We start from the raw sequence: 115,343 nt of genomic DNA on the forward strand, positions 1-115,343 counted from the left end.
ACAGCGAATTTATGGCATGGCGCTGTGTGGGTTCAATTTGTGTTGGCGCTATACGGAAAGAGGGATTGAGGTGATGTCTCTGGAAGCATTGTGAGAACAGTTTGCTACTGGGTTAGGGGATCTATGCCTCACTTGGGCCTTCTTGCTTGTCCCCTTCTAGAGATTAGTAGTGATATGTCACCTACATTCGAGGAAATTGCAATTTCTCCGCTTGTGCCACTTGCCTGAAAATACTCCAAAATCTGTAAGAGAGTTCCCCATGTCGGTAAGAGAAACGTTTAAATATCAGGGCCTGGAGGCAATCCGAGTTGGCCGCCTGAATATGGGGGTCAACACCACATTTGTCGTTTATAGGCTTAATGGCACAGTAATAGATACTGGCCCTAGTAACCAGTGGAAATATGTTAAGCCGTTTATTGAAAATACACCGCTAAAACAACTATTGCTGACTCACCACCACGAGGATCACAGCGGCAACGCCGGAGCTATCCAGAAGCTCACCGGCGTGCAGGCTTTTGCGCCGGACTTAACTATAGGGATATTAAAAAAGGGCTTTCGTATCCCCCCCATGCAAAAACTGTTCTGGGGAACCGCTGGAAAAGCCGAAGTAGCGCCACTGCCAGAAGATATCCGCATTGGTACTGAAGAAGTGCAGCCCCTATTTAGCCCTGGTCATGCCAAAGATATGACCTGCTACCTGTTGCCTGAGCGTGGCTGGTTGTTCAGTGCAGATTTATATATTGCCAATTACTTAAAGTTTCTTCGCATCGATGAGGATATTCCCATCCTGTTAAACAGTATCAAAAGTGTATTGGAGCACTCCTTCGAAGTCATTCTCTGTCCTCATCGAGGAGTTGTAGAAAATGGCTGGCAGCAGTTAAAGCAGAAGTATGAGTTTCTGTTGAATTTATCTGCAGAGGCGCAGCAGCTTGATCAGCAAGGGTTGCCATTAGAGCAAATCAGCGAGCGTTTGCTGGGAAAAGAGGGCTTGGTAAGTATTTTAACTGGCCACAACTTTTGTAAGAGAAACTTAATTGCTTCTTGCTTGAAGGTGGACCTAGATACAATGGCCAGTTCGTGATTTTATTTTGTTGATACTTTTTCAAAAGTTTGCAGAGAATGGTTAAGCTCTAAAAAGTTAGCAACTAAGGGTGATTTGAGTTTACTAGCTTTAAAATTAATACATGGATGCCGATTCATTTGACGGCTTCAATAATAAATCGCTTGATCCGTACTCCAGCATGTTTGCGCATTTCTGGATGTATTTTTTGGTAGTAGGCATCCATCACTTGTTGGGCAAATTCTTGTCTTTGCGAGTTCTGCAGATGTCGAAATTGAGGCACCCAAGATAAGAAAAACGCTGTGAGCGTGTCTCGGGTGCCAAAATTTTCCACATGATGGATTTCATCGATCCTGGGCAGGTAAAATCCAGCATCCTCGATATAATTACGCATTTCATTCAGGGAATAATGATTGTAAGGATCGAGAAAGTTCTCAAAATGTGCCTGCCACTGATTGTTGTTTTGGAATTCGTACACCGTATCCCAGAAATTCTCATGGTCAACCTGAAAGCCGACCACAATCTTGCCATCCTCTCGTAAGTGTTTGTAAAAGCCATTCCAGACCTTCTTCTGGTCTGCCACCCAGTGCAAGCAACTGAAAGAAAAAATAATGTCGAACTGCTTATCAAACTGAATTTCATCGGCGCTCATTTGCTCGAAGGAGAGATTGGGTACGCCGGAGTGGGCTTTGCGGGCGTGGCGAATCATATCCTCAGTGAGGTCTACACCGACGATCTTGCCACTCTTGAGGTGTTCGGCTAGATAGCGGGTGATTCTGCCATCGCCACAGCCCACATCGAGGATAGTACTGGCGCCTTGATAGTTGCAGCGCTGGATAGCTTCCATGGCGTGCCGCCACTGCATGGAGGAGGCCTTTACATATTCCTGGGCCTGCCACTTATCGTGTCTGACGGGCTTATCTATTGCCATGGCGGCATAACCCTTGATTGTGGGACCGCTAACCAGTCTAGCCTAGATACAGACATTGGAGGTGTAAGCAAGACAAGTGGGGAGATTTTATATTGAAACTAAAAGGTTCCTGTCACTGCCAGTCGGTGCGATTCAATCTTAAATGTGCACAACCATACCCATTTAACCGCTGTTACTGTTCGATTTGCCGCAAGACGGCTGGGGGAGGGGGCTATGCCGTTAATCTGGGAGGGGATTACCAGTCGCTGACGGTAAAGGGGAAGGAGTTTATCTCAGTGTATCAGGCAATATTGCGAGATAAGTCTGGCAGCAATAGTGCCAGCCCGGCGCAACGCCACTTTTGTTCCCGCTGTGGCAGTGCGCTTTGGTTGTGGGACCCCCGCTGGCCCGATCTGGTCCACCCATTTGCCTCTGCGATAGATAGTGAACTTCCCGTACCACCAGAACTTACCCATATGATGCTGGCCTTTGCCAAAACCTGGGTAGAACCGGATATTCGAGCCGCGGACAAGCATTTCGATGAGTACCCAGATGAGTCACTGGCAGAGTGGCATCAACGCCATAATTTGTACTGAGATGTGAAAGAGGCGAGCCGATAGGCCGCCCCGGTTGGATTGTGGGTTTTTAGAGGCTTACTCTGGAGCCAGGTAAAGTACCAGGTTATCCAGGAAATTCAGCAGGTCGGCTTTGTCACCATCGCTAAGGGCTACAAACTGCTCTTTACTGGATTGTGCATCCCCTCCGTGAAACAGAATAGCTTCCGTCATGGTGGTGGCGCGGCCATCGTGTAGATAGGGTGGTGTGGAGCCTACTCCCCACAAGTTTTCGGTAAGGAATACCGAGGCACCCACGTTGCCCTCATCGAACTCCTCAGCCATGGCTCGGCCCATATCGTGGCGCTTCAGGTCGCCATAGAGGCGTACAATTGCTCCGCCATTCTCGGACTCCTCGAACTGTCCCAATGTCTGGCCGGAAGGTAGCTCCTGAGGGTTGTCGAGAATATCTGTCAGCAGGTTAAATTGCAGGGAGGTAGTGGGTAACCCGGCAATGTTGCCCGCTGGGTAGGTCTCATCGCGATAGCTGGCGTGTTTCGACGGTTCATAAAATACTGGTGAGCTGACTTCCATCTCGGGAGAGTGGCAGGAGGCGCAGCTGATAGAGGAGAAAATTTCCTCGCCATTTTGAATGCTGGCAATATCTGCCTCACTGAGAGGTAGCCCGTAGGTTTCCCTTTCCTCTTCATTCAGGGTATCAATCACGCTGTTCAATTCGAGCTTGGTGACTGGCCGTGGTTGTGCAGCATTGTAGATTGCCAGTGCGGTGATATCCCCCACGCTCAGTTCGTTGCTGACAGAGTCGAAGTCGCTATCGGCATCACCGACCAGTTCGGTGGCCTGCATACCGAGCTCCTGGTGCGCAGCACCTCGCACAAAAGCACGTACGAAGCCGGTGAGTCCCTTCCACTCAAAGGGGCGCACAACAAGATCTGTATCAATGCCAGCGAGATTGTCGTAGTTGACGTTTTCACAGGAAACGGATATTTCACCAAAATTCACCCCTTTGGCTACCATTTCCACAGTGGCACTGTCACCGGAGGCACAACTGTCGTCGACAGCCTGATCCCTGAGGTGGTGTAATTCGGTGGTCATTTCCTCGGCCACCAACTGTACCGCGCCCATGCCGAACAGGTGCGGGGAGTTACGCTCAATAAAGCCTTTTTGTTTACGCTCTGGGTCCATACGGATCACGTTATCGTTCACACCACCGCCGCCATCGGCAACGGGAACATTGTGACAACTGATACAGGAATCACCGTTGGGGCCTGTAGCTCGATGGGGCAAAATATTGGCCCAGGCCCTTGGGCCTTTGAGATCAGGGCGCGGAAAACTGGTGAAGCGCTTACCGTTGCCGACATTGACACCTACCCCATCGAGCGCGTTGTAGTTCATTTCAAATAGCTCATCACCTTCTTCGAAAGCATGAACATAAGCCTCAATTGGCTCCATTGCTTCCAGTGTGGCCTGATCAATATGGCCACCGAGGTGTATTTCCACAGCGCCAGCTTCCAGAATCTGGACGGTGTTAAAGATTGAACTGAAATCGAAGGGTTGTTGCTTGGGTGGCCGCGGACCTTTTCTTGCGTTCTTAGGTACCCGATGCTTGTCATGTTTAGAACCAAAGTCCGCGAGGACTGGAGGTGCAATAAATGTTAGGGCCGATATTGCCAGGGAAATAGGCAATAAGTGTCTTCTGGAAATCATCAGCTATATCTCCCGGTACGAAATAGAATGCGGATGGAGCAGTATATTTATGAAAATGCACGGGTAGAAAGTGCGGCAATTTATCCAGGGGCTGATCAGTCAGTCTCAGGAAAAATTGCTAAATAGATTCTTGGTGAGGATATTTTTATTCCCACAAAGTGCATTTCAATAAAGCTTAAATGCATCCTTGCAAGCCGCTTACGGAAAACCGTTTGCGAAAGTAGGCTCAAAAAAATAGGGAGATTTGCTGATAGTTGGCTTTTTTAGAGAGCTAACTTTCTGCTAGAGCTAATGCCCTAAGTACGACCCCAGATATTTATTTTTTGCCCATAACCCTCTGCGCTGCTGCGCAGACCTTTTGTATTTGTCTTACGTGTCTTAGTTGTCATCTCGGCGTGTGAAGTTCCCATTAATTTAGATAAATTAAAAAGTTGTTTTTCGATGACAGTGCGCCTCTTGGTAATGGTGGTTAGTACTTTAATCTGGCAGGCATAAATTTTTGGTGCAGCAAATAATAAAGCCCCGTGTTTATATGAGTGCAGGTTTTCTTCAAAGTGAGGAATAGGTTTAGTCGCTCTGTTGGCTCTGCCTTGCTTGGATGGGCTCAGGTTTTCCTGATCATGATTGGAATGTGGAAGGAATGTGCAAATGTCTATTGCACATGAAATGGTGGTGATCTATGCCGGTGAAGATAATCAAAAATGATTGTAAATCTTGTCTGATTGATTGGGACATGCTTAGTAATTTGAAGGTTGTTCAAAGTAACGCTGAATTCCTGAATGATCTACTCTGTTCCCACAAAAGCCAAATAAAGTGAAGATTGGCGCTATTTCCCTTTGATTGGCGCTTATTTTGTCTTTGACGCCATATATTTCACACTGCAAACAGTGAGATAGTTCTGGTAGAGAAGCTTGGCTTTATCCGTGAGCTAAGTTTGAGTGGAAATTACTGATAAAGATAACCAATAAGCGAAAGGATTTTGCTCTTGGATTGGATATGCCGCTAGTGAAGATAATCTAGTTCGTTATCAATAGTTGATTCAGTGTATTCAAATAGAAGTCATTTTTCTATCACTAATAAATGGGGTTAGGGTGAGAAAAGTACTGGTTCTTGGTGGGGATGGATTCTGCGGGTGGCCAACCGCCCTTCATCTTTCTGATGCAGGCTATGAAGTTATAATTGTCGATGATTTTTCAAGGAGAAAAACCGATATAGAGCTGGAAGTAGAGTCGCTCACGCCTATTCAGCCATTGGGAGAGAGGCTGAGGGTTTGGCGAGAGGTGTCGGGCAAGAATATTCGGCATGTTGTAATCACTATCGGTAAAGAATATCACAGGCTGCTAGAGCTATTGGTTACCGAGAAGCCGCACACAATTGTACACTTTGCCGAACAGCGATCAGCGCCTTATTCGATGAAGTCATCAAGCCATAGACGTTTGACGGTTAATAATAATTTGAGTGCGACCAACGATATTCTTGCCGCGATTGTAGAGAGTAAGCTGGATATTCATCTTGTACACCTGGGAACTATGGGTGTTTATGGTTACGGCACTGCCGGCATGAAAATCCCAGAAGGATACCTTAAGGTGCAAGTGGAAGAGGAAGGTAGATTTATCAGTTCGGAAATTTTATATCCTCCAAATCCTGGTTCTATCTATCATATGACTAAGGCTCAGGATCAGTTATTGTTTGCTTTTTATAATAAAAATGATGGGCTGCGCATTACTGACTTACATCAGGGTATTGTTTGGGGCACACAAACAAATCAAACCCGTAGGGATGAGTATCTTATCAATCGATTTGATTATGATGGAGATTATGGCACTGTATTGAATCGATTTTTAATGCAGGCTGCGATTAATTATCCCCTTACAGTTCATGGTACCGGTGGGCAGAAACGTGCTTTTATCCATATTCAGGATAGTTGCCATTGTATACAGTTAGCGATAGAAAATCCTCCGGAAAAAGATGATCGGGTCAAAATATTGAACCAGATGACTGAAATACATCGAATCAGGGATCTGGCGAAGTTGATTGCTGATAAAACAGACGTGGCTATTGCCTATGTGGATAACCCAAGAAAAGAGTCTCCAGAAAATGATTTACTGGCTGTTAATGACCAGTTGCTGGAGATGGGGCTACAGCCGATCACGCTGAGTGATAAGCTTTTATCAGAAGTGGAGCAGGTGGCAAAGAAATATTCCAGTCGCTGTGATCAGAGCAAAATACCCTGCTTGTCAAAATGGTAAGTGTCGGAATCGTTTCAAGCTTTATTTAGTGGTTTCGTATTTTTGTTGGTGCTGCTTTGAAACGATTCTTTTCTTTAGATAAAGGTTTTATGGTATGAAAATATTGATTGCTACGGACACCTATCCGAAGCAGCTTAATGGCGTATCGCGGGTTCTAGAGAAAACCATAAAAGAATTGTCTGTTCGAGGGCATGAAATCAAGCTTTTATCTGTTGATGATTTTAGGTATTTTCCCTGGCCTGGATATCATGAAATTAGAATTGCAGTATTCCCTGGTTCCCGTCTTGCTCGTATTGTTGATGGCTTTTCCCCAGATGCTATTCATATTATGACAGAGGGGCCAATTGGTATTTCCATGCGGAGATATTGTAAAAAGCGAGGTTTAAGGTATACAACTTCATGGCTTTCAAGACTGTCTGAATATGTTTCCCTAAGATACAAAATACCTGTAAGTTGGTTGCATAGACTACTTGTGGATTTTCACCAGTCTGCAGCTCAAACGATGGTGACAACTACAAGTATGGAGACAGAAGCAAGAAATTTAGGTATTAGTAGGATTGTTCGCTGGCGTCGAGGAGTGGAGTTGGATAAATTTCACCCCGTTGAAACTGAAATTTTTTCAGGGCTGCCCAGGCCAATTATGTTAAATGTTGGTCGTATTGCTGTGGAGAAGTCACTAGATAGGTTTTTGTCTATTAATACTCCTGGAACCAAAGTGGTGGTAGGAGATGGTCCTCAATTAAATGCATTAAAAAAAGAATTTCCAGAGGTAATTTATTTGGGGGTAAAAGAGGGAGAGGCATTAACCGAGTGTTATGCTGGAGCGGATGTTTTTGTATTTCCATCTTTGACAGATACTTTCGGTTTGGTGAATCTTGAGGCGTTAGCTTGTGGCCTGCCAATTGCGGCCTATCCGGTCACCGGACCAAGAGATATCATTGGCGATGCACCGGTTGGTGCTATGGATGAAGATCTTGGGGTGGCTATTCAAAAAGCTCTTACATTCAAATCAGAGGATTGTATCGCACGAGCGAGAACTTTCTGCTGGGATTTGGCTACTGAGGACTTTTTGGAGAATTTGGTTCCTGTTAATGTTGAGCATCCTTTATTGGCTGAATATTGAAAAGATAAATTATATAAATATTGATAGTGTGGATAAAAAGAATTAAGTTCAGCTTGTATTTTATAAGTATATGTAATGACCCATTTTAGATCAAAGGTGAGAGTATGTGTTGGGGAGATCTTTTGATCTCCGCACAAGGGTATTATATATTCAATGATATCATTAAAACTTCCATAGAAAGTTGAGGTTGAATTTTACAGATTTTCACGCCCAAAGACTCAATTCCAGAGTGCCATTGTTATTTTATAAATACTTTCTCCACTCTTTATGAGTCCAGAAATAAAAGAAATCTTAAACATTGCGTTGAAAGATAAGTGCTCACTAGAATTATTGCTTCTGATTATTTTTCTTTACATCCTGTCAGATGGAATTACCTATCTCTTTGAGACACTATTCGCCATAAAAGTGCAGATACATTAAATCAGAAAACATATTCTGGCGGATTTTTCTGATAAATTTCAGATGGTTGCCTTTTTCTTAGGCGTCACTCCCTTTTCCATAAGATTGATACTGAATAAGCGAGAGACCAATATGGAAAGCAATGGGCGCTGGAAAGGGCATAAGGAACGCCGTCATAATATTCAACGACTGACAAGTGGTTGATCTGTAAGCGGTCTGCCAGAGTCTCGATATCTATTTCCAATCAATTATTTTCCTACTATGTGCTGATGAGTATCTAAATACCAGGCTAATCGGCGGCTATTTTTTGTGCCAAGATGAGCTGTGAGTAAGTTTTAGGTCTCTGACCAGCCTGGAGTCTAAGGAGCGATGGTTATAGATTATTGAAAAACTTAAAGGGCTGACGAAGATCTCAAACGAGAACCTGCGTCTAATTACCAAAGTTAGTAAGGGGATATTGACGGGGTAATCTGCGTCCAATTTATTGATCTTAAGTGGTTATCTCTCAGTATAGTGTTCATAGATAACCAGTATTGCATTTTTAAATTTCCCAGGCATAAGGCCCAAGGAAAAGAGTGTGTTTAAAATCAAGTTTGTCTTGGTAATCATCATTAACGGATTGGCTTTTTTTTATGGTTCTTTCCTTTATGCAGAGGAAGAGACTTCCGGCGATCATGTGCGTATACGTTGGTTGGCCCCTTCTAGCTTTGAAGAAGTACGCACCGAAAAAATTGGTATCTACTTCGAGGTGGACCCTGAGTGGCACGTGTATTGGCGAAATCCGGGAGATTCCGGAGCCGCGCCCCGTTTTAATATACAGGCTTCGGGGGCAAGCATAGGAAATATTGAATGGCCTTTTCCAACTCGTTTGAAGGTGGAACACCTTACAAACCTGGGTTATGAGAGCAGTGTTGCCTATCTTTTTGACCTGAAACCTAAGTCAGGAGCTGAGCAAGTCGCTTTGAAAGCGGATCTTGAATGGCTTGTGTGTAAGATCGAGTGCATTCCAGGACGTGGCACCATAACCTTAACCCGCCCTGTTGGGAAGCAGCCCAAGTGGACAGGAGATGACCTGATAATAAGGGATTACTTTGCAGAGAGAGTGCCTACCTCGAATGAAAGCAGCCCTTGGATGATAAAATCGCTGGTTCCTCAAGGAAAAGACCGCATACGCCTATTGATTGAAGCACGTGAGAAAGGTCAGGTACCACAGGTTTTTCCACTGGATGGAAAAGTCATCTCTCCCGCCAAGCCAAGGGTCCGACGAGATGGTTGGTCACTCATCTATCTCTTCCAGCGCCAGCCTGAGGCGACTACTCCCGCGGTAACTAGTTTTGTCATCAGTGATGGAAAACAGGCCTGGAAGTTTGATGATGTCTCTTTCGGTAGCCCTCTACCTAGTGAGAAGTGGCGTCCAATTTGGCTGATCATCCTCACGGCATTTATTGGCGGGGTCATATTGAATCTGATGCCCTGTGTTTTCCCTGTTCTTTCAATCAAACTGCTTGGCTTAATAGGGGAGGGCTATAGCGGTGGTTCTCGCCCGTTGGAAGGGCTCATTTATGCTGCTGGCGTGGTTAGCACCTTTACGATCCTAGGCTTGTTACTTTTACTACTTCGAGCAGGAGGGGCATCTATAGGGTGGGGTTTTCAACTTCAGTCCCCTGAAGTGGTGTTGAGCCTGATTGTATTATTTTGGGTGATGGCCATGTCTTTTCATGGAGTCTTTGAATTTGGCCAACACTTGGTGAAGGTTGCAGGCCTGAGTAAAGGGGGAACCTTTGGTACAGGTGCCCTTGCAGTGTTTGTTGCTGCACCCTGTACTGGACCATTTATGGGCGTAGCGTTGGGTTCTGCAACAATATTACCTCCACTAGAGGCCATGCTTATCTTTATCTCTATGGGGATTGGTTTAGCAGCTCCATTCTTAATTCTCTGTGTTAGCCCATCACTCCTAAGAAGGCTTCCATCTCCGGGACCATGGATGGAAAAACTTCGCCAATTTCTGGCTTTTCCGCTCTACGCTACAGTGATTTGGCTCCTTTGGATTCTGGGTCGAATGGAAGGAGAGATGGGTTGGCTAATGGGTACCTCTATGGTACTGATAGCAACGATTATCCTCTGGATGATACATAACTCCACAGGTTTAGTTAGGGGAATTTCCTGGGGGCTCTTATTTATCAGTTTGCCGTTAGCTTTTAAGGTTATGGAGCGAGCAGATCAGAAAATGATACAAACTTTAGTTTCATGGCAAAAGTATGATCCTGAACTGCTTAAACAGGCGCAACAGGAAAAGCGTTCAGTGTTTGTCGACTACACAGCTGCTTGGTGTGTTACCTGTCAGGTAAATAAAAAGCGAGTGCTTGATAAAGAGGAAACATTAAAACTCTTTCAGGATAATAATGTTTTGTTACTGCGTGCCGATTGGACTCGAGAAGACCCAGAAATTACTGAATCTTTGGCCGCATTAGGGCGCAACTCAATCCCTGTTTATGCTTGGTATCCTGCTGGAGCAAAGAGACCCAAGCTTCTACCTCAGGTATTGCAGGAATTTATGATTGTTGACTTGTTCGAAGATAGTAATAACAACGAAGAGGATGAGGAGCGATAGAGTTGAGCCACTCTTAGTTGTACAGGGTGAGATGGATATCCAAAATTGGCTAGAAAAATTTAAAATATAGGAAAAGTTTACGGTGCAAATTCAACGGTACCGGGCGGCGGTAAAAATAGTAGCCTTTTCTATGCTAGCTATACTGGTAATGGCTGCGGTTGGCTATTATCAGCAACGAGACCTTCCCAAAGACACAGCTCCACCACTAGAAGGTAAAACCATAAATGGAAACTTGTTAAACCTTAAAGAGATGACAACTCATGGACCAGTCCTTATTTACTTTTGGGGCTCCTGGTGTCCTTATTGCCGTATAGTATCTCCCAAAATATCTGAGCTGGCGCGGGAATATCAGGTTTTGGGAATTGCCATGCAATCTGGTGATGAGGATAAGGTAGAGAAATATATGCTCCGGCACAATCTGAAGTTTCCTACAATCAATGACCCCGTGGGCAGAATAAGTTCCCGTTGGGGAGTCAAAGTAACGCCAACGATGATTATTGTGGGGAGTGACGGAAAGATTGCCTGGACGACCAGTGGTGCTACCACCAAGCTTGGCTTGAAATTGCGTATGGAACTCACGGAATAGCCTTTTTAGCAGATTAATGACTCAATAGGTCGATGCTGTCACCAATTTTATCCCTACTTTATCAGATATCTAGACCTTCACACTGAGGTATAACTATCTTAAATCTCTAGTCTTCTCAATTTTTCGGTCTCAGGCATGGGAGGCTTGTGTGTCGGTCATTGATTCATTTGACTACAAAGATCTTGATGCGCAGAGAGTTGGCAGATTTGATTTTGGGATCAATACCACATTTATTGTTTATCGCTTAAAAGATACCATTATTGATACAGGGCCTAGCAATCAATGGAAGTATGTCAAGTGGTTTGTGAAAAACAAACCGTTTCGTCAGCTGCTTCTTACTCACCATCATGAGGATCATAGCGGCAATGCAGGAGCTATCTATAAGTTGACAGGAGTTCAACCTCGTGCGCCCAAAGCCACTATAGAAATTCTTAAACGGGGTTTTCGTATACCGCCAATTCAAAGGCTAATTTGGGGAGCTGCCGGGCTGGCTGAAGCAGCCGAATTGCCAAAAGATCTGCGTATAGCCGGTGAGAAAACAATACCTATCGCCGCACCAGGCCATGCTAAGGATATGACCTGTTACCTGATGGAAGACCGGGGCTGGATTTTTACTGCTGACCTCTATGTGGCCAGTCATCTAAAAATGTTGCGTAAGGATGAGAGTATTCCGGTTTTGATGAAAAGCATGCGCAAAGTACTTCAATATGAATTTGATCTTATCTTATGTCCCCATCGGGGTTTGGTAGAGAATGGTAAGAAAAGGCTTCAAGAAAAGTATGATTACTTGCTTAACCTGTCGAGTTCTGCTCAGGAGCTGGGGCGCCAGGGAGTATCACTTAAAGAAATTACTCGTCGTCTTTTGGGGAGGGAGAATATGATGGCTCTTCTTTCAGGTTATAACTTCAGTAAAAGAAACTTGATTGCTTCTTGTATGTCCATGGATCCATCAAAGTACACCGAGTAGCTACCAGCTATATTTTACATTTCTATTTCTTTTATCTGATTGTTTTCCTATTGGTTGTTTCTACTGCTGGGTTACTTTAAATTTGTTGCTTAATTTTATGGATGTTAGGTGAGCAAGTAGTGAAACGTGAAGTTAGAAAAGTTGGCCTAATTGGTGGTATGAGCTGGGAGAGTACACAGCTTTATTACAGGTTAATTAACCAAGGGGTCAATCGATGTCTTGGAGGATTACACTCAGCAGAGATTATTTTATACAGTGTCGACTTTTATAAAGTGGAGAAGCTACAGCGATCCGGTAACTGGGTTGAGGCAGGCTACCTTTTAGCACAAGCCGCCAAAGCGTTGGAAGCTGCTGGGGCAGATTGCATTCTAATTTGTACCAATACCATGCATAAAGTAGCGGATCAGGTGACGGCTTCCGTAGGTATTCCTCTCTTACATATTGCCGATGCTGTAGCTGAAGTTTTACTTAGAGATAAAGTCAATAAGGTTGGGTTACTGGGTACTGCTTTCACCATGGAGCAGGATTTTTATCGTAAATACATTCAGGAAAAGTACGGAATAAACCTGATAGTTCCCACAGCCCCAGATAGGGAAATTGTCCATCGGGTAATTTATGAGGAGCTTTGTAAGGGCAAAGTTGAAGTTGCATCAAAGCAGCAATATCTGCGTATTATCCACTCGTTGTCGGCTCAAGGGGCGGATGGTGTGATTCTTGGCTGCACCGAGATTGGTATGCTGGTTTCACAAGAGGATGTGACTATCCCACTGTTGGATACTACTCAAATTCATGCGAATAAAGCTGTGGAATTTTCCTTGAACGCTTCCTAGTCAGTTTTTGGTGCCTATAGGAATATATTGGGGGCCAATACCTTTATGTGGATGTTGGTCCCTACTTATTTTACCTTTTTAGGATGAGCTATTTCACTCTGGAGTAAAAATCAGTTACTATTTCGTATATCCTTTGTTTGTATGACAGTTGCCTACCTAGTGCTCTGAAAATTACTTCCTATTAATCTCCTTTAGTTCGTTTTGCTGTGAATTCTCACAGTGACATGAATGTCATTATCACCTCAATAGACATGATTTAAATTGTAAATACCTGTTATTTAGGTATTTTAATTTTCCATTTTTGCTGGCATTTTTTACCTGTGTCACGCTTCTTGCAGTGATGAAGAATGATGATGTCCATCATTGGAGGGGCGGGCTATATCAGTACGCTATTCGGCACGTACTGTTCCAATCAGGATAGATTGCTTCGTACCCGGTACCACACTGCCGAAAAATGATCGATTAGCATTGGAAGATAAAACCAATAATTGACAGGGTAATTACATGAAAGAAAATAAGAAGCGTTGGCTAGCGGCCTGTGGCGCGCCATCGCTATTGGCAATGGCGGTTGCCGCTGTGTCCAGCCCCGCAGTTGCCGAGGATGCACTTCTGGAGGAAGTCATCACTATCGGTACCCGTGTTGAGGGGCGTTCGGCTACGGATTCCTCCGCACCTATCGACATCGTTACTGGTGACGAATTTGTTAACCAAGGTGATGGTGACCTCAACAACCTGCTGCGCAATGTTGTGCCTTCCTACAATGTCAATGCCAAGCCGATCTCTGATGCCGCATCAATTGTACGCCCGGCCAACCTGCGTGGACTGCCGCCCGATAGCACCCTGGTTCTAGTAAACGGTAAGCGCCGCCACCGTGCTTCTGTGATTGCTTTCCTTGGTAGTGGCGTATCGGATGGTGCCCAAGGACCTGATATCTCTGCTATTCCAGCGATTGCACTGAAGCAAGTAGAAGTACTCCGTGACGGTGCGGCCGCTCAGTACGGCTCTGATGCCATTGCCGGGGTGATTAACTTCCAGCTTAAAGATGCTGCTGAGGGTGGCACCGTTGAGGTGAAGCATGCTACCACTGCCGAGGGTGATGGCGACCAGAGTATGGTTGCTGCCAACTTTGGCCTGCCGTTGACCGATTCTGGTTTTGTAAACTTCAGTATGGAGTATCGCGAGCAGGACTCCACAAGCCGCAGTACCCAGCGGGACGATGCTGCGCAGCTGATCGCCGATGGCAATACTCATGTTGCTAATCCAGCGCAAATTTGGGGTCAGCCCGAAGTTGATGATGACACTAAGTTCTTTATTAACAGTGCCATTGAGCTGAACGATACTGTTGAGCTATATGCCTTTGGTAACTACGCCAGCCGTTCAACCGATGGGGGATTCTATTTCCGTAATCCAGAAAATCGAGATGGGGTTTTTACCTATAAGGATGAGATTGACACAAATGGTGATGGGGTCCCTGACAAGGAGGTTGTTTTACCTCTGATAGGTGATTTAGATCCCAGCAATGGTATTGATAATTGTCAGAATGTCAGTGTCTCTGAAGCCCATGATCTCGATGAATGTTTCTCCTTTACCGAGATGTTCCCTGGCGGGTTTACTCCGCGCTTTGGTGGTGATCTAGAAGATTACTCCATGGTCTTCGGGTTGCGTGGTGAATTGGCCAATGGTATTGGTTACGATGTCAGTGCCAGTAGGGGCCAGAACAAAGTAGATTTCCATATCTACAATACCATTAATGCCACAATGGGCCCAAATACCCCAACCAGCTTTAGCCCTGGTGGTTATGCGCAAACTGAGACTAACTTTAATATTGACCTGACCAAGGCTACTGAAATTTCCGGTAAGGCATTGTATATGGCCGGGGGCTTTGAGTGGCGTGAGGAAGAGTTCGAAGTCAATATGGGGGATGAAGCCTCATGGACTCAAGGTCCATTGACAGAACAAGAATTCCTTATTGGTTCTAATGGTTTTTCTGGGTTCGGACCTGAAGTTATTGGTACTTTCGACCGCGATAATATTGCGCTCTATACCGACTTTGAACTGGAAGCGACTGATAATCTTCGCTTGGGCACAGCCCTACGCTGGGAAGATTTCTCAGACTTCGGTAGTACTTTCAACTATAAGGTTTCCGGACATTGGGCAATTAATGATGTAATCGCCTTGCGCTCTACATACAGTACCGGCTTTCGTGCACCTACACCAGCTCAGTCAAATATAAGTAATGTGACTACGGCTTTTGCAGATGGTCAGCTAGAGAATAAAGGTACTATCCCACCGACAAACCCTGTTGCGGTATTAAAGGGTGGAAAGCAACTACAACCTGAAGAGTCGAAAAACTTTACTATTGGCGCCATTATTGCTGCCGGTGACTGGGATATTACCCTCGATTATTTCCAAATTTCCGTAAGTGATCGTATCACTCAGTCTGCTGATCAGGAACTAAGTGAAGCGGAAAAAGCGCAACTGGTGGCCGATGGTATTAGCGGAGCTGATTCACTAACATCGATTCGCTTTTATACCAACGACTTCGACACCAAGACCCGTGGAATTGATGTGGTGGCAACCTATCCGCTCGGAGATGCCACTGACTTAAGTTTCGCAGCAAACTGGACTGATACAGAAGTCACCAAGTATCGGGAAGAAACCATCAGTGATATGCGCCTTGGGCAGTTGGAAGATGGTCTACCCAACATTCGTGGTAATGCAACCATTTCTCATGCGGGTGAAGGATGGCGTGGTCTAGTTCGTTTGAACTACTATGGCAGCTACTGGGAAGCGCACCTGGATGATTACAGCTTACCCATTGATGCCGGTGATGAGTGGACTGTGGATATAGAGGGTGCCTATGACTTTAGCGATTCGCTGTCGCTGATCGCAGGGGCTGAAAATCTGTTTAATAACTACCCAGATAAGAACCCCTGGTCAGGTGTTGCAGGCGCTGAATACCCCGAGACAGCACCAATGGGCTTTAATGGTGCGCTCTACTATGTACGTGCACAGTATGAGTTTTAAGCCCTCAGTGAATAGCTTTACTTAAAAGCTATCGTTACTGTAAAAAAGCCCGCTTTATGCGGGCTTTTTTACATGTCCCAGAGAGAGTTAGTTGCCATAGATAAGGTGATACGTTCTTTGTCTTGTATCTGCTTCAAGTCCTCAAAGACTTCTTTCACTTCCATGGACTCAATAGCGCCGTACACGGCTTCATAAAGACTGGAAAAATATCGGTCTACTTCCCTTCCAATATTATTGACCTCTTTGATAGTGGGCGGGTCACTAAGTGGTAGTTGACGAATAAAATCATGGGCGGATTCTTCATGGGTGTACTGCAACCAGGTCTGCATGACCTTTTGCTGGGCGATTTCTCCATAGTTTGAGAGGTTTCTCGCCATACGTTGTTCATGCTCTAACATATGCCTTAATAACAGCTGAGTTCGATAATCCTCAGATTTTTCAAGTAAATTCTCGTAAAGGTCTGCCATATCCAGGTGAAACTTTTCTGCATCCTGAATGATTTCAAATGCCTGCTTGAAAGTCTTCATAGGTCTGCCCTTTGATACCCAGGAAATTGTTATTGGGCGGAAAACAGGTCGTATCTTCTTGCGGCCATACCCTAATTAATCTTTATAGTGCATTTATCCAGTTGATCAAGATCTGAGGAAAAATACCGAATACTAACAGAGCCCCCGTCAGTGCCAGTAGTAACAACTGGCCAGATGCAGCAATTTGTACTGTGCCGTTAGAGGTTGTATCCAGGGAGCTATCACGTTGTACTAGGGTAAGAAGTAGTCTTAGATAATAGAAAAGTCCCAGAGCACTACCGATAACCACACCCGCTAGAAGCCCCCACATTTCACCCTCAACCCCTGCTGTAAACACATAGAACTTGCCAATAAATCCAATAGTTAGCGGTATGCCGGCAAGGGAGAGGAGCATGGCAGCGAAACAGCTGGCCAACCAGGGGGAGCGCCAGAGCAACCCCTGATAAAATGCACGCTGATAGGGGTTCTGGCTATCTGAAGTGGGATTTTCAGGGTACTCTCCACTAAGCACTTTTTCTTCAACCGAATCGGCGACCAAGCCCACTATCGCAAAAGCACCTAGGGTAGTAATTATGTAAGCTATCAAGTAATAAATAACGGCTTCTGTGCCAAAGGTGCTTTTTCCTATGATAAAAGCCACAATCAAATAACCGATATGTGCAATTGAAGAGTAGGCTAAAAGGCGTTTGATATTCGACTGCATTAATGCGAGAAGATTCCCTACAATCATACTGGCTATGGCTGCAATAGAAAGCATATCGATTAAAGTTTTGCTGCTGTATAGGTCCAGAGTATTAAAGAAACGTAATAGGAAGCCAATAACCGCCCCTTTGGCTACGGTTGCAATCAAGGCTGTTGTTGGCGTGGGGGCCCCTTGGTAAACATCTGGTGTCCAAATATGAAAGGGCACAAGTGATAATTTAAAAGCCACAGAGATAAGAAATAAAGTAACTCCGGTAGCAAATAGCGTGGAGTTCTGGGATAACTCGGTAATTCGAGAAGCTATGCCGGTAAAGTCTAGCGCGCCAGAAGCGCTATAAATAAGCGCAATACCGAACAGGCCTAATGCAGTGGATAGTGCTGATAGAATTAAATATTTAATGGCTGATTCAAGGGACTGAAGCTGCTCTCTTTTTGGGGATAGATCGCCAGTTAAGGAAAAACCTAGCATAGGATAAAGAGAGAGGCTAATTAACTCAAGTCCCAGGAAAAATGTAGCAAAATGGCTGGAGAAAATCAGAGTGCAGGCACCAAGCATTGCCAGAAGCAATAAAATATAATATTCCTCTGGATAACTACCAGCTACTCCTTTTGGGTCACAGCGTAGGCGTAGGTAGTTGAACCCCATAATACTGACGGCAAAGGCGGTTACCAATAATATAAGTGTGAAAAATAATGCAGTGTAGTCGATCAGGATAAGCTCAGTTACCTGAAGCGAGCTTGTCGCACCAGTTAGTTCATCGGCAACCCAAAAGCAAGAAGCCATGGCAAGCAGTAGAGTGATTAGGGTGGTTACCAATGCACCCAGGTGCCCACGCCAAAAAGATACCTGTAACAATAGAATAACTATACCTGCACTAAGTATCAGTAGTGGCAGTATTCCAAAAAGTTCCTGTGCACTCATGGGGTGTTATCCTCAACTGAGGTCGGTTTAAGCTTGGGTGAGAGAGTCTGAGATGATAATTGTTCATTTAAGATTTTCTGATCATTTAAAACAGTATCAATTCTTGTTGCGGACCGTTGAACAGTTGAATCGGCAATATCAAAAACTGGTTGTGGGCGTAAACCGATAAAGACTAATAGGACGGCGAGAGTGAGAAGGGCGCTAGATTCCCGTATGCTGAGATCTGTAGCCTCGTGCTCCTGAATCGGCTTTTCCAGTCGCTTGTTCAGTTTCCCAAAGAATACCTTTTGCATCATAAGTAAGGCATAGAGCGCTGCACCAATGAGTCCAACTGCTGCCAGGGCTGTAAGCCAGTGATTACTTCGGAAACTACCTACGAGTACGGTGAACTCAGCAACAAAATTGCCTAAACCAGGTAGGCCCAGAGATGCTACTGCGAAGAAAAGCGCAACGGCGGATAACTTTGGCAATCTGGCCCAAAGACCGCCCAACTGGTGCATATCTCTGGTGTGAAAGCGGTGCTGAATAGCACCCACCAGGGCAAATAAAGCTGCAGTGCTCAAGCCGTGAGCGATCATTTGCATAACAGCTCCTTGAATAGCAATAGTATCAAGGGCATACAAGCCAAGTAACACAAACCCCATATGGCTAACACTGGAATAAGCTACCAACCTCTTCATGTCTCTTTGAGCAAAGGCGAGCATTGCTCCGTAAATAATACTGAGTGCTCCAATAGTCATTGCTACCGGTGCAAATGCTATTGAGCTTTCAGGAAATAGCGGTAGGTTGAAGCGCAACAAGCCATAAGCGCCCGTTTTAAGGAGAATGGCGGCCAGCAGGATACTCCCTGCTGTAGGTGCCTGAGTATGCGCGTCTGGTAACCAAGTATGGAAAGGTAAAGCTGGTAATTTGACTATGAAAGCAACAAAGAACCCTAGCATTATCCAGTAGGCAATTCCGGGTGATACACGGGCATCTAGCAGGGCATTGTAATTAAAAGTGAGCTGCCCGGTGTTGGTGTAGTGAATGTAAACAAGAGCAACTATCGCAATTAGCATTAGAAGGCTGCTTGCTTGAGTAAAAATAAAGAACTTGATTGCGGCGTAAATACGTTGCTCATAACCCCATACTGCGATTAAGAACAGCATGGGTATCAGCATGACTTCCCAGAAAAAGAAGAAAAGGAAAAGATCAATAGCGGTAAAGACACCAACAACACCGGCTAAAGTCCATAGATAATTGAAATAGAAGAAACCTCTGCGAAAATTAATATCATTCCAGGTCATTACTATCCCAAAAATTCCCATTGCCAGTGTCAGTACCAGCATGAGAAAACTTAAGCCATCAATGGCTAAATGGAAGTCAATTCCAAATCTGGGAATCCAGGGTATTTGTAAACTCTCCCACCAAGGCTCCGATGTGCCAACTTCTGTTGAATGAATAAATGTTGAGTAGTTTGTGAGTAATAAGGCGGCAAGTAATAAGCTGATCATACTGATCCAGCGCCCACCAGTTTTAAAATAGCGCTCAGCTAGCCAGGCTAGCACGCCGCCGGCGAACAATATAATAATGATCGTTAAAAGGGTCATAACGCCACCAGAAGTGCGAGGAATAGAATGGAACCAACGGCGAAGGTAGTTAGGTACCAACGCACTTGTCCATTTTGCGAGGTACTTAGAAGAGCATGCATTTGTCGGCTAATTGTTGCGGTGCCTTTGTAAATGCTATCAATAATATCATTGTGGTTTATTTGAGTAAGAAACTTGAAAGGTCGCACCAGTAGATGATCGTATAACCAATCGAATCCCCAGCCGGAGAACCAGAACTGCAATAGACTTGAACGTTGTTCTCCTGTTCTTTGTTCATGACGGAATAACTTCCAGGCAATGGCAAGGCCTATTAATGGCATTGCAATAGCAGTGCCTTCGATCCAGGGGGAGTGGGCTTCGTCTGGGCGAACACCAAATACGGATTGCAGCGGCGGGGCCAATAAGCCACCAAATAATGCCAACACTGCGAGAATACAGAGAGGTATGCTCATTACAGGGATATTGGCATCTTTACAGTGAGTGGAAGCTTGGCCTTCTCTTCCCAAAAATACGAGAAATAATACACGGAAACTATAAATTCCGGTTACAAGTGCTCCGAGTATGCCGGCGAGCCACAAGATGTTAATGCTATGGTGATATTCCCAGGCGCTCAATAATATATGGTCTTTACTATAGAATCCTGAGGTGAAGGGAAGTGCAGCAAGGCATGCACATCCAATGGTAAAACAAATAAAAGTAAGTGGTATTTTTCGATAGAGTCCACCCATTGAAAAAACATTTTGTTCATGATGCAGGCTTAAAATTACTGATCCTGCAGATAGGAATAGCAGGGCCTTAAAAAATGCATGAGTCATTAAGTGAAAAATAGCGCCAGACCAAGCACCAACGCCTAAAGCAAGAAACATGTAACCGATCTGACTAATTGTGGAGTAGGCGAGTACTCTTTTTATGTCACTTTGAGCTATTGCACTGAAGCCAGCCAGAAGTAGTGTGAGAGCGCCAACGGCTGCCACAGCGGTCATTGCCACTTCCGATAACATATAAAGAGGATGCATACGGGCAATTAAATATACACCTGCGGTAACCATAGTGGCAGCATGTATCAGGGCACTCACTGGTGTTGGACCAGCCATGGCATCAGGTAGCCAGGTTTGCAGTGGTAATTGTGCCGACTTACCCACGGCACCACCCAGTAAGAGAAGGCACGCTAAAGTGACTATGTCATTGTTTACATCTGGACCGTTTATGGTCGAGACAAGCTCAGGAATGTTTAGTGTTGAGAATTCATAGAAAAGCAGAAACAGGCCGATAGCCATTGCCGTATCACCAATACGGGTGACGATAAAAGCTTTTTGGGCAGCTGCTCCATTGGCTGGATCCTTATACCAAAAACCAATCAGAAGATAGCTGCAGAGTCCAACACCCTCCCAGCCAAGATAAAGTAAGACCAGATTATCAGCCAAAACCAGAATCAACATGGCACAGACAAACAGGTTTAGGTAAGCGAAGTAACGGCGAAAATCCAGGTCCTCCCGCATATAGCCCACTGAATAGAGGTGGATAAGAAACCCAACACCAGTGATAATCAATAACATCACCATGGTTAACCAGTCCACGTGGAAATTGAAACCTAGTTTCAGGTTGTCCACTAACATCCACGACCATAGAGGAATATTGACTGATTCAGAGGGATTCCCCCAAAATAAAACAATGGCGACAATTATTGTAAATAGAGCAGCCAAGCCAACACTGCCAACGCCGATATAGGCAATCACTTTTTGCGAAGGCTCATCCCGATGAAATAGTGGGATAGCTACCAATATGAGGAAGCCAATCAGTGGTAAAAGTGGCACCCAAGCCAATAGGCCCTGCATGTTAGCCTCTCAATTCATTTAATTGATCAATATCAACAGTATGTTTGCGATGATAAAATTGCAGAACTAAAGCAAGCGCAATTGCTACTTCAGCTGCCGCAAGAGTGACGACAAATAAGAACATTACCTGGCCATCAGCATTTCCCCAATGTGCACCAGCGACTACGAACATCAATGCTGCAGCATTTGTGCAAATCTCCACACACATCAGCATGAAAATGACATTTCTTCGCATCATTAATCCTGCCAGTCCCAAGCAAAAGAGGATGGCTGCAAGTAAAACACCTGCCTCAAGACCTGGTGCGGTTTCAATTGGCATTATTAGATCCCTCTGAATCAATATTTCTACGACGAGCTAAGTGAAATGCACCAACTAATCCAGCCAGCAATAACATTGAAGCCAACTCTACAGCGAGAACATAGTGGCTAAATAGCGCGATACCTACTTGTTTGGGGCCTATGTAGTGATAGGTTTGACTTGAAGAGATTTGTCCATTACTCACCAATATAATAAGTTGAGCTAATAATAAGGCAGACAATAAAGCCGGGCCGGTCCAGGTTCTGGGCTGAAGCCACGCCTGTTCCTGAGCTACAGTGGAATCTCCCTGGTTGAGCATCATAATGACAAAAATAATCAATACCATAATTGCCCCGGCATAAATAATCACTTCTAGAGCAGCAGCGAGAGGGGCTCCAAATTGATAAAAGATTACAGCCACTGCGAGTAGCGATGTCACAAGATAAAGAAGGGCATGTACAGCATTTTTATGAAAAATAACCATGGTTGTGGACGCTACGGCTATGGCAGCTGTCAAATAGAAGATAAGATTCATGCCTTTCGGCTCCCTGGTAATGTGTTAGTCGGTTGAGTGATTTTTTCTCAGCGACTTTTTCTTGTTTAGTGAATTATTTTTGTTGTTTTTAATTATTGTTTTATTTGCCGGCGGCTGTTGACTTGTTGGTGATTGTTTGGGCCAATAATGATGTATGTTTTTTAAAGCTATAGATTCAAGCCTTTAACATTAATTGGCTCTGCTTCATTATCTGCCTGGCCCTTATCTTTTCCTTTTATGGCTTTGCCTGCGACCTGATAAAAACTATAGTCGTGATATTTTCCTGGTCCATCAATCAATAGATCTTCCTTTTCATACACCATGTTTTGACGATCGTATTCACACATTTCAAAATCAGGTGTTAATTGGATCGCATAAGTTGGGCATGCATCTTCACAGAGTCCACACATGATGCAGCGGGAAAAATTAATACGGAAATATTCTGGACGCCAACGACCATCAGGATCTTCGGTTTTCTGTAAAGAAATACAATCTGGCGGGCAGGCAACTGCACAGAGATTACAGGCTACGCAGCGCTCGTCGCCATTGGGATCCCGGCTTAAAATAATTCTCCCACGGTAGCGTGGTGCCAGGTAAGGTTTCTCCTCTGGATACTGAACGGTGACATTACGCCGGAATAGATGTTTAAATATTAACCACATACTGCGAATTTGACTGGCGATCATTTCCGTCCTCCTGCAATACTGTGGGGATGTGATTGAATGCCTAGGCGATCCATAACAGTACTCCAGCGGTTGCGAGCAGATTAAACAGAGACAAGGGCAACATGACCTTCCAGCCAAATTTCATCAACTGGTCGTATCTAGGACGGGGAAGGGCTGCACGCAATAGAATGAAAATGGCAACCAGAAAAGCAGTTTTGAGGCAGAACCAGATAATAGGAGGGAGTAGAGGGCCATGCCATCCTCCTAAAAATAAAGTGGTGATTAGTGCGGATATCAGAATTACAGCAAGGTATTCACCAACAAAAAACATTCCAAACTTCATACCTGAATACTCAGTATGAAATCCTGCTGTTAATTCATGTTCTGCCTCGGGGAGGTCAAAGGGTGTCCTGCGACTTTCGGCGATACCGGCAATAAAGAAAACAATAAAACCTAGAAACTGGGGCACAATAAACCAGGTGTCCGCCTGGGCATTGACAATATCCCTCAAATTGAAACTACCGGACATCATCACTACACCCATCAGGCTCAACCCCATAAAGACTTCATAGGAGACTGTCTGTGCGGCGGCTCGGAGACCACCTAGTAGCGCATACTTATTATTAGAGGCATAGCCACCAAGGATGATGCTGTAAACGGCAATGGAGCTCATTGCAAGCACAAACAGTAGACCAATATTAAGATCGGCAACCCCAATACTTGGTGACATGGGCACTACGGCAAAAGCAATCAGCATGGTTGCCATAACGACTGTAGGCGCTAGAACAAAGACAGGAATATCGGCAAACCGAGGAATGAAGTCTTCTTTAAAGAACAGCTTAATCATATCGGCAAGAACTTGTAATGTGCCGAAGGGACCCACCCGATTTGGACCTGGCCGATCCTGCCAAAATCCAAGAAGTCGTCTCTCTCCCCAAGTGAGAATAGCTGCGAGTAACACGGTAACGATAAGTACACCGAAAATATTGAGCAGAGTAATCCAGATTGGTGTACTCATGGCTTATTGATCCTCGCTAATCATAGGTGCCACTGCCGGACGTAGAGAGGCATAGCCAGGAATCTGAGGAGCCAGGGTCTCCATTCCCGGTAATCCAAAAGGCACACCAATACACCCATGGGGTATGGTGTTGCAGGGTCTTATTTCTGCTCTATGGGTGTCATTGCTAGTTTCTATATCTACCAGTTCTCCCATAGTCAGAGTGTAGTGAGCTAGGGTATCTGGATGTATTAATATAAATGGAGCGTCAATAATCTCAGAGAGAGACATTGATTGGTTACTGAGTTCCTCACTACCAAAGAGGCGATAAATGGGAAGCATCTGTACTTTATTGGAGGTTTCGGATGGATGCTCTAATTCACCACTAGAGGGGAGGTATTCAGCGATAGGTCGTGGAGCTCGTTCAATTCTTTTGCCTGACGGCCCCCCTTTACGCTCACCACCAACTTGTTGTTGAAACTTAAAGATAGATTGGTTGGAGTTCCACCCTGGTGACCAAATATTTGCCTGGAGTGGAGTTTTATTGGGATTGTGTATGCCTTCCATACTGAAGCTCATGGGAGCATCAGGATCTTTAATGGGGGGTGTTTCTGAAACATGTTGTTGGGCGTGGATAGCGGTACGCCCACTATAACGGGCACTTTGTCGAGCGACCTTAAGACCATCTATGCGATAGTCTTCATTGGGGCCGAGATCAGCGAGAACCCCCAGCGTCGTGAACTCCTTCGCTATGGCATTACTGAGATCTGTACTGTGCTTCCAGCTGTTGATTACTGAGAGGTTAGCGGACTTCTCAGTACAAAAATCTACAGCATCCACAAGCCAGCGCCAGCTCTCCTGAATGTACCCTTTGCCTTCATAGACTGCATAAAACCGCTGGGCTAAACCATTATTATTTATATAAGTACCTTGTGATTCGGCCGTTGTAGATGCTGGGAAGATCCAGTTGGCTCTCTTGGCGGTAGGCGTAAGTAGAGAATCCATCAGAATAACTTCATCCACTAGAGAAAAAATCTTCTCTGCAGATGGTGTATCCATTCGCCGATATAGATCATTTTCCAGCACAACAAGACTGGTTGGAATAGTATTCTTTGTTGTTGTCAGTGACTCTAAGAGCTGATCCAGATTGTTATCACTTTCATTAACAAGCTGAATTAATCCCAAGCTGTTAACTTCGCCACAGTTTAAATACAGATTAGTGGATGACTTTTTGCGATCGCTTATTACGCAAGCCAGCTTGGCTACGGCGCTTAAAGTGTCGGGATGCCTGCTGGATACTCCGGATATAATCAGTGGATTAATCGCGTTTTCCAGTATTTGAGCCACGTGTCTAATCTGTTTCTGTAGTTCTGAGGTATTTTCAGTTCCCTGGTTGTTAGAATTTCTGATTTCCTCTGTGAGCAAATTAGTAAACTGTACAACTTTTTCTGGTGACTCAAACAGGGTAGTTTTGGCTATATCTGTGAGGTCGGTAAGCTCTGTTCCTATAAAAATAATCGGGCTGGGATCACCCTCTAGTTGTCTTACTGAGGCATCTTGCCACAAAGGAATTTTTAAATTTTGTGCCTGCTTTTTTTGACGATTACGTGCTGCTTGACGCACAGCCAAGGCAATACGGGGCGCCGTGTTATAGATATCTTCACCGACTATCAGAACCGCATCTGCGGATTCTATTTCTGGAGTAGTGGGACTTTTTATTCGCTCGTCAGTCTGTATAGCGTTGATCTGTTGCAATAATTGCTGATCGAGACGGTTTAGCCCAGAAAAGAAATTGTCGGCTCCAACTAGTTGCTGTAGAGCAAAATTATTTTCTATTGATGCTCGGGGAGAGCCAACGCCAATGATCCGGCGAAGTTGGCGTTGAGCTGCGGTGACTTGTACCGATAGGTGTAGAACACCATCGCGGGGGTTTACTTTACAGTGAAGTTTATCTTTTGAATCTGCAGTGGAGCTAATAAGCTCCTCATTATGTACACTTAATACCTGATCAATGCGTGTTGAGCCATTGACATATTCGTACCCGAAACGACCTCGATCGCAGAGAAAGTAACCGTTTATATCGTGGTGGAAGAGATTGGTAATACGCCTTAGTACAGGGTCGTTACCATTGCTGGATTCTCTTGCACCAGGTGCAGTGTTACACCCTACTGCACAGTGTTCACAAACCGAAGGCGCTGTTTGTAGATCCCATTTTCTAACAAAATGTGCACTGAATGTTTTATCAGTGAAAACACCAGTAGGGCAGACTTCAACCAAATTTCCGCTGAAGCCATTTTGTAGGCGACCTTCTTCTTGACGACCAAAATAAACCTGATGATTACGACCGAGTGCCTGTAAATCACTCCCTCCAGCATAATCGTTGTAAAACCGTACACAGCGATAGCAAGTAATACACCGATTCATTTCATGATTGATAAATGGACCAAGATATTGATTGCGATGTGTGCGCTTGGTGCCCCTATAGCGGCGCATGGTGTGACCTGACATTTCAGTCATATCCTGCAAGTGACACTCACCGCCTTCCTCACAAACTGGACAATCGTGGGGATGATTGGTCATCAGGTCTTCAATGATACTACCGCGAAATTCTTTTGCTGACTCGGCATTGACACTGTAGATACCACCATCTCGAACTGGTGTCATACAGCTCATAATTAATCGACCCGATTGGTCTTCAGTGTCTTTATATTCGATCATGGCACATTGCCGGCAGGCACCTACCGAGCCCATTTCAGGGTGCCAGCAAAAATAGGGGACATTTAGACCTACAGTAAGACAGCTGCTGAGAAGATTTTGATCGCCATCAACCTGATACTTCTCGCCATCGATCGTTATGGTTGGCATCGTTAATCCATTATTTATTTGATATTATTGGGAGTCCGGCCAATCTCTTTCGCTAGTTATTTATAGGGGCAACAGCCTTTCTTGATATGATCTATATAGTCCTGTTCAAATAGTTTGAGGGAACTCTGAATGGGTTCTGCTGCCCCAGGAGCCAATGCACAGAAAGTTTTACCTGGGGCAATGCGCTTACATTGCTCATGTAGCAATTCAAGGTCTTCGGGCAGACCTTCCCCATTCTCGATTCTTTGCAGAACTTTCACAATCCAGGGCAAGCCATCTCGGCAAGGAGTACACCATCCACAGGATTCGCGCGTAAAAAACTGTGTAAGATTTAGTACCAGTCCAATAGGACAGGTTTTATCATCTAACACAATAATTGTACCGGTCCCCATACGGCTACCAGCCTTGCCGATCACGTCATAATCCATAGGGAGATCGAGGTGATCGGGCCCCAGGAAATCAGTAGATCCTCCGCCTGGTAGGAAGCCTTTTAGCCTAAGTCCATCTCTCATGCCACCGGCATACTGTTCAATAATTTCGCGAATAGGGGTACCCATTGGCAATTCCCAAGTGCCGGGATTTTTGACTTTGCCGCTGACGCCAAATATTTTACTGCCAGCATCCTGTCCGACGCCCAAGCCACGGTACCAGTCGACTCCATATGCTACCAAATGGGGTATATTGCAGAAGGTTTCTACATTATTTACAACTGTAGGTTTACCCCATAAGCCACTTACTTGAGGGAATGGTGGTTTAGCTCTGGGGATTGCACGTTGCCCTTCGAGAGCATTGAGAAGCGCTGTCTCTTCACCGCAGATATAATTACCTGCACTGCGATGCACAAAAATTTCCAATGAAAAATCACTATCAAAAATATTTTTCCCGATAAGACCTTGAGATTTTGCTTCCTCTATTGCTCGCTCCAGGCGTTCTGCTGCCAGGTGATATTCCCCGCGAATGAATATGTAACCAATGGATGCGCCTATGGCGTAAGCAGCAATTGCCATCCCTTCTAATAATAAATGTGGATCACGCTCCATAAGGAGGCGGTCTTTGAATGTGCCCGGCTCCATTTCATCTGCGTTGCAGACAACAAACTTTTGCTCAGGGGATCCTTCGCCTCGGGGAACAAAGCTCCACTTCAATCCAGTGTTAAATCCCGCCCCACCGCGTCCACGTAACCCGCCATCTTTGACAAGATTGATAATGTCATCCGGTACCATAGAGTGCGCTTTGCGCCATCCTTGGTAACCATCATTATCCAGGTACCGGGTGATATCTGCGGCGGTATTTTCTTTTGTGATATTTTTAGTGAGAGGATTTGTCAGCATGGATTTGTTTCTTTTTATCGATTAGTGCGTCGATAGCTGATTCATCGAGGTTTCTATACATTTCCTCTCCCAGCATGAGTACAGGCGCTTTATCACAATCGCCTAAGCAGGGAGCCTCCAATAGAGTAAATATTCCATCCTTAGTTGTCTGCCCTGGTTCAATTTGTAGACTCTGGCTTATGTGTTTTTGTAATTGATCACAGCCCATAACCCAGCAGCTGGCACTTTTACAAAGCAAGATCACTTCTTTCCCAACGGGCTGACGAAAAATCAGTTGAAAATAAGTGGCTACGCTCTCCAGTTGAGCTACAGGCATGTCCAAGTAGTTTGCAATGGCCCGTAGACTACCGTCTGAAATCCAGCCCCGATACTTTTGTACGATTCTAAGTGCTTCTAAACCCACAGAAGATTTTCCCTCATAGTGAGAGGCCTCTTCATCAATTTCTCGCTTTTCCTCATCGGTGAGGGTTTCGGAGAGTTCTTCTGGATCCTTGTTACTTTGCTCCATTACTTCGATCAGTTCCGGTTCTAGTACGCTGGACATTTTCGCCTCCTATGGTCGAATCACGGAGGCATCTAGAAGATGCTACTGCCGCCGGTGGTTACTGCGACATAAGAGCATCGAATCCTGTATTTCATAAATCTCCCCATAATCTCAGCTGAATTTATTGTTGTTATCGGTCAACATCTGCCATCACAAAGTCAATACTGGCAATGATTGCAATAAGATCCGCAATTAACAGCCCCCGTGACATAAGTGGAATCATTTGTAAATGTGGGAATGAGGGTGTGCGTATTCTGGTGCGGTATGATGTCGTCCCTCCATCGCTGACAATTTGATAACTGTTGAGGCCTTTAGTGGCTTCGATTGGGAAACACACTTCACCGGCGGGCATTACAGGTCCCCAACTGTTATTTACAAAGTGTTGGATGAGGGTTTCTATATCCTGCATAGTGCGCCCCTTTCGTGGAGGCGTCGTCAATGGGTGATCGGATTTATAGGGCCCAGCTGGCATATTTTCCAGGCACTGACGGATAATGCGTAGGCTCTGCCACATTTCATCCACTCGCACACGACACCGATCAAAACAATCACCACCATCATAGCTGGGAATATCGAATTCAAATTGGTCATAGCCACTGTAAGGGCGTTTTTTACGTAAATCCCATTCAAGCCCGGTTGCGCGCAGACCGGGACCCGTCACTCCCCACTCCAGTGCTTCAGCGGTATTGTAGACGCCGATGCCTCGTGTACGTTTTTGTAGCAGTTTATTTTTGATTACCATCCCGTCGTAATCGCGCAAGCGTTGTGGCATATAGTCTAGAAATTCGCGGACCATCTTTTCCCAACCCTCTGGCAGATCCTGGGCTACACCGCCGATCCGAAACCAGGCCGGATGCATACGCCCACCAGTGATGGCCTCGACTATGCCAAATAGTTTCTCCCGGTCGATAAACATGTAAAAGACAGGGGACATCTGTCCGACGTCCTGAGCAAAGGTGCCGAAAAAGACGAGATGGCTGGAAATGCGGAAAAACTCGCACATCATTACACGAATAACCTGGGCACGTTCTGGCACCTGAATTCCAGCGAGTTGCTCCAGAGCCAAAACGTAGGGCAGGTTATTCATAACGCCACCCAGGTAATCAATGCGATCTGTATAGGGCACATAGGTATGCCAGGCTTGGCGTTCTGCCATTTTTTCTGCGCCGCGATGGTGATAACCGATATCTGGTACCGCATCCACTATTTGTTCACCATCGAGTTGCAGGGCGATGCGAAAAACGCCATGCACACTGGGGTGGTTTGGCCCCAGATTTAGAAACATAAATTCTGAGTCTTCATTGGCACGAGCCATGCCCCAATCTTCAGGGCGAAATAATAGTGCCTCTTGCTCCTTACGCTCTTTTTCTTCAGAAAGACTGAAAGGGTCTACTTCTGTGGCGCGCGCATGATGATCTTTACGCAGGGGATGTCCTTTCCAGGTAGTGGGCATCATAATCCGGCGCAAATGTGGATGCCCTTCGAAATTAATCCCAAAGAGGTCCCAAACCTCCCGCTCATACCAATTGGCGTTTTGCCAAATGCCATCAATTGATGGCACAGAAAGCTTGGATTCGTCCAGAGCGACTTTAATGCGGATAAATAAATTGCGAGTGAAAGATAGGAGTTGGTAGACCAGGGTAAAATCACTCGCTGGCTGCTTTTCTGGTCCTTCTCCGCGGTTTACTCGCAAGCGCTCATCTATTGCGCTGAGGTCGTAAAGCATGACGAATGGACGAGAAATATCCACCTTGAGGAATTGCAATAAGGGAATCAGGGACTGGGCATCTACCCATAGAGTGGGCATATCTCCACAATTTGGTTGCAACCAGTAATTGTGCAAATGATATTCCTGGTCGAGATCACGCAGGAATAGCTCAGCCTCCTTGCTATAGGCAGTCTCACTGTGAATACTTTTTGCTATAACGCCTGTCATGAGGGTCCCATTGTTATTGTTTTATTAGAGCGCTTTAAGCTTTAAACCGTATCTGGAGAGCGCAATAGTTCCGTACGCATCCGTTCTTCTCGATGCAAATCCCGCTGGCTTGGTTTGGCTACTTTTCTGGTTCCCTGTTCGTCCACTACCCAACTGAAATTTCTGCGCTCGGCAGCAACGGATTTTTGTAGCAGAGTGAGACCCTGCAGTAATGCTTCTGGGCGTGGGGGGCACCCGGGGACATAGACATCAACAGGCAAAAATTTATCGACACCTTGCACCACGCTGTAAATGTCGTACATGCCGCCAGAGTTGGCACAAGAGCCCATGGATATCACCCAGCGAGGCTCGATCATTTGTTCGTAGAGCCGCTGTACCACAGGCGCCATTTTTAGGAATACGGTGCCAGAAATTACAATAAGATCAGCTTGCCGTGGCGTTGCACGAATGACTTCTGCGCCGAAACGGGAGATATCATGGCGGCTGGTAAATGCAGTGGCCATTTCCACATAGCAGCAGGAGAGCCCGAAGTTAAATGGCCAAAGTGAATTAGAGCGTCCCCAGGCGACTAACTCTTCCAACTTGGCGAGTAGAATATTTTTTTGCAGGTCTTCTTCGAATTCCTCGCCACTTGACTTACGGGAGTCAGAGGCGATGACATCATCTGCCTTACTCAGCTGCCAGCGCATGGTGTTTTCCTGGTTTCTTTATTGATTATTTTTGCGGCCAATCAAACTTTTTTGTTGTCCGCCCCACTCCAATGCACCCAGGCGCCATAGGTAGATCAGCCCTACCAGTAGGATGACAATAAAGATTGTGGCTTCGATAAAGCCGAGAAGTCCGGTCTCAAAGAAGGCAATTGACCAGCTAAACAGATAAACCGCTTCCAGGTCGAATACAATGAATAAAATGGCAACCAAATAGTAGGCAACTGAAATTCGCAGGCGAGCACTGCCTTGGGAGATAATCCCGGATTCAAAAGGTTCATCTGTTGCGGGATCTCTTCTCTTCTGCCCGAGAAAATAGGAAAGGCTCAGCATCAGGACAATTAGTGCGAGTACAGCAAGGCAATAAACGACAAGAGGCCACACTTCCGGGTTGAGCTGCTCTGGGTAGTTCAACTTCTTTCTCCCCGTTTTTCTTATGGGTCACGCCCGAATTGATTCTTAGTACCGCCGCGAAAATACTTGGTATTTTTTTGATAGGAACGATTTCTGGTACAGAAAACGATTGGAATACTTTTGAGTTGCCCTCTATTTCAACGAGGTGCCTGCTAGCTCCCAAAATCCTTGTTTGCTTGTTCACTGTTTATAAGGCTTAGTCCAAGATTACGCCAGTATCACTAAGGAACGTTTAATTCTTATACCTTTACTTTTTATTAGATGGGATTCTGTGATAATTAACGTCAGTGATCGGAAAACTTAATTTTGTGTCAATAAATGAAGATTTTTAAGAAATGTATGGCGGAATAAAATAGGTGAAAAGGTGATGCAAGATAGAGAGAGCTGGGATTGGGATTAGTATGGGGAGTGGTGCGGAGATAAATCAGGGGACTGTGCCCCCCGATTTAAGGTGTTAGCCAAAATTCGTGTCCATCATCTCTCTATCGTAGTCGAGAAGGTATGAGTCGAATTTCTTGTATAGCTGAGACAGTATGGCCTTGTTGCCAATAACGTCCATGCCTCGAACATCATAAGGCCAAGCTTCAACTCCTTTAGTTAGATCAAAGAGGTAGATGTTTACTAGCGGACATGGCTTGACGCCTAAGTCTTGTGCCATGCTGCACCAAAGTAGCTTCTTCAGACTTGATTTGGGTAGTTTTATCGCAATTGTATGCCAGTAATCTTCAGTTTCCCCCTCAATCCAGCCTTCATCTACCGTTACACGCTCAAGCCAGTGCTCTTTCTCTTTCACTTTCTCGGGAAATAATCCAATGTTTCTAAGCTCACGAAAAGTGGAGATAGAAGAAACTAGGGGTTCGTTACTAAAGATACGGTAACAGGCAACAATCTCCTTATCGAATATTTCTTCACATATTTCGTGAGATTTACGTAATGCTAAATCAAATTGATCGAGCCAATCTCCACCTAAGGAAAGCTCAAAACGAAGACCTCCTTTGCGGGTATAGAACAAAGGTCTTTCGAAAGCTTTTCCGGAAAATTGAGACTGGATAGATTCTCGAATATTCATTGTAGCCTTAACGCCGTCATAACCAGCTGGAGTACATAGTGCAGAGGTCCAGGCAGCTTTGCTGGCAATGCTTGATGGCTTTGGTACACCCAACATGGGCGTGGACGAATGGGGTGAAAGCCTCTGTAGGAAGATCACCGTTTAATGGATTCCATTAAATGCTAACTAATAATGAATGGCAACTGTAATACCGCAAGGTCTTGTGGGGAGGAGGCCGATAGAAAAACTACGAGCTTGCCAAGGATACAGAAGCCGGGAGATCTAACGGGTAAAGTAAGTGATGCACTCTAAAGCTGAATGCAGGCAATAATTACAATCACAAATACATGAATTTATACTTTCCGGTGGCCCAGCAAACTGAATCTCAACTTACCAATGGTTACATTTACGCGATCCCTTATCGAATATAAAAGTTTGTACCAATTACAACTAATTACAGCGTTCGCATTTTCGGCGAGCAAGGCTTCCCGCCTCCAATATTAAGGACTAGATGTGGTGAGTTTTATTGAGTCCACTTTACATATTGTTGTTTTAGGGGCGTCCGTTTGTAGTTTACACCAAGAAAGAATAAGTATTTATATTTTGGCTTACAGCTGCCTGTAAATATGAGATAATAATAGACTTACTTCTCAGCCAATTTGTAGTTTGGATTTGTTTTAATGAAGAAATTATTGAGTGTATTGCTTCCAGCAGCAGTGCTTACTGGTGTTGTTGCACCGAAAATTGCCGGCATTCAACTTGAGTCATCCATTGATGAAATAGTCACTGCCGCAAATGAAAATTCGGCATACACGGTTGAAATAAAAAGCATGGATTCATCCTGGTTTTCAACCCAGACTACCTTTTTGGTAAGCATGGATTTCAATGCTTTCTCGGATGTGTCAGATACCCCTGAACTTGAATCTTTTTCTGTAGAAGTAGATTTCAGTGCTTCCCACGGCCCCTTTCGCTTCGGTGAACATGCCGGTTTCGGATGGCTTGGCTGGACACTAGAAGCTGCCGGTGATCAATTACGTGAACATTTGGTGTGGGCTGAGCAAACTCCTTTTTACCAGCTTCATGGTAATATGAATGTTTTAGGTGGTTATTACTATAACGACAGTATTACACCATTTACTACTGATATTGAAGATCATAAAGCTCAGTTAACTTTCAGCGGTTTCCAGGGTAAAGGGCAATATCAGAATGGGCAACTAACTTACCAGGGGGGTGCCGATAGCCTTACTGTCACTTCTGAGTTAAGGGACGTCAAGGCTGAAAGGTTGACTATGGATATGACCATGCCTTCCTCCCTTAAGGCAATCTTTGAAAGTGCTTTTTATGATTCTGATATAACAATTAACCTTGGTGCCATCAGTTTAAATGATAGAGAACAAAACGAAAATATTGACATTGCTGACCTATATGTGAAGGGCAGTACTGAATTCAACCAAGAAAAACAACTGGGAAATATGCAGGTTGCCTACGGCTCTAAAAAGGTCGACATAGCTGAATTCCATGGTGAAGATCTGGCCCTTGAGATTGAGGTCGCCAATATCAGCCAAGAATTTTTGAAGTCTTATCAGGATTTTGCGAACTCACTCAATACGCTGCCTGCTGAAGAGGCAGGAGCTAAGGCTATGGAGTTTATGAACGCTAATCTGTTATCTTTAGTGGTTGGCGAACCTCAAGTGAATATTACCAGCTTACGTGGTACTTTCCCGCAAGGCAGCTTTAACAGTAACCTTCATACTAGCTTAGTTGGCATTAGCGTGTTACCGGAGCAACCACTAGATCCGGCTTTCTGGCTGTCACATGCCTTAGTTGACGGCAAGCTAAGCGGCGATAAAGCCCTGATTGAATTTATGGCCGTACAAGTGATGAAAGCTCAATTGAAAAATAACCCGCAAACCCAAGGCATGAGTGAAGAGCAGCTGGAGCAAGTAGCTGCTCAACAAGTGCCGACCATATTAGCGTCTCTTGAGCAACAAGGTTTGTTAGTATCAACCAATGACGGCTACAGCTCCAATATCAGTCTGAAAGACAGCGAGTTTAAGGTGAATGAAAAACCTATGCCGCTGCCCCTTTAGCGGATATTAGTCGTTTGTGATTGAAGTGGCTTATCTTAAGCCACTTCATACTCCTCTTCTAAGTCTGACGATTTATCGGTTTTCTTGTGTTAACGGTGTTTACCTAAGCTATAAACAAAGCCGGACATGGTTTCGTTTTTATTTGTGGTGAAACGTAGGAATATCGGCGCTAATGGCTGCTAACCCATGACTATGACTTTTTAAGCCCTTTTAGTATGTCTACCAAATACTTCCTGGTCTTACGATAAAACTCCTCTCTTCACTGCTTTGAGGCCCATATTGCTAACCTATGCATGATAGCCTTCTGTGATATTTTGTCTGCTGGAAGGGGTTGAATTAATTTATCGTGAACTAAAAGACGGTAAATATATTCGAGTTTCTCGTGAGCTGAATCGGTAGCTTCGAATTCGACAACGCCTCGCTTGGTGCCATATGCAGTACCGAGTGCTATAGCCTTTTTCACCATCTCTTTTTCGTTTTTGAGTTTCTTCATTATCATCTCTCAAAGAGGTCGTCGATATTACGCACCTAACGCCCGCCTCAACTGCCGGAGGCTACTGTCACCTTATTTGCTAAGGTTTTGGCAAAAAAGGTGACAATGGCCGGAGGTCAATTTACAGGCGCTTGGTGCACTCAGCATGGGCGTGGACTAATAGGGCGAAAGTCCCCTGTAGGAAGAACACCGTTTAATGGATTCCATTAAATGCTAACTACTAGCGAATGGCAACTGCAATACCGCGAGGTCTTTTGGGGAGACAGCCGCCAGCAAAACTTCGAGCTTAGGAACAGAAACATTCTATAAAGTTTAGCTGGGTGATCTAACACGTAGAGTCAATGATGCAGCTGTGCAGTGAAAGTTCACGTTGTTATCTAGGGAGATCTGTTTAGCTGTCAGCGTGGGCGCTGACTCATAAGTAGGTCCACCACTATCATGGAGTAGAAAAAATGGTGGAACATAGCCAGCGCCTCGGTCAGAAATGACCAGGGTGATTTAACGGAACTCAGCCGACGGCCTAGTAGCCAAATGCCAAGATTAATACCTTGGACACGGTGAAGGCCTCAACCAAACTCCAGGGTTAAAAGACAGGGCAGCCTACCGATATGTTGCCATCCGGCAATAAAGGTGCCGTAGGCATTAATGGGATTACCATCGATGAGTTTGTTCAGCACTTCAAGGTAATTGGCGATGCGATTGTTGAAATTATTCGGCAAGGCCATTATCAACCGCTTCCCGTTAGGCGAGTCTACATTCGCTAGCCAGATGGTGGTCAGCGAGGTCTTGGGATACCTACAATCTTTGATCGTGTTATTCAGCAAGCTGTTGCCCAAGTTATCCACCCAATCTTTGATAAAACTTTTTCGGAGTTTAGCTATGGCTTCCGTCCAAAACGATCACAGTATCATACAGTGAGCAAGCTTAGAAAATATACCGAGGAAGGGAAACGAATAGCGGAGGATGTCGATTTATCTAAATTTTTTGATCGAGTAAATCATGATTTCCTTATGAGTTTACTTGACCAAAGAATCAGCGATAAGCGTTTACTCAAATTGATCGCAAGCTACTTGCGCGCAGGATGTGTAGAAGATGGATATTGGAAAGCCTGTCATGAGGGGGCGCCACAAGGTGGCCCTTTATCGCCGCTGCTCTCCAGTATTGTACTCGACCTGCTAGACAAAGAACTGGAAAAACGTTGACACAATTTTATCTGTTGTGCGGAGAATTTTGTGATCGTCGTTTCCTCTAAACGCGCGGGTGAACGGGTTATGGCGAGTATTAAACGCTTTGTTGAGCGCAAGCTTAAGCTCAAGGTTAACGATACTAAAAGCCAAGTAATCCTCGATTGTTTTGAAACCCGCAGGCAGTAAGTTGCGTCGATTAGTGCTCTCGAATTTGTGTCGAAACCTCTCACCGATATCCCTACTATCCGGTAGTTTCTAATTCATCAGACGTTGATAGGGATAAAGTCTAGAATTCAGATTCAAGCTTGATTGACTCTCGTAACCAGTCCCTGATGTTGGATTCAAAGCTATCTGGGTATGGGAGGCATTTTTCATCGAGAATGAGGTCGGGATGTTTAGTGACACGGGCTACCATCCAGCTGAGCGAGATGTCCGAAAGTCTACTATCTGGATAGGGTTCAGTGATATTGAATGGACTCCAGACATCCAAACATGCTCGACAATTTGATTATCGTCAACGGCGCAGCGGCGCCTCGCCTTCGGGGTGTTCGAGGTCCTTTTCGTCGAACGCGTCGTCGGTCAATGTCTTCAGAAACGCCACGATCGCGGCTTCCTCTTCGTCTGTCAGCCCGAGGTTACCCAGCTCGGCCCGGTTGACGTTCTTAGGGACTTCGGGTTTAGGCCAGCCGGTGATTCCGAAGTTCGGGTCGGTTGCGTCGGGCACTTCACCGAGCGTATCACGGGTGTTGTAGAAATGGACGATTTGCTCGAGCGTGGCGAAGACGCCGTTGTGCCCATAGGGTGGGGTGATCTCAATGTTGCGGAGAGTGGGGACTTTGAATTTACCATTCTGCGATCCGTCGGGGTGCTTGGCGGCGATCTCTGGCCGACCGCCCAGGCCCAGGTCGAGTGGTAGGCTGTCGACGCCGTGCAGGCCGGCGATTCGCGGGTTCACAGGGAGACCCAGGTTGTCATAGGTGAAGTCGGTGAACAGGGCGTGCGGGTAGTTCGCCGGCGGCTTGCTACTATGGCAGTTACTGCATTTTGCTTTGCCGTTGAACAGTTGGAGTCCCAACTTTTCCTGCGGGGTCAGGTCGATCTTGCCTGCAACGTAGTAGTCGTACTTGGAGTTGAACTCGGCGAACTCGTCAGTGGGCTCGAAGGACCCGATTGCGGCGCCGAACTTGGGGTAGACCATCTCGACCTGTGGCCACTTGAGGTCTACGCCGTAGAGCCGCCGGAAGGCCTCGAGATAGACCGGATTCTCCGCGAGGCGCGCGAGGACCGCCTCTTTGCTCGGCATGGCCATCTCCAGTGGGTTGAGTGGCGGTCCGATTGCTTGGTCTTTCAGCGAGTTGGCCCGGCCATCCCAGAACTGCCCGCCGACATAGGTCTGCTTCTGCTCATCCCAGTGGAATGGGGGGCTGAACGTCGCGTAAGCGGCGGTCTGGGCGTTGCGCGTGCCAAATTTCCCGGGCTCGGACCCGGGGGAGACCGGCATGTTTACGGGATCGGCGGCACTGCGTGGATCGGCGAAACCGGCCGAGTGCGCGTGACAGGTGACGCAGCCGGTGTTACGCCTGGCCGAGATGTTCAGGTCGTTGTAAAGAAGGAATCCCAGCTTAACCCGATCGGGGAGTGGGGTGTTCTGCAGCGGCGGAAGCGCCGCGGGTATCGTGTCTGATGAGGTGGCCGTTTCCCCCGTCAAAGGGAGGACGAAGACCGAGAAGGCAATCATGGTGCCGGCCACGATCAACATACCCAGCCCCCCGCGCCTATTTGCTTTAATTATCTTGCTGTAATCCTCGTACTTTGCATGCTGCTTTACAGCAAATTCTCTCGTTGAAGCTACAATTTCGCTTCTTCCCTTTCTTTCAGAGACAGGGAACATTTTAATCTTATCCGCTGTATACATTGTCGTTACATTACATAACGCCAGCTTCAACTGCTCCTTGGAAAGATCAGCGGATTTTGAAAAAACACTATAAAAAAATCTTGTATCTTTACTCATGAGTTAAGAGCCCTGATTTCATGTAATAGTTGACCAGGGAGCCAGTGGTTCACTATCTATCTTTTTATTAAAGACCCTTTAAGTCCCAAAGCGAATCTATTAGCTACTTTAGATTATAGATTTCCTATAAAGTGGAAATCAGATATATTTATTTGCAATTTAATAATCTACGGTAGCCTAAACTCTTTAAAAAAATAGCTCAGGGGTGTGGCGCACATAAGTCAGATTGCCTGACTCTAACCACCGTTAGTAAATTTAAACGCCTACTTCAGTTCTTTCACCCCACTCTGTTGTGCTCAACTCCAACCGAACACTCCTCTAAGCACATTTCTCAAATTCGATAGGGGCTAGGTCCACCAGTGTTGTATGTATTCTGCGTGAGTTGTAAAAAGCAATATAAGCTATTACATCTGCTATCGCATTCTTCCTTGTCAGATAGAGATTTCCCGTTAATCACTCTCGCTTCAAGCCGCTAAAAAAACGTTCAGTCGGTACCTTGTCCCAACAATTTCCCTCTTCCTGCTTCAGGCCCTTTATCCAGCGTCGCAGGTTATTGGCAGTTGTTCCTGCAGCCTCTGATACCTTAGAAATCGAATCTCCTTGTTCAGAGATAAGAGTTTTTACGTCTTTCTTAAATGCCGGATTGAAATGCCGACGTGTACCTTTTGTTTTCATACTTCACCTTGCTCGGTAGTTTTACCATCTTCGCGAAGTGTCTGGATGGATTAGATCACTACACTGAACCTAAAATCCATAAGCTACAAGGCAGGGCTAGATCACCGATATGTTTCCAGTTAGATATGGTTGAGGTAGCGCACTGCCATGACATTCAACTCGATTGAAGAGCTGCTCGACAGTATCGTTGGGTAGAGATTTACTACGGATAGGGAACCGCCCATTGCGGACATGCATGATGGGTGGTGTGGGGGCCGGTAGCAAGAAACTACCGGTTACCCAGTTTAGATTTTTTTCTCGCTACGATGGAGAATATATGCCAATGGTGCGGTGTGCCATCTGCAGTTTCTCCTGAAAGGTCATGTTCAGTCCACTTTAATAGCTCAAAGTTACTGAGGTGTTTTTTAATCTTCGATTCATTCATAACTAGAGTATCACTCCAAAATGCTTCCTTATCATACTCAGGCCCAGCCATTGTGTCTTTCGGCCCAAGGAATGAACCGCAAAAGATTCCACCTCCCGTTAAAGAGTTAGTTATTTTCAACCAAACTGACTCAAAATCTTTTTCAGGACAAAAGAAAAGACTGGCATCAGCAACTACCAGCGAGGACTCAGGATAATGGAAAGTATTAAAGCTATCCCTTGATAGAATAACCTGCTCATCATCTTTGAATCGTTTACGACATCTAGATATAGATTCATTCTCGATATCAAAGGCATGAACCGTGAAATTATTACTGCGCAAATAAGCTATATCTGATCCTGCTCCACAGCCACAATCAATAGCAATCTTTCTTCCTTTTACTTTGCCAAGAGCAAAAATTAAATCTTCACGAGTATCACTATGTTCTGTTGAGTCATAATAGTTGGAGATTTCTCTCGTTGACATTCCCTATCTCCGATGAGTAAAAAAATCTAACGCCGTGAACAGTAGCCGAGCGTAGCGAGGTCCAGCCCCGAAGGGGCGATGCTGTCTTTACTTGGTAGGCCTAGCATGGGCGTAGCCTAATGGAGTGAAAGTCCCCTGTAGGAAGATCACCGTTTAATAGGTCCATTAAATGCTAACTACTAGCGGATGGCAACTGCAGCACCGCGAGGTTTTGTGGGGAGGAAGCCGCTAGTAAAATTACGAATTGATGAAAAGAAAAATCCTATAAGCCTGGAGGCGAGGTGCCCAGGGACACCGAAGCCATGTGGTCTAGCGGGTAGAGTAAATGGTGTAGTTGGATAGTGAAAGTTAACGTTCTTATCTGGGGAGATAGGTTTAGCTTGCTGCAGTAAAGTTGTCTGCGTGGCCGCAGACTCGGAAGTAGCGTACTGCCATGATACTCTACTCAAATGAAGAGCTGTTCGGCACTATCGTTAGGTAGAGAGCCATTACGGATAGAGAGGCGCCCATTGCGGACCTGCATGATGGGTGGTGTGGGGGCCGGTAGCTTGAAACTACCGGCTACCCGATTTATGTGTTTTCATTTCTTCCTATATTTCTAGCAGCTTGACAAGCTAACACTAACATTAATGGAAGCAATGTAAAGTCTACGATTAAAGCAAGCCACCAATAATCCGATAAGTGTAATGTTGGATGTAAATATACTCCACCCAAGCAAATTATACCGCCTATATATGGAAAAAATGATGTACTACCTTTCTTTATTAAAGCATTTAGCCCTGATACCCAGTTAGATAGACCAATAACGCTACCAATAATAATCAAGCTTAATGCAGAGATTTTCATTTTTTCTCTTTCCTATACATAATGCCCAAAGCAGCGACGCACGTTAGCACGTCCAGTCCGCAGGGCGTACAGCCTTTATTTGTTAGGTGCTCGACTGTGGGATTTTATTTTGCCATAAGTAGCATTTTAAATTTTATTTACGTTTAAAACTCTCAAGCACATTTGCATTAATATGCCAGCGCCTACAGATTACCAATAACTTAATTATGGCCTCAACTGAAGGTGATTGGTTAAAGCTGATAGTTAGCTCCAGTCCATGGCCTCGAACCTGTTTGTAATCAGGAAGCTCATAGATGCAGGAAAAGAAAATATTTTCATCTTCTTGGTCGTAGAAGGTTGGTCCATCAATCGTAATATCCATGCGTACACCTAGCGCTCTTAGCACGAGCAAAATTCAAGCGCAACGCCAGTTTCGTCGGCGTGCCTATGCTTGGTACACCCAGTATGGGCGTGGACTAATCGGGATGAAAATCCCCTGTAGGAAGATCACCATTTAATGGGTTCCATTAAATGCTAACTACTGGCGAATGACAACTGCAACAGCCAAGGACACCGAAGCCGGGTGATCTAGCGGGTAGAGTCAAAGATGCAGTTGTGTAGTGAAAGTTCATGCTTTTAACTGGGGAAGTCTGTTTAATTTACTACAGTGAAGTTGTCAGGGCGGTAACAGACTCATATATAGGCCTAACCGGTTCGAGACTATCGTTAAGTACATGGATAGGGAACGGCAGATTACGCACCCCCGCGATGGCTGGTGTAGTAGCCGGTAACTAGAAATTGCCGGCTACACGATTTTGAGCAGCTCAACAACATTGCCAGAGGAACTTACCAATCGTTCCCTCTTTATTTATGAATGCGTATGAAACACCGGAGTCTCCAAAATTGATACTAAATGGAACTTCACACGAATCAAGTTGCATAAGAAGTGACCAGTCATCCGTATTTCCGGGAAATTCGTCACCTTGAAGAAAGCTGGGTGTCCCACCAATTTTATTTCCTCCCAGCTTATTACAGTATTTTTCATAGTCCTCGTCAGCTAGGTCAAAGCGTTCTGCTTCTGGAATGAACTCTGGGTCTTTTGAGGCTGAAAGATCAACAGCTAATTCGATGTCTATTGGGTAAAGATCAGTTTTCCCCTTTACTTCAACATAGTCCTGTAAAGTTGGTCCAGTGGTGATATTTCGTACCTTAATTTGAGGCTTACCACCCGGTTGAATAATTACTGCATTCTCGCCACCATCTGGCTCCCATGTTCCATCAACGTACTCATCATCATCTGTCATGAAGATATAGGCCACTTTTCCCTCACAGCCTGGAAATAGATCATTTGTAAGTTTGATCTGACAAATAAAGCGCATGGGAGAATCCATTTCAGAGCTTATTGGCCATTGAGCTTCCTCAAGCCAATTGGGCTGACCGCCAAATTTTGTAACAACATCAGAAATGGGTAATTCAGTTACTTTAAATTTTATTGTATTCCGAGTAATCATACTTATCCTTGTGTACTCTAAACCCTTGCCAATAGGCAGCAGAAACCCAGTGTAGGCTGTCCCATGGAAGCGGAACGGAGTGTGCTTGAGTAACTTGGTACGCCTAGTATGGACGTGAACTAATGGGGTGAAAGTCCCCTGTAGGAAAGTCACCATTTAATCGACGCCATTAAATGCTAACTACTAGCGAATGGCAACTGCAACGCTGTTAGATCTTGTGGGGAGGAAGCTGCTAGCAAGACCACGAGCTGGCGAACAGAAACATCCTATAAGGCTTAGCCTGGAGGGGCACCGAAACCGGGTGATCTAATAGGTAGAGTCAATGGTGCAGCTGTGCAGTGAAAGGTCACGTTCTTATTTGGGGAGATCAGTTTAACTGGCTGCTGTGAAGCTGCCAGCCTGGCCGCTGACTCAGAAGTAGCGCACTGCCATGATACTCTACTCAAATGAAAAGCTGTTCGGCACTATCGTTAGGTAGAGAGCCATTACGGGTAGGGAGCCGCCCATTGCAGACCCGCACGATGGGTGGTGTGGGGGCCGGTAGCTAGAAACTACCGGCTATCCGATTTATGCGCCTGTCCCTGCCTAATCACAGCGACATCTATGTGGTTACCAAATAGTGCTTATTTACGATTACCCCACGGAGATTTATTTTCAAAAGTTGAGATATACAGATTCTCGACTTTATCTCGTGCCCACTGGGTTTTGCGTAAAAACTTGAGCGAAGACTTAATTGATGGGTCGCTCTTAAAGCAATTGATATTAATCCTATCTGCCAAACCATCCCAGCCATAATGCTCCTGCAATCGTGTAACAACTTTCTCAAGAGTAATACCATGTAGCGGATTATTTGGTTGTTCTTTACTCATTCTTCAATCAATACTCTATGTTTAATGACGCATAATGCCACGAGCATGGGCGTGAACTAATGGGGTGAAAGTCCCCTTTAGGAAAATCACCATTTAATGGTCGCCATTAAATGCCAACTACTAGTGAATGGCAACTGTAACACCGGGAGGCCTTGTGGGGGAGGAAGCTGCTAGCAAAACTACGAGCTGAGGAACAGAAATATCCTATAAGGCTTAGCTTGGAAGGGAGGTGGCCAAGGATACCAAAGCCATTTGGTCTAGCGGGTAGAGTCAATGACGTGGTTGTGTAGTGAAACTTCAGGTTCTTGTCTGGGGAGGTCTGTTTAGCTTACTGCTGGGAAGCTGTCAACGTGGCTGCTGACTCAGAAGTAGCGCACTGCCATGACACTCAGTTCAAATGAAGAGCTACTCGATACTATCGTTGGGTAGAGATGCATTACGGATAGGGTGTCGCCCATTGTGGATTCGCTGATGGGCGGTGTGGCCGTCGGTAGCTAAAAACTACCGGCTACCCGATTTAAATGCCTCAATCTGTGCCGCCGCCATCCATACCATGTGAACCGCCACCAAAGTCAGAGCCAACAGATGCAACATCGTTACTACTAAAATTTTCATTTCCGTAAAAATGAAGATTTCCTACTTCTCCACGCATTGCTCCGTAATCACACACTTCACCAATTTCATGATGATATGCATCAAATTCCTTCTTTGAGCAAAAAATTGAAATCGCGTAACAGGTATAAATAATTGAGAGCCCTGACCTCTCAATCGTAGCCCTTACTTGTTTTGGGCGATACCTTTTAGATTTTCCATAATCTTTCGCTAGCAACTTAGGCAATTTCCGTAAGTACGATTTTATCGCTCTATTTCGCTGTATTCTTCGGATGAACTGCATTACGTGTTCCTTGTGTGCATTTAACGCCTTGCCAAGCGGCGACCCCGTAGGGTCGTCGCGTTTGGGCAGCTTGTTATGCATTGTATTAGCTGCATTGTAGGCACGATTTTAATTTTTATTGAAATCAATGTTTACCCTTAATCTTGGTAACTATCTCATTAATTAATTCAGCAGGTAATAACGATTTAGACAAGTACTGCTGCCCCCCGGATTTAGCCACCAAAATAAGCCCTAAATCGGTTTCAATAATATGCTCGATATCTGCCCACAATAGAGCTGTTGTCGTATAAGGATTCTGTGTCTGGATTCCATCCTTATCTATGGTTAGTTTCACCTCACTACCGGCACTTTTCCCAAGCATCTGCCGTGCTAACCACCAAGCTCGTCGATATCGAATGTGAATCAGTTCCAGCACGCCTAATGCAATTAACGTGCAACTTGCGATCTTAGGCTGCTCAGTAAAAAACAGTAATCCCGCACCAGAAGATAATAATAATGTAGGAAGAAGATAATTGGGCTTGACATTTTTCCCATAGGGTAGAGACTGATCATAGCATTCGGCAAGGTAATCTCTAGATAAGGTAAATTGAGTATTAAAAGGCTGCATAAAAACAACTTATTGTGTCTGGTAAATTTGTCGTAGCACTACAGTGAGTGTCAGGATGATTCTTTAAGCTAATGTCAATTACGCCACATCTCTCAATAAGACCTCGGTTTAGCCCCACATAACGCCTTTAGCCACGGCAAATTACGGAATCGAAGGCGTAGTAATTTGTCCGCTTGCCTAAATTTGGCACACCCAGCATGGACGTGAACTAATGGGGTGAAAGTCCCCTGTAGGAAGATCACCGTTTAATGGGCGCCATTAAATGCTAACTACCAGCGAATGGCAACTGCAATACCGTGGGGTCTTGTGGGGAGGAAGTCGCTAACAAAACTACGAGCTGGCGAACAGAAGCATCTTATATGGCTTGGCCTGGAGGCGAGGTGGCCAAGGACACCGAAGCGGGTAGAGTCAATAATACCGTTATGTAGTAAAAGTTCACGTTCTTATCTGGGGAAATCTGTTTAGCCTGCTGCTGTGGAGCTGTCAGAGTGATCGGTGACTCAGAAGTATCGCACTGCCATGACACTCAGCTCAAATGAAGCGTTGCTCGACACTATCGTTGGGTAGAGATTCATTACGGATAGGGAACCGCCCATTGCGAACCCGCACGATGGGTGGTGTGGGGGCCGGTAGCTAGAAACTACCGGCTACCCGATTTATAGCTTTATCACAAATTTGTCAGACTCTAGCTTCTTCGAGATAAGGTCAAAAACTTTGTAGCGAAGTTCATCTGACACTTGAACAAGCAAGCCCAACGTCTGTTTATCTGAGAAATACTCGTACTGGATGATTTTGTTTAATCCAGTATCAAGGCACTCAAGGGTTGTTCCATCGGTGGCGCTGACACAAGCGCTTACGCCTTCAGATTTAGGGCTAATCTCCACATATATGTAGTCGGATGTCGATTCATTTGTTTGATCATCATATGTTTTAAGAATGCGATGATTAATAATTTGAGAGTTATTGTCCGGAAGTAACCATGTAGGTTCCTCTCCGATTTGACTTAAGAAAAGCAGGTTTCGAAGGGTTCGGCTATATCCCCCAGACTTTAAAACACCGTCACGCTTTGAATAGACACGTATATACTGGATTCCTTTGTCTCGAATTGTTTCTACATCTGAAAGCTCGATTATTTCTTTATTTTCTTTGTCAGGAGTTGCGATTTCTACCGCATTTCTCCTTGTGTTTTTCGTTATCTCTTGAAAGATAAAAAAAGCCCCAATTAATGAAGCAATCAATAAGAGTAGAAAGAGTATTGAGTTAACTCTGTTGATTGTTAGAAATATCTTATTATTTTCCATATCTATCCTTGGTTATAATGACCACAAAAGGGATGGCTGGAGCGTAGCGTAGGCCGTCTTGCGATGGGCCAAAGTCCCGCAGCAACCTGCTTGTACTTGGTACGCCCAGCATGGACGCGGACTAATGGGTGAAAGTCCCCTGTAGGAAGATCACCATTTAATGAATTTCATTAAATGCTAACTACTAGCGAATGGCAACTGCAATACTGCGAGGTCTTGTGGGGGGAAGCGGCTAGTAAAGCTACGAGCTGATGAACAGAAGCATCTTATATGGCTTAGCCTGGAGCGAGGTGGCAAAGGACACCGAAGCCGGGTGATCTAACGGGTAGAGTCAATAATACCGTTATGTAGTGAAAGTTCACGATCTTATCTGAGCAGATCTGTTTAGCTTACTGCTGTGAAGTTGTCGGCGTGGCCGCTGATTCAGAAGTGGCGCACTGCTATGACACTCAACTCAAGTGAAGCGCTGCTCGTCACTATCGTTGGGCAGAGATTACGGATAGGAACCGTCCATTGCAGACCCGCACGATGGTGGGTGTGGGGGCCGGTGGCTAGAAACTACCGGCTACCCGGTTTATATGACTGTAAGCGTCATTTGGTAAAATTTATCATCTTCGCTTTCTGTGACAAACCCTAGGCGACCATAAAGTCTATATGTTGGACTACGTTTAAATACTCGTAGATCAATGAACCCTAGTTGTTTTTGCCTTGCAAGCTCGGTTACCTTAGAGATAACTAAAGCGCCTAACCCTTTGTTTTGTTGGCTAGATACAACTTGAATATCTCGCAGTTGACAGCGATTGTTTTCAAATGAGAGTCTAACAATCCCAAAAACTCCATCATCATTCACTACATCATAATTCTCAAGATTTTCAATTGCACTGCGTACATCTGATAAAGTCCAGTCAACGCCATACATGTCATAGTACTCCTGCATGTTGGCAAGAGTAAGTTTTGCAGATTTATCCAAGTCTTTGGTTTTAATAAATTGTATCATTGGTCAAGTCATAACGTCTCAAACACCGGGTGTCGCGACAGTGGCGTCCGAATGATTTAACTTATTGGAAGTGAAGTGGTCAGCAATTTGAGCTTCCACTTCTTTTCTACAAATCTCAATTACTTTATCGCCCACCTCGTCATTGAATGAAGATTTAAATATGCATTGAATAAAAACGCCTTTCTCACCAGAACTAAAAGACACATTTTTGTAGCGAAGACCTAAAAGATTACTTAAATCTTGATCTTGGAGCTCTACAACTTCTTTTTGAATTTGATGATGTAAATTGCCATTCCAGACAAGGTTAGCTATGACAGGGGCGGCCTTGAGGTTCTCCTCATGATTCTGGCCTCCCTCAACTTGAATAGTATAATTCTTTGAAGTGGATACTTCGCAAGCACCAAGAAAAAGAACGGTTATTAATAAAATGGCCCTCATTTGAAACTCCTTACCTCTAATGCCTAAAGCACCTGTGGTAAAACCAGAGCGAAGCAGCGGCTTTGACATCGGGTGCCTTTACTTGATGAGCCCAACATGGGTGTGGACTAATTGGGGTGAAAGTCCCCTGTAGGAAGATCACCATTTAATGGGTTCCATTAAATTCTAACTACTAGCGAATGGCAACTGCAATACTGTGAGGTCTTGTGGGGAGGAAGCCGCTAGCAAAATTCGAGCTGACGAACAGATATATCCTATAAGGCTTAGCCAGGAGGCGAGGTGGCCAGGGGCACGGAAACTGGGTGGTCTAACGGGTAGAGTCAATGATGCAGTTGTGTAGTGAAAGTTCACGTTTTTATCTGGGGAAAGCTGTTTAGCTAGCTGCAGTGAAGCTGTCAGCGTGGCTGTTGACTCATAAATAGGCCCAGCCCGCTAGCGACCATCGCGGGGATAGATGAAAGTAGTGAGACACAGCAGCGGCTCGGTCAGTAATGACCGAGGTGATTCAACAAAAGTCAGCCGACGACATAGTAGCCAAATGCTAAGATTAATACCTTGGGTAGGGTGAAGGTCTGAACCCAAAATCCATGAATTAAAAGACAGGGCTAGCCTACCGATATGTTTCTAGTCGGATAAAGTTGAGGTGGTGCACTGCCAAGACACCCAACTCAAATGGAGAGCTACTCGACATTATCGTTGGGTATAGATTCATTATGGATTGAGAACCGCCCATTGCGGACCCGCACGATGCGTGGTGTGGGGGCCGGTAGCTAGAAACTACCGGCTACCCGATTTATGGGGCATCTCCTACTCGATTTCATTTCCAGTTATATAAGTATCAACATCTAGTTCCAAGTTTAGCGAGCTGAGTCGATGTAATATTTCTAGATCCAGGTGAATACCCGCATTTGCGCTTATATATTGATGCCTACAGATAGAAATATAGGCTTTTGAATTTTCAACTAACTTGCGAATCGTCCCTGATGACCTTTCTAAATCTATAAGTAAATTAAGCAGCTTCTCCTCAAGACCATATGCTTCATTTACGACCGGCTCGTAAGAAACTCTCGAAAATTTGTATGCTCTCTTTCCACTTTTATCAATATCACCTTTAGACCAGCCAGTTAGGGAATTATATGGAAGGTAGCTCGACAACTCATCGTATCCCAATGCTTCCGATGTAGCTGTTAAATATACCCGGTGACCAGACTCAATCCATACCCACTCCACTTGTGGAGTATCCCCTTTAGAAAGGTTAACTACGATAAAAAATTGCTCTTCCTTTATAAAAAAATAAACGGCAATAGAGTCATTGATATGGTCTAAATCAATCCTCGCTACACGAGGAACTTCGTGTTCAAGCTCAACCTCCATAACTTGAAGGTATTGCTTCGTAATCTCAAATGTAGGCTGCCTTAATTCCTGAATGGCTATAGATACATATTTTTTTGAATCTATCATTCTATAAATTTACTCTTGATAGTAAGGTTCCATAACGCCGGCAGCAGCCACCGGAGGTAAATGCCATCTTTTGTGTAGCTCCCCCGCACAAAAGGTGGCAGTTGCCTGAGGTCGATTGCCTACGCTTGATACGCCCAGCATGGGCGTGGACTAATGGGGTGAAAGTCCTTTGTAGAAAGATCACCATTTAATGGATTTCATTAAATGCTAACTACTAGCGAATGGCAACTGCAACATCGTGAGGTCTTGTGGGGAGGAAGCCGTTAGCAAGACCACGAGCTGGTGAACAGAAACATCCTATAAGGCTTAGCCTGGAGACGGAGTGACCAAGGCCCCCCCGGCTGATCTAACGAGTAGAGTTAATCAGTAAGCGGTACATAAACGAGATTTTATAAATTGCTATGGCAGACTGGCATGATGTCCCTCCATCAACTTCGAAGGGAAGCTCCATGAATCAGCTGCAGTGGCAAAGTGCGGTATAAAAACTTAACTTACCGTCCGGAAATAGTTGATTACTGCACTGTCGAGCGGTGCAGTATGCTCCAGTTGATGAGCTTGCCGGCGGTAATCCATTAATGATATGTGAGTGGTAAAACTATAGAAGTGGAGATAGAGGAGGAAGGTATCCTTTAGCAGTAGTAGAACTCCTTCCAAAGCCAACTATTAAATTACTTTTCTATCGGCGGTGTCTAATTGGAAGTCGCTAATAGTCGACGTGTATTGAAGTAAAATAACGTGATATTTTGAATCCTGCCAAAACTATTAATTACCCCTTGGTGAGTGGCATATGGCCACCCGCTGTAAGGGTGGCCTTCACGATGATTTATTATTAGTGAAATCTAGTCACTATTGAGATATGTGTAAAGCAAATAATCATGGTACTCCTCATCTGATAATTCGGCATCTTCCTTCAGCTTCTTAATCAGCGCAATTTGTGCTGGATTATCAAAAGTTAAAGGTGTTTTAATTGTACTTTTGGGCCTTTGTTTGATTCTTCCGTCGGGACCTGATCGATAGTACCAGTTATTGGTGATTGCGACTTTTCTATCGTCATTCCCTTCAACAACTCTTGATGTTATACCTTCATGGAAGGTAATCATTCTCCCATCCCTCCCCCAGGCGGTCTTCCATGGTGAGAGAGATGGAATGGCTACCAGCCTTTCATCAAAACCGGAGTCTGTTAGCCAGCCTGCAGGATAAGCTATCAATCTTGAATCGCGTCCTTGATCGGATTCCCAGCCGGGAGGTACTACAATCTTACGGTAATCACTGCCTGCTTTAACATTTTTTCCCCACAGTCTGTTACCGTGTTCATCTACATCCCAATCCCCTGGAATTGCCACGCCGCGACCATCTCCCCCTTCAAAGTACCTCCATTTACTATAAGGATAGGAAATTACCCTTCCATCATCTCCTTCTTGTGTGTAAAAACCGTGGGGATAGGCAACAATTCGGCCATCCGAACCCTCGCGGTGATCCCACTCATGGGGAAAAGTGATCCAACGACCATCGCTGCCTTTCGCTATTCGCCAATCGGCAGGGTAATGGAGTACACGTCCATCCCAATCATCTTGATGGTCATTATCCAATGTTTTCCAAAACGGAACATCTTCAGTATTGACATTTACACCCAGATGAACCGGCCCTGGCACTACAGCCTCAAAACCAGACTGAGCATTTACTGTGGAGGTAAAACAAAGGGAAATAAGTATGAGTAAAAGAGCTTTTCCATACAGGGCTTTAATTTTCATAAAATTGCATTTCTAATCGTAAATTTTATATTTATTCTTGATGGTGTGAGAATTTAGCTGAGAAATAGGGCAGAAAAAGATCATATAGACCTATCATGTGGATTTTTTGGATAAAAAATTCTCCTTGCTAGATTTCATGAGGTAAAAAATCCACCCAAATATTGCATACATAAATGCAGCAGGCAATAAGGAGTCGAACAATCGTACTTATTTTGTGGGTCGAAGGAGAAGAAACACGCTTAAGAATTAATATTCATAATTTTGTTTTTTGTCATGAAAGCCACATTAGTTCTTCTTTGGCAATTTTCCTCTCTAATGTCTCAATATCTTGATGTTTAGGTATCGGAAGGAGGTGTAGTGGTCAACTATTTCTGGACAGTAGGTTAAATTTTTCTTCCACTTTTGCAGGCGGTAATCCGTCATTGTATTGGTGGGGACGCTTCCAGTTGTAGTAAGTCATCAAGTAATGGCTGAGGTTATTAAGCTGAAGTCAGCCGACGGCATAGTAGCCAAATGCCAAGAGTAATACCTTGGACAGAGTGAAGATCTGAACTTAATTCCACGGCTTAAAAGACAGGGCTAGCCCACCAATATGTTTCCCGTTGGATAACGTTGAGGTAGCGCACCGCCAAGAAACTCAACTCAAATGGGGAGCTGTGCGACAATCACCAGGTAGAGACTCATTACGAACGCCCAAAGCAGCGGCTTATCCGCTGTCTTTGTTTGTTATAAGGCGTTTCTCTAATTTAGAAATGGCCTTTAAAACCATCTTCCTATTTTTCGAAGTCTTCAACCACTTTGGAAGTCTCGTGAAATAAGACCACTTTGTACCATCCCCTTCTCTTAATTGAGCAGAGGTATATAGTTTGAGCTGTTCCAAATGAGTTGCCCCATATGCCCAAACAGTGCCATGACGAGTATCTTCTTTTAAAGCTAGCTCTAGGCCAAAAAAAGGATCAATAGCATGATCAGTCGGTTCGGTACGAGTGAACTTTAAAGATACTTTATTTTCTGATTTGCATTGGGGGCATTTAGATTTCGTAGACTCGCCATTTATTTTGCTCGCATCATCAAATACTTTCTCTACTCGTACCCACTGATGACCGCATGTACCACAAGGACGACGCCCCATTCCTAGAACAGGTCCGTGCCAACCATCACGATCTGTTTGTAATGAATGAGAACAACCGTGACACAAGAATGTAGCACGCCAATCTTTCCAGTATGGATTTCCGCTGATAACTCCAACCTCATTACACTTAGGGCACACAGCTTCAATTTCTGTTGCCCAATGTAAAAGAGGAAACCCTTCATCTAAATATCTAGTGTTCATGATGTCCTAGGCTTATAACGCCGGCCACACAGGCGAGCAGAACGCAGTGTAGCGAGTCCAGCCGAATGAGTTTTTCGCATCTGGCGATTGTGCTGGCCCTTGGTACGTCCAGTATGGGTGTGAACTAATGGGGTAAAAGTCCCCTGTAGGAGGATCACCATTTAATGGGCGCCATTAAATGCTAACTACTAGTGAATGGCAACTACAACACAGTGAGGTCTTGTGGGGAGGAAGCCGCAAGCAAATCCGAGTTGAGGAACAGAAACATCCTATGGAGCTTAGCCTGGAAGCGAGGTGGCCAGGGGCACCGAAGCCGGGTGATCTAATGGGTAGAGTCAATGATGCAGTCGTGTAGTGAAAGTTCACGTTCTTATCTGGGGAGATCTGTTTAGCTTGCTGATGTGTAGCTGTCAAGGTGGTCGCTGACTCATAAATAGGTGCAACCCGCTAACCATCATCGCGGGGATAGACAAAAGTGGTGGAACACATCAGCGCTTCGGTCTGTAATGATCAAGGTGATTAAACAGAAGTCAGCCGACGATATAGTAGCCTAATGCCAAGATTAATACCTTGGACATGGTGAAGGCCTGAGTCCAAATTCGATGAGTTGAAAGACAGGGTTATCCTACCGATAAGTTTCCAGTTGGATAAATTTAAGACTGCGCACTGCCATGACACTCAGCTGAAATGAAGAGCTGTTTGACACTATCGTTGGGTAGAGATTCATTACGGATAGGGAGCCGCTCATTGAGGACCCGCATAATGGGTGGTCTGGGGTTCGGTAGCTAGAAGCTACCGGCTACTCGATTTAGTGCTTTCTAGCCGCGTCTCAATTACTTTCAATGCGGCCCTATTTTTTGTTTTCCTCTTTAGCTCAGGTAGGCGTCTTAAACCTATACGCTTATCTGAAGCTCGAAATATGTTAATCAACCCCCAATGGTCATTTTGAAAATTCTTTGACATCAGCTCATCTTTTGGAGTGTCAATATACTCTCTTATTAGATTGGAAATATCTGGAACATCATTGCCATAGGGATACCACTTAGTATTTACTCGTTTAGGATGATTCTTACCAATAAAATCTCTTGGGTAGTCCCAGATTATCTCCTTGCCTAATGTAATCCAATATCTAGGAATATCGGTAGATCCCATTTTTGAATCCATTCTATAGGCTCGGCAATGCAATTGCAGATCAAGTCCATCTGTTCGCAGCAAATAAAATTCCTTCTGCAGTTTACTCCAAGGTCTTCCCATTACTTATATCTCTATAGTACTTATGTCGCCAACACGAACCGAATTGGAGCAGCGAGGCTGTGGAATGTAGGTCCAGCGAGCTTTTCTGTCGATCGTACTTGGTATTGTTATAACTTACCTGACACATACTTTGAGCCTAGGTAAAAAAACACTGCACTAAATAATAATGGGACAAATAAACTTAACCAGTAATACCCACCCAATACTACAGACAGAATACCCTCCATTTGAACAGCACCCAGCCTGACGGTAATCAAAGCCAACAACACTAATGCCGACACCAATGATATTTTAAGCTGAGAGGACGTCAAATTTGCCAAGCCTATAAAGATACCAAACAACGCCCCTTTTATTGCAAAACTTGTAGAATCTATAGGCCAGCACCCATATTCTGATTGTTCGCAGGGATGATGAAACATCACATGCGAAGAGCCATAAATCATGTCTCCTACGAAAAAAGCTAACCAAGGAAACAAGATTACAAACAAGTACTTTATGTAGGTCACAGAGCCCTCATGAGTTATAAAGCTGCCAGCATGGGCCGAAATGAAGCAGCGAAGCTGCGGAATGTAGGTCCAGCCAGCTTTGCTGGCGATTGTACTTCGCCTTGGTACACCCAGCATGAGCATGAACTAATGGGGTGAAAGCCCCGTATAGGAAAATCACCGTTTAATGGGCGCCATTAAATGCTAACTACTAGCGAATGGCAACTGCAACACCGTGAAGTCTTGTGGGGATGAGGCTGCTAGCAAAACTACGAGCTGACGAACAGAAGAATCTTATATGGCTTGGCCTAGAGGCGAGGTGGACGAGGACACCGAAGCCATGTGGTCTAACGGGTAGAGTCAATGATGCAGTTGTGTAGTGAAAGTTCACGTTATTATCTGGGGAGATCTATTTAGCTTGCTGCTGTGAAGCTGTCAGTGTGACCCTTGACTCATAAATAGGCTCAGCCCGCTAGCGACTATTGCGGGGATAGACATAAGTAGTGAGACGTAGCAGGGCCTCGGTCAGTAATGAGCATGGTAATTAAATAGAAGTTAGTCAACGGCATAGTGGCCAAATGCACAGGCTAATACCTTGGACACGGTGAAGGTCTGAGCCTAAATCCACGAGTTAAAAGACCGGGCTAGCCTGCCGGTTTTTTTCAGTCGGATAAAGTTGAGGTAGCGAACTGCCATGATACTCAGCTCTAATGAAGAGCTACTTGATACTATCGTTGGGTAGAGATTCATTGCGGATAGCAAGGCGTCTATTGCGGTCCCACATGATGGGTGGTGTGGGGGCCGGTATCTAGAAGCTACCGGCTAACGAAATTAGGCTTTTGGTGATTTTGCAAGAGAATACTGAGCAAACAACGTTGGCAGAAGGAAAATTGGAATGATCACAATCCAAAAATCAATCACTGCATCCTCTCCGTAGGATGGGATACCCAATACGTAAGGTGCAATTAGCTCATAAAATAATGCCCATGGAAGATATAAATAAAAGAACATTGAGAAAACTGTAGTGCTGACAGGTCTCTTTGAATATGCATAGCAAAAAAGACTAAAGATGACAATAGGTAAAAATATACCAATATCAATATAGTCAAGGTAATGAATCTCAGGACTTTCGATAAATACGAACGGTATAAATAGGATTAAGGCAATGTGAATCCAAAAGAATATTTTCCAAAAAACACTTGGCATTGATTGAATTTTTCCGATTTCAACGTTGGATTCGGGAGCTTTATAAATTTCCATATTTTATTTATGCCTAACGTCGCCAGCAAAGGCGAGCAAATTGTTGCGAGTCTAGTGTCCAAAGCGCACGATTTTGGCTGGCTTTGGTACGCCCAATATGACGCGGACTAATTGGGGTGAAAGTCCCATGTAGGAGGATCACCATTTTATGGATTCCATTAAATGCTAACTACTAGCGAATGGCAACTGCAACACTGCCAGGTCTTGTGGGGAGGAAGTCGCTAGCAAAACTACGTGCTGACGAGCAGAAGCAGCTTATATGGCTTGGCCTGGAGGCGAGGTGGCCAGGGGCACCGAAGCCGGGTGCTCTAATGGGTAGAGTCAATGACGCAGTTGTGTAGTGAAAGTTCACGTTCTTATCTGGGGAGATCTGTTTAGCTTGCTGCTATGAAACTGTCAGCGTGGCCGTTGACTCATAAGCAGGCCCATTCCGCTAGCCACCAGTGCGGGGATAGACAAAAGTGGTGCTACACAGCAGCGCCTCGGTCAGTAATGATCATGGTGATTAAACAGAAGTCAGCTGACGGCATAGTATCTGAATGCCAAGATTAATATCTTGGACAGGGTGAAGGCCTGAACCTAAATCCACGAGTTTAAAGACAGGGCTAGCCTACCGATATGTTTCCAGTTGGATAAAGTTGAGGTATCGCACTGCCATGACATTCAACTCAAATGAAGAGCTGCTCGATACTATCGTTGGATAGATATTTATTTCGGATAGGGAACCGGCCATTGCGGATCCGCACGATGGGTGGCATGGGGCCCGGTAGCTAGAAACTACCGACTACCCGATTTAGGAATTACCATCTCTCGCTCTCATGCTGATCAAATCGATGACTATTTGCATAGCCAAAGCCATCAATGTCTGGGAATAAAGTTAGATAGCGTATATCGAATAATCCAGCCAGCTCGTCAAGTGCGCTCTTTTTAAAAGCGGGTGATATACCAATAGCTATATGTGTGTCACATTTCTTTTCTACAGCAAGACTCCCCATCTCTGAGTCAATCACCGCACTATATAGAAATTGTGCACCTTGAGCAGCAATTCTTTTAGACACTACCGGAGGCTGCCAAGTTTGTGGATGCTTGTACTTCTCAAGGCCCTTGAATATGTCTTGGTATTTTCGCGTCTCAGGTTTGTTCTCACCTCCACCAAGATGATAAGAATGAATTCCAAAAAGAAGGCCAGTTTTATCTGGCTCTGAAGAACAAGCGAACCAGAGAGCTGCCATGACATTTCTTGAGCAGTCAATCAGTCTAGTTGCAGCGCCATGATGCTGGAGTTTGGCCAATAGTTCGAAATCCGATAGTTCTCTGCCTGACTCGAACCGATATCCCTGATGAGTAGCATGCTTTAATAGATACTCCTCGTAATATTGCATGCTTTCTTCGTTAACATAGTGATTTGTTCTGCTTAGTCTTCTATAGGCTGAGCTATGAATTGGCCAAGAAATGTCACTTTGTCCTCGCCATAAATGAACGTTTTTCCTATCAGCGGAATGCTCCCGTGCCAATTCAAAGATTTCTGCAATTGAATCAGGTAAGACGATAGAACCAAAAATGTCAGTATCGCAGTATTGCATCAAAGGAATTCCTATCGTTTCAAACGCCAGCGCAGCTTGCTGCATCTGCGTACTTTGACTTCTTAACAATACATTCCAATATTTGCTCCAATTCTGCAGCTCTTTTATCTAGCTCATCTTCTGTCGGTCTTTTTGACATTCGCTTAATCTTTTCATCAGGATCTTGAAGCCTACGATTTAACTCGACGGTAATAGATTGATGTAAATCAGCCATGAACTCATGCTCGTCAAGGTGTATGGTCATTATCCTCTTATCGAGATCATCAATTAAAACAGCCCGAATAGGGCATGCTTGTGCAAGCTCAACAAATCTATTGTCGAATGATGCAAAGAATGGAACATAAAAGTCGCCAATGTTTGACTTGCTGGCTAATGTTTCTTGATACCTCACGGAAAAAAGATCCCAAGCCATCCCTTTTATTCTATGAAGAGACTTTTTTCCTAGTTGACTAATAGGGTCAAAAAAACTTAAATTTTTTCCTTGCTTTAATAGCTTCCAAGCAAAATATATTTCTGTTTTTGCGAACGCACCTAGAGTATCTAATGAATAATCAACTAAAATTTCAAGCTGCTTTGCTAAGTCAAGATCTTTTTGCTCTCGCAGTAGAACTGCTTTTAAAAGAATAAGATAAAGCCCCTTTCTTCTGCTTAAAAATCTTTTGACTTCCTTGCTGGAATGAAAGGAATGCAGTGCCTCTATTGCTCTCTTGCCAGATTCCTCTAAGGTTTCTGAAAACTTAGGATTTCTAATGTTAAAAGATTCCGCTTCGTACTCTAAGTGATCAAACCTTTTTAAAATTCTGATAGTGTTAAAAGGCCTATGATTCTCAGGCCTCATGGAGTCGATCAAGTTTTCAATAATGAAGAATGAATAATCGAAGTTGAACCCTTCCCCTTTTCCTCCTTTTATAAATCTAACGAGCCCCTCAAAGCGCTCTTCTTCCTTATCAAGAGAACCACCGTTTCCCCAAACTCTAAATCTTTCAGCCGCATTTGAGTCAAGGCTAAGCGAATAGTCAATTGGTACTTCAATGCGTCTTTGTCTCTTTGTGGCAGCGTAGAGCTCATCTGAATAGAACAATATCCCAGTTCCGTAGAAATACTTTTTAAGCGTTGGACAATGGTCTTCAATTTCTTTCAGAGAGGAATGAGAAAATTCAGAATCAAGATTATTCGTGGAATAAACCAACCTAAATTCTTTGAATAGCTCCTCGTTTTTTTCAATAAGGTTTTTAAAACTATCAGCAGGGTCGTGCATTAATATTGCATTTGCTGCACTTTGAAGTCTCATTATCCTTTCTTGCTGACTCTCTACTCGCACGGAACTATCCTTGTATTGTTAGCGCCCGCAGCACGGGCAAAGTTTAAGCGCAGCGTAGACTTTGTCCCAGTGGCTGCGCTTGTTATAACTTTACTTTGATGCGCTATTCTTTGCTTCGGTCTTCATTGCCTTGGCAAAGTGTGTCATCGTCTCCATTGCCTCACGTGCAAAGCTCACATCGCCATTTTTCATCAAATAACTTTCAGGCCATTTAATATCTTCTTCTAAAACTCGAAGCATGGCTTTATATTTAGAGTCAATATCCTGGCTATCATCACCCAAGGTTTTGATAGTTAAATATGAAAGCATATGCTTATCAAAAATTGACTTCACTTTTATATGATAAGTTGATGTGTCAACAAAGTGTCTATATTGCTTTAAATACCATGCAGCCAAAAATTCAATAAAAATAAATAGTAGTGAACATGAAACTATTCCAAATATATATTGCTCTTTGAATCCTGTAGACCAAGACAGGGCTTGCCATATGACTATTGACAGGGTGAAAAAATATATTCCGCCTTTGGAATACGAAGTGCCCTTGTCTAGTAGTATTGATGCCTTTTTATCAGCTGTGTGAGCCTGTTCAACCAAGACGCTTCTGATTTCATTGAAGTAGCTTTCAAAAGAACTAAAAAGGGTCTCTGAGGCTTCTTTCTTCTTGGTTTCGAGATCTTTTATAAGCTTTTCTATTTGTGAAGTACTATTGTCATTTACTTTATCTTTTAAATCTCCTACTTCATTAAGAATTCTTTTTTGTAGCTTTACATTCGCATCTTCGCGCTCAGTATCAACATCAACAAACCTTTCCTCTTTAACTCTATCCCTTGCCTTTCTGAACTCTGGAAAAACCAAACTAAAACCAAGCAGCCCTGCAAATGCGCTCGCTATGATCGGAAGCTGGTCTTTAAAAATGTAGGAAATATCAAAGCCACTATCCATAAACATCGGTATCAGAATAGCAGCATAAATGAGTATTACGCCTATCATAACTTTAGGCTGGAGAATCAACCGCATCATGGAATGCGTCTCACTGACCCCAGATTTTTCTTTCGTTTCTTCAGCTTCCATTACGCTCTCCGATCAAGTAACAACAGTGGATTCAAAAGCAGCCGCATTATATCACCAGTCAATATGTCCCAAGAGGAGAAAACTCTTTAAGCCAGAAAAAACAAATAAATCAGTATGTTAGCCTGCACCGGTGGAAAATTACTCTAGTGGATATATTGCGGCTGCATTATATCCTCGTATTTCTCTACTTTTGATCATAGGTATAAACCGTTTAAAATCAACAAGTTAGCGTTCTTTTTGCTGTGGATATGTGAGGCTGCTCTTGATCTTTGGTATTGATAGCGGGTGAAAACAACAAAGTGTATATAAAATCAGTAAAATAAAGCCGTTAGGGATGATCTACGGTTTCTGGATTCTAAAGTGAGTTGCGGGGAAGAGTACCAATCTTAACGGTTATTTTTATGTGCAACTAAGATTCTCAGTTTGTGAATACACAAAATATAGGCACAAAAATAATCTTATTGGATTTTATTCAGTTTGTTTTAGTGTCAAAGCTGCGTAAAATCGGTGGATATTTATCGGTATTTGGGTCGTCATTGAGCAGCCTTCTAAAGGCCGATGACCAAAGAGCTTCAAGAAACCCAAGAATTTTCTAAAAGACCATTCCCTCAAAGGAGAACGGTAGCGTGACGTAAGAGTAAGTAAAAGGCGCTGACCCAAGGTGCGCTAACACCTAGGGCCAGCTAACCAATTTGATAACCCAAGTATCAAAATGGCTATATGGATCATACGCTAGAAACCCGCTCGTCTTCAATAAAGTGGAGTTCATTCAGTAGTTTGGGGCATGTTCCCTGGCTCTGGAAGCGTTGCGTCTGCCTTTTCCACCTCTATGCCTACCGTTCTCGCGCTCCACCTGATACTTCCTTAAAAGTTACTTTCAAATCCTTCCATTAAGGGAGGTCTACGCATGGTTTGAGTATTAATAGGAAGCAAATATGTTGATCTTAAAGCGCCGGACGGGTGAAAACTTACGGATTGGATCGAACGTCTCAATTACGGTATTGGAAGTTAAGGGTAATCAGGTAAAGATAGGAATACGTGCGCCCAAATCTCTACCTGTTCACCGTGAGGAAATTTATAGACGTGTTCAAAAGGAAAGGGTGCTGTGGGATGGAGTTGGTTGAGGTCATAGAACGCCGTTAAGATGCGACGCGCGTTGGCACGTTCAGTCCACGGGGCTTGTTAATTAGAGCGTGGTCTTGCCCACGTTTTGTAGGCACCTCCATGTTAGGCTGAAACCTAGCTATACAATGTGTCTACTAAACGTGAGTAAGTCTTACCTATAACGCCTGCAGCAACGGCAGGCAAAATTGGTGCGGGCTCGCAGAACTCGCTTAGAGCCAAGATCAACCTTTGGCATTTCTACTTAGCAGAAAACCCATAATCAGCCATAAGGAGAATGACACGAAGGCAAATAGTGGCAAAGTTGTTCCCATTATAAAGCCAGCATTTTCAATGCGCTGATCTTCAGTTAATAAACTCCTTGTTAAAGAATTATAGCTAAAGGAAAATATTAAAAAATTTATTACCAACAGTAAAATTGAAATTAATCCAGACAGAATCCACGGATGATTTTTAATGCTCACTTTACCTCCCAAAACCAAATTTCTTTGGATTTGTTTAGATCAGAGACGAACCCAAATAGCTCAATTACTGACCTATAAAGCATGGTGCCACTCGTAATTTTACCATCTTTCCAGAGGTCGATATGATCACCGCTCCTGCTTTCAAAGCTCTCACTGCCTCGCTGCCAGTAATCTTTGAAAAAAACGATTCCATTTTTTCCATTAAGATCACTTTGAAAGGATCCAGGTGATATTTTCTTGGCTTTTTGCAAGCCAGGTAGCGGAGACGTTTTTAGCCAATTGGCTAGTTGTTCGGCAAGTAGTGCGTGCCTAGACCCTGTGTGAGACCAGCATTTATTACCACTAAAGCCATTGAGTGAAGCCCCAGCCTTGATAAGCGCTTCACTTAGCATAATTGCGCAGTAGTCACTAAATGGAGCAGATATTGTCTCCTGCCTGTTGTAGCACGTTTGTTTTATCACATCCTTTTGTGGATAGCTGTTCCACAACTTCTCAAACGTAAGCATTTTTTCTCCTTATGCTCTCAGTTTACTGGTCCATTGACATTTATAGTGTAATCATTCTGACCACTATTATCATGATTGCCACCCTGGAATCAATCTAACGAAGAGGTGCGTAAAACCTTGAGGAATCAATAAATCACACACAAGCTTGAACTCTTGTCCCAAATAGAAAAATGATCACTTTGCCCACTATCCCCACTGGATAGACTTCCTCTAACTCCCTACACCTTTCAATCTATCAGGATCTTTATAAAAAATAGCAGTTGAACCGATCGAAAATCATGTTGATTTCTTATCAGGTACTTAGGAGAGTTAAAAAATGGAGAGGTGCTTGAAGAGTTTTAGCGCGATTTAGGTCGTATACTACTTAGGTAAAGCTGATTTTGGAGCTGATAAACCCTTAGATGATGCAGGTACATTGAGCACATACTCGAGTTCTGAAGTTGATAGAAAATCGAAAGGTACTAGGGGAGAATGGGTAGTTTGATTTATATCAAAAAAAGAAAAGGGGGCAGAGCCCCCTTTTTTAAATCAAATCCGCTCTTTAATGGAGCGGACTACCAGAACCATTAAAGGTTACTGATTTCCTCAAGTTGCTGTTGCAGACGCTCGTGAGCACCTTTCATTTCTGTAAGCTTGTCCTTTTCCTTGGCAACAACGGCTTCGGGGGCTTTGTCTACAAACTTGGGATTGTTGAGTTTGCCTTCAACTCGTGCGAGTTCTTTGGAAAGTTTATCAATCTCTTTTTGTAGACGGGCGCTCTCGGCTTTAACGTCGATCAGGCCGGCCATGGGTACCAGCAATTCCATATCGCCTACCAGGGCGGTGGCGGAGGCTGGTGCAGCTTCTCCACTTTCCAGCCAGGTGATTTCTTCGAGGCTCGCCAGTTTGATCAGCAGGCTGCGGGCTTGTTCCAGCAGTTCTTGGTCACGGCTGGAACCGCCGCGCAGAATCAGTGGGATTTTCTTCGCTGGGGAAATATTCATTTCACCGCGAATATTACGCACGCCTTCAATAACCTGCTTCAACCAGGCAACGGCCGCTTCCGCTTCATCATCGATCTTGCTGTTATCGGCCTCTGGGTACTGTTGCAGCATAATGGTGTCACCGTTGGAACCGGCGAGGGTTTTTACACGCTGCCAGATTTCTTCAGTGATAAACGGCATCAGCGGGTGGGCCAGACGCAAAATAGTTTCCAGTACGCGGATCAGGGTGCGGCGGGTACCTTTTTTTACTGCGTCGGAGGCGTTGTCGTCCCACAGTACCGGCTTGGACAGTTCCAGGTACCAGCTGCAGTACTCGCTCCAGATAAAGTCGTACAGTGCCTGGGAGGCGAGGTCGAAGCGGTAGGTGTCCATGGCTTCGCGCACGGTGATTTCGGTGCGCTGCAGTTGGGAAATAATCCAGCGGTCGGCGACAGTCAGCTCGAAGTCGCTACTGTTGTCCTGGCCACAGTCCTGTCCTTCACAGTTTTGCAGTACGTAGCGGGAGGCATTCCAAATCTTGTTACAGAAATTGCGGAAGCCTTCAATACGGCCCACGTCAAACTTGATGTCGCGGCCGGTGGATGCCAGGGAGTAGTAGGTGTAGCGCAGGGCATCGGTACCAAAAGCAGAGAAACCTTCGGGGAAGTCCTTGCGGGTTTGCTTTTCAATCTTCTCGCGCAGGTGCGGCACCATCATGCCGGAGGTACGCTTGGCTACCAGGCTCTCCAGGTCGATACCGTCGATCAAGTCGATAGGGTCGATCACGTTGCCCTTGGATTTGGACATCTTCTGGCCGTGGTTGTCGCGCACCAGGCCGTGCACGTACACGGTGTTAAACGGTACTTCCTTTTTGAAGTAGAGGGTCAGCATCATCATGCGCGCGACCCAGAAGAAAATAATATCGAAGCCGGTGACCAGTACGGAGCTGGGGTGGAAGGCTTTCAGCTCTTCGGTATCTTCTGGCCAGCCCAGGGTGCCGAAGGTCCACAGGCCGGAAGAGAACCAGGTGTCGAGTACGTCGTCGTCCTGGCGCAGGCTGATGTCGGCGCCCAGGTTGTGCTTCTCGCGCACTTCTTCTTCGCTGCGGCCAACGTAGACTTTGCCTTCGTTGTCGTACCAGGCGGGGATGCGGTGGCCCCACCACAGCTGGCGGGAGATACACCAGTCCTGGATATCGCGCATCCAGGAGAAGTACATGTTTTCGTAGTTTTTCGGTACGAACTCAACGCGGCCATCTTCAACAGCGGCGATGGCTTCATCGGCCAGGGGCTGGGTTTTTACGTACCATTGATCGGTGAGCCAGGGCTCGATCACGGCGCCGGAGCGGTCTCCGTGAGGTACCTTGAGGGTGTGGGGCTCTACTTTTTCCAGCAGGCCGAGGGCGTCCAGGTCGTCGACAATCTGGGTGCGCGCGGCAAAGCGCTCCATGCCCCGGTATTTTTCCGGCACTGCGTCGTTCAGGTGGGCATCGGCATCGAGGATATTGATCATCTCGAGGTTGTGGCGCTGGCCCATCTCGTAGTCGTTGAAGTCGTGGGCTGGGGTGATTTTTACACAGCCGGTGCCGAATTCACGATCGACGTATTCGTCGGCAATAATCGGAATTTCGCGATCCGCCAGGGGCAATTTGATGGTCTTGCCAATCAGGTGCTGGTAGCGCTCGTCTTCCGGGTGTACGGCTACGGCGGTATCGCCGAGCATGGTTTCCGGGCGGGTAGTGGCGACTACTAGATGGCCGGAGCCATCGGAGAGCGGGTAGCGGAAGTGCCACAGGTGACCCTGCTTCTCTTCGTTTAATACTTCCAGATCTGAGATCGCAGTGTGGAATTTCGGGTCCCAGTTCACCAGGCGCTTGCCGCGATAAATCAGGCCGTCTTCATACAGTTTGATAAAGACTTCCTGCACCGCTTTGTAGAAGCCGTCGTCCATGGTGAAGCGTTCGCGAGACCAGTCGGGGCTGGCGCCCAGGCGACGCAGCTGGCGGGTAATGGTGCCGCCGGACTCTTCCTTCCACTCCCAGACTTTCTCAATAAACTTGTCGCGGCCCAGGTCGTGGCGGGATACGCCTTCGGCGCCGAGCAGGCGTTCTACCACCATCTGGGTGGCGATACCGGCATGGTCGGTGCCCACTTGCCAGAGGGTGTTGTCTCCCTGCATGCGGTGGTAGCGAATCAGGGCGTCCATGATGGACTCCTGGAAACCGTGGCCCATATGCAGGCTGCCGGTGACGTTCGGCGGCGGGATCATAATGCTGTAGGGCTTGGCCTCAGTATCCCCGGAAGGCTTGAAGTAGCCGTTCTCCTCCCAGGTTTTGTACCACTGCTGTTCGATGGCGTTGGGCTGGTATGTTTTGTCCATGCGGGCGGGAAACCTTGTATTTAACTGACTGCGTGCACAGCGTTTTGGCTCAGGATAGTCTGGTGCTTGCTCGGGCTGCGCGGAAAAGGCGGCAATTATACCGCCGGGGGTAGGGTGGGCAAAAGGCAGCTTTGGGGCTAAATCGCACTCAGTCCCAGATCTCTAGCTCGTCGACCACTTTTTCTATCTGGGCACGCAGCTGTTTTTCCAGTTGAGGAAGCTGTTGGGCTACCAATTCTTCAATCAGGTCGTTGCGCTGGCGCTCTTTCTCTGAGGGCTCCAATTTTTCTACTGGCCCCTCCTTTTCTGCAATCGCCTGGGCCATTACCAATGCCTGGGTACGGGTACCCGCGCTGGCGGTTTCTATGGCCTCGGGTTTGTTTTGGGGCTGCCTTTCATGGGATGGAATACGCCCCCCGGTAAGCCGCGAGCGAATATGGGCTGGCAAGAAGGGGTTGTCGGGTGCCGGTACGGGAGCCTCCGCGGCTGTATCCGTTGCAGTTGTACGATCAATGTCAGTCCCCTCACTATTCGATTGAGCGTTATTGCCAGGCTGGTCATCATCATCGTCATGGGCTGACGCTTCCTGGGAAGCCTGCACTTGGGGCTCTGCCGTTGTTTTGCCAGGCAGGTTTTGTAAGGGGCGCAGTAGGGCTAGATCTGATTCGGCCAACTGCACTTTATGTTCTTCGCCCAGTGTCTCCTCAATTGGGGAAAACAATATGGGCAGGTCCTCCTGATGTAGCAGTTCCTCTTCTAAGGCGTCATCCATTGGGGACGGGGCTTCTGGCTCGGTGGATAACAATGGCGGCTCTGTAGGAGGCGCAGCGGTTAGGGTTTTTGGCTCATCCTTCCCCGTTACTTGGCCCGCTACCTGGTTGAGCAGTGGGATTTCATCGAGATCGTCACTGTTGAGTAGGTCGTGCAGTGAGTTCAGCTCATCGAGCAGCTCGCTGGAAGGTTTGCGTGGTTGTCCGCGCTGCTTGTGCTTGTTCTTTCGACCGGACATGGCGGTAGTTAGTGATTACATGCTCTGGTTGATCTTATGGGATTGTAACGGATATCCGCGATCGCGGAAGTGACCAAATCGCGATCGTGAGCGTTGCAGGGCATTGGCTTCTTGAACGACGATCTCGGCAAGACGTTCGAAGCGGCTGAACCAGTTGGGGACTTTGCTGCACAGGTTGATCAGTAGGCCGTGGTGTGCCTGCGGATCTTCACCGCAGTTGATTTCGATGGCTGCCTGCTCGCCATTCGCTTGGTTGGCATGGGGCAGGAAACTGTCTTCACGGAAGGTCCACAACAGCTGGTTGAGTTGCTCGGCACGTTCCTGATTATCCACGGCAAGCAGAACCCGAAGGCCGTTGCGATAGGCCTTTTCCGCCAGGCGACAGGCGAAGATATCCGCTTGCTGGGGCTGATCGGAGGAGAGGATGTAAAAGTCGATACGGGTCATGCTGGCTTATATTTGTACAGAGACGACAACGGCCCGCGAGGGGCCGTTACGGCTGCCGCTCGGGGGCGGCTATTGTGCGCTTTTGCCAGTTATTTTCCCAGCAGGTATTCCACTAGAAGCGGTACCGGACGTCCGGTGGCCCCTTTGGCGGCACCGGATTTCCACGCGCTACCGGCGATGTCCATATGTGCCCAAGTGTACTCTTCGGCAAAGCGGGACAAGAAACAGGCGGCGGTTACAGAGCCGGCATCGCGGCCGCCAATGTTTTGCATATCGGCAAAGTTGGAGTCCAGGGCGGGCTGGTACTCATCCCAAAGCGGCATTTGCCAGGCGCGGTCGCCACTGGTTTCGCCGGCCTTGAGCAGGTCTTGGGCGAGTTCTTCGTTATTGGCATAGAGGCCAGTGGCGTGGTGGCCGAGAGCGATTACACAGGCACCGGTGAGAGTGGCGATATCGATGACCGCTCGGGGCTTGTACTTGCTGGCATAGGTGAGTGCGTCGCAAAGTACCAGGCGGCCTTCGGCGTCGGTGTTCAGAATCTCGATAGTCTTTCCGGACATGGAGGTGACGATATCACCGGGCTTGCTGGCGCGGCCGCTGGGCATATTTTCTGCGGCGGCGACCAGGCCCACCACATTGATAGATGGTTGCAGCTCCACCAGGGCGTTCATCACACCGAAAACACTGGCCGCACCGCCCATATCGTATTTCATTTCATCCATAGCCTGGCCGGGCTTGATACTGATACCACCGCTATCGAAGGTAATACCTTTGCCCACCAGCACAATGGGTTTCTCGCTGGTTTTGCCACCCTTGTAGTTCATGGCGATCAGGGCTGGGGGCTGGTCACTGCCTTTTGCTACGCTGAGAAGTGCGCCCATACCAAGCGCTTTCATTTTTTTCTCGTCGAGCACAGTTGTGGAGAGCTTTGTGTGTTTTTTGGCCAGTGTACGGGCCTGAGCTGCCAGATAGTTGGGTGTACAGATATTGCCAGGCAGATCACCCAGTTCCCGTGCTACATTGCTTCCCAGTGCTTGGCCGGCACCAATCTCCATCCCTTTTTGGATGGTTTTTAGCTGCTTGCGATCAATGGCATGCAGGGTGAATTTGGTGAGAGGGTAGGGTTTGGCATCAGTGAGGCACTGGGTGAAGCGGTAGGTGGCCAGACCTGTGGCCAGCGCAATCTGCTGGGCCTGCCAGGTTTTATCAGCCCCTTTTACTTCGAGCTCGCACAGGTAGCTGGTAGCGTCTTTGAACTTTTTCACCACTGCGGCACTGGCGCTGGCCAGCTTGCGGAACTCTGCCTGGCTGATGTCTCCCTTGCCGGTGCGAACGACCAGCACTCGCTCACTGGGTCCGTCCAGCAGGTCGATTAACTGGGTGCTGCCGGGTTTTACGCCCAGGTCGCCGCGCTTGAGAATTTTGCCAATAGTTCCTTTTGCGAGTTGATCGAGGTTTTTACCGCTGGGGCTTAAGCCATTTTTAGCATCAGCTGAAATAACGGAACAGGCTGCGCGCTGTTTGGAGATATCCGAGACCTTTGCGGAGAACTGCATTTTTCGCTTTCCTTAAAATCTGACAATAGATTGCATAGCTCTGAACCGAGACATAGCAAGAATTTTTAGTGATAATGCGTCGCACAAGTTTAACCTGCTCGTCTATGGATTGCTGTACCTAGTGGGCAACTTGTTCGACTGAAGTCCAATTCATCACACCGCTGTCACCAAGGAATTCGTTCGCCCTGTGATTATTTTCCGCTATCTCTGCCGCGAGCTGCTGTTTGCCACGCTGGCGGTCAGCGCAGTTTTGCTATTAATGGTGATGAGTGGCCGATTTGTGAAATACCTTGCGGAAGCCGCCGCAGGGGACCTTTCGGCTAATATCCTTTTCTCCTTAATGGCCTACCGCTTACCGGGATTCCTGGAATTGATATTGCCACTGGGATTATTCGTCGGGATTCTTTTGGCCTATGGGCGCCTCTATATAGAGAGCGAAATGACAGTGCTGCACGCCTGTGGTTTCAGTGAATGGCGTTTGCTGTTTTACACCCTGGCACCGGCTTTGGCAGTGGCTTTGTTTGTGGCTTCAATGAGTTTGTACCTGACCCCCGCTGGTGCCGAGCGTTCCAACCTGATGCTCAACGCGGAAAAATCCCGCAATGAGTTTGATCACCTGATACCGAAGAAATTTATATCCACCAGTGGTGGCCAGGCAGTGTATTACGCAGAGGCCCTGAGTGAGGATAAGTCCACCATGCTGGGAGTGTTCCTCGCCGAGTTGAGGGCCACAGAAGCTGAGACTGAGGCGAATCGCCAGGTGGTTACTCGCGCCAAAGAAGGGGTCCAGCAAATCGATCCCGAGACAGGGCTGCGCTACCTGGTACTGCGCGATGGCTACCGTTATGAGGGCGTGCCGGGTGAGCGGGAATACCGGCAGATGGAGTTCTCCAGCTATGAAGTGTTGATGGAGGCGCCACGATTGCGCAGCCGTTGGCGCGACCAAATTGAGTCGGCCCCCACTACGCAGCTGATTGGCAGTGACAATCCCAGGGAGACAGCCTACCTCTACTGGCGCTTGAGTTTGCCAGTATTGGTGCTGGTGGTTGCGGTGCTGGCAGTACCGCTATCGCGTACTAATCCCCGCCAGGGACGCTTTATTAAGATGTTCCCCGCGATACTCTTATACCTCATTTACCTGGTGGTTCTGCAGGGGGTTCGCGGGGCAGTAGAGGATGGCAAGTTTGCCAACCCCGCGGTGATCTGGTTGGTACACCCGCCCTTCTTACTGATTGGGTTATTGCTTCTGGCGGCGAGGAATTGGCGCCCTAAACCCAAACCATTGCCGGAAGGTGTTAAGGAGTCGGCCGATGTATAAGTTGGATATGTATATTGGCCGCACCATTGCCCTAGCAGTTTTCGTGGTGCTATTGATTATTCTCGGCCTGGATATTATTTCCGCCATTATCGACCAATTGGGAGACCTCAAGCGTGATTACGGCTTTAGCCAGGCAATACAATATGTCCTGTGGAGATTGCCAGGGCGTATTTATGAGCAGTTGGGTTTCTCCGCCCTCGTGGGATGTATGGTGGGGCTGGGAACACTGGCAGGCACCAGTGAACTGACCGTTATGCGTGCGGCTGGTGTCTCTATTGGCCGTATTGCCTGGGCGGTAATGAAACCAATCATTCTGTTGATTTTTATCGGTTTGGCCCTGGCGGAGTTTGTGATTCCCAAGACCAATGTAATCGCCGAGAACAACAAAGCACGCGCCCTGGGTGAACTCGAAGCGAGCGGTCTTGAAAGCGGTTTGTGGTTAAAAGACAGTGGCGAATTTGTGCACTTTAATGCTGCCCTGCCAGATGGTGAACTCTATGGCGTAACCCGTTATCACTTTGCGGATAACCGGGAGCTGCAATGGGTGGAGTTCTCTGAACGGGGGCAGTTTCAGAATGAGCAGTGGCTGCTTAAGAACAGCCGTAGCACTCAGTTCCTGGGGGAAGATACACAGAGTAAGGACCTGCCAACCAGTGTATGGAAAGCGGAGGTCTCGCCGGAGTTGTTTGCCCTGATCGTGCCGCTGCCCTCAGACCTTTCCCCGCGCAACCTCTGGGATTACGGTACTTACCTGGATCGTAAGGGAGAAGATTCCGGGCGCTACTGGCTGGAGTTTTGGAAGAAAATATTGCAACCACTGACCATTGCCAGTTTGGTTATGGTGGCAATTTCTTTCATCTTTGGCCCATTGCGTGAAGTAACCACCGGATTGAGAGTTTTTACCGGGATTATGGTGGGGATCATCTTCCAAACTGTGCAGGGGATACTCGGCCCCTCTTCACTGGTTTTTGGTTTTCCACCACTGCTGGCTGTACTGCTACCGGTTCTTCTTTGTTTTGGCGCGGGCTGGCTATTGCTCAAGCGGGCCCGATAGGGCCCCTTGAGCTTAATTTGTTGGCAGTTACCCTTTTTTCTTCTTTTTGGGTAAAAGGCGCACTTGAGACTCTGAAATCAAGTCGTGCCAAGTAGCCTTGTCGGAGCGGGCCCAGGCGGAAAAGTAGCCGAGGCCCAGGCAGGCGATAGAGAGAGGGGCGACAATGGCTCGCAGGATACATTGGCGCCAAGTAAGCTGTACGCCATCTGGATTCGCCACGATCAAGCGCCACGCGCGCATTCCCACAGTTTGTCCGGCTACCCGCCAGGACCAGAAGAAGTAGCCGGCGATCACCGCTAGAGCGCCCAGTTGATAAATTGGTCCGCCGACACACGGGCTGTAATCCATAGCTGCTGGCTGACAGCTTAACCCACCAAATACCGAGGCTACTGGCAGGGCGATAAAGCCGTACACCATCATCAGTCCCATCAGGATTAGCAGGTCGTACATCAGGGCCGCCAAGCGCCGGCCGACGCTGGCGATTGGAAGTTCGGGAAATGAAGAAGGGGTACTTGGGCTGCTCACGGCTATCTCCGCCAAAATCGATTGGCGGAGATTCTAACAAAACTAGGGGAGGGCAAGGGCAAGTCGTCTGCCAGGTCTAAAATTCGTACTCGAAAGAAATCTTGAATTTGTCGTCAGAAAGGTTGATGCCATAATCTACCGAGTTGCCTATCTTGCCCCGATTGGTGGTGTAACGCAGAAGACTTTTTTGCACCGTGCTCTTGTTGCGCTGCTTGTAGGTATCTAAACCAATCTTAACAATTTTGAATAGTGCCTTACCGCCAGTGGTTGGTCGAAACTCACTGGGGTAGGTATGCATTTGTAGCCACTGGTAGTTGAGGCGGCGTTGCGTACTATTCATGGAATTACTGCGAAGATAATCTGCGGCTTGGAATAGTGCAGCGTTGTCCATGGCGAAGGCACTGTCGGAGAAAAACAGGTTCACGGATTGTATATTTAGGGCTTGTTGTGAATCGGGGATAAAAAGTTCGTCCGCAGAGCAGATACAACAGGTGGGAAAAAGCAGTAATCCAACTGTTTTGGGTAAGGATTTGCCCGGTCTGATTCTGAAACTGCAGAGTGCCATTCTATCTACCCCAGGTGTTGCATCTCATTTCGGAAGGCCGCAAGCGGTCGTTGAATTTATTATGGGATACCCACCTCGAAGCGTTTTCCCATAGAAAATAGGCGGCTTCTGCTACTTCACTTACTGGACAGTCGCAAATTGTCGGAAACATCCCCGAAAGCCGCATGGATTGGACCCTTTTCCATTTTTGTCCAAGCAGTCCTAGCTGTGATCAGGAGAGCGCCAATGTTTTTTTATTATTTTTTTGATATTGGTGCGCCATGGTTGATGAAAAAACGGTCTTGCTTTGAGCGCCGTATTTGAGAGGAGCTTGTGGGTTTTCAGTAGACTTGAGCGCGAAAGTGTCGCTGAAAGCGACTACGCTGATAACCGGGCATTCAAAAACTGGCGCCAGTAACTGCTTTAGGGGTTAAGGGCAAACTTGTCCTGCCAGGATTAATGAGGCAGGTTTTCCTGTGGTTGGGTTGAGGGGTTCTTGCAGGGTGGTGAGCATCAATCCATGTTCGATGAATAATTGGGTCCAGCTTGATAGCGTACGGAAATACCAGGGCGCTGCCTCCTGAAAATCACCGTCTATACCTTGCCAGGAACCCGGTCGCCATCCATCCAGGTACTTTTCATCGCCACAGGAGAGTAGGGGATGTAAAGTTTGGAGGAGTAGATAACCTTGTGGGTTGAGCAGGGAGCAAGCCCTGTGAAAAATGGCATTGGTGGCTTCCTCCCCAATCAGAGAGAAGTTGCATACAATCAAATCAAATTTACGCTCAAATGCCTGCGGATCTAGCTCTTCATAACAAACGGTACGGAATTGTTGCCGTTCTTGCCCTCGGCGCTTGGCTTCATTAATTAACTCGTCCACGCCATCAATCCCCCAGACATCCATGCCCTCTGCTGCCAGGCGGCGGGATAGCCATCCTTCACCACAGCCAATATCCAGCACGCTGGAGGGATTATGCGCAAGGACAGCCTCAAAAATTGCCTGGTCGGTGATCAGCCTGCGGCTGGGTATTGCTCCCCGGTCCACCACCTTCACCCACTCGCCGGCATTATTGTGCCAGCTGCGTAGGACTTTATTGTCACTAAATTCGCAATCCCTCATCTTTGCGTCCCTTCATCTCTGTAATTTTGACGAGGTTGAGTGTACCGTCGAGGAAAATCCAGCTGCAAAGGTGCTGAGGTCCCATGTCCACTCAAATGGTGTTTGATTATGTGATCGTAGGTGCCGGCTCTGCCGGCTGTGTATTGGCCAACCGGCTGAGTGCTGATGAGCAGCATCGTGTTTGCCTGCTCGAGGCAGGCCCCCCGGATCGCAGTCCGTTGATATCCATGCCCCTGGGTATCGGGATGCTGATGTCAGGCACAGACTATAACCTCCACCATTACACGGAACCACAGCAAAGCCTGAACAAGCGTCGATTGTTCTGGCCGAGAGGCCGCACCCTCGGTGGCAGTAGCGCGATTAATGCGATGGTTTATATCCGTGGTCAAAGTGAAGACTATGATGCCTGGGAAGCCGCAGGTAATGCAGGCTGGGGATGGCGTAGTTTATTGCCTTACTTTCTTCTGTCGGAGGGCAATGAGCGTGGCAGTGATGCGCACCATAGTGGCTATGGACCGCTCACGGTAAGTGATCTGAAGTGGAAAACTGAGTCTGGGCAAGCCTTCCTGCGCGCAGCTCAGTCTGCTGGACACCGGGCAAACAGTGATTTTAATGGCAGCCAGCAGAATGGAGTGGGCTTTTACCAGGTAACACAGCGCAGAGGTCGGCGGTGCTCTGCTGCTGCAGCCTATTTACATCCGATAAAAAAGCGTCCCAATTTACGAGTACTCACGCGTAGTCCAGTCGCTCGGCTGATATTGAGAGGTGACAGGGCTGTGGGGGTGGAATTACTCAATGGTAAAAAAATATTGGCCAATAAGGAGGTATTACTCTGCGCAGGCGCAATACAGACCCCGCATTTGCTATTGCTCTCAGGCATTGGCCCACAAGAGGAGCTGCGTAAGTTTGATATTCTGCCGCAGAACCACCTGCCAGGGGTGGGTAAAAACCTCCAGGACCACCTCGATATCTCTCAAGTGGTGGAGACCTCAGACCCAATCACTTTTTCGAATGACTTGTGGGCGAGAGTGAAGCACGCCATGCGTGCGCCTGAATGGTTCTTCCTGAATCGGGGCCCATTGACCAGTAATGTTGCCGAAGCGGGGGGATTCGCGAGTTCAACCTTGGCCAACGGCCGCCCGGACATACAATTCCACTTCACGGCAGTGCCATCCTTTGAACACGGTTTCAATAAACAGTCGGGGTATGGTTACACCTTGCATGCATGTGCATTGCGCCCCAAAAGCCGGGGTGAAATAACTCTCAATACAGAGGATCCCAAGGCCCTGCCGAGTATCCAACCCAATTATCTTAGCGAGCCCGAAGATATGCAGGTGATGCTGGAGTCATTCGAAATGGCTCGGGACATCATCCACCAGGAAGATTTACAACGCTACCAGAAGCGCCTCTGGCTGCCGGAGCATAAGCTCAGCAGCAAGGCTTCCATCAAACACTATATTCGTCAGCATGCCGAGACAATTTATCACCCGGTGGGCACTTGTAAGATGGGCAATGATGATCTCGCAGTAGTCGACGCGGAGTTAAAAGTACATGGAGTAGATGGACTGAGGGTTGTGGACGCCTCCATAATGCCGGCCCTGATCAGCGGTAATACCAATGCACCGGTGATCGCAATTGCGGAGAAGGCAGCGGATCTTATTTTACAGCGCACCCCTCCCTCAATGATGAAGAATACACAAGTTCAGGAAGTTGAATGATTTGGCAATGTCCCCTCTGCGCAACGCCATTGACGCTGGGTAAAGATACCTGGCACTGCAGTAACCGGCACAGTTTTGATCGCGCGCGGGAGGGTTACGTTAATTTGTTACCCGTCTATCGCAAGCGGCGCAAGGACCCGGGAGATTCCACAGAAATGCTGCATGCCCGTCGCCGCTTTCTCAAGGCGGGCTATTATCGCCCACTAGTGGACACGATTACCGCGCTGCTGCCCTACCAGTCTGGGCGCCGGCTTTTGGATATCGGTTGTGGCGAAGGTTACTATTTACGCCAGTTGGAGTCTGCCGGATGGCACGGCCATGCGTTGGCCGGGGTAGATATTTCCAAGTCAGGCGTCCGTATGGCGGCTAAAGCCGACAGTGGTGCTCAGTTTGTTGTATCCAGCAATACCAACCTGCCAGTGGCTTCAAATAGCGTGGATCACCTCTTACGTATTTTTGCGCCTGCACCGGATACTGAGATGCTTAGGGTAATAAAGGAGGGGGGGCATTTGCTGGATGTTTCTCCCGGTCCGGATCACTTGTGGAGTTTGAAGGGACACCTCTACCGGGAGCCTCGTAAACACCCAGCCCCAAAGTTGATTGAGGGGCTGTATCCCGAGGTCGATTTACGCTGCTGTTTTCCTTTTGAATTGCGTGGGCACGAGGCGATTGCGGATTTTCTCGCGATGACGCCTTTTGCCTGGAAGGGCAATCGAGAGGCTCGCGCGGAGCTTGAAGGGCAGGAAAGCCTAGTTCTCGAGGCGGATTTTATTGTTCGTCGTTTCATCAAGAGAAAATAATCTAGTAGAAATGACAGCGAAATACTTTGTGTATGCGTTGGTACTCCCTGTAGTAGAGGTCTAAGAAAGAGTTATGGCGACACCTAAAGACTATGCGTTTATGCGCAGAGCCCTGGAATTAGCCGAGCTTGCCGCAGAGCGGGGAGAAGTACCGGTTGGGGCCGTATTGGTGCGGGAAGGTAAAATCATTGGCGAGGGCAGTAATCGCCCTATTGGCAACTGTGACCCCAGTGCTCATGCGGAAATTGTCGCATTACGTCACGCGGCGGAGGCAGAGCAAAACTACCGCCTGCCAAATACCACGCTTTACGTCACTATCGAGCCCTGCACTATGTGTTTTGGAACCTTGATGCATGCGCGTGTTGGTCGTTTGGTTTTTGGTGCCAAAGAGCCACGTGCCGGTGTGGTTGAAAGCCAGCTGAAGCTTGGTGAGGCTGGTTTCTTCAATCATAAAATTTCTGTGGAGTCTGGTGTGATGGCTGAAGAGGCCGGGAGGCTGGTGCGCGAGTTTTTCCATGATCGACGCTGAATTGGCTTTTGCATTTGCGGTGAACAGCATCATTGTTGCTATTGTGGTGCTGATTCATCATGAAGTCCTCAATGCTTTGGTGCACCTGGGGCGCTGGCTACCGGTGCGGCACAACTTTGCCATAGTGCTGGGGGTGTTTGGTGCCCTTTTGGCTCACGTAGCGGAAATCTGGCTCTTTGCCTATGGCTATTACTTTATGGTGAATTCGCCTTACTTCGGCACACTAGAAGGTAATTTCAACGGCAGCCTACTTGATTGTGCGTATTTCTCATTTACCACTTATACCTCCCTTGGCTTTGGCGATATTGAGCCTTTGGGGCATCTACGCTTCACTGCTGGCTTAGAGGCTTTAACGGGGTTGGTCATGATTACCTGGACGGCCTCTTTCATGTTTTTAAAAATGCAGCGCTATTGGGATATCTAGGGAGCCACTGAAAAATTCCATAAGATCTAAGCGGGCCTTGTGGAGTGTTCACACTGTGCGTTGTGTTCTCTTGAAAGGTCTTAGATATTTGTGCAAAGCCACTTTTTGATAGAGAACCGCTCTGAAACCCAGAGGCATCACGGAATTATTCAAAGGCGCCCTGGTTATCTCTTGAATTAGAGTTTCATTCGGGCAGTGCGCCCTGGGCGTTTCTTTGGTTTCTCTGCTGGGTAAAAATCGCCTTTAAAACGATATAGGTAGCTATGTCTTTCAATACTGCGCCACAGCTTGCCAAAAGGGTGTAGCCAATAAAGCCAACGGGCCACCTTGGCCTTGTGGACGTTAGATTTTTCGATACTGGAAATGTGTTCGGTTTCCCATAGTAGATGGGGCTCGATACCATAAAGCTTCAGATCAAACTGCCAAAAGTGATCAAAGACCTTATCGATAGGCTCGAAAATCCTCCTGGCATACCTCAGAACCTTTTCCATTCCACAGCGATTGATCAAATAACCCTGGGCCCCGCACCAACCCCGCTCTGGGCGAACTAGCTTGTGCACACCATCATTGAGGGATCGGATGATTTTGCGCTTGCGTACTTTCAGGCCCATCAAACGGATCATTTCCACTTCTGGGGGCAATCGCTCCAGCTCCGCCAATACTCTGGCAAAGTCACCTTCCACTTGAACGTCATCCTCGAGGATACATACCCTTTGTAGACCGGCCTGATAAGCCTGACGAATAGCGCGAAAGTGAGCCAGATAACAACCGATCTCAGAACTTTTCAGCTCACATAAGTGACGCCAACGTGTGATGGCGTTACAGAGAACCTCATCGTCCTCAAGCTTGGGTATACCATTGCGCCCTTCAACGCCAGCGACTTGGCTAGCACGAAGGCGCTGAGATTTCAGGGTTCCCAGTAACCGATTTACAGTTTCCCCCTCTGGATACATTGTGATTACCCAACAGGGCGTGTGGGCAATAAACAAAGGGGTTTTTTGCTGCCGCCGGTTGAGTGTAGGCCGAGTGCGCAAAGGAATTTGTGGGGCAAAGCGGTGGCGAGAGCGCAGGGGCAAACGTTCGGCTTTTGCAGCCGCTAATGACCAACTGGGTACAGAGTGATTCCTGCGGCGTTTTTCTAGTGCCACAATATCTTATTTCTCTGTAAGTAGATAAAACTACCGATAGGAAACTGCAGTCTGGCTAGTGAGATATAGGATTCAAACATATTTCTATCCCATCAGCAGGAGGGCTAAACAGGGTCAATAGGGGAGCGGACGCATAATTTCATCTATTTTTACCTAACCCCCAGCGTCTTGAACGCTATCCTCCTAGATCATCGCCATCCAAAATTTTGCCTTGGCTAATCTTAAGGTCCGACTATCCAGTCGGTATAGGCTTTTAGGAAATGGTCAGTACTTCTGGGCGATAGAGCTTTTAGTTGCCACTGAATAACTGTGGGAATTGGGGAGTAAAAAGATTGCGGGGTTGAGCCGACTTTTGGGCTGTAAACGTTTGTGTTCGCATTTCTTATACCTAGGCAGGTATTCTGTACTGCAAGAGCGCTAGCTTGAATGAAATAAGAGAATTTACTCTGGAAGCATCAGGTTATTTCCTGATAGCGACATTTCGATTTTTTTGTATTTCCGAGCCTGATTTATTGGACATTCTATGAAGTTGAATTTTATTAAGATGGCACTCATTCTGGGCTTATTGAGCTGTGTTGGGCCTGTTGCTATTGATATGTATCTGCCGGCCCTACCGGATATCGCCCAGGATTTGGGAGCCCCTATAGAGGCTGCTCAGTACACCCTGATATCTTACTTTGTTGCTTTTGGGGTATGCCAACTATTTTATGGCCCCGCTTCGGACATGTTTGGTAGAAAGCCACCGCTGTATTTTGGATTGGTTCTTTTTACCTTGGCTTCTATCGGTTGTGCTCTGGCGCCCTCAATAGAGGCGCTGATCGCTCTAAGGTTTTTACAGGGCGTTGGTGCCGCTTCGGTGATGTCGATCCCCAGGGCTGTGATTCGAGATTATTACACTGGTACCCAGGCCACTCGCTTAATGACTACGGTGATGTTGGTTATTTCTATATCGCCGATGCTCGCCCCGCTGATAGGCAGTACCTTGATAGTCCCTTTTGGGTGGCGCAGTGTATTTTTACTGATTGCTCTGCTGACCCTGGCCAGCTTATTGCTGGCAGTAACCAGCTTGCCGGAGACCTTACATCATCATCACCGTGTACCATTTCGTTTAAATGCCATGCTTGGCGCTTTCTCGACATTGCTGCGCGACCCTGTGTATGTGGGTCTGACTAGCATCGGTGGTCTGGGTATCGCCAGCTTTTTTTCTTTCCTTGCCACGGCCTCTTTCCTGTACACCGATTTTTATGGACTGACACCAACGGAGTTCAGCCTTGCTTTTGCCTTAAATGCGCTGGGTTTCTTTATCTCTAGTCAATTTGCTGCAAACCTGGGGACCCGTTTTGGTTCAGTGGCGGTGGTGAAGTGGGCTACTGCTGGTTTTGCCATCAGCTCTCTGGTGATGTGTATGGTTGTGTTTTGGGGTTATGATCAATTTTTATTACTGGTGGCAATGTTGTTGACCTGTAATATATTCCTTGGGCTGGTTATTCCCACTTCCATGGTGTTATCTCTTGAAGAACATGGCCCCATTGCTGGTACTGCCGCAGCCCTGGGTGGCGCTTTACAAATGTTGCTCGGAGCATTGGCTATTGTTTTAACCAGTCTGGTTTTTGATGGCACGCCTTTGCCGTTAACGGCAGCTATTGCTGTTTGTGGTGTCAGTTCGTTGATTATTTCACGTCTAACTTTGCGGGGAATAGCGCATTTGGCGGTGCCATACTAGAGTTTAAATTTAGCTTGGGCTTACATTTCCTTAGGAGTTGGCCCCTTTGTCCATAAAGTTCGGGAATCTCTTTGTAAGTGAGTTCCCCAAATATAAGGAAGGAGGTCGGCAAGATGGATAATATTCTGGTTTATTCCGATAGTGTTTCCTGGGGCATCATTCCGGATACGCGACAGCGCATGACATTTGCCCAGCGTTGGCCTGGAGTTATGGAGTTCCACTTAAACGAAAATAAGCATAATGTACGAGTGATTGAAAATTGCCTGAATGGTCGCAAGACCGTTTGGGACGATCCATTTCGTGAGGGCCGGCGGGGTGTTGAAGGATTGGCACAGGTGATTGAAATGCACTCCCCATTGCATTGTGTAATCCTAATGTTGGGCACCAATGATTTCCAGGATACTCACGATAATAAAGCCAGTATGTCTGCCCAGGGGGTGGCTAAGCTAGTCTCCGTAATTCGCAGTGCACCTATCGAGCCGGGTATGCCAGTACCTAAGGTTCTAATTGTTGCTCCCTTAACGATCAACAATCCTTGCGGTATTATTGGCTATAAATTTGCTGGTGCGAAAAAACGCTGCGAAGGTTTCCCGCAGGAGCTGGAAAAAGTCTCTAACGATCTGGGTACCTTATTTCTGGATGCAAATAGGTGGGTCAAAGTCAGTGAACGGGATGGTATTCATTTAGACGAGGATCAACACTCGGTTCTAGGCAAGGTGATTGCCGATTTCCTCTCAGACAATAAAGTCTTGCACTAGCAATACAAACTGCTAGCGATCAACCAATTGTTGACTATGGCACCGGAAGTACCGGTGCCGGTTCACTGTAGAATCAGTTGTAGGCACCGCTACTATAAATCAGTTCGTAACTGTGGCTGTATATTTCCAGAATATTGCCAAACGGATCTTCCATATAAATCATGCGATATGGCTTTTCTCCTGGATAGTAATATCTGGGTTTTGGCATACGCTTTTTACCACCAGCTGCGACAATTTTCTCTGCCAGTTCTTCCAGGTTCGGGTCCTGAACACAGAAGTGGAATACGCCGGTTTTCCAGTATTCGAAATTATCCTTGGGGTTTTCCTGGTTGGGAAACTGGAATAGCTCCACACCGATACGATCGCCGGTGGAAAGGTGAGCGATGCGGAAACTACCCCACTTGGCTCCAAAGACATCGGTACACATCTCACCAATGGCGCTGTGATCTTCACTGATTTCCGTTGGTGGCATAATCAGGTACCAGCCCATGACCTCTGTGTAGAACTTAACGGCAGCTTCCAAGTCTGGCACTGAAATACCGATATGAGAAAAGTTTCTTGGATAAACACTCTTCATTAGTCACTCTCCAACAATTACTTTCGCATAAGTTACTGTGCCCAGATCATTACGTATAATTATGATTTGTGATTTTTTTGAGTAACTTTTGTAATGATTAATCCTGTGTGGCTGCGTAGTTTCTGTACTTTGGTGGAGCAGGGTGGCTTTACCAAAACGGCGCAGCACCTGCATATGACCCAATCTGGCGTTAGTCAACACTTACGCCGCCTGGAAGACTTCCTTGGGTTGGCGCTGATCCATCGACAGGGGAAACAATTCACCCTGACCGAGGCAGGCGAAAAGCTATACCTAGAGGCTCAAGATATCGTCGAATCCCTCTCTACACTGGGTCAACGACTTGGCGAAGATCCAGCTTATGAGGGACAAGTGAGTATTCAATCCCCAGGTAGTGTGGGTCTAAAGCTCTATCCAAAATTACTGGACCTGCAAAGAGAATACCCGAAACTGACCATAGACTATCGTTTTGCCCCAAATCAGGCTGTGGAAGAATCCATACTTGGATATAAGGCAGACATTGGGTTTGTAACTAATCCGTCAACAATAGCGGAGATAGCGAGTCAGCCAGTAGGCAGTGAAGAATTACTGCTTGTGACCCCTGCGTCAGTCAAGAAGTTGAGCTGGAGGGTGTTGCTAGAGTTGGGTTATATCGGTCATCCAGATGGTGCTCATCAAGCGGGCTTGTTACTGGGGGCAAATTTCCCAGAATTCCAGCATGTAGATATGTTTAAACTCAAGGGATTTTGTAATCAAATTGGCCTGATCTTGGAACCGGTCAGTATGGGCTTGGGTTTTACGGTATTACCCGCTCATGCAGTCAACGCTTTTCAGAATTTTACGCAAATTAAGCCTCATCGCTTGGCGAACTCTATCACTGAGACTTTATTTCTAATTACACGTCGCCACAAGGCGTTACCGGCGCGGGTAAATACTGTGGTTGCTCTAGCTAGGGAGTGGCTTTAAACCGTTAGAATACTTCGGACATTTTATGTTGCGTTTTATTTGCTGGTTATATCTTGGGATTATTGCCATGGGTGCTCAGGCTGAATTGCCGCCCAGCTCAGCTGTTCAGCAGGAGAAAGACGAGATACTCATGCTACTTGCTTACTCGGTAACTTACCTTGATTGGGTTGGGCCAAAAGAAAAACAGAAGCGCGGCTACAATATTGCAGCAGTCCTGTATGACAATGCGCAGGAAAAAATTATAGGTGTGCAGCGTAATGCAGTTGGTTTGTGTCGAGATAAAACCCAGCATGCTGAAGTGCGATTAATGCAGCAATGTATCGGCAGTAAATGTAGGGGGAAAGAGACTAATTACCTGAATGATACTTCGATCTACAGCACTCTGGAGCCCTGTATGATGTGTGGAGGTATGATGATTTTTCTTGAGGTCTCTAGAGTTATATATGGCCAATCAGATCCGGATTTTGGGAAGAATATAGAAAGGCTGAAGCAGAGTTTTAAGTCTGATTGTAGATATAAATTTGAGTCGAAACCGCATGTGGAAAATGTTTGTAAAATAGATATTCCTGCAAATTATCGAGCTAGAAATATTTCTTCAGAGCCATCTAGTTTACTTCAGAGGGCTCAGCTTGAAGGGGCGTTTTACAATCATCGCTTGTTGTTTAGTAGCACGATTACAGATTTTCTGATGAGTGCTGAAGCGAAGAATATTTATCGTGCTGCTTACCAGCGGCTTATGGGTTTTAAGCCTAAATATCAGGCTAACAATAATCTTCTGCTGGAGAGCCAAAAGCAATTGAAGCAATTAGAAAGTGCTCCAGGAGATATAGATCGGTGTTTAGTGGGGGAGATACATCGCCACTAATTTTGTTAAATGTGAGTCTTTAGATTTTGGGGTGATTGATTTGATTTATTGATGGCAATCATTAGTGGTTTAAAAATTCCTGATTTTTATTGCTTCTAGATGGCTTATTTTTGTTTGATTCGAATTATGAAGATGCTGACGTTCTCCAGAGTTTCAAAAATAGAAGATTAGTCCCAGGCCCACTCTTAAAATTTCAGTTGTGAAAGCATGATCTGAAAAGTTCCATAGGAGTTGTCGGAGAATAGATGGTTGAATTTCTGGGGGCGAGCAATATAGATCGAATGACATCTATATGCTCGCTGGCAGTATTTTCGTGGGCTGTAGAATTAACAGTTAGAGTTTAAATAAGATTATCTTGGTTGGTAGTGTGTTGATTTTTTCTTTTATTTATTTTTTTATTTGACAGGCTTGCTCAAATGTTTTTCCAGCGTTTGTAGGATTCTTCGTACGCTATAATTGTTGAGAACCCTAATTCTTTTGCGACTTGTAACTTGTCCATGGACTGGATGTCCAGTGAATTCAGTTTTTCTCTCCGGGCTAAATCCAATAAACGTCTAAAAGATGTATTTTGTGCATTTAGACGAATCTGTAAGGAACGCTTATTAATTTGCAGTATGTCTGCCAAGAAATCCAGGTTGGCCGCACCCTCTGATAAATAATCTTTGATAATATCTTTACATCGATTGGGTAATGATTCATCTGACTTCATCTTCTGGAGCTGCTTCTTTGCAGTGAGCTTATTAAAGTCAAGGGAGGATTTTCCTGGGCTACATAGTTGTTTATCAAGAATGGAGTTATCAAAGCTAATGCAATTTTTTTGATGTCCAAACTCAATGGGAATATTAATTAAGGAGGAGGCATTATTCATTAATTCGGAATTATGATGAGCAAAGTGAATAACCGGATGGCAGCTTTCATAATCGACAACAATATCTGAAATTAGCTTAAAGATGACTCCAATATTCAATTCAACTTGTTGTGTAGTGAGGGGCGAAAAGCTAGGAATTAAAATATCAAAGCTGGAGCGTTCATTCCCCTCACTGAATAACCCTTGATAGCCTTGCGTGCCCAGTTGTTGGAATTGCGTACCGAGGCTAACAAGATGTCTGACAGTAGGGCAAGCCATTAGGACATGAGCAAATGCTTGAATGCTGGAAATTGACACATCTAGACCAGTACGAAACGCTATGGTGTTATCACTGAAGTAGTCGGATACCTCTTGAAGTGCTTGTCCAGTCATCCTTACTGGTACACGATGTTGTAGGTTTTGAAACTGAGAGTAATGATCACCATATATATTCTTTAACTTATCTTTTGGAAACCCTAGGTGTTGCCAGTATAGTACGTGACGATAAGTGGAAGTTGCCAAGCCTGTTGGCTCAGAAGCATAAAGTTCCTGGTTATTGGTAGTCATACTGATTTTTTTTGTACTGCTAATAATCTATGAAATTGGTCGCCAAATGACAAATAAATTATTTTAGTGAATTTCTTAAGTCAATGTATAAAGCGACGCCATTATAGTATGAGTTTAACACTTAAAGTGTGATTTTGAACCAGTTTTTTTTGACTGACGATTTGGGTTTGGTGAGATTAAATTCCTCCAGTACTTACAAGGTATAATTTTTACTACGCTGGCGGTAACGCTTCCAGTTTTAGCTAATCCTTGCGGAGCAGTTGGTGTTCCAATTTGTCTAGTCCGCGGAGATATAAATTAAAAATGGTTTAATATATATCAGGAGTGAAAATAAAAGCGCTATCGTAATATCGCGCGAAAGCTTTTAATATGATCTGAAACTATAAATTATCGGGTTAAGTAATCTCTTCTATCGTAACAGATAGCTTTCTCGCAGGTGTATATTTTGAGTGAGGTATAGCATCGTCCAGGTTTCCCGCTCCGTCGAATAATTTCTTAGCACTGTTTATCTTTTTCTCACTATTTTATTTTGTTGGAGCCAATGGTTCTTTTGGTTCTATTCGGAATCTTTTTGTCGGTTTGTTGGTTAGCTTAAGGATTTGATAAGGGTAATTCTAATGCTATTAAAGTGAAGGTGGATCAAAATCTTCTTGTTTGAGAAAAATGAAAAAAAATAGTTTTTTTCGCCAATCTATAAGCTGTGGAACTAGTCCTGATTGCATGTGACTGAATTCACGGTAGGTATGTATCTGAGCGATTTAGTATCTGGCCAGTGCTGCATGCTGTAGCCAATTTCTATATGCCCATTAAATCCTGTAATTAGTAAATAATTGTTTACTTCTAAAGTAGAGAAAACTGGAAATGAATAACAGTAGCTTGCCTTTGGCACTTCTGATTACCGCCACATTGGCTGGTTGTGGTGGCGACTCGTCATCTGGGGAATCTGATAATGAGAGCCCGCCTCCTTCGACAGGTTCTGATATAACGGACCCTGGGAATGGATTAGCAATATCGTCTTTCACTCTGATCAATTCACAGGGCAACTCGGATATTTTTTCACTTACCGATGGTGCAGAGATATATCTAAGCCAGGTTGGAAGCCAGTTAAATATTAGGGCAAATAGTGATCAGGCAGAGAGTGTAATATTTGAGTTGGCAGGGGCTCAGACGCACAATATGACTGAAAATGTCTCGCCCTATGCTCTATTTGGTGATGATCAGGGTGATTTTAATCATTGGACCCCCGCAGTTGGAACTTACACCCTTACCGCAACACCTTATTCTCTGGATGATGGGGCAGGCACTGCCGGAACCAGTGCCTCAATTACATTTACTGTAAAGCAGAATGATGGAACCGATCCTACAGATCCAGACCCAGATCCAACAGATCCTCCGGGTCCAGTTGACCCGGATGATATCGGCCATAGTGAACATTGTACTGTTTCCGGTACGCTGGAAAAGTGGCACCGTATAACGATCACTTGTGATGATTTGTATGCATCAGAAAATGATGATGCTACGTTTACCGATTATCGATATAACGTGATATTTACACAAGGTGACTTGTCTTACACAGTGCCTGGACATTTCGCCGCTGATGGCAATTCAGCAAATACAGGTGCAACTGAAGGAACTAAGTGGCGTGCCTACTTTTCACCGCCAACTTCAGGTAAATGGTTCTTCGATATATCTATGAGACAAGGAAGCCAGGTTGCGGTTGATCTAGATACAAATGCAGGTAATGCTATTTCATTTGATGGTGAAAGTGGTTATTTCCCAGTATTACAATCCACAGCACCTGAGCTTGATATGAGGAGTAAGGGATTACTGGTACATAAAAAAGGAACCCGCTACTTGCAGCATCTGGGGGATAAGTCGGTATATATAGAAGGTGGAATGGATAGCCCTGAAAATATTTTTGGTTATTCAGGCTTTGATAATACCGAAAAACACTATAACGTAAATTCCTGCAAAGGCATATTACATAGTTTTGAGCCCCACCTTGGTGATTGGAATAATGGAGACCCTACCTGGAAAGATGGTAAAGGAAAAAGCCTTATTGGTTTAGTGAATTATATAGCTGAAAAAAATGTCAACGCAATTTATATCATGGCAAACACCGAGAGTGGTGATGGTTGCGATGCCCATCCTTGGACGGTATATGATGGTAACCATCGGGCTTTTGATGTCAGCAAATTAGACCAGTGGGAAGTCGCAATGGATCACATGACCAGTAAAGGCATGCTGATTCACTTTATGACGCAGGAAACAGAGAATAATAAAGTTCTGAATAACGGTAATTTAGGGCTCGAACGTAAACTATATTACCGGGAGATGATTTCCCGCTTTGGACATCACCCGGCGCTACAATGGAATATGGGTGAGGAGAGTACTCTTAGCCAAGAGCAACACAAGGCAATCGCTAAATATTTAAAGGATGTAGACCCCTACGATCATCCCACCCTGCTTCATACGTATGGTGGCCAATGGGATCAGCACTATCGGCCATTGTTGGGAAATAGTAATTTTGATGGACCGAGTATTCAAATTGATAATATTCCTAGCGATGCGAACCATCGCAATGCCCCTTATCAGATGAGTAGAAAGTGGCTGACTGAATCCCAGAATAATAACCATCTTTGGTATGTTACTTTCACTGAAGCTTCCGGCGGGCAAGCGCCTGTGCCCCATTCTGAGGTTACCCAAGTTCAGAGGGTCAACTGGATGTGGGGCAGTGTTATGGGAGGTGGTGCAGGATTTGAGTGGTATTTAAAAAATCCTAATTCCGGCCACGCGTATGACTTAGCGGTAGAGAACTTAAGGGAGTTTGACAACCATTGGGAGCAAACTGGTCACTTTGTTAAATTCTTTAACGATATTTTGCAAAATCAACTTGAAGTTAATCTACACAGTTTGAATGTGGATAATGAAGTAACTTCAACCAATAACGATTGGGTGCTTTCAGATAGCGGTAATGTTTATCTAGTTTACTTGCGTGAAGGTGGCACAACGAATATAGAGATTCCAAATGAGGATACCTATAAGGTTTACTGGTTCAATCCAAGAAGCGGCCAGTTGACAACGGGTAATCAACTTGACGGAATAGGTACTCATAGTATTGGCACTGCCCCAACAGAAGCTAATCAGGACTGGGCAGTAGTCATCAAAGCGGAAGGTATAAATAGCAGTGTTCACCCAGATATTGTAAAAGTTCTACCAATTAACCCTAATGATGTTTTACTCGAACCTCAAACTAATTGGATGGATAGTTATTCTATTGGGGATCAATGTTTTTGTGAGTCAACTTTTGACCACAATATTGCCGATATTATGGTTTCGACCGACCATGGAACAATAACGGTTAAAGAAGCTTGTGACCTAATTGGCCCGGGCCCAGGATCGGCTGGCCGTCCCAAATATAATGATATTCAGTGTGGTAACGGCCCGGCAAATGATGCCGGTGATGAAAACTACTGTCCCGGCCGTGTGGATATAGGTAAAGAAGGATGTGGTCATATCGGTCCGATTTGGAATTTTGATAAGTTAAATCCAGATCAACCTGAAGGTGACTACACGGAACAAAACGGCCTGGTAATTATGGAGGCTGAAAATACCTACTCAAATCTAGGTGAATGGATCAAGAAAAATGATATTGGCGGCCATACAGGGAGCAGTTATCTTGAGTTTAATGGTAATACGCCACTAAACGGCCCACCTAAATCTCCCTTGGAGTACACTTTCAATATAACAAGAAGTGGTTTGTACTATTTGCACCTGCATGCTGCGAAAGAAAACTTAATGTATGAGGGTGAGTTTCGTACAGACCTAGCAAATGACGCTTACTTTCGACTTGAAGGAAATTATGAGGCGGGACCTAATGCTGGGAATAGTCACGGTAAAGATGCTCCTCTGGACCTATTAAAAAAAGATACAAAGTTCTTTGGTGGAGAACATAATAAATTCATCTGGGAATCTGGCAATAAATTTGATCCAGGTGGTCATAATAATAAACGTGTCGCCGTTTATAAGCTAAAAGCAGGCGAATCATATAAGCTGGTGATGTCAGGCCGTTCACAGAAATTTAAGGTAGATAGAATAGTTTTCCGGCATATTGATGTTTCTAAATCTGATGCCGAGAATATAAATAATCCAGAAACCGTTGAGTAGTAACTGCCTCAGTGAGAGCCATGGATGGCTCTTTCGCTTGGAGTAGAATAGTTTTCAATTGCGGTCTACTTCATTGCTAAAGGCAGTAATTAGGGCTATATAAGGTTTGGGCCCCCATGGATCATTAGATTGTTAAAGTACACTATTGGTGAATAATGAAATTTCAAATAATAAAAAAATTATTTTGGCTGTCGATTGTTTTTAATTCTGTCCAGATTCAAGCTTTCGAGCCAAAGTCGGATTTTTCGGTGAATTTGGAGCGGGTTCGGTATTGCCAGGAATTTTGGTGCCTCAAACAAGACACCCTATCTGAGTATCGAGCCTGGGAGATAGAGGGTGTTAGTAATAGCCGTCAACTTCATACTCAGATTGCTAGAGTGCAAAACCCAGCACGCGATAAAGTAAAAAACTTGGTATTTATTGCTGCGGGACAACAGCCACCAGGAAATGGTGCAGAAAGTTCTGTGACAGGCCAGAGGTCTGGCTATAAAAAAGACTGTGGAGTGCTAAAGAGATCTTGCTCTCGCAGTATAGATGGACGTTCACTTGCTCGACAGTTACTAGATTCAGAGCATTTTCCAACAGATGAGACCTTCTTAGCGATTGCTTTTGATACTCAATTTAACCAGATGATTAGTGGTAATGAGAAGTCTCGTATAGAAAAGGCATACCTCAGTTGGCTAAAGTCAAAGGCTTATGCCTCCAATCTAGAGACTATTTACTTGGCGGGTTCTTCTCGTGGTGGTTGTCTCGTTATGAGATTGGCGAAAGCTATGCGAGCGGATCCCGATTTTCGTAATATACGAACTGTTGTACACAGTTTTGATGGTGTTTGTAAATGGACCCAAAATGAGTTGGGAGTAACTTCTTCATTCCATCGTAACCCCATGAATTCTAGTTACTTAAGCTATTACACTGATCTCAATACACAATTTCCTTATAAAGATAATTTATATCTTAGGCAGTTGACTGGTGGGGCTGAGGTCATTGAATTATCTGGGGTTCACTCTTTTGCTTATACCGCTCAAGATACTGACCTAGGATGGTATTCACAGAGATGGGTAAATTTGGATCATACGAGTATCGGTCGAGACATGAGTCAGGACGTGAGGTATCAAACAATAGTACCTTTCTTACAGCACTTAGATGACGTGCTTTAGTATATTTTATCTTCTTATCTTAAAGTGTTAGTAGGCACTAAACCCCTGCCATGATAACTACATTGAGGTAGTTATCATGGAGGCTACCTTCTTATCTAAGTGACCTCAATAATTTGAATCAAATCCAATAGTATTCGGTTGTCAGTCAAGGCTATGATAGACCATGCATCAAGTCACCTTTGCCGAAGCAGGATACCGTCTAAAGCACCCTAAAACCCGCCTGGAAAATTCCTTTCTCAAATGGATGACCTTCTCCCTTGGCACAGGCTGGAAGCCCATATAGCTCCCCCTTACCCATCGGGTAAGGAATACTACCGTACTTTTCAGAGACCCTTTAGAGCCGCTATAAAGAGTTCTGACTATGGAAAAGCTAAAACTATGGTCCTCTATGACAGATAAAATAGTTATTAGTAGTTAGAGATCGGTGAGTTAATAAGTCATATCATTAAGGTACGCATTGAGCCAATTTATATTGGCTGCAATTTTTATTACGAAGAAAAACTCTTGAGACTCTTACTAGGGCCTGCCTACACTCATTATTCTATCTACGATAGTTGAAGTAGGTAGACCCTAATAACCTTCTTAGTCCCTTGAGGCATCAAATGCCATATTAGTAACTTGTAAACTTAATCAATAACTATATCCAGAAATGCTGGCTGACTTCTTTGATCAGCATGATCCACAGCAATTATTTTATATCTATAGTTTTTTTCCTGACCTAAATCAGAGTCACTGTAGGTCAAGTGACGGGTTTTACCTATAAACTCCTCATCGCGGAATATCTTATAGTGATGTGTGCCACCATTTTTAATGGCTTCATTCCATGTTAATATTACTTTTCCTTCAGAGTATTTATATTTGAACCCTGTTACCTGCGGTGGGACACCCTCATTATCGTAAAAGCTACAAGGTACTATATCTCTGCCCAAGCCATCGGTACACTGATCTACATTCTTGTTTCTTTTTTCTGAGGCATTCCAATCTTTGGCTATCCCTCCAGTACACATGTTATCAACACAGTAGGGAAGGTCGTAGTTTTGGCACGTTCTACAGGTTTCATATCCCCAGCCGTTGGTGAAAGGAATACGTCGGCTCTTATCTAATGAGGGGAAGTAATTACATACCACCACATGTGCGCCATCGTTATAGGCAGGGTTACTAGAACCAATAATGCTATCGCATTCCGCTACAGCACAGCCAACATAACGGGTTTCTCCATGGCATACCTGGGCCCAATGGCCACATGTTTCTGCATGGCAGAATTCATTATCCCAGTCATACCCATAGCTTTCATCATACCAAGATTTAACTGAGCCGGCCCAGGTCTCGGCAGCATACTGCGATGCCGGTGGATTAAAAATATTAATTGAAACATTTTCTCCGATTTCAATACTACCAGCGGGCAATACAAAAGATACTTCACCTTTAACTTTTTCAAATGCCTCTCTAATACCGGTTGCCTCATTTAAGTGACCAAAATAGCAGGCTGATGCTCTTTCTTTGGCCATTTTTGCCAAAGCATCATCCCAAAAAAGGGTCTGCATATTACCGGCAGATTCTGGGCCGTTACCTTCTCCAGATTCACCCTTCGCGCATCTCTCCCGGTACTCATTATGAGTGTCTAACATGATACGTTTTTGTTCCAAAGAGAGTTCAAAGGAACCATCTTCACCGGGATCGGGATCGGGATCGGGATCGGGATCGGGATCGGGATCGGGATCGGGATCGGGATCGGGATCGGGATCGGGATCGGGATCGGGATCGGGATCGGGATCAGGGTTGGGATCAGGGTTGGGATCAGGATTGGGATTTTGGTTCATCCCTCCATCATCACTAACCTCAGGAATGCCTTTATTGTCATTGTCGGAACCACCCCCGCCACCTGAACAGGCAGCCAGGAGGGCGGATAAACAGATAGCTGTTATTAGTTTGAAGGAATCATTCATATCAGACCCACTTTACACGTTGTACTTTTATAAAATCGAGCGAATTATAGAGAGGCATTTACGTTATTCTGTGAAGCGTGACATGTATTTTATTGCAATATGATTGATGCTTTATGGACTGTTGAGAAGGTAAATTAATTAGTGAAAAATTTATTTATTTTTCGTTTTTTAATCTTGATGCTTGATTTTTGTAATAGTGGAAAGTGAAACAGCATGATATTTATTGAATGGTGCCCTAGAGTAAACTTACTTTAAGTAGCCCGGATTTCTCTTGAGGTTATTGGTCCGGAATCTCAAGGTGAGTTGTAGCTGCGATTAAAACAAATATGGACTAATAGCGATCGCTCAGTAAAAGTTCCAGCAGGTTTTCAATGAAAGTTGCTCCAGATCTTCGGTAGGTTAATTTTAATCTTGCCATTTTTGGAAGTGCTAATTTATTGGTCAATATATTTTATTTGGTTGTTCGTTTATATGGGTGGCCCCCTTTTTGTGTAAATTGGATCAACAATTAAAGGAGTTCAGTAGTGGCAAGCGATTTGTATAGTGCTTGTCTAAGTAGGACGTGGGGAAATGTGTCATCCTATGGGTATGTTTAGGGTGTTTTATTAATCGTAATGCTATTAGGTGACAATAAGTGAGAGTGCGATCTGAATACCTGTAGTAATCTCCAGGTAATGTTTATGTTGATTTAAATGACTTTTTCTAAAATCAAAATTACAAAGTGTTGTGTGTTGGGTCTGGTTCTGTAATATTACACAAAAGGTATCTCAAGACTAATGACGTAATATTCACTATGTATCAGTTTACCTATGAGCCTACCCCCAAAAATATTCTATTGGATTTGATGGGTGTTAATAAGCGACATGAACTGGCAACCAATCAGCTGGGTTTCATATCTGATGCATTTGATGTTTCCACAAATAATTTACGGGTGACACTAAATAGATTGGTGGGCACCGGCCTGATCACTCAAAATCGGCGTGGTATTTACAGTTTGACAGAAAAAGCACTGTCCAAACGCGCTTTTATAAACCGTTGGAAAAACAATACCTTTCTATACGATAACTGGGATTTTAGGTGGATAGCCTGCCACCTACCTAAAAGAGCAGCACGTGCAGTTCGTAAGAAATCATTAATGGTACTTGAGTGGTATGGATTTGCTGAAGGTTTGGATCACCTATTGGTGCGGCCCAATAATCTCACACTGAGTCATGCAAAATTAACCGACATGCTGATTACACTAGGTCTCGAAACCAATGCGCACTGCTTTGTCTTGCAGGATGTATCGGACACACTGGTTAATCAATGGGGACACGATTTGTGGGATATTGAACGTTTAGATCGAGAGTATGATACCTTGATAGATGCTCTTCAGAGCAGTCTTACAAACCTTGCATCAAAGCCTGCCAAAGCTTCGTTATCTGAAACATGCCGCTTGGGTGGCGAGGCTATCCATCGTTTAGCGACTGATCCTTTACTACCAAAAGTAATCAGACCACAAAATAAATACCAGGAACTAAAAAATATTGTACGCAAGTATGACCGTACAGGTCGCAATATTTGGTTGGAACAATTGCAGAAGTTAGGCGTTGACACATAATCACAAAATGGTGACTTGCAATGAATATCCCCCTTAGTAAAGAAGAGGTTAAGCCGTTCCTACAGCGCAGTGATGCCAAGGCCTGGTGGATAGTGGTCAGTACTTGGCTCGGTATAATGGGAATTTTTACCATAGCAGCGTTATTGCCACACTGGGCAATTTATATTGTTGCAGTATTTTTACTTGCTGGGCGGCAGCAGGCCCTGGCAGCCATTATGCACGAAACTGGTCATAAAACACTTTTCGCAACTCGAGCCTATAACAAGTTTGTTTGTAAGTGGTTGTCTTCACCGTTTTTGTTAATGGATGGAGAAACCTATATAAAAAGTCATATGATGCATCACCGCAAAGCCGGCACAGATCAAGATCCAGACCTGCAAAACTATAAGGATTATCCTGTCAGTAAAAAGAGTTTGGTTAGGAAGTTTTCCAGAGATTTTTTGGGGTTAACTGGTTTGAAAGCGAATTTATATTTATTTTTGAGTGGGCGAGACTTACTAAGCCGTAAAAAGCGAGTGAATTTTCAGTTAACCCGAGGTTTATTCGTTAATAGTGTAATGTTTGCCATACTGTGGGCTTTTGGTGTCCCGCAGTTATATCTATTGTGGATTGTGGCTTATCTTACCGTTTATATGGCTATTATTCGGATGCGTCAGATCGCCGAACACGCTGGGGTCAAAGATCTTTACCACTTGGAACCAAAATACAATACGCGTTCGGTGCCTAGGGGTATTTTAGGGCTTCTGTTTGTCAGTCCCACAGAAGGTTTGAGTTACCACTGTGAACATCATGCCTACATGGCGGTGCCCACATATAACCTCAGGGCGTTGCATAAGTTGCTAAAGGATCGTGGTTATTACGATGATGTTGAGCTGGCCAGTAACTATTTCGGTGTTTTGAAACAGGTAGTGAGATGAGGCGTAGCTAAGGTCAAGTATTTATTTGCACCAGTGCTGCTTACTGGTGCAATGCTTTTTGAGCATACTCAGCCAAAGTATGCGTGATTTCTTTAATTAATTTGGATTTCAAATTCCAAACATGCCAGTACAAGGGGATTTTCAGATGCTGATCTGGAGTCAGCTTGATAAGTTTCTCTTGTCTTAACAAATCCTCCACTTGTATATCTGGGGCCATTCCCCAGCCCAAGCCTAATGTCAGAAAATTGAGGAATCCCTTAGAGGAGGGGATTTCGTGAGACGGGTATTGGCCGGCCTCTATTCCCCAAAACTGCTTTAAGTATCGGCTTTGCAGCTGGTCCTTATAGTTGAATTCAACTGCAGGGGCATAGCGAAATTCATCCACATCGACTGGGTCCGAGAAGTAGTGTGCCTTAAAAGCCGGAGTGCATACCGGGTAGTAAGCCATGTGTCCCAATAGAATGGACTGGCAGCCCTGCAGGTTACTGGTTACCGAACTAATACAGCCAATGACTTCTCCGTTCTTGAGCAACTCTAAGGTGGCTTCCTGGTCATCGACCTTCAAGTCAACAAGTAGGTGGTGGGAACGAATGATGGGGGTTACGGCTTTAAGGAACCAAGTATCCAGGCTATCCGAGTTAAGGGCGATACGCACCTTATTTTGGTTGCTATAACGGGTTTTGCTGCCCTCTGGGTCTATGTCTGCTAACAGCTCGTGTTGCAAAAGGTGCATCTGTTGGAAATAACCCAGCACCTTAAGACCGGCTTCAGTAGGGCGTAGTGGTGTTGATCGGATGAGTAGGGCCTGCCCGACTTGTCCCTCAAGCGCTTTGATTCGCTGGGATACTGCAGATTGACTGACGTGAAGCAAAGCGGCGGCCTTATCAAAACTCTGCTCCTCTACCACGAAAGCAAAGGCCTGAAGCTGTTTGAGATCTAACATAAGATTTTCTTATGAGGTATCAATATAATTAAATTTACTTATTCTAGCTCGCCTCTTAATCTCCCGCCACTTTCCGACCCGCACACCGCGGGCAGACCCCAATGACCACAGGAGGCAACGTGATTTCGGGTTTGTTGCTAGCCCCTCTGACCAAGGGCTTTATCACTACCATCAGCTTGATCATGGCAATTGGCGCGCAGAATGCTTATCTATTGACGCAGAGTATTCGCCGTCAGTATCACTACAGTATCGCTGCGCTGTGTGTTCTGATGGATATTGTCCTGATCACCAGTGGTGTCTACCTGGTATCACACTTGGCCCAAGCAGAAGGAAACTGGATGGTCTGGTTGACCTGGTTGGGCGTGGCCTTCCTGATTGGCTATGGTGCTATGGCGTTTCGTTCAGCTTTTACCAATAAGGGGCTAGAGGATAAGAAAGAGTGGGTTAAATCCAGGCGCTCTGCCTTGATTACCGCTGTGGCGCTTACCCTGTTAAACCCCCATGCTTATGTGGATACGGTTGTCCTGATTGGCTCGGTTGGTGCCCAGTATGCAGGGGAAGGTACTTTATTCTTTGTGATTGGCGCTTGCAGTGCCTCGGTGCTTTGGTTTGCGCTGTTATCGGTTGGTGGCAGTATGATGCAGCCGCTGTTTAAGAACCCAAAAACCTGGCGAGTACTGGATGTACTGGTGGGTATTATGATGTGGTCGATTGCTGCCAGCCTTCTCTGGGCACAGTAGTAAGTTCACTTAATGTGGAGTGGTGGCAGGTAAATTTTATTGGCTCACTGCTCTGATGCATACATGCCTGGATAAAACACGTTTATCCAGGCATTTCTCAATAATCTCAAGTTAAAAAACACTAACTGGTGGCAGCTTCCCCTTAGGCAATGGCCATCTCTTTATTTTCTGCGTTTCTGCTTAAGTGGCGACCCATATTGATAGCCGGCTTCTCAATCAGCTTGTACACCAAAGTTCCCAGGGCAATACTCACAAGAGTCGTGGCCAACATATAGACCTCTACGGAATAAGCAGAAAATGACTGTGCCCACGATTGCTGTATGGCCCAATTCAGCCCACGCATCACAATGGGGTGGAATAGATAAACGGAATAACTGATGGTTCCCAATGCTACCAGACTGCGCCATGGCCTAAAGGGTACTAGCAGAACTACAAAGAAAATAGCCAAAGCAATGAGATGCGGTAGGGCAAAGCGCAAAGGGTCTTCGGTGACCGGTTTACCGAGGAAATAAAGAAACAAAACCATCAGCGGAATAGAGAAGGTGCCTGCTACTGCGAGAATGGCATACCAGTAGTTTGTCTTACGCACATAACTATGTCGGATCAAGGTTCCGCAGAACATAACGGCGATACAGAAAGGAATATAAGTAATGGTGGGAGCCATCTCTGGCAGCTTAATGGGTAATTGTTCTAATAATTGCCAACCTATAAATAGGGATAACCCTCCCCAACAGAAGAGTAGCAGGACCAGGGGGTTAGCAAGTTGCCGTTTGGCAAAAATCAATGCACATAAGCAGTAAAAAATTAATTCAACTGTCAAGGTCCAGTAAAGCCCTTGCACATTATCAAACCCCATTAACCCCTGTAGCATGGTTGTGTTTGCGGCAATAGTGGCCGCAGGATACATCCAGTCGCTGATAAGCCAAGTTAGCCCAAGTGCCATAAATAGCGATGTCCAGTAGGCTGGATAAAGACGGAAGAAACGGCGAATGGCAAAGTTCTTTAAGGAGCTTTGAGCACTAGAGAGGCTAAAAGGAATAACAAAGCCCGAAATTAAAAAGAAACAGATTACTCCTATTCGGCCAAAATCTAGTTGGTTCACAAACTCAGCCAGCTCGGTGCCATGTTGGGCGATACTGGAATTACGAATAAAAACTTCACTACTGTGTTGCCAAACAACAAGAATTGCTGCAAGCCCCCGCAGTGCATCAAGGTTAAGTAAACGGCTATTCATAGATTTGCTGTATTCCTTTAATCAGCAGAGGAAAACCCATAGGTTTTAGAATTTATTTCGCTGCTACGGGCAAGCTTGAAATGCTATAAATAGCATTTAAGGCGAGCCGTAATTAAGTACAATGATAAGCCTTTACAAGGCAATTTATACTTAAAATCAGGTCAAGGAAATGAGCATTATTGCTTAAAGCGAACGGTTCTTAGCTTCCAGAGGACACTGATGAATGAACCGAATCCTACCATAAATCCTCGAATCAGAGGATAATTCAGTCTTACTTGCTGATCTTTTCGAGGCTGATTATTAAATAAACAGTCAAAACTTCAACGGCACAAACTGATTAGTCACTAATATCGCAAATAAGAGAAACAGAAAAGTTCCCACTACCCAAAAACTGGATGTAATAAAAGGCAATGTTTGCATTGTCATGGTATGCCCCTCATGTTCGGATTGTGAATCATGGGTGGATGAGGGGATTGGCTGGCTATTCTTGATATCAGGATCAGTTTCCGGTGAACAGAACCCTAGACAGGGCGCAGGACCATCCAGTCCTGGTAGGGTCATGCATCCGTGTTTTAGGTGGTTTTTTACCAGCCAGTAGTTGATGGGATAAGCGATAAAGCCACCGACAATGCTTGCAAGGCTCATTCGAAACCAAAATGTGGCATTGGTGGGATCTTCCGATTCTGGCCACAGTGAAGCCAGTATCACCATGGTAGGAATCATTCCCCCCATTACCATATTCATAGAAACCGTTTCAGCAAAAAATGTCTTGCGCACCGCTTTCAAATAGTTGCCCTGGTACATACCCAGCATCATCAACGCCTGAAAAATGAACAGCCCGCAAATGAAGCCAGCAATATACTCAATGGTGGCATCCCAGCCATTGGTGAGTCCAAAGAAGGGTACAATGGATGCGGCAATAACAATACCGGTGGCATCACCGGCCAGGCAGTGCATCTCACTATTGACACTCTGTTTCCAAGTGGCGCGCGTAAATGCATCGTGGCCACCGGGAAAGGGGCGCCGGCAAGTCAGTAAATACAGAATCAACCCAACAACACCTGTATATACAACAACCAGTATCCACGCCATGCGCTGTACCCAGCTGGTCGGCGCGTTGGTGATAGAATCCCAAACGACAAAGACCACACTTATAGCCGCGAAAATAAACCAGACAAGCATAGCGCCATTTAGCATGCCAGATTCTCTTTAAGGATTATGCCGGTATCTAGTAGTTTAATTGATAGGTGCTGGTTTTTGAGAATCCGGGTGAGCATTAGCTACTATCTACCCACCGCTATATAGTTGTATATATACATACTTTTGCTGCGCTATGGCGTATGCAGGAGTAATACCTTTAGTCTTTATTTTAATCGACATTTAAAACTTCCTGATGAAGCCGCTTAACGTTTTATATTGAAATTGCTTAGGGTGATTTATTTTGCACTCTAGGGCTTTCCATAAAAGTATTTGGTTGTTTTTGGTGTATTTAGATAAATTTAATGATGAGCTTTATAAGCTAAGCAATAAAAGATAGTAAATTCTTTGTGGCGGCTAAACACTAAGGCAAAACCACCTCGAGAGGACTATTTTTAATCTCTGGATGAATGTCAATTTGTAAGTATCATAAATAATATATTTTGGATATTAATATACATTTTATGATAAATACTAAATGGAGATACAATGTCTAAAGATCCTCAACTAGTCGCCGAACAACTAAGGAAGCCATCTGGCGCCTTAGCTTCAGATACTGCACTGCAGATGAATAAGGCTAATAAAGCAACGAACCTGGCCGCACTAGAATTACTTTGTGTGGTGGATCATGACCATATTCTTGAGATTGGGCCTGGCAATGGTAAATTTGCAGTCGATGTACTTCGAAAAGGTTCCAGCATTCGCTATACCGGAATTGATTGGTCTAGTGAAATGGTAGCGAGCGCGAAAACTCTCAACTCTAAACACATTGAATCGGGACAGATGGACTTTAAGGTTGGAACATCGGAGAGGTTACCGTTTGCTGACAGTCAATTCGAGAAGGCGATTACTGTCCACACCATCTACTTTTGGGAATCTATCAAAACGCATTTGTCTGAAATACGCAGAGTACTGGTGCCTGAAGGAAAGTTTTGCTTAGCTTTTGGTGATAAATCCTTTATGCAGAATTTATCATTTACATCGTTTGGGTTTCATCTTTTTGATGAAAGCGATATTCGGACTCAATTAATTGAAGCTGGCTTTAGGGTTCTATGCTGTGAAAGGCATATTGAATATGGAGAGAGTAATACCGGAGATCGAGTAGAAAAGTTAATAAACATTGTTTTATGTGAGGCCTGAATAAAGGGTCATATGAGCTTAATAAGCTTAGTGTTGCTACCGATTGTTTCTGGTGTTATTCAATTAAAAATAGCGTATGAAAGCTCAAGAATAGACATGGTTTGAGTATTGGTAAACTCTATAGAAAGTGTTTAATGTGTGGTATCTGTTTGGCGAGATGCTTGAATGATTAATTATTAATATAGCTAATTTGGTAATGATAGGTATCAGTATCTTTGCACATATTGATGGTTATCTTGTGTATTTGTCAGTGTCCGAGCAATGTCATCTAATAACTTATCATAGTACTTTGCATTTCTTTCACCAGACTTCTTCAGTTTTTTCAAATTTTTGGGAGATGCATCATCTAATGCAGAGTTCGCATCATAGAGATCTGGCTGAATTCGGTAGTACTTTGTGTTTTCTACGGTTGATGAAATTTGTTTCAGGTAATAATGGTTCATTTGAGCTCCGCCACTTAATGCAATATCTATAGCTGGCCTTGCCCAGTTGAAAATGCCCCAATTTTTCGTTTCTTTGTATTTGTAACTTGTTAGCTGCTTACCAGTACCAAGAGACACAATAATCATATCCTTGATCCCACTCACACCGCTAAACTTAATGGCTTCTGAGTAAGCACATAAAGCGGGGTCACTGGCAACCATACCACCGTCTACCAGTATATATTTTTTGTTAATTGGTGATAGTGAGTAAATACGTGCGGGTTCAAAGTAGGTTGGTGCGGCGGTGCTGCCTCGTAGTAAATCGCTAACTAGAAAGTCTTCATTTCTCACTAATGCGCAGTGTTGCCTAAAGATAACTTGCTCTCGCTTTTTAATGTCATAGGAAATAAAACAGGTGGGTTTTAATAGTTCACTAAGCTTTGTTTTTCCAAAATATTTCTTCAAAATCTTTTCTAGTTCATGTGTAGAGTATTTTTCTTCCTTGAGTAGTCTCAGCTTATCCAGGTAAGGCCAGATTCCACCATTAAATACCTTATCTCCTTCTTTAAAATAAATATTAACGGCTTCCTGGGCTGAAAATTTTGGCCTTCCCTCTTCATTAGGGAAAATATAGGCCGCGCCTAATACGGCGCCAGTGCTTGTTCCTGCAATGAGGTCAAAAAAATCTCCTATTCTGGCGTCGGGGTTGCCTGATTGCACTTTTAGCTTCTGTTCAAGAGAGACCAATATCTCACCGGGCAGTATGCCTCTTATTCCCCCTCCATCAATAGATAGGATTCGGATCGCCACTGTTAACTCTCCCTGGATTCATTCATTGAGTGCAATTGTAGAAAGATAGCACTAGGCTCAATGGTTAATGCCTTAAATGTGAGAGGTGATTAATGCATGTAAAAATAAGTTTCTGGTATTAAAAAATACATGTTGAGCAGTACGGCTGTATTCATAAAATGAATAAGTTAATTTTAAAGAAAATTCACATATGCACAGGGCGTGAGTTTTGTTGGGTTTGATCACTGGTTTGTTAAAAGGCAAAAGAGAAGGCCATTTTTAATGGCATATTGAGGCTAGCGTGTTTTCGAATTGTCTAAGACCTTAGGTTGTCGGCCCGGCGCTTAATTAATCATGCCAATACAGAAGGGCATTTAGACACACATAGTAACTATCTTGACCCGGACTACAATGAATCAGGTTCAAGAGGCGCCGAAAGTGGAGCTTCTCAGATTAAGGAAATTTGCTCAAGGGTACCCACTATGGCTATGAACCTCGCACAGAAACTGATTAAGAGTCATCTCGTGAGCGGTTCATTGGAACCCGGCAGCCCAATAGAGATAAAGATTGACCAGACACTGGCTCAGGATGGTACTGGCACTCTGGTGATGTTAGAGCTAGAGGCGCTTGGTTTATCACAAATCAAAACTGAGCTTTCCGCACAGTATGTAGACCACAACCTTCTACAGACGGACTTCAAAAATGCGGATGATCACCTGTTCCTGCAAAGCGCCTGTCGCAAGTTTGGGCTTTGGTTTTCACGCCCTGGAAACGGTGTAAGCCACCCGGTACATATGGCTTGCTTTGATATTCCCGGAAAGACGTTACTTGGCGCCGATAGCCATACCTGTGCAGCCGGCTCTATGGGTATGCTGGCCATTGGTGCTGGTGGTCTACAGGTGGCCATGGCTATAGCTGGCGTTCCCTTCGCGCTGAAAATGCCGAAAGTGCTCGGCGTAAAGCTTGAGGGTGAACTACCTCCCTGGGTCAGTGCCAAGGACATCATCCTGGAAATGTTGCGCCGGCAAACGGTCAAGGGCTGTGTGAATAAGATTGTCGAATACCACGGTCCAGGCCTTGCCAATCTTACCGCTATGGACCGCCATGTAATCGCCAATATGGGGCAGGAGATGGGTACCACGGCCAGTGTCTTTCCTGCCGATCACGCTGTGAAGGCCTTCCTCAAACAACAGCATCGGGAAAGCGATTATGTAGAAATGAAAGCCGATGAGGGTGCCAGCTATGACGAAGAAGATACCATTAATTTATCTGATCTTGAGCCGCTGATCGCCTGCCCATCCAGTCCAGACAAAGTGGTAACCGTACGTGAAGTGGCTGGTCGCCCTATTTACCAGAGCTATATTGGCTCTTCTGCTAACCCTGGGCTGAGGGATTTCGCCATACCAGCGCGTATCGTCGCAGGTCGTCGATTAGCCGACGATGTCTCTTTTGATATCAACCCAACCTCGCGCCAATTGCTCGAGGAGCTTAGCCGGAGTGGCGATCTCACAAAACTACTTGAAGTGGGTGCGCGCTTGCACCAAACAGGTTGTGGCGGTTGTATCGGTATGGGGCAGGCTCCGGCCACTGGCCGTATCAGCCTACGTACTGTGCCACGTAATTTCCCCGGTCGATCCGGCACAGCAGATGACCAAGTCTATTTATGCAGCCCAGAAACCGCCACTGCCAGTGCACTGAAGGGCGTGATCACCGATCCTCGTGATCTGGACATGGACTATCCCAGCTTTAGTGAGCCGGAATATCTGCCAGATATAAGACCTTTACTTCAGCCACCACAAGAAATACCCGTAGCCGTTGAGCTGATTAAAGGTCCGAATATCAAACCGTTGCCAAACTTTGAAAAGCTTCCAAACACCTTAACGGGTCCGCTTTTACTGAAAGCGGGTGACAACGTTTCGACAGATGAAATACTGCCTGCTGGAGCGGAGATTTTACCTTTACGCTCAAATATTCCCGCCATTAGTCGCTATACATTTTCCCGTATTGATGAAAACTTTTACCAGCGGGCGATAAAATTGAATGGTGACTGTTTTGTTGTTGGTGGTGAAAATTATGGGCAAGGCTCCAGCCGTGAGCATGCAGCGGTATCATCACGATTTCTTGGGGTAAGGTGCATAATTGCAAAAAGCATGGCTCGTATCCACCGCCGTAATCTCATTAATTTTGGTGTTCTGCCACTACTTTTTGAGAGCTTTGATGATTACGATCGACTTGAGCAGGATTCAATCCTTGAGATTGACAAGCCAATAGCACAACTGAAATCAAACAATTCTGTAAAGCTTTTGATTAAGTCAACCGGCGAGAGTATTAATCTGCGCAGTGACTTGTCAGCAGATGAAATCGAAGTGCTAGAGGCTGGTGGCATGATTAATCAAGTACGAGAAAAGTATCTGAGTAACGAGAAATAGTGGGTTTTAGTGTACCCGTAAATTACTCAAATGCTTTAATTAAATACTTTTTATATCGAATAGCCTTTTACACTAAGTGGCATCCTGTTTTTCTAACCACTTTAGAATGATCTGATTTGTTTCTTCCGGTTTTTCCTGTTGAATCCAATGGCCGCAGTTGAGACTGACTATATCAACATTGGGAACGAACTCTTTTAAGTTTGGAGCCTTAGGGATCAAGTCTCGATCGCCGTAAATCATAAGTGCTGGCTTTTGGATGGTTGGCTCTACATCTGCCAAGATCTGCCAATTTCGGTCAAGGTTTCTATACCAATTAATACTGCTCATGAACCCTGTTTTCTCAAATGCGGAAACAAAAACAGCCAGTTCGCTATCACTCATTAAGGGCTCGCCAAGTGGCGCCTCTGCTTTGGCGAGATCGATCATCATCATTCCAGGCTCTGGTGGTGCTGGAGGTACGTTCTTGCGGAATATATTGCGAAGGAATTGTGAAGTATTTGCATCTAACACAGTGTCCGCGATGCCTGGCTGTCGGTTAAAGTGAACGATGTAATAGTCGCTTCCTAGGAATTCCTCCATAAACTCGACCCAAGGCTTTTCTGTGCGAGCCTGGTAGGGTAGGGCCATATTTATAACTTTGTTGACCCGGTTTGGATGTAATAGCGCAAGCCCCCAAACTACCATTGCGCCCCAATCATGGCCGACAAAGGTGGCATCTTTGTATCCGTAGTGATCAAGAAGTGCGACGAGGTCACCCGACAAGTTTTCAATGCCATAGTCAGTTATATCGGCAGGACGGGATGAATTGCCATAACCACGCTGGTTTGGAACGATAACATGGTAGCCGGCTGCGGCAAGTACAGGCAGCTGGTGGCGCCAAGAATAGGCATGCTCTGGCCAGCCGTGACAAAGCACAATAGGTTTTCCCGTATTCTGTTGACCTGCTTCAAAGACTTCTAACTCAACACCGTTGACTGGAATAAGAGTGGGCTTGGGGAATTCGGTTAGATTAAACAATGTATTTCTCCTTTTTTGAGGCTCAACAATGCCTTATTTGCCGGACAGCCCCTTTTCTTCGACTTGGGGCTACGGATGTGCGTTGCAATTTCAGAACTCCTTTGCTGAAAAGAACAGACATAGGCTAAAATCAAATAGTGCCAAATAATGTCACCATTTAATAATATCCTTACAAAATGAGTGTTCGCCTTCGACAAGACGCCATCGTGCGCAGCCTTCGCCGAAATGGTACTTCTACGATTGCTGACTTAGCAAAAGAGGTCGGTGTATCCAGGCGTACAGTGTTGCGTGATATTAGCGCACTGCGCGATGAGGGCTTTGTTATCCATTCTGACCCTGGTCCTGGGGGCGGTCTGCAATTAGACCCGCAATCGGTCCAAACCACAGCGCGCCTCTCGGTTGCCGAGGTCTTTGCACTCCTTATCAGCGTTGCATCAATGCGTGCAGCCGGGAATTTACCTTTTTCGGGGCTTGCAGATACTGGGCTTGCCAAAATAGAGAAGGCTTTGCCACCGGACAAAGTACGTGATTTACGCCGGTTTTTAGACTGCTTATATATAGGTAAGCTTTCACCACACGTAGACGTATCAAATATTCAGGAAATGGAGCCCGCGTTGCTCCCCACTTTCGAGACAGCTTTTCTCCAACGGTTACAACTAAGCTTCCAATACCGTGATGCAAAGGGGTCTGTAACCAGTAGGGTTGTTGAACCTCAGGCGATGCTGATTTTACCACCTCTATGGTATTTGGTAGCTTGGGATCCCGCACGCAAAGACTTTCGTCATTTTCGAATGGACAGAATTAGTAACCCGGAATACCTTAAGGGCAAAACATTTCGACGGCGACATATTTTATTCGAAGATAGTGTTTCTCCAATTCAGGATTTATCTCGTTAATCTTTACGAGCTTACAAAGGCTAATATTTCGGTTTTTTTCGTTTTTAGAGTAAAATACTGTATTTATTCAGGCTTTTTAATAAGAGTTATGAGTGCGTCATTACGAAATAAGTCAACAATCCATACTAAGCCTTTAAAAGTTTCTGACTGTTTTCACTTAAGCTTATATCTTTCCCATTGATATAGTCTGAATAATCTTTACAAGGTTTGTGACATCATGCTTCTATTGATCGTTCAAGTAATCGTATAGATATGATTATGTCAGTACGGAGATATATTCCTGTTCTATTTCTGTAACTCGTTATTGACGGCACACTCCTTTAGTCTCTATTACATACTGGGCAACTCTCAAGCTGTTTTTATAGGTTATACTTGCGACACAAACAGTATCACCTATGCTTAGGTTCAAATCACTAACTACCTGAATCACACTCCTATTATTCAGCTCTACATTATATGAATACTCTAGCGTCCCCTTTCTACCTGCACTAGAAAAACCATGGTGATATTTTGATGTAATTCTGCCGTTCTGTTCTATTACCTTTTCAGTATTACTCGCCAGGTTGATTACGTGTAGCAGAACTAATAAAAAAAAGAGAGTTATTAAAGCAAATCCTTTCCATTCATCATAATAAAACTTCAAAAGTTTGATTCTTCGCATTAGCTAGCCGTATAATTTTCGAAGTTTTTATTTGTTTAATTGAATTGTAGTCACAGAGAGTCAAGTGTATCGAGAATCAAACTTCCTGTATAAAACTTTCAAGTTAGCACCAGGCTCCTTTTTTGATGTTTGGCTTTGGAGTTTATGCTGGGTTCCTATAGATGCATATTAGCCTATAAAAGAGCCGTATACTTAGATAGATTGTTGTTAAAGTAAAAGCTTGTTATCAATTGGAATAAATTTACTTGCCGCGTTGAATAATGTGGCAGCGGTCAACTCTGGTACGCCATATACTTCAACCTTTTTGTCTCTATCTAATCTGAGCTTATGCACAAGAATATCAAAGTCACCATCACCTGAAACTAAAACTATAGTGTCTACTAAGCTTGAATATTCCATCGCATCTATCGTTATCCCCACATCCCAATCACCTTTGGCGGAACCATCGGACCGTTGAGTGAAGGGTTTTAGTTTCACCTCAAAACCGATAGATCTTAAGATATTTTGAAATTGATACTGTTTTCTATCGCCGCGGTCGATAGCATAGGCCACGGCTTTTACGACTTTTCTTCCATTAGTTGCTTCAGACCAAAACTTATTATAATCAAAGTTTCGTTTATGGATTTGCCTGCATGTGTAATAAACATTCTGCACGTCAACAAGAATGGCAACCTTTTCCATTTGATAATCCAATGATGTTAAAAACCTGATACTAAAAATAGCGATATTAAGTGTTATTACTTAAGCGGGTACTTTATGTTGCTCGCCTTTCAATTTCAAGTGAGAATTGTTAGTCAATACTAAATTTTGAATGCTCTGGATTATAAAAACAGGATATTAAAAATGACAGCATGTATTGGCAAAGTGATGGTATATAAATTCAATGCTGTGCAAACTGAACGATTGGAATGCCTTCTACCATTAGTGAATAATTTTGCTGATTGATCAATTTGGCGCTATCTACTCAACGATATAAACCAAGATAAGCTAGTGAGCGCTTAAATCGGTTATTCAGGTCGTATTTCAGAAAATCTGTTTCTCTTAATAAGTAGAGTAGCGTTGAATGGAGTTCAGTCTCCCTTGACTACTTGCAATTGGTACAGGGCTACCTTTCTGAACGACCAATTTTTAGTAATGTTATTTAGCGGTTTTTCGTCGTTTTGACAGATCCCAGTATATTCCGTAACTCATTTAGACCTCAAAAATCTTCAAGCCCCCACTTTGTAATAACAGATTGATTTTCAGCCTATTCAGGGCTCATTAAGGGTGTTGAGTTCATTGTGGGTTGACAAAGCAGGATCACCATATCTTATACTGTATGCATGTACAGTGGTTTGATAAGGGTAGTCATGGGAACCAGAAGCATCATTTTCGACGGAGAGCCTGTCCGGATTTGCCGGTATCGTTCGGATTATGACAACCGAGCAATGTATGCTATCTGTATGCTGAATTATACGAAGTACGTGCGCAGCTTTTCAGTTTCTGTAGGTGTAAATCTGCGCAAGGAGTTGGATCTGACATTGACGCAGATACGGGAGGTCGAGCGCAGTATGGATTGGCTGGCAGCCCCTGCATAAGGATGTAAGGGCTTAAGCAGTTTTATCGAAAAGGAGATAGATCATGGGAAGAAAGATCAATCGATTCGCAATTTTTGCCGAACGAATTCATTTGATGAATGGCGGTGCAAAAAGTTTTAGGGATTCTGCACCCACAGAAGAAGCCGCCATGGATCTGGCAGAAGAAATTGCTAAGTCTGAAAAAGCGGTGTTTTATTCTTGGCTGCAAATTCTCGATATTATGACTGGTAACTATACCGAGTATTCAATCAAGACCGGTGGGGTGTTGGAGGAAAGAGAGTGTCCGGATAGTAAAAACTGAATAGCTAATTAATGACACCCTCTGGTTTCAGTCAAGTTCGATAAAAGTGAAGAGGGCATCATAGAAGAAGGTATCATAGAAGGGAGCCTAAACCGTTGCGAGAGTGGCCAGGAAACCCCCTTTCCTGAAAGGTTGTTTTACTGCCAAAAGGCTATTAGCTATGTTGTTTTGCACTGTTCCAATTTTAATTTTAGCTGTCACTAAAGTCGATATTTTCACTTAGGTGACAGCTCACTTGCTATTTAAATTGATTACTTTCGGTCAGATAGGGGTTGAGCCTATGACCGAAAGATTAATTTTATGTTTCTTTTCTTCGTTTAGACCTGTGGTTTTCTCTCAGTCAAAAAAATAATAATTTATTTGTAGTCATTGACAAGCTGCCCATTTGATGATCCCTTGAATTGAGGATGTTCGTCATCAATTTCGTAAAAATCAGATTTTTCGCCGGTGAAAATATGCCCCATTGTTTTCAACCCAGTTGGGCCATCTAGTGATCCTGCAATAATTCCAGTAGCATCGAGATTAAATGGTTCCCAGAATAGGCTTGATCCACATTGCTGGCAGAAACCTCTGCGGGCTACTTCTGATGTTTTATACCACGCCAGCCCGTCATCTTTTGTTATCTTAATATTGACCTTGCGAGCCTTTGTGTGAGGGCCGAAACTTCCATGTAGCTTTTGACACATACTACAATGACAGTTAACTACGTTGCGTAGTGGCCCTTTAACCTCATACCGCACAGCTCCACATAAGCAACCACCGGAAGTAATTGAATTATTACTGTTCATATAATGAGCCTGTAGATGCAAAAATTTACTTGAATTTAGAGCTTAAATTAAGTATGCCTTTTTATTTTCAGTAATAATGATTCTTTTAAATGGAAAATGCCATTCTAATTTTACGATATAAAAATTGATGGCCTAGATAGCTATTTATTTGTTTTATCCTGAATTACAAGATGATAGCGGTTCCTAATTGTATATGTTATGAAGTCAATAGTTAAATTTAAAGTAAGATTGTGTGTTCTAGATTTAATTTATCTGAGGTGATGCTCATAGTTTTTACCAGATTCTATATCTCTGGCACATAAAAATATTATCCATGCACAGCGGGAGGTGCGGTGGTAATAAGGGGTGCCCTCAAGTGAGATTTGAGACTAGATGGAAGGGGCATTGGTTATCCCAATATGTATGGCTATTTATACAGCATTTGATCCGGTATTTTATGTGGTGTCAATATGGATGGCGCTTGAAGCTACTAATTTTGTGGGTGTCCAGAATCTCTGAACCTTATCTTTCTAGAGTCATGAGATCAGAATCTTGCTCTAACCTCATAATTAGATCCTGGCTAGTATCTACAGTTTGGTTATATATTTAAAGTAAGAGTTGTTGGCGAACAAGGTTGGCTCCGCACACATTTTGGATGAAAACCTCTATTTTGCTTTGCTTGGTGATATTTTGAAATGTTTCACCCCCCATAGAATAGAAGTTTGCATGAATTATCTCATCACCCAAATCAGGCTCGTCCGTGTCGAGTAGTTCAAATATAACATATGATCCATCATTGTGTATTTTAGCGGCATACATTCCTCTGTTTGGGTTTATAGCTTTTATCGTGGCTCTCATTTCTTATCCTTAGTGTTTTTTTGAACTCATCCGGTGTTTTATGCGGTGTCAATATGGGGCAGCTTGAAATATAACTTTTGTGGGTGTCCAGAATCACAGCAATAGATTGTTTGCGGAAGAAAATGAGGTTCTAACTATCAATGCTAGAACGATTGGTAAAAGTATTGACACAAATAGTAATTCTAAAAACACTATGAGCCGCGTTTTTAGTATGGCCAAAGCGAAAAACCATAGTTTTGAGAGTCCCGTCCGTTCAGAAATATTTGCCTTGAAAAATATTTTCTTGCTCCAGCGGTCTATGTCAGAGTAGCAACCTGTGTATAGTTGTCTGAAGTTTCCAATGAATGCTAGAAGAAATGCAATAAGCAACACATAAAATATAAGCGTCATCTCCCAGTTGCTTAAATCAATTTTGGTAAAATCAAGTTTGCCACCGATGATTAGCACAAACGCAAAAAGTAATATTTTGGGTGCTAAATTTCTCAAAAATTCCAAATAATATTTGCTTCCTTTGCCAGGGAGTCGGAGTGAATTTATTTTTCTGGGCATAATTGATTCCTTTGGGATAGGTTTTATTGAGGGGGGCTTTATTTTTATTGTTTGATATATGTACTATGCATAATGTTGTCATCAAATGGCGCTATTTCTATGGATGTCCATGATTATATTTTTTGCTACGCAGCAATGTTCTTCGTACGCAGGGGGAAGCGCTGTGATAATAGGGCGTGGTCTCTATGAAGATTTGAGCACTGGGCGGAAGAGATAATAATTACCCCCTATTTGTCTGGCTATTTATACAGTATTTGGCCCGGTATTTTATGTGGTGTCAATATGGGTGGCACTTAATGCTACCCCTTTTATGGGTTTGCAGAATAGGGAACATTGGGTCACATTAGTTAGAGGTGATTGTTACAGACCAACAATAAAGGAATCCATCATGACTATCAGCAATGCTCAAAGGCCACTTCCCAACACGCTGTTCATTGTTGGTGAAGCCCGAGACATAGCCTCCGAAAGTATGGAAGGCTTCGAGATGCTGCGAAACCTATACCACGCTATTGCCCAAGCCCCTGATGTTCCTAGCGTGATAAAAGGGCTGGCTAGAATTGGCGATTCCATAGTGCACGATTATCATAACTCGATGGATTGCCAGCGGGAGGATATGGAGGAGCTGGAGGGGCGAATAAGAAAGGAGGCTCCAGTTTTATAAGGTTCATCTAGTGAGGCTTGCTTAAGTGCTGTTAGGAGCATACTTATTGGGTGCTGTGCGCAAATATCGGTTTACTATTAGGGGCTTAAAATCAACTCATTAAGGTTATGGCGCTCCCTGCCTTAATGAGCAGAATAAACATGAACGTATCGCTCAGATTAATTTTAAAGTAATACAATAAGTTCGGATTTTTAATCTTTAGGAGGGTCTTGGATTCCGTATTTTTCACAAAGTGCATCAATTGTAGCTTGTGGTATGTTTTCGCTAACTTTAGATTTAAGAAGGTCTTCTACTGTTGCCTTCCCTTTTTCGTGGGAATAATCAAGGTTAGTCTCTTCCTTTAGGTCGAAATTTGTATTGGAAGCTATCAAAGCCATCTCATAAATATCACTTTCTTTGTGATATCTTAGCTCTTTGTTTAGATGGTTTTTAACTGCTTGGACCCATTCGATGACATCATTTATTACATTGTGTAAATAGCTGAAGAATCGATAAAGATCTTCCTTTCTTGAAAGGTCAATTTCTCTATCAAGTGTTTTTTTGCCGCCGCATGCACTAATTGCTGAGTTAATTCCAGACTCTGCTACAGTTTTGTGCGCATCAAAAATCCTGTCAATTTCTCTCTCTTTGCCTGTATCAAAAAACATAAGCGGGTTGTTTTGTACAGCCCGCTTAAGGAGCTTGGAATCTAGGTGGCCGCTGCCCTTGTTTCTAAAATGACTGAATAAATTCAGATGTTTTTTTAGTCCTTTGCTTTTATCGGTAAGATTTTTGGGTTCTTTGATTTTAAGGGCTTGTATTGCGTCGTCTACATTGGAGAGGGAGATGGAAAGCCCGCGGACTGCTCTAAGAGAATCAACTTTTTTATGTATATCTATCGGAGGGTAGAGGAGGGTGGACTTATAGTGGGATATTTCATCCTCAAGTAAAGTAAGCCTAAGGTAATTAGACTTCAATTCAATTTGATACTTTTCTTCTGACATCTGAACTTCCTTCAGTGCTTGGAGGGCATCTTTTGTACCCAAATTCTGAATTTATCAGTGATGTTGATGAACTTATCTAAGTGATTAGTCCCTGTCACTCGACATAAGTGAAAGAGGGTAAATTCATTACGTATGTATACGTAGGTGTTCTTAGCGTTAGCGCTATTCGAGAGTGGATCGAAGCGACTTTTTAAGTTTGGGCAAACTGGTGAGGGTGGTGCTCTAGGAGTGAAAACTTGCCTTAGGATCAAAGCAAAGGTTCACGCAGGGATAGCTAGTTTTGGGGTTAGCGGTAAGAGAGTTATGCAGGTGATACAAGTTGGGCTTTATGTTGGGTAAAGCACCGAGACATCCCTAACTCATTGATTTTAAAAGAAAGATGGTACCAGAGGCCGGACTCGAACCGGCACGCTTTTAAGGGCGAGGGATTTTGAACCCGCTGAATAATTGTACGTTTGGGGGAGTACCACCATAAATCAATAAGTTACGTACAATGTAATACTCGTTTGTGGTCGTTTTTGCATGTTTACGTTGACATTTTGTTGACACATTTCTTTTAAGGTAGCGGTAGCTAGAGGCCTCTGTACATACATTTCTAAAGACGGAGATTTACAAATAGTCGCTTAGGCGATTTGTTTGCATAGCTTTGAGTAGACATCAACTATGTAAACGCTGTTGAAGCCAGAGTCCTTAAGTTCTATTTTTTTTATGATGCTTTCTTCTTCAAAAGGAAGTAGTAGGGGGAATTCGACAGCAATAAGTAAAGTCATATCCTTATATTTGTGGATATTTTTATTTTTCTTTTCGAAGGCTTCTGTAATTAATTTTACTTGGATTCCTAAAGGGGTACTTGAAGGTTCAATTTCTATTTCTGGTGGATGTATAACTCTATTTTTAGAGTTACCAGAGTATCTGGGTTTTTGGGTTAGGGGAGCTTCACCAAACTGGGTGGCACACTCTCTTTGTAATTGTACGGTATGACCATCTACAGCATATGTAACTTCAACTCTTTCGATTAGTCTCCCTTCGCTACTAATGAAATCACCATCAAATGAATTTGAGCTTCCGGAGTAGTACTGAAGCATCACATCTGTTTTTGCATACTTATCGGCTCCATAAATCGCAAGGGGAATAACCTCTTCAAATAGCTCTTTTGTTAGTCCTTTTCTGAAGTATATGTAATCTCTATTTGCTTTTGTTGTGTTGAACCTATCGCAGATGGCTTTAGCCTTTTGTAGCGCTTTTCTTACTAAAATAGGCTGCTCAAGTTCTTGAGCAGTAATTAGCTTTTCAGTATCTATTTGGCTGGATGTATGTGGCATCGGATGGGTTTTTAATGATTAAGATTAACTAACATGTAGTAACGATTTCAGAGAATGGTACAGGTTGTATCAAGGGCTAGGTCAGTAGCCCTTGATAGGGAGGCTGCGGTATTGGATCAGAATTGCTATTCAGATTTTCCATCTGACAATACATAGCCAGCAATAGTCCCAAGTAAAGCTGCTAAAGTTTCTGATTGGAACTCAGTTACAATAGCAAGGATTAAAATTGTTGGGATAAATAAAACAACACCAATTGCTTTTAGAGTTGCGGGCCCAAACCCTTGTCCTTTTGCGGTTATACGCTTGTATACAATAAATAGTCCGCAGAGCAATTGCCAATACAGCACCTGCTACAGAGACTACTTGAAGCCACATAGTTGGCTGGAGGTAAAGAGCTGGTTCTGTACTCTCCATTCAATACTCCTTTTTAAAACCAGATTAGCTAACTCTTGGCGCTAATATATCACCGAGCATTGTTTCCTTGCTATTTGGTGACTTGCAGTTTTTCTATTTCTTTTGGAGCAAAAAGTTAAAGGTTATGGGGAGAATGTCCTTACGTAATTAGAGTGCAGTGGCAAAGGCTGTAGCTTTAATCGTGTGTTCTAGGGTTTATGTAACAGTCGTAAGACCGAGTGGATTTATCCACTTAAAACAGCACGTATGTAGGTGTAGTGCCACAAATGAGTTGAATCACCACGTTTACAGGCTTAGCAACATATTGTGTCGACACTTGGTTGACACTTTGGCGCGTAATGTCTTGTTTTTGATTTGTAGAAAGGTAATAAAAAACCCGCGAAAGCTAAGGCTGACGCGGGTTTGAGATATGGTACCAGAGGCCGGACTCGAACCGGCACGCTTTTAAGGGCGGGGGATTTTGAATCCCCTGTGTCTACCAATTTCACCACTCTGGCACTTTCGCTGTTCGACCTTGGGGTCGGTGCGAAGAGGGCGTGATTATAGCAATGCTTTAGCCGGGGTCAACCAGTGATTTCAATAACTTAGCGCATTTTCTGTCGTCCCAGTTAACAGCTCCTAAAATTTCCTATAACCTTCGCGACCTCTCCATTGTTTCTAGATTTCCAGGATTCCATGCAGCGTCAGGACTTTGACTTTCATCTGCCCGATGAGCTGATCGCCCGCGCGCCTACTGAAGAGCGCCGTGGCAGCCGTCTTTTGTGTCTGGATGGGCCCAGTGGGGCCATTGCACATCGGCAGTTCCCAGATATTCTCGATCAGGTCCAATCAGGTGACCTGATAGTCTTTAACGATACCCGGGTGATCCCGGCGCGTTTGTTCGCGCAGAAAGAGACCGGCGGTAAGTTGGAAATCCTGGTGGAGCGGGTGCTTAATGAGACGGATATCTGGGCCCATGTGCGCTCCAGCAAGTCGCCCAAACCCGGCTCCACCATCGTCCTTGAAGACGGTACCCGTATAGAGGTGACCGGCCGCAAGGATGCACTGTTTGAATTGTCCTTCCCCAAAGAAGAAGGTGTGCTGGCGATTTTGGATCGCCTCGGCCATATGCCGCTGCCTCCCTATATTGATCGTGAAGACGATGCCAGTGATCGGGAGCGCTACCAAACCGTATATGGCCGCAACGCCGGTGCAGTGGCGGCGCCTACTGCGGGGCTGCACTTTGATGATGAAATGATCGGTGCGCTGCGGGATAAAGGTGTCGAGGTTGTCTTCGTTACCCTGCATGTGGGGGCGGGTACTTTCCAGCCGGTGCGCGTGGACAATATTTACGAGCACCAGATGCACAGCGAAGTGCTGGATGTCTCCCAGGAAGTGGTGGATGCGGTAACCGCTTGCCGCGCGCGCAATGGCAGCGTGATTGCGGTGGGCACCACCAGCGTGCGCGCGCTGGAAAGTGCGGCGCGCAGTGGCCAGTTACAGGCCACCGTGGGAGAGACAGATATCTTTATTTATCCCGGTTATGAATTCCAGGTTGTGGATAAGTTGGTCACCAACTTCCATCTACCAGAATCCACCTTATTGATGCTGGTGAGCGCCTTTGCCGGGTACCAGCATACGATGGCCGCCTATAAGGCCGCAGTTGAGGAGCGTTACCGCTTCTTTAGTTACGGCGATGCCATGTTTATTACCCGCGATCCCAATGCCAAAAAAGAAGAAGTCGCACCAGCGAAAGGAGATACCCAGTGAGCCGCGAATGTTTTATGCAGTTTGAAGTGGATACCACTGATGGCAAGGCCCGTCGCGGTCGCTTGCGTTTCCCTCGCGGTGTGGTGGAAACCCCGGCGTTTATGCCGGTGGGCACTTATGGCACCGTGAAAGGCATGTTGCCGAGGGATATCGAAGGGATCGGTGCACAGATTATTCTGGGCAACACCTTCCACCTGATGCTGCGCCCGGGTACCGAAGTGGTTAAAGCCCACGGCGATCTGCACGATTTTACCCAGTGGTCCGGCCCGATCCTTACCGACTCCGGCGGTTTCCAGGTGTTTAGCCTGGGTGAGCTGCGCAAGATTACCGAAGAGGGGGTTTCTTTCCGCTCGCCGATCGATGGCAGCCCGGTATTCCTGGACCCGGAAGAATCCATGCGCGTTCAGCGGGACCTGGGTTCCGATATCGTCATGATCTTCGATGAGTGCACGCCTTATCCGGCCACCACCGATGAAGCGCGCAAATCTATGGAGTTGTCCCTGCGTTGGGCGGAGCGCTCCAAGAAGGCCCACGGCGATAGCCCATCGGCGCTATTCGGTATTGTGCAGGGCGGTATGTACCCGGAATTGCGCGATGTGTCCCTTAAGGGGCTAACTGATATTGGTTTCGATGGCTATGCCATTGGCGGCCTGTCTGTGGGTGAGCCGAAAGAGGAGATGATCAAGGTATTGGATCACCTGGCGCACAAGATGCCGGAAGATAAACCGCGCTACCTGATGGGCGTGGGTAAGCCGGAAGATATTGTCGAGGCGGTGCGCCGCGGTGTGGATATGTTCGACTGCGTCATGCCCACGCGCAATGCGCGCAACGGCCACCTATTTACCTTTGAAGGTGTAGTGAAAATCCGCAACGCCAAGCACCGCCACGATACGGGCCCCTTGGAAGAAGAGTGCGATTGCTACACCTGTGAGAATTTCTCCCGCGCTTACCTGCATCACCTGGATCGCTGCGGTGAAATTCTCGGTGCGCAGCTGAATACGATTCACAATTTGCGCCACTACCAGCGTCTGATGCAAAAGCTGCGCGACGCCATTGCCGCCAATGAGCTGGAGGCGTATGTCGCGGAGTTCTACCGCGGTCTGGGCCGTGAGGTTCCGCCACTGCAGGTCTAACCCTGTCGCACTTTTATCCTATCTGGGGCACAGTCGATCGCACGATTGTGCCCCTGTCATTTGTCCGTTCATTCGATCCCCGTATAATCGCTCCCACTTTTGTCGGCGGCTGTGCACCTTGCAATTTGTGTACTGCGCCCACATATCCAGGCAGATTGCCAAGATTTACCGGCCCTCGGGGTCACACTAGAACAATGAGAACAGCATGAATCGCTACCCGATCTGGAAGTACTTTCTGATTCTCGCGGTTGTGGCCTTCGGCCTGATCTACGCCGCGCCCAACCTCTACAAGCCGGACCCTGCGGTGCAGATTTCCGGGCAGTCCAGCGCCATGGAGATGGACGAGAACGTCCTCACTAAGGCGCGCAAAGCCCTGGATGAGGCGGGTATTCCCCACTTCGGTGGTGAGGTGGGTGACAAGGCGATTTTGATTCGCCTCGAATCCATCGACCAGCAGCTACCTGCCAAGCGCGCGATTCAGGAGGCTCTGGGGCACAGCGATTACGTGGTTGCTCTAAACCTGGCATCGACTACCCCCCAGTGGCTCAGTGATATCGGCGCCAGCCCGATGAAGTTGGGT

Annotated in this window: 104 protein-coding genes, 1 tRNA gene and 1 pseudogene (2 of these 106 running past the window's edge); 38 read left to right on the forward strand and 68 right to left on the reverse strand. The window is 45.2% G+C overall.

Annotation, left to right across the window (positions count from 1 at the left end; genetic code table 11):
• Both tsaA and ACJJJA_RS06100 read left to right on the forward strand, forming a co-directional pair.
• Positions 1-94, forward strand: the final stretch of a protein-coding gene (gene tsaA, locus ACJJJA_RS06095) for a tRNA (N6-threonylcarbamoyladenosine(37)-N6)-methyltransferase TrmO (RefSeq protein ID WP_444904021.1). Its footprint begins 596 nt before the window's first position; only the last 94 of its 690 coding nucleotides appear in the window; its start codon lies beyond the left edge, outside the window; the stop codon is at positions 92-94.
• Positions 95-259: 165 nt separating this feature from the next.
• Positions 260-1,081 carry an MBL fold metallo-hydrolase gene (locus ACJJJA_RS06100; RefSeq protein ID WP_444904022.1) on the forward strand — a complete coding sequence of 274 codons (822 nt, stop codon included), beginning with the start codon at positions 260-262 and terminating at the stop codon, positions 1,079-1,081.
• A gap of 115 nt (positions 1,082-1,196) precedes the next feature.
• On the opposite strand, the gene ACJJJA_RS06105 is transcribed toward ACJJJA_RS06100, so the two are convergent.
• Positions 1,197-1,991, reverse strand: coding sequence for a class I SAM-dependent methyltransferase (locus ACJJJA_RS06105; protein ID WP_444904023.1), 795 nt, complete (start codon positions 1,989-1,991; stop codon positions 1,197-1,199).
• A 92-nt stretch (positions 1,992-2,083) separates the two neighbouring features.
• Here ACJJJA_RS06105 and ACJJJA_RS06110 point away from each other — a divergent pair, with 92 nt between their 5' ends.
• Positions 2,084-2,566, forward strand: coding sequence for a GFA family protein (locus ACJJJA_RS06110; RefSeq protein ID WP_444885861.1), 483 nt, complete (start codon positions 2,084-2,086; stop codon positions 2,564-2,566).
• 57 nt (positions 2,567-2,623) lie between these two features.
• Here the strand turns inward: ACJJJA_RS06110 and ACJJJA_RS06115 are convergent, their stop codons facing one another.
• Complete coding sequence (locus ACJJJA_RS06115; protein ID WP_444904024.1) at positions 2,624-4,252, reverse strand: di-heme oxidoredictase family protein; 1,629 nt, start codon at positions 4,250-4,252, stop codon at positions 2,624-2,626.
• 1,091 nt (positions 4,253-5,343) lie between these two features.
• On the opposite strand from ACJJJA_RS06115, the gene ACJJJA_RS06120 reads away from it, so the two are divergent.
• From ACJJJA_RS06120 to ACJJJA_RS06150, 7 genes are all read left to right on the forward strand, one after another.
• Positions 5,344-6,501 carry an NAD-dependent epimerase/dehydratase family protein gene (locus ACJJJA_RS06120; RefSeq protein WP_444904025.1) on the forward strand — a complete coding sequence of 386 codons (1,158 nt, stop codon included), beginning with the start codon at positions 5,344-5,346 and terminating at the stop codon, positions 6,499-6,501.
• Between the two features lie 94 nt (positions 6,502-6,595).
• On the forward strand, positions 6,596-7,624 hold the full coding sequence (locus ACJJJA_RS06125; protein WP_444904026.1) for a glycosyltransferase family 4 protein: 1,029 nt from the start codon (positions 6,596-6,598) through the stop codon (positions 7,622-7,624).
• A gap of 976 nt (positions 7,625-8,600) precedes the next feature.
• Positions 8,601-10,634, forward strand: a complete 2,034-nt coding sequence (locus ACJJJA_RS06130; RefSeq protein ID WP_444904027.1) for a protein-disulfide reductase DsbD family protein — start codon at positions 8,601-8,603, stop codon at positions 10,632-10,634.
• 82 nt (positions 10,635-10,716) lie between these two features.
• A complete protein-coding gene (locus ACJJJA_RS06135) occupies positions 10,717-11,220 on the forward strand; it encodes a protein disulfide oxidoreductase (RefSeq protein ID WP_444904028.1) in 504 nt (167 codons plus the stop codon).
• A gap of 148 nt (positions 11,221-11,368) precedes the next feature.
• Positions 11,369-12,187: an MBL fold metallo-hydrolase gene (locus ACJJJA_RS06140; RefSeq protein WP_252084832.1), complete on the forward strand. Its 819-nt coding sequence runs from the start codon at positions 11,369-11,371 to the stop codon at positions 12,185-12,187.
• 119 nt (positions 12,188-12,306) lie between these two features.
• Positions 12,307-13,017, forward strand: a complete 711-nt coding sequence (locus ACJJJA_RS06145) for an aspartate/glutamate racemase family protein (protein WP_444904029.1) — start codon at positions 12,307-12,309, stop codon at positions 13,015-13,017.
• A gap of 504 nt (positions 13,018-13,521) precedes the next feature.
• The gene (locus ACJJJA_RS06150; protein ID WP_444885853.1) at positions 13,522-16,044 is read left to right on the forward strand and encodes a TonB-dependent receptor plug domain-containing protein; all 2,523 of its coding nucleotides are present in this window, start codon (positions 13,522-13,524) and stop codon (positions 16,042-16,044) included.
• Between the two features lie 68 nt (positions 16,045-16,112).
• Here ACJJJA_RS06150 and ACJJJA_RS06155 read toward each other — a convergent pair whose 3' ends face one another.
• The 15 genes from ACJJJA_RS06155 to ACJJJA_RS06225 all read right to left on the reverse strand — a co-directional run bounded on the left by ACJJJA_RS06155 (position 16,113) and on the right by ACJJJA_RS06225 (position 33,076).
• The gene (locus tag ACJJJA_RS06155) at positions 16,113-16,571 is read right to left on the reverse strand and encodes a hypothetical protein (RefSeq protein WP_252084835.1); all 459 of its coding nucleotides are present in this window, start codon (positions 16,569-16,571) and stop codon (positions 16,113-16,115) included.
• Positions 16,572-16,653: 82 nt separating this feature from the next.
• Entirely contained in the window at positions 16,654-18,195 is a 1,542-nt protein-coding gene (locus ACJJJA_RS06160; RefSeq protein ID WP_444904030.1) for an NADH-quinone oxidoreductase subunit N, read from the reverse strand.
• Complete coding sequence (gene nuoM / locus ACJJJA_RS06165; RefSeq protein ID WP_444904031.1) at positions 18,192-19,784, reverse strand: NADH-quinone oxidoreductase subunit M; 1,593 nt, start codon at positions 19,782-19,784, stop codon at positions 18,192-18,194. The genes ACJJJA_RS06160 and nuoM overlap by 4 nt, the downstream gene beginning before the upstream one ends.
• A complete protein-coding gene (nuoL, locus tag ACJJJA_RS06170; protein WP_444904032.1) occupies positions 19,781-21,619 on the reverse strand; it encodes an NADH-quinone oxidoreductase subunit L in 1,839 nt (612 codons plus the stop codon). The genes nuoM and nuoL overlap by 4 nt, the downstream gene beginning before the upstream one ends.
• 1 nt (position 21,620) lies before the next feature.
• Positions 21,621-21,938: an NADH-quinone oxidoreductase subunit NuoK gene (gene nuoK / locus ACJJJA_RS06175; RefSeq protein WP_435583630.1), complete on the reverse strand. Its 318-nt coding sequence runs from the start codon at positions 21,936-21,938 to the stop codon at positions 21,621-21,623.
• On the reverse strand, positions 21,928-22,452 hold the full coding sequence (gene nuoJ, locus ACJJJA_RS06180; protein ID WP_444904033.1) for an NADH-quinone oxidoreductase subunit J: 525 nt from the start codon (positions 22,450-22,452) through the stop codon (positions 21,928-21,930). The genes nuoK and nuoJ overlap by 11 nt, the downstream gene beginning before the upstream one ends.
• A gap of 167 nt (positions 22,453-22,619) precedes the next feature.
• The gene (nuoI, locus tag ACJJJA_RS06185; RefSeq protein WP_444885850.1) at positions 22,620-23,138 is read right to left on the reverse strand and encodes an NADH-quinone oxidoreductase subunit NuoI; all 519 of its coding nucleotides are present in this window, start codon (positions 23,136-23,138) and stop codon (positions 22,620-22,622) included.
• A 40-nt stretch (positions 23,139-23,178) separates the two neighbouring features.
• The gene (gene nuoH / locus ACJJJA_RS06190) at positions 23,179-24,135 is read right to left on the reverse strand and encodes an NADH-quinone oxidoreductase subunit NuoH (RefSeq protein ID WP_252084841.1); all 957 of its coding nucleotides are present in this window, start codon (positions 24,133-24,135) and stop codon (positions 23,179-23,181) included.
• Positions 24,136-24,138: 3 nt separating this feature from the next.
• A complete protein-coding gene (gene nuoG, locus ACJJJA_RS06195; protein ID WP_444904034.1) occupies positions 24,139-26,979 on the reverse strand; it encodes an NADH-quinone oxidoreductase subunit NuoG in 2,841 nt (946 codons plus the stop codon).
• A gap of 56 nt (positions 26,980-27,035) precedes the next feature.
• On the reverse strand, positions 27,036-28,310 hold the full coding sequence (gene nuoF / locus ACJJJA_RS06200; protein ID WP_444904035.1) for an NADH-quinone oxidoreductase subunit NuoF: 1,275 nt from the start codon (positions 28,308-28,310) through the stop codon (positions 27,036-27,038).
• Positions 28,288-28,854, reverse strand: coding sequence for an NADH-quinone oxidoreductase subunit NuoE (gene nuoE, locus ACJJJA_RS06205; protein WP_444904036.1), 567 nt, complete (start codon positions 28,852-28,854; stop codon positions 28,288-28,290). The genes nuoF and nuoE overlap by 23 nt, the downstream gene beginning before the upstream one ends.
• Before the next feature lie 130 nt (positions 28,855-28,984).
• Positions 28,985-30,790: an NADH-quinone oxidoreductase subunit C/D gene (gene nuoC / locus ACJJJA_RS06210; protein WP_444904037.1), complete on the reverse strand. Its 1,806-nt coding sequence runs from the start codon at positions 30,788-30,790 to the stop codon at positions 28,985-28,987.
• A gap of 41 nt (positions 30,791-30,831) precedes the next feature.
• Positions 30,832-31,479 carry a NuoB/complex I 20 kDa subunit family protein gene (locus ACJJJA_RS06215; protein WP_444904038.1) on the reverse strand — a complete coding sequence of 216 codons (648 nt, stop codon included), beginning with the start codon at positions 31,477-31,479 and terminating at the stop codon, positions 30,832-30,834.
• 18 nt (positions 31,480-31,497) lie between these two features.
• The gene (ndhC, locus tag ACJJJA_RS06220; RefSeq protein WP_252084847.1) at positions 31,498-31,911 is read right to left on the reverse strand and encodes an NADH-quinone oxidoreductase subunit A; all 414 of its coding nucleotides are present in this window, start codon (positions 31,909-31,911) and stop codon (positions 31,498-31,500) included.
• 454 nt (positions 31,912-32,365) lie between these two features.
• Positions 32,366-33,076 (reverse strand): DUF3885 domain-containing protein, encoded by a 711-nt coding sequence (locus ACJJJA_RS06225; protein ID WP_444925256.1) that lies wholly within the window; start codon positions 33,074-33,076, stop codon positions 32,366-32,368.
• Positions 33,077-33,639: 563 nt separating this feature from the next.
• Between ACJJJA_RS06225 and ACJJJA_RS06230 the strand changes: the two genes are divergently transcribed.
• Positions 33,640-35,049, forward strand: a complete 1,410-nt coding sequence (locus ACJJJA_RS06230; RefSeq protein ID WP_444904040.1) for a YdgA family protein — start codon at positions 33,640-33,642, stop codon at positions 35,047-35,049.
• Positions 35,050-35,308: 259 nt separating this feature from the next.
• Here the strand turns inward: ACJJJA_RS06230 and ACJJJA_RS06235 are convergent, their stop codons facing one another.
• Together ACJJJA_RS06235 and ACJJJA_RS06240 are read right to left on the reverse strand one after the other, a co-directional pair.
• Positions 35,309-35,542, reverse strand: a complete 234-nt coding sequence (locus ACJJJA_RS06235; protein WP_444904041.1) for a DUF5062 family protein — start codon at positions 35,540-35,542, stop codon at positions 35,309-35,311.
• 566 nt (positions 35,543-36,108) lie between these two features.
• Positions 36,109-36,267 (reverse strand): hypothetical protein, encoded by a 159-nt coding sequence (locus ACJJJA_RS06240; protein ID WP_444904042.1) that lies wholly within the window; start codon positions 36,265-36,267, stop codon positions 36,109-36,111.
• Positions 36,268-36,321: 54 nt separating this feature from the next.
• Here ACJJJA_RS06240 and ACJJJA_RS06245 point away from each other — a divergent pair.
• Positions 36,322-36,744: pseudogene (locus ACJJJA_RS06245) on the forward strand (reverse transcriptase domain-containing protein); the annotation flags it as partial.
• A gap of 30 nt (positions 36,745-36,774) precedes the next feature.
• Positions 36,775-36,915, forward strand: coding sequence for a hypothetical protein (locus tag ACJJJA_RS06250; protein ID WP_444904043.1), 141 nt, complete (start codon positions 36,775-36,777; stop codon positions 36,913-36,915).
• A gap of 328 nt (positions 36,916-37,243) precedes the next feature.
• Here the strand turns inward: ACJJJA_RS06250 and ACJJJA_RS06255 are convergent, their stop codons facing one another.
• The 22 genes from ACJJJA_RS06255 to ACJJJA_RS06360 all read right to left on the reverse strand — a co-directional run bounded on the left by ACJJJA_RS06255 (position 37,244) and on the right by ACJJJA_RS06360 (position 59,266).
• Entirely contained in the window at positions 37,244-38,488 is a 1,245-nt protein-coding gene (locus tag ACJJJA_RS06255; protein WP_444904044.1) for a cytochrome-c peroxidase, read from the reverse strand.
• 570 nt (positions 38,489-39,058) lie between these two features.
• Positions 39,059-39,175, reverse strand: a complete 117-nt coding sequence (locus tag ACJJJA_RS06260) for an IS3 family transposase (protein ID WP_444905229.1) — start codon at positions 39,173-39,175, stop codon at positions 39,059-39,061.
• Positions 39,176-39,193: 18 nt separating this feature from the next.
• Entirely contained in the window at positions 39,194-39,415 is a 222-nt protein-coding gene (locus ACJJJA_RS06265) for a transposase (protein ID WP_444904045.1), read from the reverse strand.
• 268 nt (positions 39,416-39,683) lie between these two features.
• Positions 39,684-40,304: a class I SAM-dependent methyltransferase gene (locus ACJJJA_RS06270; RefSeq protein WP_444904046.1), complete on the reverse strand. Its 621-nt coding sequence runs from the start codon at positions 40,302-40,304 to the stop codon at positions 39,684-39,686.
• 570 nt (positions 40,305-40,874) lie between these two features.
• Positions 40,875-41,150 carry a hypothetical protein gene (locus ACJJJA_RS06275; protein WP_444904047.1) on the reverse strand — a complete coding sequence of 92 codons (276 nt, stop codon included), beginning with the start codon at positions 41,148-41,150 and terminating at the stop codon, positions 40,875-40,877.
• A gap of 133 nt (positions 41,151-41,283) precedes the next feature.
• Positions 41,284-41,511 (reverse strand): hypothetical protein, encoded by a 228-nt coding sequence (locus ACJJJA_RS06280; protein ID WP_444904048.1) that lies wholly within the window; start codon positions 41,509-41,511, stop codon positions 41,284-41,286.
• Positions 41,512-41,953: 442 nt separating this feature from the next.
• Positions 41,954-42,640 (reverse strand): DUF1963 domain-containing protein, encoded by a 687-nt coding sequence (locus ACJJJA_RS06285; protein ID WP_444904049.1) that lies wholly within the window; start codon positions 42,638-42,640, stop codon positions 41,954-41,956.
• Positions 42,641-43,263: 623 nt separating this feature from the next.
• A complete protein-coding gene (locus ACJJJA_RS06290) occupies positions 43,264-43,509 on the reverse strand; it encodes a VF530 family protein (protein WP_226648534.1) in 246 nt (81 codons plus the stop codon).
• Positions 43,510-44,035: 526 nt separating this feature from the next.
• The gene (locus ACJJJA_RS06295) at positions 44,036-44,485 is read right to left on the reverse strand and encodes a DUF6559 family protein (protein ID WP_444904050.1); all 450 of its coding nucleotides are present in this window, start codon (positions 44,483-44,485) and stop codon (positions 44,036-44,038) included.
• A gap of 43 nt (positions 44,486-44,528) precedes the next feature.
• The gene (locus ACJJJA_RS06300) at positions 44,529-45,011 is read right to left on the reverse strand and encodes a YcxB family protein (protein WP_444885830.1); all 483 of its coding nucleotides are present in this window, start codon (positions 45,009-45,011) and stop codon (positions 44,529-44,531) included.
• Positions 45,012-45,667: 656 nt separating this feature from the next.
• Complete coding sequence (locus ACJJJA_RS06305; protein WP_444904051.1) at positions 45,668-46,312, reverse strand: hypothetical protein; 645 nt, start codon at positions 46,310-46,312, stop codon at positions 45,668-45,670.
• A 574-nt stretch (positions 46,313-46,886) separates the two neighbouring features.
• The gene (locus tag ACJJJA_RS06310) at positions 46,887-47,309 is read right to left on the reverse strand and encodes a GNAT family N-acetyltransferase (RefSeq protein WP_444904052.1); all 423 of its coding nucleotides are present in this window, start codon (positions 47,307-47,309) and stop codon (positions 46,887-46,889) included.
• An 18-nt stretch (positions 47,310-47,327) separates the two neighbouring features.
• Positions 47,328-47,816, reverse strand: coding sequence for a hypothetical protein (locus ACJJJA_RS06315; RefSeq protein WP_444904053.1), 489 nt, complete (start codon positions 47,814-47,816; stop codon positions 47,328-47,330).
• A gap of 738 nt (positions 47,817-48,554) precedes the next feature.
• Positions 48,555-49,208 (reverse strand): DUF4279 domain-containing protein, encoded by a 654-nt coding sequence (locus ACJJJA_RS06320; RefSeq protein WP_444904054.1) that lies wholly within the window; start codon positions 49,206-49,208, stop codon positions 48,555-48,557.
• Positions 49,209-50,047: 839 nt separating this feature from the next.
• On the reverse strand, positions 50,048-50,959 hold the full coding sequence (locus tag ACJJJA_RS06325; RefSeq protein ID WP_444904055.1) for a hypothetical protein: 912 nt from the start codon (positions 50,957-50,959) through the stop codon (positions 50,048-50,050).
• A 706-nt stretch (positions 50,960-51,665) separates the two neighbouring features.
• On the reverse strand, positions 51,666-52,292 hold the full coding sequence (locus ACJJJA_RS06330; RefSeq protein WP_444885826.1) for a hypothetical protein: 627 nt from the start codon (positions 52,290-52,292) through the stop codon (positions 51,666-51,668).
• A 792-nt stretch (positions 52,293-53,084) separates the two neighbouring features.
• Positions 53,085-53,546 (reverse strand): SF0329 family protein, encoded by a 462-nt coding sequence (locus ACJJJA_RS06335; RefSeq protein WP_444885825.1) that lies wholly within the window; start codon positions 53,544-53,546, stop codon positions 53,085-53,087.
• Positions 53,547-53,653: 107 nt separating this feature from the next.
• Positions 53,654-54,052 (reverse strand): hypothetical protein, encoded by a 399-nt coding sequence (locus tag ACJJJA_RS06340; protein ID WP_444885824.1) that lies wholly within the window; start codon positions 54,050-54,052, stop codon positions 53,654-53,656.
• 810 nt (positions 54,053-54,862) lie between these two features.
• Complete coding sequence (locus tag ACJJJA_RS06345; RefSeq protein ID WP_444904056.1) at positions 54,863-55,291, reverse strand: hypothetical protein; 429 nt, start codon at positions 55,289-55,291, stop codon at positions 54,863-54,865.
• Positions 55,292-56,091: 800 nt separating this feature from the next.
• Complete coding sequence (locus ACJJJA_RS06350) at positions 56,092-56,919, reverse strand: FRG domain-containing protein (RefSeq protein ID WP_444904057.1); 828 nt, start codon at positions 56,917-56,919, stop codon at positions 56,092-56,094.
• Positions 56,894-58,165 (reverse strand): hypothetical protein, encoded by a 1,272-nt coding sequence (locus ACJJJA_RS06355; protein ID WP_444904058.1) that lies wholly within the window; start codon positions 58,163-58,165, stop codon positions 56,894-56,896. Before ACJJJA_RS06355 ends, ACJJJA_RS06350 begins: the two co-directional genes overlap by 26 nt.
• A gap of 120 nt (positions 58,166-58,285) precedes the next feature.
• Positions 58,286-59,266 (reverse strand): hypothetical protein, encoded by a 981-nt coding sequence (locus ACJJJA_RS06360; RefSeq protein WP_444904059.1) that lies wholly within the window; start codon positions 59,264-59,266, stop codon positions 58,286-58,288.
• Between the two features lie 935 nt (positions 59,267-60,201).
• Here ACJJJA_RS06360 and csrA point away from each other — a divergent pair.
• A complete protein-coding gene (gene csrA / locus ACJJJA_RS06365) occupies positions 60,202-60,390 on the forward strand; it encodes a carbon storage regulator CsrA (RefSeq protein ID WP_444904060.1) in 189 nt (62 codons plus the stop codon).
• A gap of 222 nt (positions 60,391-60,612) precedes the next feature.
• Here csrA and ACJJJA_RS06370 read toward each other — a convergent pair whose 3' ends face one another.
• The 6 genes from ACJJJA_RS06370 to ACJJJA_RS06395 form a co-directional block, all read right to left on the reverse strand.
• Positions 60,613-60,852 carry a hypothetical protein gene (locus tag ACJJJA_RS06370; protein WP_444904061.1) on the reverse strand — a complete coding sequence of 80 codons (240 nt, stop codon included), beginning with the start codon at positions 60,850-60,852 and terminating at the stop codon, positions 60,613-60,615.
• Positions 60,849-61,358: a type VI secretion system amidase effector protein Tae4 gene (locus tag ACJJJA_RS06375; RefSeq protein ID WP_444904062.1), complete on the reverse strand. Its 510-nt coding sequence runs from the start codon at positions 61,356-61,358 to the stop codon at positions 60,849-60,851. Before ACJJJA_RS06375 ends, ACJJJA_RS06370 begins: the two co-directional genes overlap by 4 nt.
• 566 nt (positions 61,359-61,924) lie before the next feature.
• Entirely contained in the window at positions 61,925-64,699 is a 2,775-nt protein-coding gene (locus ACJJJA_RS06380; RefSeq protein ID WP_444898877.1) for a valine--tRNA ligase, read from the reverse strand.
• 148 nt (positions 64,700-64,847) lie between these two features.
• Positions 64,848-65,708 (reverse strand): hypothetical protein, encoded by an 861-nt coding sequence (locus tag ACJJJA_RS06385; RefSeq protein ID WP_444904063.1) that lies wholly within the window; start codon positions 65,706-65,708, stop codon positions 64,848-64,850.
• A gap of 15 nt (positions 65,709-65,723) precedes the next feature.
• Positions 65,724-66,155: a DNA polymerase III subunit chi gene (locus tag ACJJJA_RS06390; RefSeq protein ID WP_252084876.1), complete on the reverse strand. Its 432-nt coding sequence runs from the start codon at positions 66,153-66,155 to the stop codon at positions 65,724-65,726.
• An 89-nt stretch (positions 66,156-66,244) separates the two neighbouring features.
• A complete protein-coding gene (locus tag ACJJJA_RS06395) occupies positions 66,245-67,711 on the reverse strand; it encodes a leucyl aminopeptidase (RefSeq protein ID WP_444888249.1) in 1,467 nt (488 codons plus the stop codon).
• Between the two features lie 187 nt (positions 67,712-67,898).
• Between ACJJJA_RS06395 and lptF the strand changes: the two genes are divergently transcribed.
• Together lptF and lptG are read left to right on the forward strand one after the other, a co-directional pair.
• Positions 67,899-69,029: an LPS export ABC transporter permease LptF gene (gene lptF / locus ACJJJA_RS06400; RefSeq protein ID WP_444885814.1), complete on the forward strand. Its 1,131-nt coding sequence runs from the start codon at positions 67,899-67,901 to the stop codon at positions 69,027-69,029.
• Positions 69,022-70,083, forward strand: coding sequence for an LPS export ABC transporter permease LptG (gene lptG / locus ACJJJA_RS06405; protein ID WP_444888251.1), 1,062 nt, complete (start codon positions 69,022-69,024; stop codon positions 70,081-70,083). Before lptF ends, lptG begins: the two co-directional genes overlap by 8 nt.
• Before the next feature lie 27 nt (positions 70,084-70,110).
• On the opposite strand, the gene ACJJJA_RS06410 is transcribed toward lptG, so the two are convergent.
• The 3 genes from ACJJJA_RS06410 to ACJJJA_RS06420 form a co-directional block, all read right to left on the reverse strand.
• The gene (locus tag ACJJJA_RS06410) at positions 70,111-70,608 is read right to left on the reverse strand and encodes an RDD family protein (protein WP_444904064.1); all 498 of its coding nucleotides are present in this window, start codon (positions 70,606-70,608) and stop codon (positions 70,111-70,113) included.
• Positions 70,609-70,684: 76 nt separating this feature from the next.
• On the reverse strand, positions 70,685-71,173 hold the full coding sequence (locus tag ACJJJA_RS06415; protein ID WP_444885811.1) for a hypothetical protein: 489 nt from the start codon (positions 71,171-71,173) through the stop codon (positions 70,685-70,687).
• Between the two features lie 409 nt (positions 71,174-71,582).
• Complete coding sequence (locus ACJJJA_RS06420; protein WP_444891056.1) at positions 71,583-72,272, reverse strand: class I SAM-dependent methyltransferase; 690 nt, start codon at positions 72,270-72,272, stop codon at positions 71,583-71,585.
• 83 nt (positions 72,273-72,355) lie between these two features.
• Between ACJJJA_RS06420 and ACJJJA_RS06425 the strand changes: the two genes are divergently transcribed.
• The 4 genes from ACJJJA_RS06425 to ACJJJA_RS06440 all read left to right on the forward strand — a co-directional run bounded on the left by ACJJJA_RS06425 (position 72,356) and on the right by ACJJJA_RS06440 (position 75,743).
• The gene (locus ACJJJA_RS06425) at positions 72,356-73,990 is read left to right on the forward strand and encodes a GMC family oxidoreductase (protein ID WP_252084883.1); all 1,635 of its coding nucleotides are present in this window, start codon (positions 72,356-72,358) and stop codon (positions 73,988-73,990) included.
• A complete protein-coding gene (locus tag ACJJJA_RS06430; protein ID WP_444885808.1) occupies positions 73,987-74,790 on the forward strand; it encodes a putative RNA methyltransferase in 804 nt (267 codons plus the stop codon). The genes ACJJJA_RS06425 and ACJJJA_RS06430 overlap by 4 nt, the downstream gene beginning before the upstream one ends.
• Positions 74,791-74,863: 73 nt before the next feature.
• Entirely contained in the window at positions 74,864-75,319 is a 456-nt protein-coding gene (tadA, locus tag ACJJJA_RS06435) for a tRNA adenosine(34) deaminase TadA (protein ID WP_252084885.1), read from the forward strand.
• Positions 75,306-75,743: a potassium channel family protein gene (locus tag ACJJJA_RS06440; RefSeq protein WP_252084886.1), complete on the forward strand. Its 438-nt coding sequence runs from the start codon at positions 75,306-75,308 to the stop codon at positions 75,741-75,743. The genes tadA and ACJJJA_RS06440 overlap by 14 nt, the downstream gene beginning before the upstream one ends.
• A 176-nt stretch (positions 75,744-75,919) precedes the next feature.
• Here ACJJJA_RS06440 and ACJJJA_RS06445 read toward each other — a convergent pair whose 3' ends face one another.
• The gene (locus tag ACJJJA_RS06445) at positions 75,920-76,891 is read right to left on the reverse strand and encodes a glycosyltransferase family 25 protein (RefSeq protein WP_444904065.1); all 972 of its coding nucleotides are present in this window, start codon (positions 76,889-76,891) and stop codon (positions 75,920-75,922) included.
• 523 nt (positions 76,892-77,414) lie between these two features.
• On the opposite strand from ACJJJA_RS06445, the gene ACJJJA_RS06450 reads away from it, so the two are divergent.
• Positions 77,415-78,614, forward strand: a complete 1,200-nt coding sequence (locus ACJJJA_RS06450) for a multidrug effflux MFS transporter (protein WP_444885806.1) — start codon at positions 77,415-77,417, stop codon at positions 78,612-78,614.
• 113 nt (positions 78,615-78,727) lie between these two features.
• The gene (locus ACJJJA_RS06455) at positions 78,728-79,372 is read left to right on the forward strand and encodes an SGNH/GDSL hydrolase family protein (protein WP_252084889.1); all 645 of its coding nucleotides are present in this window, start codon (positions 78,728-78,730) and stop codon (positions 79,370-79,372) included.
• Positions 79,373-79,445: 73 nt separating this feature from the next.
• On the opposite strand, the gene ACJJJA_RS06460 is transcribed toward ACJJJA_RS06455, so the two are convergent.
• Complete coding sequence (locus tag ACJJJA_RS06460; protein ID WP_252084890.1) at positions 79,446-79,949, reverse strand: lactoylglutathione lyase family protein; 504 nt, start codon at positions 79,947-79,949, stop codon at positions 79,446-79,448.
• Between the two features lie 93 nt (positions 79,950-80,042).
• Between ACJJJA_RS06460 and ACJJJA_RS06465 the strand changes: the two genes are divergently transcribed.
• Positions 80,043-80,912 (forward strand): LysR family transcriptional regulator, encoded by an 870-nt coding sequence (locus tag ACJJJA_RS06465; protein ID WP_444904066.1) that lies wholly within the window; start codon positions 80,043-80,045, stop codon positions 80,910-80,912.
• Positions 80,913-80,937: 25 nt separating this feature from the next.
• The gene (locus ACJJJA_RS06470) at positions 80,938-81,777 is read left to right on the forward strand and encodes a nucleoside deaminase (protein WP_444904067.1); all 840 of its coding nucleotides are present in this window, start codon (positions 80,938-80,940) and stop codon (positions 81,775-81,777) included.
• A gap of 412 nt (positions 81,778-82,189) precedes the next feature.
• Here ACJJJA_RS06470 and ACJJJA_RS06475 read toward each other — a convergent pair whose 3' ends face one another.
• On the reverse strand, positions 82,190-83,191 hold the full coding sequence (locus tag ACJJJA_RS06475) for an AraC family transcriptional regulator ligand-binding domain-containing protein (protein ID WP_444904068.1): 1,002 nt from the start codon (positions 83,189-83,191) through the stop codon (positions 82,190-82,192).
• Positions 83,192-84,052: 861 nt separating this feature from the next.
• Here ACJJJA_RS06475 and ACJJJA_RS06480 point away from each other — a divergent pair.
• Positions 84,053-87,358 (forward strand): DUF5060 domain-containing protein, encoded by a 3,306-nt coding sequence (locus ACJJJA_RS06480; RefSeq protein WP_444904069.1) that lies wholly within the window; start codon positions 84,053-84,055, stop codon positions 87,356-87,358.
• Between the two features lie 155 nt (positions 87,359-87,513).
• Complete coding sequence (locus ACJJJA_RS06485; RefSeq protein WP_444904070.1) at positions 87,514-88,518, forward strand: hypothetical protein; 1,005 nt, start codon at positions 87,514-87,516, stop codon at positions 88,516-88,518.
• Between the two features lie 626 nt (positions 88,519-89,144).
• Here the strand turns inward: ACJJJA_RS06485 and ACJJJA_RS06490 are convergent.
• The gene (locus ACJJJA_RS06490) at positions 89,145-90,464 is read right to left on the reverse strand and encodes a CAP domain-containing protein (RefSeq protein ID WP_444904071.1); all 1,320 of its coding nucleotides are present in this window, start codon (positions 90,462-90,464) and stop codon (positions 89,145-89,147) included.
• Between the two features lie 793 nt (positions 90,465-91,257).
• Between ACJJJA_RS06490 and ACJJJA_RS06495 the strand changes: the two genes are divergently transcribed.
• Positions 91,258-92,064: a hypothetical protein gene (locus ACJJJA_RS06495; protein ID WP_444904072.1), complete on the forward strand. Its 807-nt coding sequence runs from the start codon at positions 91,258-91,260 to the stop codon at positions 92,062-92,064.
• Positions 92,065-92,180: 116 nt separating this feature from the next.
• The gene (locus tag ACJJJA_RS06500) at positions 92,181-92,981 is read left to right on the forward strand and encodes a fatty acid desaturase family protein (protein WP_444898865.1); all 801 of its coding nucleotides are present in this window, start codon (positions 92,181-92,183) and stop codon (positions 92,979-92,981) included.
• Positions 92,982-93,021: 40 nt separating this feature from the next.
• Here the strand turns inward: ACJJJA_RS06500 and ACJJJA_RS06505 are convergent, their stop codons facing one another.
• The gene (locus tag ACJJJA_RS06505; protein WP_444904073.1) at positions 93,022-93,924 is read right to left on the reverse strand and encodes a LysR family transcriptional regulator ArgP; all 903 of its coding nucleotides are present in this window, start codon (positions 93,922-93,924) and stop codon (positions 93,022-93,024) included.
• A 101-nt stretch (positions 93,925-94,025) separates the two neighbouring features.
• Between ACJJJA_RS06505 and ACJJJA_RS06510 the strand changes: the two genes are divergently transcribed.
• Complete coding sequence (locus tag ACJJJA_RS06510; RefSeq protein ID WP_252084900.1) at positions 94,026-94,664, forward strand: LysE/ArgO family amino acid transporter; 639 nt, start codon at positions 94,026-94,028, stop codon at positions 94,662-94,664.
• A gap of 142 nt (positions 94,665-94,806) precedes the next feature.
• Here the strand turns inward: ACJJJA_RS06510 and ACJJJA_RS06515 are convergent, their stop codons facing one another.
• The gene (locus ACJJJA_RS06515) at positions 94,807-95,898 is read right to left on the reverse strand and encodes an acyltransferase family protein (RefSeq protein ID WP_444898864.1); all 1,092 of its coding nucleotides are present in this window, start codon (positions 95,896-95,898) and stop codon (positions 94,807-94,809) included.
• Between the two features lie 312 nt (positions 95,899-96,210).
• Entirely contained in the window at positions 96,211-97,095 is an 885-nt protein-coding gene (locus ACJJJA_RS06520; RefSeq protein ID WP_444904074.1) for a DUF4396 domain-containing protein, read from the reverse strand.
• A gap of 489 nt (positions 97,096-97,584) precedes the next feature.
• On the opposite strand from ACJJJA_RS06520, the gene ACJJJA_RS06525 reads away from it, so the two are divergent.
• On the forward strand, positions 97,585-98,235 hold the full coding sequence (locus ACJJJA_RS06525; protein ID WP_444904075.1) for a class I SAM-dependent methyltransferase: 651 nt from the start codon (positions 97,585-97,587) through the stop codon (positions 98,233-98,235).
• 206 nt (positions 98,236-98,441) lie between these two features.
• On the opposite strand, the gene ACJJJA_RS06530 is transcribed toward ACJJJA_RS06525, so the two are convergent.
• Complete coding sequence (locus ACJJJA_RS06530) at positions 98,442-99,467, reverse strand: patatin-like phospholipase family protein (protein WP_444904076.1); 1,026 nt, start codon at positions 99,465-99,467, stop codon at positions 98,442-98,444.
• Between the two features lie 467 nt (positions 99,468-99,934).
• Between ACJJJA_RS06530 and ACJJJA_RS06535 the strand changes: the two genes are divergently transcribed.
• Positions 99,935-101,875, forward strand: coding sequence for an aconitate hydratase (locus tag ACJJJA_RS06535; RefSeq protein ID WP_444905230.1), 1,941 nt, complete (start codon positions 99,935-99,937; stop codon positions 101,873-101,875).
• A gap of 72 nt (positions 101,876-101,947) precedes the next feature.
• Here the strand turns inward: ACJJJA_RS06535 and ACJJJA_RS06540 are convergent, their stop codons facing one another.
• The gene (locus ACJJJA_RS06540; RefSeq protein WP_444891037.1) at positions 101,948-102,892 is read right to left on the reverse strand and encodes an alpha/beta fold hydrolase; all 945 of its coding nucleotides are present in this window, start codon (positions 102,890-102,892) and stop codon (positions 101,948-101,950) included.
• 176 nt (positions 102,893-103,068) lie between these two features.
• Between ACJJJA_RS06540 and ACJJJA_RS06545 the strand changes: the two genes are divergently transcribed.
• A complete protein-coding gene (locus ACJJJA_RS06545; protein WP_444904077.1) occupies positions 103,069-103,788 on the forward strand; it encodes a helix-turn-helix transcriptional regulator in 720 nt (239 codons plus the stop codon).
• A 301-nt stretch (positions 103,789-104,089) separates the two neighbouring features.
• Here ACJJJA_RS06545 and ACJJJA_RS06550 read toward each other — a convergent pair whose 3' ends face one another.
• Positions 104,090-104,449: a hypothetical protein gene (locus ACJJJA_RS06550; protein ID WP_444904078.1), complete on the reverse strand. Its 360-nt coding sequence runs from the start codon at positions 104,447-104,449 to the stop codon at positions 104,090-104,092.
• 207 nt (positions 104,450-104,656) lie between these two features.
• A complete protein-coding gene (locus ACJJJA_RS06555) occupies positions 104,657-105,130 on the reverse strand; it encodes a LabA-like NYN domain-containing protein (RefSeq protein WP_444898857.1) in 474 nt (157 codons plus the stop codon).
• Between the two features lie 668 nt (positions 105,131-105,798).
• Here ACJJJA_RS06555 and ACJJJA_RS06560 point away from each other — a divergent pair.
• Positions 105,799-106,026, forward strand: a complete 228-nt coding sequence (locus tag ACJJJA_RS06560) for a hypothetical protein (RefSeq protein ID WP_444904079.1) — start codon at positions 105,799-105,801, stop codon at positions 106,024-106,026.
• Positions 106,027-106,069: 43 nt separating this feature from the next.
• The gene (locus ACJJJA_RS06565; protein ID WP_444885786.1) at positions 106,070-106,327 is read left to right on the forward strand and encodes a hypothetical protein; all 258 of its coding nucleotides are present in this window, start codon (positions 106,070-106,072) and stop codon (positions 106,325-106,327) included.
• A gap of 356 nt (positions 106,328-106,683) precedes the next feature.
• Here ACJJJA_RS06565 and ACJJJA_RS06570 read toward each other — a convergent pair whose 3' ends face one another.
• The 3 genes from ACJJJA_RS06570 to ACJJJA_RS06580 form a co-directional block, all read right to left on the reverse strand.
• The gene (locus ACJJJA_RS06570; RefSeq protein ID WP_444904080.1) at positions 106,684-107,115 is read right to left on the reverse strand and encodes a GFA family protein; all 432 of its coding nucleotides are present in this window, start codon (positions 107,113-107,115) and stop codon (positions 106,684-106,686) included.
• A gap of 585 nt (positions 107,116-107,700) precedes the next feature.
• Positions 107,701-107,952 carry a hypothetical protein gene (locus ACJJJA_RS06575; RefSeq protein ID WP_444904081.1) on the reverse strand — a complete coding sequence of 84 codons (252 nt, stop codon included), beginning with the start codon at positions 107,950-107,952 and terminating at the stop codon, positions 107,701-107,703.
• Positions 107,953-108,045: 93 nt separating this feature from the next.
• Complete coding sequence (locus ACJJJA_RS06580) at positions 108,046-108,501, reverse strand: hypothetical protein (RefSeq protein WP_444904082.1); 456 nt, start codon at positions 108,499-108,501, stop codon at positions 108,046-108,048.
• A gap of 388 nt (positions 108,502-108,889) precedes the next feature.
• Between ACJJJA_RS06580 and ACJJJA_RS06585 the strand changes: the two genes are divergently transcribed.
• Entirely contained in the window at positions 108,890-109,162 is a 273-nt protein-coding gene (locus tag ACJJJA_RS06585) for a hypothetical protein (protein ID WP_444904083.1), read from the forward strand.
• Between the two features lie 191 nt (positions 109,163-109,353).
• On the opposite strand, the gene ACJJJA_RS06590 is transcribed toward ACJJJA_RS06585, so the two are convergent.
• The 4 genes from ACJJJA_RS06590 to ACJJJA_RS06605 all read right to left on the reverse strand — a co-directional run bounded on the left by ACJJJA_RS06590 (position 109,354) and on the right by ACJJJA_RS06605 (position 112,378).
• Positions 109,354-110,145: a hypothetical protein gene (locus ACJJJA_RS06590; protein ID WP_444904084.1), complete on the reverse strand. Its 792-nt coding sequence runs from the start codon at positions 110,143-110,145 to the stop codon at positions 109,354-109,356.
• A 623-nt stretch (positions 110,146-110,768) separates the two neighbouring features.
• Positions 110,769-111,467 (reverse strand): hypothetical protein, encoded by a 699-nt coding sequence (locus ACJJJA_RS06595; protein ID WP_444904085.1) that lies wholly within the window; start codon positions 111,465-111,467, stop codon positions 110,769-110,771.
• A 125-nt stretch (positions 111,468-111,592) separates the two neighbouring features.
• Positions 111,593-111,814 carry a hypothetical protein gene (locus ACJJJA_RS06600; RefSeq protein ID WP_444904086.1) on the reverse strand — a complete coding sequence of 74 codons (222 nt, stop codon included), beginning with the start codon at positions 111,812-111,814 and terminating at the stop codon, positions 111,593-111,595.
• 477 nt (positions 111,815-112,291) lie between these two features.
• A tRNA-Leu gene (locus ACJJJA_RS06605) sits at positions 112,292-112,378 on the reverse strand.
• 178 nt (positions 112,379-112,556) lie between these two features.
• Between ACJJJA_RS06605 and queA the strand changes: the two genes are divergently transcribed.
• The 3 genes from queA to secD all read left to right on the forward strand — a co-directional run.
• A complete protein-coding gene (gene queA / locus ACJJJA_RS06610) occupies positions 112,557-113,630 on the forward strand; it encodes a tRNA preQ1(34) S-adenosylmethionine ribosyltransferase-isomerase QueA (RefSeq protein WP_444904087.1) in 1,074 nt (357 codons plus the stop codon).
• Positions 113,631-113,644: 14 nt separating this feature from the next.
• Positions 113,645-114,763: a tRNA guanosine(34) transglycosylase Tgt gene (gene tgt / locus ACJJJA_RS06615; RefSeq protein WP_444900922.1), complete on the forward strand. Its 1,119-nt coding sequence runs from the start codon at positions 113,645-113,647 to the stop codon at positions 114,761-114,763.
• A 205-nt stretch (positions 114,764-114,968) separates the two neighbouring features.
• On the forward strand, positions 114,969-115,343 hold the 5' end (the start) of the coding sequence (gene secD / locus ACJJJA_RS06620) for a protein translocase subunit SecD (protein ID WP_444888287.1). It continues 1,494 nt past the right edge of the window; 375 of the gene's 1,869 nt are visible here — the first part of the coding sequence; it begins with the start codon at positions 114,969-114,971; its stop codon lies beyond the right edge, outside the window.

This window comes from Microbulbifer mixtoriginis (SeqCode), from assembly GCF_052466865.1.

What these genes read in the sequence shown, in the direction of transcription:
- ACJJJA_RS06100 (WP_444904022.1), top strand. Translation starts at nt 260, where the DNA reads ATGTCGGTAAGAGAAACGTTTAAATATCAGGGCCTGGAGGCAATCCGA.
- ACJJJA_RS06105 (WP_444904023.1), bottom strand. Translation starts at nt 1,991, where the DNA reads ATGGCAATAGATAAGCCCGTCAGACACGATAAGTGGCAGGCCCAGGAA.
- ACJJJA_RS06115 (WP_444904024.1), bottom strand. Translation starts at nt 4,252, where the DNA reads ATGATTTCCAGAAGACACTTATTGCCTATTTCCCTGGCAATATCGGCC.
- ACJJJA_RS06125 (WP_444904026.1), top strand. Translation starts at nt 6,596, where the DNA reads ATGAAAATATTGATTGCTACGGACACCTATCCGAAGCAGCTTAATGGC.
- ACJJJA_RS06150 (WP_444885853.1), top strand. Translation starts at nt 13,522, where the DNA reads ATGAAAGAAAATAAGAAGCGTTGGCTAGCGGCCTGTGGCGCGCCATCG.
- ACJJJA_RS06155 (WP_252084835.1), bottom strand. Translation starts at nt 16,571, where the DNA reads ATGAAGACTTTCAAGCAGGCATTTGAAATCATTCAGGATGCAGAAAAG.
- ACJJJA_RS06160 (WP_444904030.1), bottom strand. Translation starts at nt 18,195, where the DNA reads ATGAGTGCACAGGAACTTTTTGGAATACTGCCACTACTGATACTTAGT.
- nuoM (WP_444904031.1), bottom strand. Translation starts at nt 19,784, where the DNA reads ATGACCCTTTTAACGATCATTATTATATTGTTCGCCGGCGGCGTGCTA.
- nuoL (WP_444904032.1), bottom strand. Translation starts at nt 21,619, where the DNA reads ATGCAGGGCCTATTGGCTTGGGTGCCACTTTTACCACTGATTGGCTTC.
- nuoK (WP_435583630.1), bottom strand. Translation starts at nt 21,938, where the DNA reads ATGCCAATTGAAACCGCACCAGGTCTTGAGGCAGGTGTTTTACTTGCA.
- nuoJ (WP_444904033.1), bottom strand. Translation starts at nt 22,452, where the DNA reads ATGAATCTTATCTTCTATTTGACAGCTGCCATAGCCGTAGCGTCCACA.
- nuoI (WP_444885850.1), bottom strand. Translation starts at nt 23,138, where the DNA reads ATGATCGCCAGTCAAATTCGCAGTATGTGGTTAATATTTAAACATCTA.
- nuoH (WP_252084841.1), bottom strand. Translation starts at nt 24,135, where the DNA reads ATGAGTACACCAATCTGGATTACTCTGCTCAATATTTTCGGTGTACTT.
- nuoG (WP_444904034.1), bottom strand. Translation starts at nt 26,979, where the DNA reads ATGCCAACCATAACGATCGATGGCGAGAAGTATCAGGTTGATGGCGAT.
- nuoF (WP_444904035.1), bottom strand. Translation starts at nt 28,310, where the DNA reads ATGCTGACAAATCCTCTCACTAAAAATATCACAAAAGAAAATACCGCC.
- nuoE (WP_444904036.1), bottom strand. Translation starts at nt 28,854, where the DNA reads ATGTCCAGCGTACTAGAACCGGAACTGATCGAAGTAATGGAGCAAAGT.
- nuoC (WP_444904037.1), bottom strand. Translation starts at nt 30,790, where the DNA reads ATGACAGGCGTTATAGCAAAAAGTATTCACAGTGAGACTGCCTATAGC.
- ACJJJA_RS06215 (WP_444904038.1), bottom strand. Translation starts at nt 31,479, where the DNA reads ATGCGCTGGCAGCTGAGTAAGGCAGATGATGTCATCGCCTCTGACTCC.
- ACJJJA_RS06225 (WP_444925256.1), bottom strand. Translation starts at nt 33,076, where the DNA reads ATGTTGGGTGTACCAAAGCCATCAAGCATTGCCAGCAAAGCTGCCTGG.
- ACJJJA_RS06230 (WP_444904040.1), top strand. Translation starts at nt 33,640, where the DNA reads ATGAAGAAATTATTGAGTGTATTGCTTCCAGCAGCAGTGCTTACTGGT.
- ACJJJA_RS06235 (WP_444904041.1), bottom strand. Translation starts at nt 35,542, where the DNA reads ATGAAGAAACTCAAAAACGAAAAAGAGATGGTGAAAAAGGCTATAGCA.
- ACJJJA_RS06240 (WP_444904042.1), bottom strand. Translation starts at nt 36,267, where the DNA reads ATGGCCTTGCCGAATAATTTCAACAATCGCATCGCCAATTACCTTGAA.
- ACJJJA_RS06255 (WP_444904044.1), bottom strand. Translation starts at nt 38,488, where the DNA reads ATGTTGATCGTGGCCGGCACCATGATTGCCTTCTCGGTCTTCGTCCTC.
- ACJJJA_RS06265 (WP_444904045.1), bottom strand. Translation starts at nt 39,415, where the DNA reads ATGAAAACAAAAGGTACACGTCGGCATTTCAATCCGGCATTTAAGAAA.
- ACJJJA_RS06270 (WP_444904046.1), bottom strand. Translation starts at nt 40,304, where the DNA reads ATGTCAACGAGAGAAATCTCCAACTATTATGACTCAACAGAACATAGT.
- ACJJJA_RS06275 (WP_444904047.1), bottom strand. Translation starts at nt 41,150, where the DNA reads ATGAAAATCTCTGCATTAAGCTTGATTATTATTGGTAGCGTTATTGGT.
- ACJJJA_RS06280 (WP_444904048.1), bottom strand. Translation starts at nt 41,511, where the DNA reads ATGGATATTACGATTGATGGACCAACCTTCTACGACCAAGAAGATGAA.
- ACJJJA_RS06285 (WP_444904049.1), bottom strand. Translation starts at nt 42,640, where the DNA reads ATGATTACTCGGAATACAATAAAATTTAAAGTAACTGAATTACCCATT.
- ACJJJA_RS06290 (WP_226648534.1), bottom strand. Translation starts at nt 43,509, where the DNA reads ATGAGTAAAGAACAACCAAATAATCCGCTACATGGTATTACTCTTGAG.
- ACJJJA_RS06295 (WP_444904050.1), bottom strand. Translation starts at nt 44,485, where the DNA reads ATGCATAACAAGCTGCCCAAACGCGACGACCCTACGGGGTCGCCGCTT.
- ACJJJA_RS06300 (WP_444885830.1), bottom strand. Translation starts at nt 45,011, where the DNA reads ATGCAGCCTTTTAATACTCAATTTACCTTATCTAGAGATTACCTTGCC.
- ACJJJA_RS06305 (WP_444904051.1), bottom strand. Translation starts at nt 46,312, where the DNA reads ATGGAAAATAATAAGATATTTCTAACAATCAACAGAGTTAACTCAATA.
- ACJJJA_RS06310 (WP_444904052.1), bottom strand. Translation starts at nt 47,309, where the DNA reads ATGATACAATTTATTAAAACCAAAGACTTGGATAAATCTGCAAAACTT.
- ACJJJA_RS06315 (WP_444904053.1), bottom strand. Translation starts at nt 47,816, where the DNA reads ATGTCAAAGCCGCTGCTTCGCTCTGGTTTTACCACAGGTGCTTTAGGC.
- ACJJJA_RS06320 (WP_444904054.1), bottom strand. Translation starts at nt 49,208, where the DNA reads ATGATAGATTCAAAAAAATATGTATCTATAGCCATTCAGGAATTAAGG.
- ACJJJA_RS06325 (WP_444904055.1), bottom strand. Translation starts at nt 50,959, where the DNA reads ATGAAAATTAAAGCCCTGTATGGAAAAGCTCTTTTACTCATACTTATT.
- ACJJJA_RS06330 (WP_444885826.1), bottom strand. Translation starts at nt 52,292, where the DNA reads ATGAACACTAGATATTTAGATGAAGGGTTTCCTCTTTTACATTGGGCA.
- ACJJJA_RS06335 (WP_444885825.1), bottom strand. Translation starts at nt 53,546, where the DNA reads ATGGGAAGACCTTGGAGTAAACTGCAGAAGGAATTTTATTTGCTGCGA.
- ACJJJA_RS06345 (WP_444904056.1), bottom strand. Translation starts at nt 55,291, where the DNA reads ATGGAAATTTATAAAGCTCCCGAATCCAACGTTGAAATCGGAAAAATT.
- ACJJJA_RS06350 (WP_444904057.1), bottom strand. Translation starts at nt 56,919, where the DNA reads ATGCAGCAAGCTGCGCTGGCGTTTGAAACGATAGGAATTCCTTTGATG.
- ACJJJA_RS06355 (WP_444904058.1), bottom strand. Translation starts at nt 58,165, where the DNA reads ATGAGACTTCAAAGTGCAGCAAATGCAATATTAATGCACGACCCTGCT.
- ACJJJA_RS06360 (WP_444904059.1), bottom strand. Translation starts at nt 59,266, where the DNA reads ATGGAAGCTGAAGAAACGAAAGAAAAATCTGGGGTCAGTGAGACGCAT.
- csrA (WP_444904060.1), top strand. Translation starts at nt 60,202, where the DNA reads ATGTTGATCTTAAAGCGCCGGACGGGTGAAAACTTACGGATTGGATCG.
- ACJJJA_RS06375 (WP_444904062.1), bottom strand. Translation starts at nt 61,358, where the DNA reads ATGCTTACGTTTGAGAAGTTGTGGAACAGCTATCCACAAAAGGATGTG.
- ACJJJA_RS06380 (WP_444898877.1), bottom strand. Translation starts at nt 64,699, where the DNA reads ATGGACAAAACATACCAGCCCAACGCCATCGAACAGCAGTGGTACAAA.
- ACJJJA_RS06385 (WP_444904063.1), bottom strand. Translation starts at nt 65,708, where the DNA reads ATGTCCGGTCGAAAGAACAAGCACAAGCAGCGCGGACAACCACGCAAA.
- ACJJJA_RS06390 (WP_252084876.1), bottom strand. Translation starts at nt 66,155, where the DNA reads ATGACCCGTATCGACTTTTACATCCTCTCCTCCGATCAGCCCCAGCAA.
- ACJJJA_RS06395 (WP_444888249.1), bottom strand. Translation starts at nt 67,711, where the DNA reads ATGCAGTTCTCCGCAAAGGTCTCGGATATCTCCAAACAGCGCGCAGCC.
- lptG (WP_444888251.1), top strand. Translation starts at nt 69,022, where the DNA reads ATGTATAAGTTGGATATGTATATTGGCCGCACCATTGCCCTAGCAGTT.
- ACJJJA_RS06415 (WP_444885811.1), bottom strand. Translation starts at nt 71,173, where the DNA reads ATGGCACTCTGCAGTTTCAGAATCAGACCGGGCAAATCCTTACCCAAA.
- ACJJJA_RS06420 (WP_444891056.1), bottom strand. Translation starts at nt 72,272, where the DNA reads ATGAGGGATTGCGAATTTAGTGACAATAAAGTCCTACGCAGCTGGCAC.
- ACJJJA_RS06425 (WP_252084883.1), top strand. Translation starts at nt 72,356, where the DNA reads ATGTCCACTCAAATGGTGTTTGATTATGTGATCGTAGGTGCCGGCTCT.
- ACJJJA_RS06430 (WP_444885808.1), top strand. Translation starts at nt 73,987, where the DNA reads ATGATTTGGCAATGTCCCCTCTGCGCAACGCCATTGACGCTGGGTAAA.
- tadA (WP_252084885.1), top strand. Translation starts at nt 74,864, where the DNA reads ATGGCGACACCTAAAGACTATGCGTTTATGCGCAGAGCCCTGGAATTA.
- ACJJJA_RS06440 (WP_252084886.1), top strand. Translation starts at nt 75,306, where the DNA reads ATGATCGACGCTGAATTGGCTTTTGCATTTGCGGTGAACAGCATCATT.
- ACJJJA_RS06450 (WP_444885806.1), top strand. Translation starts at nt 77,415, where the DNA reads ATGAAGTTGAATTTTATTAAGATGGCACTCATTCTGGGCTTATTGAGC.
- ACJJJA_RS06455 (WP_252084889.1), top strand. Translation starts at nt 78,728, where the DNA reads ATGGATAATATTCTGGTTTATTCCGATAGTGTTTCCTGGGGCATCATT.
- ACJJJA_RS06460 (WP_252084890.1), bottom strand. Translation starts at nt 79,949, where the DNA reads ATGAAGAGTGTTTATCCAAGAAACTTTTCTCATATCGGTATTTCAGTG.
- ACJJJA_RS06465 (WP_444904066.1), top strand. Translation starts at nt 80,043, where the DNA reads ATGATTAATCCTGTGTGGCTGCGTAGTTTCTGTACTTTGGTGGAGCAG.
- ACJJJA_RS06470 (WP_444904067.1), top strand. Translation starts at nt 80,938, where the DNA reads ATGTTGCGTTTTATTTGCTGGTTATATCTTGGGATTATTGCCATGGGT.
- ACJJJA_RS06475 (WP_444904068.1), bottom strand. Translation starts at nt 83,191, where the DNA reads ATGACTACCAATAACCAGGAACTTTATGCTTCTGAGCCAACAGGCTTG.
- ACJJJA_RS06480 (WP_444904069.1), top strand. Translation starts at nt 84,053, where the DNA reads ATGAATAACAGTAGCTTGCCTTTGGCACTTCTGATTACCGCCACATTG.
- ACJJJA_RS06485 (WP_444904070.1), top strand. Translation starts at nt 87,514, where the DNA reads ATGAAATTTCAAATAATAAAAAAATTATTTTGGCTGTCGATTGTTTTT.
- ACJJJA_RS06490 (WP_444904071.1), bottom strand. Translation starts at nt 90,464, where the DNA reads ATGAATGATTCCTTCAAACTAATAACAGCTATCTGTTTATCCGCCCTC.
- ACJJJA_RS06495 (WP_444904072.1), top strand. Translation starts at nt 91,258, where the DNA reads ATGTATCAGTTTACCTATGAGCCTACCCCCAAAAATATTCTATTGGAT.
- ACJJJA_RS06500 (WP_444898865.1), top strand. Translation starts at nt 92,181, where the DNA reads ATGGGAATTTTTACCATAGCAGCGTTATTGCCACACTGGGCAATTTAT.
- ACJJJA_RS06505 (WP_444904073.1), bottom strand. Translation starts at nt 93,924, where the DNA reads ATGTTAGATCTCAAACAGCTTCAGGCCTTTGCTTTCGTGGTAGAGGAG.
- ACJJJA_RS06510 (WP_252084900.1), top strand. Translation starts at nt 94,026, where the DNA reads ATGACCACAGGAGGCAACGTGATTTCGGGTTTGTTGCTAGCCCCTCTG.
- ACJJJA_RS06515 (WP_444898864.1), bottom strand. Translation starts at nt 95,898, where the DNA reads ATGAATAGCCGTTTACTTAACCTTGATGCACTGCGGGGGCTTGCAGCA.
- ACJJJA_RS06520 (WP_444904074.1), bottom strand. Translation starts at nt 97,095, where the DNA reads ATGCTAAATGGCGCTATGCTTGTCTGGTTTATTTTCGCGGCTATAAGT.
- ACJJJA_RS06525 (WP_444904075.1), top strand. Translation starts at nt 97,585, where the DNA reads ATGTCTAAAGATCCTCAACTAGTCGCCGAACAACTAAGGAAGCCATCT.
- ACJJJA_RS06535 (WP_444905230.1), top strand. Translation starts at nt 99,935, where the DNA reads ATGAACCTCGCACAGAAACTGATTAAGAGTCATCTCGTGAGCGGTTCA.
- ACJJJA_RS06545 (WP_444904077.1), top strand. Translation starts at nt 103,069, where the DNA reads ATGAGTGTTCGCCTTCGACAAGACGCCATCGTGCGCAGCCTTCGCCGA.
- ACJJJA_RS06550 (WP_444904078.1), bottom strand. Translation starts at nt 104,449, where the DNA reads ATGCGAAGAATCAAACTTTTGAAGTTTTATTATGATGAATGGAAAGGA.
- ACJJJA_RS06555 (WP_444898857.1), bottom strand. Translation starts at nt 105,130, where the DNA reads ATGGAAAAGGTTGCCATTCTTGTTGACGTGCAGAATGTTTATTACACA.
- ACJJJA_RS06560 (WP_444904079.1), top strand. Translation starts at nt 105,799, where the DNA reads ATGGGAACCAGAAGCATCATTTTCGACGGAGAGCCTGTCCGGATTTGC.
- ACJJJA_RS06565 (WP_444885786.1), top strand. Translation starts at nt 106,070, where the DNA reads ATGGGAAGAAAGATCAATCGATTCGCAATTTTTGCCGAACGAATTCAT.
- ACJJJA_RS06570 (WP_444904080.1), bottom strand. Translation starts at nt 107,115, where the DNA reads ATGAACAGTAATAATTCAATTACTTCCGGTGGTTGCTTATGTGGAGCT.
- ACJJJA_RS06575 (WP_444904081.1), bottom strand. Translation starts at nt 107,952, where the DNA reads ATGAGAGCCACGATAAAAGCTATAAACCCAAACAGAGGAATGTATGCC.
- ACJJJA_RS06580 (WP_444904082.1), bottom strand. Translation starts at nt 108,501, where the DNA reads ATGCCCAGAAAAATAAATTCACTCCGACTCCCTGGCAAAGGAAGCAAA.
- ACJJJA_RS06585 (WP_444904083.1), top strand. Translation starts at nt 108,890, where the DNA reads ATGACTATCAGCAATGCTCAAAGGCCACTTCCCAACACGCTGTTCATT.
- ACJJJA_RS06590 (WP_444904084.1), bottom strand. Translation starts at nt 110,145, where the DNA reads ATGTCAGAAGAAAAGTATCAAATTGAATTGAAGTCTAATTACCTTAGG.
- ACJJJA_RS06595 (WP_444904085.1), bottom strand. Translation starts at nt 111,467, where the DNA reads ATGCCACATACATCCAGCCAAATAGATACTGAAAAGCTAATTACTGCT.
- queA (WP_444904087.1), top strand. Translation starts at nt 112,557, where the DNA reads ATGCAGCGTCAGGACTTTGACTTTCATCTGCCCGATGAGCTGATCGCC.
- tgt (WP_444900922.1), top strand. Translation starts at nt 113,645, where the DNA reads ATGCAGTTTGAAGTGGATACCACTGATGGCAAGGCCCGTCGCGGTCGC.